The sequence below is a fragment of the Pseudomonas sp. P1.31 genome (genome assembly GCF_001269815.1).
GTDB lineage: Bacteria > Pseudomonadota > Gammaproteobacteria > Pseudomonadales > Pseudomonadaceae > Aquipseudomonas > Aquipseudomonas rustica.
The window spans coordinates 1-103,707 of record NZ_LHVN01000017.1 but is presented as its reverse complement, the minus strand read 5'-3'; the positions used below and the strand labels follow the sequence as shown (position 1 = coordinate 103,707).

Annotated in this window: 93 protein-coding genes and 1 pseudogene; 52 read left to right on the top strand and 42 right to left on the bottom strand. The window is 60.1% G+C overall.

The genetic code is table 11. The features are described 5' to 3' along the window. Positions 1 to 48: 48 nt before the first annotated feature. Positions 49 to 978, bottom strand: a complete 930-nt coding sequence (locus tag AD669_RS10780; RefSeq protein WP_053119512.1) for a Gfo/Idh/MocA family protein — start codon at positions 976 to 978, stop codon at positions 49 to 51. A 191-nt stretch (positions 979 to 1,169) separates the two neighbouring features. Between AD669_RS10780 and AD669_RS10775 the strand changes: the two genes are divergently transcribed. Further along, a complete protein-coding gene (locus tag AD669_RS10775) occupies positions 1,170 to 2,219 on the top strand; it encodes an NAD(P)-dependent alcohol dehydrogenase (RefSeq protein WP_053119510.1) in 1,050 nt (349 codons plus the stop codon). A 68-nt stretch (positions 2,220 to 2,287) separates the two neighbouring features. On the opposite strand, the gene AD669_RS10770 is transcribed toward AD669_RS10775, so the two are convergent. The 3 genes from AD669_RS10770 to AD669_RS10760 form a co-directional block, all read right to left on the bottom strand. Then, positions 2,288 to 2,506: a DUF2945 domain-containing protein gene (locus AD669_RS10770; RefSeq protein WP_053119508.1), complete on the bottom strand. Its 219-nt coding sequence runs from the start codon at positions 2,504 to 2,506 to the stop codon at positions 2,288 to 2,290. Positions 2,507 to 2,516: 10 nt separating this feature from the next. Beyond that, complete coding sequence (locus AD669_RS10765; RefSeq protein ID WP_053119506.1) at positions 2,517 to 2,717, bottom strand: hypothetical protein; 201 nt, start codon at positions 2,715 to 2,717, stop codon at positions 2,517 to 2,519. Positions 2,718 to 2,831: 114 nt separating this feature from the next. Continuing rightward, positions 2,832 to 3,416 carry a TetR/AcrR family transcriptional regulator gene (locus AD669_RS10760; protein ID WP_053119504.1) on the bottom strand — a complete coding sequence of 195 codons (585 nt, stop codon included), beginning with the start codon at positions 3,414 to 3,416 and terminating at the stop codon, positions 2,832 to 2,834. A gap of 209 nt (positions 3,417 to 3,625) precedes the next feature. Between AD669_RS10760 and AD669_RS10755 the strand changes: the two genes are divergently transcribed. From AD669_RS10755 to AD669_RS10745, 3 genes are all read left to right on the top strand, one after another. Continuing rightward, a complete protein-coding gene (locus AD669_RS10755; RefSeq protein WP_053119502.1) occupies positions 3,626 to 4,303 on the top strand; it encodes a type 1 glutamine amidotransferase domain-containing protein in 678 nt (225 codons plus the stop codon). 95 nt (positions 4,304 to 4,398) lie between these two features. Then, positions 4,399 to 5,520 (top strand): alkene reductase, encoded by a 1,122-nt coding sequence (locus tag AD669_RS10750; protein WP_053119501.1) that lies wholly within the window; start codon positions 4,399 to 4,401, stop codon positions 5,518 to 5,520. Between the two features lie 253 nt (positions 5,521 to 5,773). Continuing rightward, entirely contained in the window at positions 5,774 to 8,236 is a 2,463-nt protein-coding gene (locus tag AD669_RS10745) for a PAS domain-containing protein (RefSeq protein ID WP_053119515.1), read from the top strand. A gap of 183 nt (positions 8,237 to 8,419) precedes the next feature. On the opposite strand, the gene ycaC is transcribed toward AD669_RS10745, so the two are convergent. Beyond that, a complete protein-coding gene (ycaC, locus tag AD669_RS10740; RefSeq protein ID WP_053119500.1) occupies positions 8,420 to 9,052 on the bottom strand; it encodes an isochorismate family cysteine hydrolase YcaC in 633 nt (210 codons plus the stop codon). Positions 9,053 to 9,335: 283 nt separating this feature from the next. Between ycaC and AD669_RS10735 the strand changes: the two genes are divergently transcribed. The 3 genes from AD669_RS10735 to AD669_RS10725 all read left to right on the top strand — a co-directional run bounded on the left by AD669_RS10735 (position 9,336) and on the right by AD669_RS10725 (position 13,346). Next, positions 9,336 to 9,842 carry a sigma-70 family RNA polymerase sigma factor gene (locus tag AD669_RS10735; protein WP_053119498.1) on the top strand — a complete coding sequence of 169 codons (507 nt, stop codon included), beginning with the start codon at positions 9,336 to 9,338 and terminating at the stop codon, positions 9,840 to 9,842. After that, positions 9,839 to 10,807 (top strand): FecR domain-containing protein, encoded by a 969-nt coding sequence (locus tag AD669_RS10730; protein WP_053119497.1) that lies wholly within the window; start codon positions 9,839 to 9,841, stop codon positions 10,805 to 10,807. The genes AD669_RS10735 and AD669_RS10730 overlap by 4 nt, the downstream gene beginning before the upstream one ends. Before the next feature lie 100 nt (positions 10,808 to 10,907). Next, complete coding sequence (locus AD669_RS10725) at positions 10,908 to 13,346, top strand: TonB-dependent siderophore receptor (RefSeq protein WP_053119495.1); 2,439 nt, start codon at positions 10,908 to 10,910, stop codon at positions 13,344 to 13,346. On the opposite strand, the gene AD669_RS10720 is transcribed toward AD669_RS10725, so the two are convergent. From AD669_RS10720 to AD669_RS10700, 5 genes are all read right to left on the bottom strand, one after another. Beyond that, positions 13,318 to 15,825 (bottom strand): RND family transporter, encoded by a 2,508-nt coding sequence (locus AD669_RS10720; RefSeq protein WP_053119493.1) that lies wholly within the window; start codon positions 15,823 to 15,825, stop codon positions 13,318 to 13,320. The genes AD669_RS10725 and AD669_RS10720 overlap by 29 nt on opposite strands. A 30-nt stretch (positions 15,826 to 15,855) precedes the next feature. Beyond that, positions 15,856 to 16,929: a YCF48-related protein gene (locus AD669_RS10715; protein ID WP_053119491.1), complete on the bottom strand. Its 1,074-nt coding sequence runs from the start codon at positions 16,927 to 16,929 to the stop codon at positions 15,856 to 15,858. A gap of 10 nt (positions 16,930 to 16,939) precedes the next feature. Continuing rightward, positions 16,940 to 18,298, bottom strand: a complete 1,359-nt coding sequence (locus AD669_RS10710) for a DUF1329 domain-containing protein (protein ID WP_053119489.1) — start codon at positions 18,296 to 18,298, stop codon at positions 16,940 to 16,942. 41 nt (positions 18,299 to 18,339) lie between these two features. Continuing rightward, on the bottom strand, positions 18,340 to 20,352 hold the full coding sequence (locus AD669_RS10705) for a DUF1302 domain-containing protein (RefSeq protein ID WP_053119487.1): 2,013 nt from the start codon (positions 20,350 to 20,352) through the stop codon (positions 18,340 to 18,342). A gap of 127 nt (positions 20,353 to 20,479) precedes the next feature. Then, positions 20,480 to 21,046, bottom strand: a complete 567-nt coding sequence (locus AD669_RS10700) for an alpha/beta hydrolase (protein ID WP_053119485.1) — start codon at positions 21,044 to 21,046, stop codon at positions 20,480 to 20,482. A 369-nt stretch (positions 21,047 to 21,415) separates the two neighbouring features. Between AD669_RS10700 and AD669_RS10695 the strand changes: the two genes are divergently transcribed. Next, positions 21,416 to 22,450 (top strand): AraC family transcriptional regulator, encoded by a 1,035-nt coding sequence (locus AD669_RS10695; protein ID WP_053119483.1) that lies wholly within the window; start codon positions 21,416 to 21,418, stop codon positions 22,448 to 22,450. A 61-nt stretch (positions 22,451 to 22,511) separates the two neighbouring features. Here the strand turns inward: AD669_RS10695 and AD669_RS10690 are convergent, their stop codons facing one another. The 6 genes from AD669_RS10690 to AD669_RS10665 form a co-directional block, all read right to left on the bottom strand. Further along, positions 22,512 to 23,522 (bottom strand): YeiH family protein, encoded by a 1,011-nt coding sequence (locus AD669_RS10690; RefSeq protein ID WP_053119481.1) that lies wholly within the window; start codon positions 23,520 to 23,522, stop codon positions 22,512 to 22,514. Further along, on the bottom strand, positions 23,519 to 23,857 hold the full coding sequence (locus AD669_RS10685) for a Rieske 2Fe-2S domain-containing protein (protein WP_053119479.1): 339 nt from the start codon (positions 23,855 to 23,857) through the stop codon (positions 23,519 to 23,521). Before AD669_RS10685 ends, AD669_RS10690 begins: the two co-directional genes overlap by 4 nt. Beyond that, entirely contained in the window at positions 23,854 to 25,182 is a 1,329-nt protein-coding gene (locus AD669_RS10680; protein WP_053119477.1) for an MFS transporter, read from the bottom strand. The genes AD669_RS10685 and AD669_RS10680 overlap by 4 nt, the downstream gene beginning before the upstream one ends. A 92-nt stretch (positions 25,183 to 25,274) precedes the next feature. Next, on the bottom strand, positions 25,275 to 26,327 hold the full coding sequence (locus AD669_RS10675; protein WP_053119475.1) for a 3-keto-5-aminohexanoate cleavage protein: 1,053 nt from the start codon (positions 26,325 to 26,327) through the stop codon (positions 25,275 to 25,277). Between the two features lie 83 nt (positions 26,328 to 26,410). Beyond that, on the bottom strand, positions 26,411 to 27,259 hold the full coding sequence (locus AD669_RS10670; protein WP_053119473.1) for a TauD/TfdA family dioxygenase: 849 nt from the start codon (positions 27,257 to 27,259) through the stop codon (positions 26,411 to 26,413). A 14-nt stretch (positions 27,260 to 27,273) separates the two neighbouring features. Then, the gene (locus tag AD669_RS10665) at positions 27,274 to 28,254 is read right to left on the bottom strand and encodes a quinone oxidoreductase (protein ID WP_053119471.1); all 981 of its coding nucleotides are present in this window, start codon (positions 28,252 to 28,254) and stop codon (positions 27,274 to 27,276) included. 327 nt (positions 28,255 to 28,581) lie between these two features. Here AD669_RS10665 and AD669_RS10660 point away from each other — a divergent pair, with 327 nt between their 5' ends. From AD669_RS10660 to AD669_RS10645, 4 genes are all read left to right on the top strand, one after another. Then, positions 28,582 to 29,187, top strand: coding sequence for an SCO family protein (locus tag AD669_RS10660; protein WP_053119469.1), 606 nt, complete (start codon positions 28,582 to 28,584; stop codon positions 29,185 to 29,187). Beyond that, a complete protein-coding gene (locus AD669_RS10655) occupies positions 29,187 to 29,666 on the top strand; it encodes a copper chaperone PCu(A)C (RefSeq protein ID WP_053119467.1) in 480 nt (159 codons plus the stop codon). Before AD669_RS10660 ends, AD669_RS10655 begins: the two co-directional genes overlap by 1 nt. 139 nt (positions 29,667 to 29,805) lie before the next feature. Beyond that, a complete protein-coding gene (locus AD669_RS10650; RefSeq protein ID WP_053119465.1) occupies positions 29,806 to 30,180 on the top strand; it encodes a hypothetical protein in 375 nt (124 codons plus the stop codon). Then, positions 30,177 to 30,374: a helix-turn-helix transcriptional regulator gene (locus AD669_RS10645; RefSeq protein ID WP_053119463.1), complete on the top strand. Its 198-nt coding sequence runs from the start codon at positions 30,177 to 30,179 to the stop codon at positions 30,372 to 30,374. The genes AD669_RS10650 and AD669_RS10645 overlap by 4 nt, the downstream gene beginning before the upstream one ends. Before the next feature lie 107 nt (positions 30,375 to 30,481). Here AD669_RS10645 and AD669_RS10640 read toward each other — a convergent pair whose 3' ends face one another. Together AD669_RS10640 and AD669_RS10635 are read right to left on the bottom strand one after the other, a co-directional pair. Then, positions 30,482 to 31,972, bottom strand: a complete 1,491-nt coding sequence (locus AD669_RS10640) for an aldehyde dehydrogenase family protein (protein WP_053119461.1) — start codon at positions 31,970 to 31,972, stop codon at positions 30,482 to 30,484. Continuing rightward, positions 31,969 to 32,361, bottom strand: a complete 393-nt coding sequence (locus tag AD669_RS10635) for a cytochrome c family protein (protein ID WP_053119459.1) — start codon at positions 32,359 to 32,361, stop codon at positions 31,969 to 31,971. Before AD669_RS10635 ends, AD669_RS10640 begins: the two co-directional genes overlap by 4 nt. 345 nt (positions 32,362 to 32,706) lie before the next feature. Here AD669_RS10635 and AD669_RS10630 point away from each other — a divergent pair, with 345 nt between their 5' ends. The 5 genes from AD669_RS10630 to AD669_RS10610 all read left to right on the top strand — a co-directional run bounded on the left by AD669_RS10630 (position 32,707) and on the right by AD669_RS10610 (position 36,222). Then, a complete protein-coding gene (locus AD669_RS10630; protein WP_053119457.1) occupies positions 32,707 to 33,855 on the top strand; it encodes an amine dehydrogenase large subunit in 1,149 nt (382 codons plus the stop codon). 12 nt (positions 33,856 to 33,867) lie between these two features. Next, positions 33,868 to 34,407, top strand: coding sequence for a MauE/DoxX family redox-associated membrane protein (locus tag AD669_RS10625; RefSeq protein ID WP_053119455.1), 540 nt, complete (start codon positions 33,868 to 33,870; stop codon positions 34,405 to 34,407). A 3-nt stretch (positions 34,408 to 34,410) separates the two neighbouring features. After that, the gene (gene mauD, locus AD669_RS10620) at positions 34,411 to 35,037 is read left to right on the top strand and encodes a methylamine dehydrogenase accessory protein MauD (RefSeq protein ID WP_053119452.1); all 627 of its coding nucleotides are present in this window, start codon (positions 34,411 to 34,413) and stop codon (positions 35,035 to 35,037) included. 14 nt (positions 35,038 to 35,051) lie between these two features. Continuing rightward, positions 35,052 to 35,573 carry a methylamine dehydrogenase light chain gene (locus tag AD669_RS10615; RefSeq protein ID WP_053119450.1) on the top strand — a complete coding sequence of 174 codons (522 nt, stop codon included), beginning with the start codon at positions 35,052 to 35,054 and terminating at the stop codon, positions 35,571 to 35,573. Between the two features lie 127 nt (positions 35,574 to 35,700). After that, positions 35,701 to 36,222 (top strand): hypothetical protein, encoded by a 522-nt coding sequence (locus tag AD669_RS10610; RefSeq protein ID WP_053119448.1) that lies wholly within the window; start codon positions 35,701 to 35,703, stop codon positions 36,220 to 36,222. Positions 36,223 to 36,225: 3 nt separating this feature from the next. On the opposite strand, the gene feaR is transcribed toward AD669_RS10610, so the two are convergent. The 3 genes from feaR to paaY form a co-directional block, all read right to left on the bottom strand. After that, positions 36,226 to 37,140, bottom strand: coding sequence for a transcriptional regulator FeaR (gene feaR, locus AD669_RS10605; RefSeq protein ID WP_053119446.1), 915 nt, complete (start codon positions 37,138 to 37,140; stop codon positions 36,226 to 36,228). Between the two features lie 84 nt (positions 37,141 to 37,224). Continuing rightward, positions 37,225 to 38,148 carry a phenylacetic acid degradation operon negative regulatory protein PaaX gene (paaX, locus tag AD669_RS10600; protein WP_053119444.1) on the bottom strand — a complete coding sequence of 308 codons (924 nt, stop codon included), beginning with the start codon at positions 38,146 to 38,148 and terminating at the stop codon, positions 37,225 to 37,227. Positions 38,149 to 38,332: 184 nt separating this feature from the next. After that, a complete protein-coding gene (gene paaY / locus AD669_RS10595) occupies positions 38,333 to 38,932 on the bottom strand; it encodes a phenylacetic acid degradation protein PaaY (RefSeq protein WP_053119442.1) in 600 nt (199 codons plus the stop codon). Positions 38,933 to 39,302: 370 nt separating this feature from the next. Between paaY and paaF the strand changes: the two genes are divergently transcribed. From paaF to katG, 14 genes are all read left to right on the top strand, one after another. Then, entirely contained in the window at positions 39,303 to 40,073 is a 771-nt protein-coding gene (gene paaF / locus AD669_RS10590) for a 2,3-dehydroadipyl-CoA hydratase PaaF (protein WP_053119440.1), read from the top strand. A gap of 33 nt (positions 40,074 to 40,106) precedes the next feature. Continuing rightward, positions 40,107 to 40,898 (top strand): 2-(1,2-epoxy-1,2-dihydrophenyl)acetyl-CoA isomerase PaaG, encoded by a 792-nt coding sequence (gene paaG / locus AD669_RS10585; protein WP_053119437.1) that lies wholly within the window; start codon positions 40,107 to 40,109, stop codon positions 40,896 to 40,898. A gap of 2 nt (positions 40,899 to 40,900) precedes the next feature. After that, the gene (gene paaH, locus AD669_RS10580; protein WP_053119435.1) at positions 40,901 to 42,415 is read left to right on the top strand and encodes a 3-hydroxyacyl-CoA dehydrogenase PaaH; all 1,515 of its coding nucleotides are present in this window, start codon (positions 40,901 to 40,903) and stop codon (positions 42,413 to 42,415) included. Next, the gene (paaI, locus tag AD669_RS10575) at positions 42,402 to 42,851 is read left to right on the top strand and encodes a hydroxyphenylacetyl-CoA thioesterase PaaI (protein ID WP_053119433.1); all 450 of its coding nucleotides are present in this window, start codon (positions 42,402 to 42,404) and stop codon (positions 42,849 to 42,851) included. Before paaH ends, paaI begins: the two co-directional genes overlap by 14 nt. Next, positions 42,844 to 44,055 carry a 3-oxoadipyl-CoA thiolase gene (gene pcaF, locus AD669_RS10570; protein ID WP_053119431.1) on the top strand — a complete coding sequence of 404 codons (1,212 nt, stop codon included), beginning with the start codon at positions 42,844 to 42,846 and terminating at the stop codon, positions 44,053 to 44,055. Before paaI ends, pcaF begins: the two co-directional genes overlap by 8 nt. A gap of 99 nt (positions 44,056 to 44,154) precedes the next feature. After that, entirely contained in the window at positions 44,155 to 45,480 is a 1,326-nt protein-coding gene (gene paaK / locus AD669_RS10565) for a phenylacetate--CoA ligase PaaK (protein ID WP_053119429.1), read from the top strand. 268 nt (positions 45,481 to 45,748) lie between these two features. Beyond that, on the top strand, positions 45,749 to 46,738 hold the full coding sequence (paaA, locus tag AD669_RS10560; RefSeq protein WP_053119427.1) for a 1,2-phenylacetyl-CoA epoxidase subunit PaaA: 990 nt from the start codon (positions 45,749 to 45,751) through the stop codon (positions 46,736 to 46,738). 162 nt (positions 46,739 to 46,900) lie between these two features. Continuing rightward, positions 46,901 to 47,182, top strand: a complete 282-nt coding sequence (gene paaB / locus AD669_RS10555; protein WP_008079627.1) for a 1,2-phenylacetyl-CoA epoxidase subunit PaaB — start codon at positions 46,901 to 46,903, stop codon at positions 47,180 to 47,182. 8 nt (positions 47,183 to 47,190) lie between these two features. Further along, positions 47,191 to 47,952: a 1,2-phenylacetyl-CoA epoxidase subunit PaaC gene (gene paaC / locus AD669_RS10550; protein ID WP_053119425.1), complete on the top strand. Its 762-nt coding sequence runs from the start codon at positions 47,191 to 47,193 to the stop codon at positions 47,950 to 47,952. Next, positions 47,939 to 48,472, top strand: coding sequence for a 1,2-phenylacetyl-CoA epoxidase subunit PaaD (gene paaD / locus AD669_RS10545; protein WP_053119423.1), 534 nt, complete (start codon positions 47,939 to 47,941; stop codon positions 48,470 to 48,472). Before paaC ends, paaD begins: the two co-directional genes overlap by 14 nt. Positions 48,473 to 48,502: 30 nt before the next feature. Next, positions 48,503 to 49,579 carry a 1,2-phenylacetyl-CoA epoxidase subunit PaaE gene (gene paaE / locus AD669_RS10540; RefSeq protein WP_053119421.1) on the top strand — a complete coding sequence of 359 codons (1,077 nt, stop codon included), beginning with the start codon at positions 48,503 to 48,505 and terminating at the stop codon, positions 49,577 to 49,579. Positions 49,580 to 50,226: 647 nt separating this feature from the next. Then, positions 50,227 to 52,290 (top strand): phenylacetic acid degradation bifunctional protein PaaZ, encoded by a 2,064-nt coding sequence (paaZ, locus tag AD669_RS10535; RefSeq protein WP_053119420.1) that lies wholly within the window; start codon positions 50,227 to 50,229, stop codon positions 52,288 to 52,290. Between the two features lie 265 nt (positions 52,291 to 52,555). After that, positions 52,556 to 54,766, top strand: coding sequence for an LTA synthase family protein (locus AD669_RS10530; RefSeq protein ID WP_053119418.1), 2,211 nt, complete (start codon positions 52,556 to 52,558; stop codon positions 54,764 to 54,766). 243 nt (positions 54,767 to 55,009) lie between these two features. Then, positions 55,010 to 57,280: a catalase/peroxidase HPI gene (katG, locus tag AD669_RS10525; RefSeq protein WP_053119416.1), complete on the top strand. Its 2,271-nt coding sequence runs from the start codon at positions 55,010 to 55,012 to the stop codon at positions 57,278 to 57,280. A gap of 294 nt (positions 57,281 to 57,574) precedes the next feature. On the opposite strand, the gene pepN is transcribed toward katG, so the two are convergent. The 6 genes from pepN to AD669_RS10495 are packed head-to-tail and all read right to left on the bottom strand — an operon-like array spanning position 57,575 to position 64,091. After that, on the bottom strand, positions 57,575 to 60,232 hold the full coding sequence (gene pepN / locus AD669_RS10520) for an aminopeptidase N (RefSeq protein ID WP_053119414.1): 2,658 nt from the start codon (positions 60,230 to 60,232) through the stop codon (positions 57,575 to 57,577). A gap of 10 nt (positions 60,233 to 60,242) precedes the next feature. After that, positions 60,243 to 61,073, bottom strand: a complete 831-nt coding sequence (locus tag AD669_RS10515) for a DUF2797 domain-containing protein (RefSeq protein ID WP_053119411.1) — start codon at positions 61,071 to 61,073, stop codon at positions 60,243 to 60,245. Then, a complete protein-coding gene (locus AD669_RS10510; RefSeq protein ID WP_007919229.1) occupies positions 61,070 to 61,330 on the bottom strand; it encodes a YeaC family protein in 261 nt (86 codons plus the stop codon). Before AD669_RS10510 ends, AD669_RS10515 begins: the two co-directional genes overlap by 4 nt. A 33-nt stretch (positions 61,331 to 61,363) precedes the next feature. Next, positions 61,364 to 62,233, bottom strand: a complete 870-nt coding sequence (locus AD669_RS10505; RefSeq protein WP_053119409.1) for a rhomboid family intramembrane serine protease — start codon at positions 62,231 to 62,233, stop codon at positions 61,364 to 61,366. Beyond that, a complete protein-coding gene (locus tag AD669_RS10500) occupies positions 62,230 to 63,201 on the bottom strand; it encodes a metallophosphoesterase (protein WP_053119407.1) in 972 nt (323 codons plus the stop codon). Before AD669_RS10500 ends, AD669_RS10505 begins: the two co-directional genes overlap by 4 nt. Then, positions 63,201 to 64,091, bottom strand: coding sequence for an NAD(+) kinase (locus AD669_RS10495; protein ID WP_003224174.1), 891 nt, complete (start codon positions 64,089 to 64,091; stop codon positions 63,201 to 63,203). Before AD669_RS10495 ends, AD669_RS10500 begins: the two co-directional genes overlap by 1 nt. A gap of 115 nt (positions 64,092 to 64,206) precedes the next feature. Between AD669_RS10495 and AD669_RS10490 the strand changes: the two genes are divergently transcribed. Continuing rightward, the gene (locus AD669_RS10490) at positions 64,207 to 65,157 is read left to right on the top strand and encodes a DUF1853 family protein (RefSeq protein ID WP_053119405.1); all 951 of its coding nucleotides are present in this window, start codon (positions 64,207 to 64,209) and stop codon (positions 65,155 to 65,157) included. A 104-nt stretch (positions 65,158 to 65,261) separates the two neighbouring features. On the opposite strand, the gene AD669_RS10485 is transcribed toward AD669_RS10490, so the two are convergent. Together AD669_RS10485 and AD669_RS10480 are read right to left on the bottom strand one after the other, a co-directional pair. Next, positions 65,262 to 66,545, bottom strand: coding sequence for an arsenic transporter (locus AD669_RS10485; RefSeq protein ID WP_053119403.1), 1,284 nt, complete (start codon positions 66,543 to 66,545; stop codon positions 65,262 to 65,264). Positions 66,546 to 66,736: 191 nt separating this feature from the next. Then, complete coding sequence (locus tag AD669_RS10480) at positions 66,737 to 67,294, bottom strand: NADPH-dependent FMN reductase (protein WP_053119401.1); 558 nt, start codon at positions 67,292 to 67,294, stop codon at positions 66,737 to 66,739. A gap of 181 nt (positions 67,295 to 67,475) precedes the next feature. On the opposite strand from AD669_RS10480, the gene AD669_RS10475 reads away from it, so the two are divergent. Beyond that, on the top strand, positions 67,476 to 67,706 hold the full coding sequence (locus tag AD669_RS10475) for a hypothetical protein (RefSeq protein WP_053119399.1): 231 nt from the start codon (positions 67,476 to 67,478) through the stop codon (positions 67,704 to 67,706). A gap of 84 nt (positions 67,707 to 67,790) precedes the next feature. Beyond that, on the top strand, positions 67,791 to 68,684 hold the full coding sequence (locus AD669_RS10470; protein WP_053119397.1) for a LysR substrate-binding domain-containing protein: 894 nt from the start codon (positions 67,791 to 67,793) through the stop codon (positions 68,682 to 68,684). Here AD669_RS10470 and AD669_RS10465 read toward each other — a convergent pair. The 5 genes from AD669_RS10465 to AD669_RS10445 form a co-directional block, all read right to left on the bottom strand. Then, the gene (locus tag AD669_RS10465; RefSeq protein ID WP_053119395.1) at positions 68,650 to 69,264 is read right to left on the bottom strand and encodes a GNAT family N-acetyltransferase; all 615 of its coding nucleotides are present in this window, start codon (positions 69,262 to 69,264) and stop codon (positions 68,650 to 68,652) included. The two genes, AD669_RS10470 and AD669_RS10465, sit on opposite strands and share 35 nt — an antisense overlap. A 14-nt stretch (positions 69,265 to 69,278) precedes the next feature. Beyond that, positions 69,279 to 71,534 (bottom strand): Orn/Lys/Arg decarboxylase N-terminal domain-containing protein, encoded by a 2,256-nt coding sequence (locus AD669_RS10460; RefSeq protein ID WP_053119393.1) that lies wholly within the window; start codon positions 71,532 to 71,534, stop codon positions 69,279 to 69,281. A gap of 188 nt (positions 71,535 to 71,722) precedes the next feature. Next, a complete protein-coding gene (gene dnaQ, locus AD669_RS10455) occupies positions 71,723 to 72,481 on the bottom strand; it encodes a DNA polymerase III subunit epsilon (RefSeq protein ID WP_053119391.1) in 759 nt (252 codons plus the stop codon). Between the two features lie 219 nt (positions 72,482 to 72,700). Continuing rightward, positions 72,701 to 73,171, bottom strand: a complete 471-nt coding sequence (gene rnhA / locus AD669_RS10450; protein ID WP_053119389.1) for a ribonuclease HI — start codon at positions 73,169 to 73,171, stop codon at positions 72,701 to 72,703. 90 nt (positions 73,172 to 73,261) lie between these two features. Then, complete coding sequence (locus tag AD669_RS10445; RefSeq protein ID WP_053119387.1) at positions 73,262 to 74,020, bottom strand: class I SAM-dependent methyltransferase; 759 nt, start codon at positions 74,018 to 74,020, stop codon at positions 73,262 to 73,264. A 66-nt stretch (positions 74,021 to 74,086) separates the two neighbouring features. On the opposite strand from AD669_RS10445, the gene gloB reads away from it, so the two are divergent. The 8 genes from gloB to fabI all read left to right on the top strand — a co-directional run bounded on the left by gloB (position 74,087) and on the right by fabI (position 84,945). After that, positions 74,087 to 74,854, top strand: a complete 768-nt coding sequence (gene gloB / locus AD669_RS10440) for a hydroxyacylglutathione hydrolase (RefSeq protein ID WP_053119514.1) — start codon at positions 74,087 to 74,089, stop codon at positions 74,852 to 74,854. 99 nt (positions 74,855 to 74,953) lie between these two features. Then, positions 74,954 to 76,414 carry a LysM peptidoglycan-binding domain-containing protein gene (locus AD669_RS10435; RefSeq protein WP_053119385.1) on the top strand — a complete coding sequence of 487 codons (1,461 nt, stop codon included), beginning with the start codon at positions 74,954 to 74,956 and terminating at the stop codon, positions 76,412 to 76,414. A 335-nt stretch (positions 76,415 to 76,749) separates the two neighbouring features. Beyond that, the gene (locus AD669_RS10430; RefSeq protein WP_053119383.1) at positions 76,750 to 78,582 is read left to right on the top strand and encodes an extracellular solute-binding protein; all 1,833 of its coding nucleotides are present in this window, start codon (positions 76,750 to 76,752) and stop codon (positions 78,580 to 78,582) included. After that, on the top strand, positions 78,579 to 80,420 hold the full coding sequence (locus tag AD669_RS10425; protein ID WP_053119381.1) for an extracellular solute-binding protein: 1,842 nt from the start codon (positions 78,579 to 78,581) through the stop codon (positions 80,418 to 80,420). Before AD669_RS10430 ends, AD669_RS10425 begins: the two co-directional genes overlap by 4 nt. Positions 80,421 to 80,424: 4 nt before the next feature. Continuing rightward, positions 80,425 to 81,498, top strand: a complete 1,074-nt coding sequence (locus AD669_RS10420) for a microcin C ABC transporter permease YejB (protein WP_053119378.1) — start codon at positions 80,425 to 80,427, stop codon at positions 81,496 to 81,498. A gap of 1 nt (position 81,499) precedes the next feature. Beyond that, the gene (locus tag AD669_RS10415) at positions 81,500 to 82,519 is read left to right on the top strand and encodes an ABC transporter permease (protein WP_053119376.1); all 1,020 of its coding nucleotides are present in this window, start codon (positions 81,500 to 81,502) and stop codon (positions 82,517 to 82,519) included. 1 nt (position 82,520) lies between these two features. Then, positions 82,521 to 84,131 (top strand): ABC transporter ATP-binding protein, encoded by a 1,611-nt coding sequence (locus AD669_RS10410; RefSeq protein ID WP_053119373.1) that lies wholly within the window; start codon positions 82,521 to 82,523, stop codon positions 84,129 to 84,131. A gap of 19 nt (positions 84,132 to 84,150) precedes the next feature. Next, complete coding sequence (gene fabI, locus AD669_RS10405) at positions 84,151 to 84,945, top strand: enoyl-ACP reductase FabI (RefSeq protein WP_007910591.1); 795 nt, start codon at positions 84,151 to 84,153, stop codon at positions 84,943 to 84,945. Between the two features lie 1,175 nt (positions 84,946 to 86,120). Here the strand turns inward: fabI and AD669_RS10400 are convergent. The 4 genes from AD669_RS10400 to AD669_RS10385 form a co-directional block, all read right to left on the bottom strand. Further along, complete coding sequence (locus AD669_RS10400; protein ID WP_053119370.1) at positions 86,121 to 87,086, bottom strand: sensor domain-containing diguanylate cyclase; 966 nt, start codon at positions 87,084 to 87,086, stop codon at positions 86,121 to 86,123. 62 nt (positions 87,087 to 87,148) lie between these two features. Beyond that, on the bottom strand, positions 87,149 to 87,727 hold the full coding sequence (locus tag AD669_RS10395; protein ID WP_053119368.1) for a hypothetical protein: 579 nt from the start codon (positions 87,725 to 87,727) through the stop codon (positions 87,149 to 87,151). Between the two features lies 1 nt (position 87,728). Continuing rightward, a complete protein-coding gene (locus AD669_RS10390; RefSeq protein WP_053119366.1) occupies positions 87,729 to 89,891 on the bottom strand; it encodes a xanthine dehydrogenase family protein molybdopterin-binding subunit in 2,163 nt (720 codons plus the stop codon). Between the two features lie 22 nt (positions 89,892 to 89,913). Then, the gene (locus AD669_RS10385; RefSeq protein ID WP_003224136.1) at positions 89,914 to 90,369 is read right to left on the bottom strand and encodes a (2Fe-2S)-binding protein; all 456 of its coding nucleotides are present in this window, start codon (positions 90,367 to 90,369) and stop codon (positions 89,914 to 89,916) included. A gap of 267 nt (positions 90,370 to 90,636) precedes the next feature. Between AD669_RS10385 and AD669_RS10380 the strand changes: the two genes are divergently transcribed. Further along, the gene (locus tag AD669_RS10380) at positions 90,637 to 91,467 is read left to right on the top strand and encodes an alpha/beta fold hydrolase (protein WP_053119364.1); all 831 of its coding nucleotides are present in this window, start codon (positions 90,637 to 90,639) and stop codon (positions 91,465 to 91,467) included. A gap of 252 nt (positions 91,468 to 91,719) precedes the next feature. Here the strand turns inward: AD669_RS10380 and AD669_RS10375 are convergent, their stop codons facing one another. Beyond that, the gene (locus AD669_RS10375; protein WP_053119362.1) at positions 91,720 to 92,112 is read right to left on the bottom strand and encodes a GFA family protein; all 393 of its coding nucleotides are present in this window, start codon (positions 92,110 to 92,112) and stop codon (positions 91,720 to 91,722) included. A 197-nt stretch (positions 92,113 to 92,309) separates the two neighbouring features. Here AD669_RS10375 and AD669_RS10370 point away from each other — a divergent pair, with 197 nt between their 5' ends. The 3 genes and pseudogenes from AD669_RS10370 to AD669_RS10360 all read left to right on the top strand — a co-directional run bounded on the left by AD669_RS10370 (position 92,310) and on the right by AD669_RS10360 (position 94,485). Beyond that, positions 92,310 to 93,299: an aldo/keto reductase gene (locus tag AD669_RS10370; RefSeq protein WP_053119360.1), complete on the top strand. Its 990-nt coding sequence runs from the start codon at positions 92,310 to 92,312 to the stop codon at positions 93,297 to 93,299. Further along, positions 93,296 to 93,618, top strand: a pseudogene (locus AD669_RS28085) (hypothetical protein). Before AD669_RS10370 ends, AD669_RS28085 begins: the two are co-directional and overlap by 4 nt. Positions 93,619 to 93,711: 93 nt before the next feature. Beyond that, positions 93,712 to 94,485, top strand: a complete 774-nt coding sequence (locus tag AD669_RS10360) for a carboxymuconolactone decarboxylase family protein (protein WP_053119357.1) — start codon at positions 93,712 to 93,714, stop codon at positions 94,483 to 94,485. A 200-nt stretch (positions 94,486 to 94,685) separates the two neighbouring features. On the opposite strand, the gene AD669_RS10355 is transcribed toward AD669_RS10360, so the two are convergent. Then, entirely contained in the window at positions 94,686 to 95,840 is a 1,155-nt protein-coding gene (locus tag AD669_RS10355; RefSeq protein WP_172680101.1) for a sensor histidine kinase, read from the bottom strand. A 178-nt stretch (positions 95,841 to 96,018) separates the two neighbouring features. On the opposite strand from AD669_RS10355, the gene AD669_RS10350 reads away from it, so the two are divergent. Continuing rightward, the gene (locus tag AD669_RS10350) at positions 96,019 to 96,687 is read left to right on the top strand and encodes a bifunctional 2-polyprenyl-6-hydroxyphenol methylase/3-demethylubiquinol 3-O-methyltransferase UbiG (RefSeq protein WP_053119353.1); all 669 of its coding nucleotides are present in this window, start codon (positions 96,019 to 96,021) and stop codon (positions 96,685 to 96,687) included. Between the two features lie 119 nt (positions 96,688 to 96,806). On the opposite strand, the gene AD669_RS10345 is transcribed toward AD669_RS10350, so the two are convergent. Next, positions 96,807 to 97,058 carry a hypothetical protein gene (locus tag AD669_RS10345; protein WP_053119351.1) on the bottom strand — a complete coding sequence of 84 codons (252 nt, stop codon included), beginning with the start codon at positions 97,056 to 97,058 and terminating at the stop codon, positions 96,807 to 96,809. Positions 97,059 to 97,347: 289 nt separating this feature from the next. Here AD669_RS10345 and AD669_RS10340 point away from each other — a divergent pair, with 289 nt between their 5' ends. The 5 genes from AD669_RS10340 (at position 97,348) to AD669_RS10320 (ending at position 102,807) form a co-directional block, all read left to right on the top strand. After that, positions 97,348 to 97,872, top strand: coding sequence for a sigma-70 family RNA polymerase sigma factor (locus AD669_RS10340; RefSeq protein ID WP_053119348.1), 525 nt, complete (start codon positions 97,348 to 97,350; stop codon positions 97,870 to 97,872). Then, positions 97,865 to 98,842 carry a FecR domain-containing protein gene (locus AD669_RS10335; protein ID WP_053119346.1) on the top strand — a complete coding sequence of 326 codons (978 nt, stop codon included), beginning with the start codon at positions 97,865 to 97,867 and terminating at the stop codon, positions 98,840 to 98,842. The genes AD669_RS10340 and AD669_RS10335 overlap by 8 nt, the downstream gene beginning before the upstream one ends. A 142-nt stretch (positions 98,843 to 98,984) precedes the next feature. After that, entirely contained in the window at positions 98,985 to 101,342 is a 2,358-nt protein-coding gene (locus AD669_RS10330) for a TonB-dependent siderophore receptor (RefSeq protein WP_371262370.1), read from the top strand. 92 nt (positions 101,343 to 101,434) lie between these two features. After that, positions 101,435 to 101,938 (top strand): VOC family protein, encoded by a 504-nt coding sequence (locus AD669_RS10325; protein WP_053119343.1) that lies wholly within the window; start codon positions 101,435 to 101,437, stop codon positions 101,936 to 101,938. Between the two features lie 35 nt (positions 101,939 to 101,973). Beyond that, positions 101,974 to 102,807 carry an AraC family transcriptional regulator gene (locus AD669_RS10320; RefSeq protein ID WP_053119341.1) on the top strand — a complete coding sequence of 278 codons (834 nt, stop codon included), beginning with the start codon at positions 101,974 to 101,976 and terminating at the stop codon, positions 102,805 to 102,807. Between the two features lie 104 nt (positions 102,808 to 102,911). Here the strand turns inward: AD669_RS10320 and AD669_RS10315 are convergent, their stop codons facing one another. Continuing rightward, positions 102,912 to 103,499 carry a LysE family translocator gene (locus AD669_RS10315; protein WP_053119339.1) on the bottom strand — a complete coding sequence of 196 codons (588 nt, stop codon included), beginning with the start codon at positions 103,497 to 103,499 and terminating at the stop codon, positions 102,912 to 102,914. Positions 103,500 to 103,707: the final 208 nt, after the last annotated feature.

Sequence of the window (103,707 nt, the reverse complement as noted above, 5' to 3'; positions counted from 1 at the left end):
CAAGATCAAAAGATCGCAGCGTGCCGCAGCTCCTACACGATTTTGTGTTCAGACGTCGTAGAAAGGGGCAACCGATACCCGGCTACCGACAAAGAAACTGTCCGCCACCAACCGCAACGGCTGCAAATCCAGATCACTGCCCTTCTCGGCAATCAACTGCTGAAAATGCCGATACACCGCCGCGTACTCGCCCTCTTCCGATACGGCCTGACGCACGCCATCAATACTCAACAGCGCCCCACCGTTATCCAGTCGTAGCACGCCTTCCTTGCAACGAACCTCAATACTCCACAACTCATCGTGCCCATGATCAAAATCAAACTCCGCCCGCACATCGAGCTGCTGCGCATTCGACATTTTGATCGAAGCGGCAATCGGTGATTGGCAGTTTTCCGGCACGCGCAGTTCTGCGGATTCGACAAACAGCGGCAGCGCCAAAAGGTGAGTGACAATCGACAAGGCATTGATGCCCGGGTCGAATACGCCGAGGCCGCCGGGTTGCCAGATCCACGTCTGGCCGGGGTGCCACTTGCGCACATCTTCTTTCCAGTCGATCTGCACGCCTTGCAAAGTGCGGGTGGCGAGCCAGTCACGGGCGATTTCGATGCCCGGCGCATAGCGTGAATGCCAGGCAAACAAGGCACTGACGCCCTGCTCTTTTGCCTGATCGACCAAGGCCATGGCCTCGCCCAACGTTGCGCACGGCGGCTTTTCCACCAGCACATGTTTGCCCGCCGCCAGCGCTTGCTGCACCAGGGCGAAGCGACCTTGCGGCGGTGTGCAGAAGGCAATTGCATCGACCGGCGGGCCGTTTTCGAGCAACTCGCTCAGCGACTGAAAATTCTCTACGCCGGCGCAAGGTTTGCCTTGGGTGGCGACGGACACCAACTGGAATGCGCGGTTGGCGTTGATCGCCGGGACGTGTTGATCCTGAGCAATCTTGCCGTAGCCCACCAGACCGAGACGGATTGGTTGCATCAATGACTCCTGCTTGAGTTTTTTGTTTTATGCAGCGAACCGGCAGATTACCCGCAAACGCCGCGAGCGTCTGTCACCGCAAAGTCACAACGGCGCACAGGATCAGGCAAGGATCGCACAGGAATGCACTACTTCCCGGCCCAGCGAAAAGCGAAGAATGTCACCACGACAAACCGATTGAGGATGTTCCCATGCTTGTACAAGCCTACGGCGCCCACGCTGGCGACAAACCCCTTGAGCCCATGCAGATCAACCGCCGCGCCCCGGCGGCCCATGATGTGCAGATCGATATCGCCTTCTGCGGCATCTGCCATTCAGACCTGCACCAGGTGCGCGCGGAATGGGCCGGCACGCAATTCCCTTGTGTGCCGGGGCATGAAATTGTCGGTCGGGTGTCGGCGGTGGGCGCGCATGTCGGCGATTACAAGGTGGGCGATCTGGTCGGCGTCGGTTGCATCGTCGACAGCTGCAAACACTGCGATGACTGTGAGTCCGGGCTGGAAAACTACTGCGACGGCATGATCGGCACCTACAACTTCCCGACCCCGGACGCGCCGGGCTGGACGATGGGCGGTTACGCGCAAAACATCGTCGTGCATGAGCGCTACGTGTTGCGCATCCGCCATCCCGAAGCGCAACTGGCCGCCGTCGCGCCGCTGCTGTGCGCGGGTATCACCACTTATTCACCGCTGCGCCACTGGAACGCCGGGCCTGGCAAAAAAGTCGGCGTGGTTGGCATCGGCGGTTTGGGCCACATGGGCATCAAACTGGCGCATGCCTTGGGCGCGCACGTTGTGGCCTTCACTACTTCGGAATCCAAGCGCGAAGCGGCGTTGGCGCTGGGTGCCGATGAAGTGGTGGTTTCTCGCAATCCTGAGGAAATGGCTGCGCACGCGAAGAGTTTCGATTTGATCCTCAACACTGTCGCGGCGCCGCATGATCTCGATGCGTTTCTGGTGCTGCTCAAACGTGACGGTGCCTTGACCTTGGTTGGTGCGCCGGCAACGTCGCATCCATCGCCGAATGTGTTCAACCTGATCATGAAGCGCCGCACGATTGCGGGTTCGATGATTGGCGGTATTGCTGAAACTCAGGAGATGCTCGATTTCTGTGCCGAGCACGGCATCGTTTCGGATATCGAATTGATTCACGCGGATCAGATCAATGCCTCGTATGAGCGGATGCTCAAGGGTGATGTGAAGTATCGGTTTGTGATCGATAACGCGACGTTGGCGGGTTAACCCACTTCATCACTGATGATCACAAAACCTGTGGTGAGGGGATTTATCCCCTCACCACAGGGTAGTGTTTACTCAGCTTTAACGGGGTGCAGTGCTGCCGCATGATGCATCGCCAGATGCCCGGTCTTTGCACTTTTCACTTCGTATTGCGGCTCTTCCTTCGAGGCCGGTCGATGCCTTCCCATGAACTCGACATCCCGCGTATGCACCTTGACCACCGTGCCGCGAATCTCGCCGGCCTCGCTATTCCAGCGCACCGCGTCGCCGACCTTGAATGACGTGCTCATGGCAATCCCCTCACTGCGCTGGCGGATGCTCACTCGATACCGAGTTGGCGGCGTCCACATCCGTCATGTCCTCGTCGAGCGGTGACTCGTCATCGGCAGGCAACGGAACCTCCGGTTGATCGCGTTTTGGATCATGTCCCGTTTCATTGTCCGTGGTGCGTGTCACGTCTTGCTGCGACTTGTTGCCCGGTGCATTTTCATCGATGTCCATGACTGGCTCTCCGCTCGGCCGCACGGAAAATCCGCGCTTAAAGGTGAGAGACACCGGCACCGCGCAAGTGCCGGGTACTGGACGAACGGTGCACGTGCTCACCATCAAGCCAAATTAGCTGGCCAACAGTGCTTTGGTCATTGCCATCGAGGTGTTCAGCGACTGCCCCGTACGCTGCAGTTTGTTCAGCAAACTGGCGCCCAGCCACAGCTGATACAGGGTTTCCGCCAGATGCCGGGCATCACCGGTCGGCAGGGTCTTTTCGGCCTGGCCTTGCTCGATGCACAGCGTGATGCGCGAGACCACTTGCTCGGCGCCGTCGCGCAGGGTCAGGCGCATCGATTCGGAGAGGTCGGCAACTTCGGCGCTGAGTTTTACCACCAGGCACTCATCGCCATGGCCTTCGAGGGTGCAGCGGTCTTGCCAGCCCTGCCAGTAATCCATCAGCCGTTCATAGGCGGTCAGCCCCGGCAGGGTCAGGCGCCGCTCCATGTCGGCCAGATAACCGACGAAGTAATCCTCGAGCAAGGCCTGGCCGTAAAGCTCTTTGGATTTGAAGTAGTGATAGAACGAGCCCTTGGGCACGCCAGCGGTTTGCAGGATTTCGTTAAGGCCGACACTGGTGAAGCCCTTCTCGGCCATCATCCGGTGGCCGGTGTCGAGCAAGTGCTGGCGGGTGTCGTCGTAGGTCGGTTTCATGGGGCGCAAATTACCAGGCAATAGACCAGTCGTTTATTTCAGAGGATGGCGAGTTTGCCATACCTGCCGAGTAAAAACCTGTTGAGAAAAAATTACTAGACGACTGGTCTAATTGGAAACTATGCTGCGCCCCGTCAACCGCATTTGCGGGTATCAGCGTGACGCGAATCCTTTGCGCCACGACGTCACCGATCAAACCAGGGTGCTTTATGAAAATTCTGATGGTTTTGACTTCCCACGATCAGCTCGGCAATACCGGCCGTAAAACCGGCTTCTGGCTCGAAGAGTTTGCCGCGCCCTACTACGCCTTCAAGGATGCCGGTGCGCAGATCACTTTGGTGTCGCCGGCCGGTGGCCAGCCGCCGCTCGACCCGAAAAGTGATGAGCCCGGCGCGCAGACTGCCGAGACCGATCGCTTTCGCAACGACCCGGAAGCGCAGCAGGCATTGGCCAACACCGGGCTTCTGGCTGAGGTCAGCGCAGAGGATTTCGATGCTGTGTTTTATCCCGGCGGCCATGGCCCGCTGTGGGATCTGGCCGAAGACTCGCACTCGATCGCGTTGATCGAAGCCTTTGCCCGCAGCAACAAGCCCCACGGCTTTGTCTGCCATGCGCCGGGCGTGTTGCGTCACGTCGTCGATGCGGCAGGCAAACCGCTGATTCAGCATCGCCAGGTGACCGGTTTCACCAATTCGGAAGAAGCCGCCGTCGGCCTGACCGACGTGGTGCCGTTCCTGATCGAAGACGAGTTTCAGCGTCTCGGCGGGCGTTACTCCAAAGTCGCTGACTGGCAGGTGCATGTGGTTGCGGACGGCCAGTTGGTCACCGGCCAGAATCCCGCCAGCTCTGCCGCTGTCGCCGAGAAACTGTTGAAAATGCTCGGCTGATTCAACGCTCAACCTCATCACCGTGCTACGCGGTTTTATTTTTATCCTAGAAATAGTCGACTGGTCTAATAAGACCAGTCGCACAAGGTACCTCCATGCACAACAGCCCTTATTTCCAACCAGCGACGCTCGGCCTGCACACCCTGAAAAACCGTATCGTCCTGCCGCCCCTCACCCGCCAGCGCAGCACGCAACCGGGCAATATTGCCAATGAGTTGATGGCCGAGTATTACCAGCAACGGGCCGGCGCCGGTCTGCTGGTGACCGAAGGCACGCAGATCGAACCACGCGGCCAGGGTTACGCCTGGACCCCCGGCATTCATACCCCGGAGCAAATCGCTGGATGGCGCAAAGTCACGGAAGCGGTGCACGCCGTTGACGGTGTGATTTTCGCGCAACTGTGGCATGTCGGCCGCGTATCCCACACTGCGCTGCAACCGAATGGCGCAGCGCCGGTGTCAGCCTCGGCGCTGGCCACCGAGCGAGTCAGCGTGTTCATCGAAACCGCGCCGGGCGTGGGTGAACTGGTCGCCCCGTCGGCCCCGCGTGCATTGAGCACCGATGAAGTTCAGGAACTGATTCAGCTGTACATTCAAGCCGCGCGCAATGCGATGGACGCCGGTTTTGACGGCATCGAACTGCATTGCGCCAACGGTTATCTGGTCAACCAGTTCATCTCCGCGCACAGCAATCTTCGCGACGATCAGTACGGCGGTTCGCTGCACAATCGCCTGCGCTTTTTGCGTGAAGTGGTGGCGGGTGTCGCCGAGTGCATCGGCAAGGAAAAAGTCGGTGTGCGTTTCGCGCCGTTGTTCACCACCACCGATGAAGCGCGAACTTACCTGGGCATGGTCGAAGAAGATCCACACACCACTTACATCGAAGCGATCAAAGTTTTGCAGGACGTCGGCATCGCCTACCTGTCCATCGCCGAAGCCGATTGGGACAATGCCCCGGCAATGCCGTTGTCATTTCGTCAGGTCGTACGCGAGACCTTCAGCGGCGCAATCATTTATGCCGGACGCTATAACGCTGAATCCGGGGCCAGCTTGCTCGAATCCGGACTGGCTGATTTTGTCGCCTTCGGCCGCCCGTTCATGGCCAACCCGGATCTGCCCGCGCGTATCGCCAATGACTGGCCCCTCAATGCGCTGAACCCGGCCACCGTGTATGGCGGCAACGGCGAAGGGTATACCGATTACCCCGTGCACGGCTGACGGCGGCCAGCATCAAACAACGCACCGGGGATTGCCCTTCTTTCCCGGTGCAACTTAACCTCTGTGCGGCAGGTCAATCGTGTCAATGAGTGATGCGCCTGCGTGAGCAATGGCAGTCAGACCCCAAAACCAATAACGCACGAAGGGTGACATCCTGGAACATCTTACTCGCGAGGAGCTTGAGGCCGAGGTCACGCGGCTGCGTCTGGCGTTGGGCATCGTCGGAGCCGCCAAGCAGGACAGCGCGCAGGATCTGGCTGATCAATTGCATTTGGCGAGCCGTGCGGTTGCCGAAACAAAGGAGCGCTATCGATTGGCCGTCAAGGCGACCAGCGATGCGATCTGGGATTGGGATCTGACCGCTGACCGGATCACCTGGAACGAAGCCCTGCAAAAGGCTTACGGCTACACGGCAACCGCCACCGAGACCAACAGTGACTGGTGTTTTGCGCGGATTCACCCGCAGGATCGGCCGCGTGTCGAAGCCTCGATCCGCGCCGTCATTGATGGCACGTCTACCGACTGGAGCGCCGAATACCGGTTTCGCTGCGAAGACGGCTCCTACGCCGAGGTCGTCGATCGCGGGTATCTGATGCGCGATGCCGAAGGTCGCGCCGTACGCATGATCGGCGCCATGCTCGACCTGACGCGCTCACGCCATGCCGAAAACGCCTTGCGCCTCAGCGAAGAGCGCTTCCGCACGATTCTGGAAACCATTGAAGCGGCGTTCGCCATCGTCAAAGTCAAATTCGACGCTGACGACCGTCCCGTCGACTACTGCTTTGTTGAGGCCAACCCGGCGTTCGAACGGCAGGCCGGGGTCAACTTGCGCGGCAAATGGGTCACCGAGTTTGCGCCCAATCTGGAGAGTTTCTGGTTCGAGACTTACGGGCACGTGGCCAAAACCGGCGAGCCGGCGAATTTCGAGAATTACGCGAATACCTTTGAGCGCTGGTTTGATGTGCGCGCCGTGCGCGTTGGCGATCCTGCCGATCGACAGATTGCGATTTTTTTCAGCGACGTGACCGCGCGTCGCGACGCCGAGGAGCGTCTGCGGGTCAGCGAGGCCGTTGCCCGCGAGAACGTCGAGCGTGTGCAACTGGCCCTCGCCGCCGGTGCAATTATCGGCACTTGGCACTGGCATCTGCCGACTGATCGCTTCACCGTCGACGAAGCCTTTGCCCGGGTGTTCAACCTTGATCCGGCGCTGGGTCGCGACGGCCTGAGCCTGGAGCAAGTGGTGCAAACCGTGCACCCCGATGACAGGGACGGACTCACCCGCGCGATCAACGAAGTCATCGCCCGTGGTGGCCCCTATTCCCACCAATATCGGGTGCGCGGTGCGGATGGCAAATACACTTGGATTGAAGCTAACGGGCAGGTCGAATGTGCCGATGACGGCACGCCGCTGCGCTTTCCCGGTGTGCTGATCGATGTCGAAGCCCGGCGCAATGTCGAGGCGGAACGAGACCGCGCAACCTCGGCATTGCGTGCGCTGAATGACACTTTGGAGCAACGGGTGACGGCGCGCACGGCTGACCTCATGCAGGCCGAAGAGAAGTTGCGCCAATCGCAAAAAATGGAAGCCGTCGGGCAACTCACCGGTGGGCTGGCGCATGATTTCAATAACCTGCTGGCCGGCATTTCGGCAGCGCTTGAGCTGATGGAAAGGCGCATCGCCCAAGGTCGTCTTGAGGACGTCGGCAAGTACATGGTCACGGCGCAGGGGGCGACCAAACGTGCGGCTGCTCTGACCCATCGCTTGCTGGCGTTTTCCAGAAGGCAAACACTCGATCCACGGCCCACCGACGTCAATACCTTGATCGTCGGCATGACTGAATTGATCCAGCGCACCGTCGGCCCGAGCATCCTGCTGAAAACCGAAGGCGCGAGCGACCTCTGGCCAGCGTTGGTCGATGGGAGTCAGCTGGAAAATGCACTGTTGAATTTATGCATTAACGCCCGTGATGCGATGCCCGATGGCGGACGCATCACCGTGCAAACAGCCAATCGAACATTGGATGACGAATCTGCCCAGGCGTTGGAGATGCCCGCCGGGCAGTACCTTTGCCTGAGTGTGGCCGACACCGGCACCGGCATGTCCGCCGAAATCATCGCCAAAGCCTTTGACCCGTTTTTCACCACCAAGCCTTTGGGCCAGGGCACGGGCCTGGGGTTGTCGATGATTTACGGTTTCACCAAGCAATCGGGTGGCCAGGTGCGCGCCCATTCGCAAGTGGGCCAAGGCACCACGATGTCGATCTACCTGCCCCGCTATCACGGGCAGGCGCCGCAAAATCACGACGACACGCAAAGCACATCGATTGCGGTGACCGCTGTGGGCGAGACCATTTTGATTGTCGATGACGAACCCACGGTGCGCCTGCTGCTGGCGGATGTGCTGTGCGACCTCGGCTATGACGTGCTCGTCGCCGCCGACAGCGTCGAAGGGCTGGCGGCACTGCGCTCCAATGCACGGATCGATTTGCTGGTTACCGACGTCGGTTTGCCGGGCGGCATGAACGGCCGGCAAATGGCCGACGCCGGCCGGGAAATCCGCCCGCAGTTGAAGACCTTGTTTATTACCGGTTATGCGGAACATTCGGTGATCGGCAACGGCCAACTCGGCCCGGGGATGCAAGTGCTGACCAAGCCGTTTGCCATTGACACTCTGATATCGCGGGTCAGTGGCCTGATGGCGACCACCGGTGAATAGGATGATGCCGTAACTGTGGCGAGGGGATTTATCCCCGTTGGGCTGCGCAGCGGCCCCCGCTTCTTAACTGAAAAAGCAGGGGCCTGCTGCGCAGTCCAACGGGGATAAATCCCCTCGCCACAAGTTAATCGTCGGTGCGACAAAGCCTGCTTTTCAGGGCAGGCTTTGGTTTAGCAGGTCAGTTTATTTTTTCTGAGCGGTCAGCGCCGAGTAGCCATTCATCAGGTTGCGATAGTTAGGAATCCGTTGCGACAGCAAGTTACCCAGCCCTTCAATGTCGTTGCGCCAGTCGCGGTGCAGCTCACACGCCACCGAGAACCAGTTCATCAACTGCGCACCGGCCTGCGTCATGCGGCTCCACGCGGCCTGTTGCACGGTGGTATTGAAAGTACCGGAAGCATCCGTCACCACAAACACCTCAAACCCTTCCGCCAGCGCCGACAGCGTCGGGAACGCCACACACACATCCGTCACTACACCGGCAATGATGATCTGCTTGCGACCCGTCGCCTTGATCGCCTTAACAAAGTCTTCGTTGTCCCATGCGTTGATCTGACCTGGGCGAGCAATGTACGGCGCATCCGGGAACATCTCTTTCAGCTCCGGTACCAACGGGCCGTTCGGGCCTTGTTCGAAACTGGTGGTGAGGATGGTCGGCAGGTTGAAGAACTTCGCCAGGTCAGCGAGTGCCAGCACGTTGTTCTTGAACTCGTTCGGCGAGAAGTCCTGCACCAGCGAAATCAAACCGGTCTGGTGATCAACCAGCAGCACGATAGCGTCGTCTTTGTTCAAGCGGTTGTAGGTTGGAGTGGTCATGGTGTGCGTCCTTTTTCAATGTTGGATTTGTTGTTGCGTTCAAGTTGGGTACAGATTACTGACGCATTGAAAAAGGATAAATCGGCTGAAAAGCGTTTCACCGTCAACTCAAATGGGACAATAGATATTTGTAGGAGCAAGGCTTGCCCGCGAAGAGGCCGGTACAGATTGACACCGCTTTCGCGGGCAAGCCTTGCTCCTACAGTTCTCCAGCATTGCGCAGTCTCTGGCCACACAGGTAATATTGAGAGAGATTCTCACTAACATCTGGAAAAGCCCACCAGTGCACTCTCCTCCGTCCAGCAAGCTGGGATTTTTCTTCAGCGATCATCACCGTTGGCTGCTGCAACATATCAATCGCCAGGTGCGCAACCACGCGGACGCCGAGGACACCGTTGCCGATACGTTTTGCCAATTGCTGGTGGCGCGCGTTGATCCGGACAGCATCGAACAGCCGCGCGCTTACCTGTCGACCATTGCCCGTCGTCTGGTGTTTGATCGTCATCGTCGGCGCAAGCTGGAGTTGGCCTACCTTGAGCGTTTGTCGACGCTGCCCGAAGCACTGGCGCCCTCCCCTGAAGAACAATTGCAACTGATCGAAGCGCTGGTCGCGATTGACCGCGCCATTGATGGCTTGCCGCTGATCGTCAAAACCACGTTCCTCTATAGCCAACTCGATGGCCTCAGCTATGTGGCGATTGCGCAGAAACTCGGGCTGTCGGAACGCACGGTCAGTCGCTACATGAAACAGGCGTTGCTGCAGTGCTATCTGTGCGAGGTGGCGCCATGAGCAAGCGGCGCATCGACCCGGTCACCGAGCAGGCCATCGACTGGATGGTCAAGCTGCGCGCCGGCACACCCGACGCCAGACTGCAGGAGCGTTTCAACGCCTGGTTGTTGATGGATCGCGCGCACCGTCAGGCCTGGGACACATTGCAGGAACGCCTCGGCGATACGTTCAAACCGTTTCGCACACTGGATCAACGTTTACCCGGTCAGGCCGGCGAAGCTCGTCAGGTCTTGCTGCAACCGCAGGCTTCGCGGCGCGACGCCTTGCGCGTAATCGCCGGTCTCGGCCTGCTTGGCGGCGGTCTGTTGCTGGGCAGCAAAACTCAGCTCGGCGAATCGCTGCTGGCCGATTTGCACACCGCTCGCGGTCAGCGGCAGAACTTCAATCTGGCCGATGGCAGCCGCTTGAGCCTGAACGCCGAGAGCGCGGTGGATCTGCGTTTCAATGACCGCCAGCGCCTGGTCATCCTGCGCCGGGGCGAGCTGGTGATCGATGTCGCGCCGGATGCGAATCGCCCACTGATCGTACGCACCGCCGAGGGCGAAATGCGCGCGTTGGGCACTCGCTTCCTCGTCGCTCAGGAAGCGGACGCCAGCCGCCTGGTGGTGTTGCAGCATTCGGTCGAAGCGCGGTTGTTCGATGGCACCACGCAAGTGGTCAAGGAAGGTCAGGCAGCGCTGCTCTCCACGCGCAACATCACCTTGGCCAGCGACGATGAACGCGGTCGCGCCGAATGGTTGAATGGCCGCTTGAACGTGCTCGATGAATCCCTTGAGCAAGTGATCGACGCACTGCGCCCTTATCATCGCGGATTCCTGCGCGTTGCCCCCGAAGTGCGCGGCTTGCGCGTGCAAGGCGTGTTCCCGCTCGACGCCCCCGATCGAACCCTGGACGCCTTGGCCGAAACCCTGCCAATCCGCATCAATCGCTACAGCCCGTGGCTGACCATGATCAGCAAACGATGAATGCGAAAAAATATTTTATGGAAATCATTCTTGTTTGTGTCCGGTTTTCATTTCTCATGCGACCTATCTCCTGACGCTTTAACAAAAACAGGAGAATGTTGTGTTCAACACATGGCCCCGTAACCTTTCTGCAGCCGTTGCCTTGGTGACACTGAGCACCTCAGCGCTGGCGCAAGACTTATCGTTCAACCTGCCGGCCGGCCCGCTCGCCAGTACGCTAAACGCGATTGCCGGCCAGAGCGGGCAGATCATTTCGCTGGAACCCGCGCTGGTGCAGGGCAAGCGCGCGCCGGCGGTGATCGGGCAGATGCCAGCCGAGCAAGCACTGCAAAAGGCACTCGCCGGCAGCGGTTTGCAGCTGCGCGTCACGGGGCAAGGCAACTTCAGTGTCGAGCCGGCCAGCGACAACAGCGCTTCGCTGCAACTGGACGCCACCAACATCGTTGAACGCAGCCTCGACAGCACCACGACTGAAGGCTCCGGTTCTTACGCTGCACGCGCCGTAACCATCGGCAAAGGCACGCACACGCTCAAGGAAATTCCGCAGTCGATCACCGTGATGACGCGCAAGCAGCTGGATGATCAGGATCTGGTTGATCTGAAAGACGCGGTCAACAAAACCACTGGTCTGGTCGGCGTTCAGGGCGTGGGTAAAGGCATGATCATTACCTCGCGCGGCTTTCAGATCGATGACTGGCAGTACGACGGCGTGCCGATCCCGCGTAACACTTACGCTTTGGGCAACTGGGCGACGCAGGATCTGATTTTCTTCGACCGCGTGGAAATCCTCCGTGGTGCTTCCGGCCTGCTGCAAGGCACCGGCAGCCCGGGTGGCGCGATCAATCTGGTGCGCAAGCGCGGGCAAACCGCGCCCACCGTGACAATCACTGGCAAGGCCGGTTCGTGGGATCACTACGGCCTGCAACTGGACGCCGGTGGCCCGTTGAATTCGACGGGCAGCGTGCGCGGTCGCTTCGTTGCCGACGAAGACCAGAGCCAATCGTTCGTCGATTACGAATGGAGCAAAACCCACTCGCTGTACGGCGCACTGGACTTCGACCTGCGTGACGACACCACACTCGGTCTGGCGATCAGCAACTCCGATGGCGAGTCGCGCCCGATGATCCGTGGCCTGCCCCGCTACTCCGACGGCAAGCCGCTGAATGTGCCGCGCTCGACTTACGGCGGCGCGCGCTGGAACCATCTGGACATCGACGTCACCACGCTGTACGCCGACCTCCAGCACAGCTTCAACGACGATTGGGCGTTCAAGGTCGGCGCGGTGCGCATGGACGAAACCAACAAGGGCAAAAGTCAACGTCTGCAAACCAGCGGCGACGGGATCAATCCCGATGGCAGCGGCATTCAGTACGCCGATTTCGCCACCGATTTCGACGCGACCAAACTCGGTCTCGACATGAACGTCACCGGCCACTTCGACGCCTTGTCCATGGCCCACGAAGTGATGCTCGGCGGCAACTATTCCAAATACACCTCCGACGATAAATACGCCCGAACCTTTAACAACAACACCACCGACACGATCTTCGACATCAATCACGATCGCCCGGACATCAGCTACGAAGGCATCCTCAATACGCCGGGCGGCCAAGCCACACCGAGCAAGTACGACGTTCGTCAGAAGGGTTTGTATGGCAGCTGGCGCGTCAAACCGATCGACTCGCTGACGCTGGTGCTCGGCTCGCGCGTCAGTTGGTACGACTACAGCTACAAATACGCGACACAGAGAGCCTTCGGTGCGGCGGTCGAGCAGCCGGAAAGCACCGCGAACGAAACCGGCGAAGTCACTCCGTACGCCGGCATCGTCTATGACCTGAGCCGCGAATGGGCGGTCTACGCCAGCTATACCGATGTGTTCGAACCGCAAACCAACCGCGACGCCAGCGGTTCAACGCTGAAACCAGTGGTCGGCAGCAACTACGAAGTCGGCCTCAAAGGCGAATTGATGGACGGCCGGGTCAACACCTCGCTGGCCGTGTTCCGCTACGACCAGGAAAACCGCGCCGTCAACGACCTCGCGTCGGGCATGGTCTGCGACGGTTGGTATTGCTCCAACGCCGCCGGAAAAGTCCGCAGCCAGGGCATTGAAGCCGAGATCAGCGGCGAAGTGCTGACCAATCTGCAACTGTTCGCCGGCTACACCTACAACACCACCAAGTACCTCGATGACCCGGATAACGAAGGCAAAGTCTTCAGCACCTGGACACCGAAACACATGCTGCGCGTGTGGGGCGATTACCAGTTCAGCGGCGACTGGGAACGCGTCAGCACCGGCCTCGGTTTCACCACGCAAAGCCATACGCTGGGTTACGAACACACCTACGACGTGGCGGGTTACACCGTGTGGAGCGCTCGCCTCGGCTACCAGTTGAGCAAGGAAATTGGCCTGGCAGTGAACGCCAACAACCTGTTCGACAAACGCTACTACACCTCCGCGTATAACCAGCTCAACGGCAACAACAACTTCGGCGACCCGCGCAATGTGATGTTCAGCGTGAAGTACACGCCTGAGTTTTAAGGCACTCAATGGGTTCAGCGGTTGGCGGCTGAACCCATTGCTTGACCGACACCCCGCGCAACAGAAAATGCGACAACGCTGGAATCAACACCAGTGCTCCGAGCATGTTCCACAGAAACATGAACGTCAGCAAAATCCCCATGTCCGCCTGAAACTTGATCGGCGACCAGACCCAGCACACCACGCCCGCCGCCAAGGTGATCCCGACCAGCCCAACCACGCGCCCGGTGAACGCCACGGCGTTGCGATACGCTGCGGATAACGGCAGGCCTTGACGCTGATAGTGCAACTGCACGCTGAGCAGGTACAGCGCGTAATCGACGCCAATGCCTACGCCCAAAGCGATCACTGGCAACGTCGCGACTTTCACGCCAATGCCCATGACCACCATCAACGCTTCACACAAAATCGACGTCAGCACCAGCGGCAACAACGCCACCAGCGTCGCGCGCCAACTGCGGAAGGTCACCAGACAGAACAATGTGACGGCGGCGTACACGTACAGCAGCATGGTGCGATTGGCCTCGCGCACGACGATATTGGTCGCCGCCTCGATGCCGGCACTGCCCGCCGCTAGCAAAAACTGGCGCTCGTCGCTGCTGTTTTCACGGGCAAAGCGGTCGGCAATCGCGACCACCTCGTCGAGGGTCTCGGCCTTGTGATCCTTGAGAAAAGCAATCACCGGCATCACCGAGCAATCGGTGTTGAACAGTTCTGGCGAGTTGACCGAAGCCTGCTGCGCGGCATAGTTGAGGACATCTTGATTGCGCTGGATGCTGCTGAGTTTCGGGTTGCCCTCATAGGTACCGGCGGTGATCTGCCGAACCGCGTTGACCAGCGAAACAGTGGCCTGTACCCCTGAAGACTGCTGCAGTTCCCACGCCAGCCGATCGGCGAGGATCAGTGTTTTGTAGCTCAGACAGCCCTCGGGCGGGGTCTTGATCATCACCGCGAACAGGTCGCTGGACAGTGCGTAATGCGCAGTGATCCAGGCGTTATCGCGGTTGTAGCGGGAGTCGGCGCGCAGTTCAGGCGCACCGCTTTCCAGGTCACCGACTTTCAGATGCAGGCTGATCGCGAATCCGCCGATCCCCATCAACACCGCCACCAGCACCGCGCCCGTCGCCCACTTGGCGCTGGTGAAGCGGTCGAGACAGTCCCATAACCTGCCGAAACCTTTGTGGCGGTCAGCGCGGGTATCGATTTTCAACGCACGCTCGGCGGCTTTCGCGCCCACGCCGACATAGGACAGCGCCACCGGCATCAGTAGCAACGAGGTAAAGATCAGCACCGCGACACCGATGCTGGCGGTGATCGCCAGATCCTTGATCACCGGAATGTCGATCAGCATCAGCACGGCAAACCCGACAGCATCCGCCAACAACGCAGTGACGCCGGCGATGAACAAGCGGCGAAAGGTATAACGCGCGGCGACCAGTTTGTGCGTGCCCCGGGCGATGTCCTGCATGATGCCGTTCATTTTTTGCGCGGCGTGGGATACGCCGATGGCAAAGATCAGAAATGGCACCAGCACCGAGTATGGATCGATGGCATAACCCAGCCACGCGACAAGGCCCAGTTGCCAGACCACTGCGACCAACGAGCAACCCACCACCAGCAAGGTACTGCGTACACACCGGGTGTAGAGATAAATGATGAGCAGCGATGTGATCACCGCCAGCGCGAAGAACATCATTACCTGAATCAGGCCATCGATCAGGTCGCCCATCAGCTTGGCAAAGCCGATTACGCGCACTTTGTAAGGGCCATCGCCCTCTTTGCCAGCCTTGCGCGCAGCGCTGTCACCGGCGAACTCGATCTTGTCGCGCAATTGCTCTTCCAGCATCTGCGAGAAGTCACGGTAGTTGATCGGCTGAGCGCCGGCGCCAGCCTTGTCCAGCAACGGCACCACGAGCATGCTCGACTTCAAATCACTCGCCACCAGACTGCCGATGATGCCGGCGCGGGAGATGTTCTGGCGCAACTGCTCGATTTGCTCGGGGGTGCCCTGATAGGCGTCGGGCATCACCGGGCCGCCCTGAAAGCCTTCTTCGGTGACCTCCGTCCAGCGTACCGCCGGACTCCACAACGACTTCATCCAGGCGCGGTCGACGCCTGCCGTGAGGAACAACTGATCGTTGACCTGTTTGAGCACGTCCAGATAGGCAGGATCGAAAATATCGCCCCGGGTGTTCTCGACCACTACCCGCACCGAGTTGCCAAGACCACGCAGCGCCTGGCGGTTTTCCAGGTAGTTCTGAATGTACGGCTGACTCTGCGGGATCATTTTTTCGAAGCTCGGTTTCAGCTCCAGACGGGTGACTGCCATGTAACCGAGCACCACGGTGATCATGGCCATCAGCAACATGAACAGTGGGCGAAAATTGAACACCATGCGCTCCAGCCGACTGCCGGAGTTGCACTCGAAATCACGTACATCACGGATCACCGGCATGCTGTCTTGTTCGATATTGCCCATATCCGGGTTCTCGCTTTTAGGGTTGTTTTCTTATTCTTTGCGCAGTGTCGAAACACCACGGGTACCAACGACCAGCATCGCGCCATCGGCCGTCTGTGCTGCGCCGGTCACCGGTAACGGTTCGGGCTCATGCCGCCATTGCAACTGCGCACCATTGCCCTGGCTGACCAGCATCTGCCCGCCCTGCGTGAACAACCGGTAATGCCCGTCAGTGTCGACAAGCCCGGCGGTAATGCTCGTGTGCAAGCCACTGTCCTGCGCGATCCAGTTGCGCCCGCCATCGGTGCTGCGCAGAAGGTTGCCGCGCAGTCCGTAAGCAATCACTTCACCCGGTTTGCCAAGCACGCCGAAAAAACTGCCCTGATAAGGTGTGGGCACGGCGACGAAGCGCTGTTGCGCTGCGTCCCATTTACGCAACAGCCCCTGCTCGCCGGCGATGTACAAAGCATCACCCGTGGCGGCAATCGCATTGAGGTGAAAACCCTGCGGGTTGTCGGTGCGATCCTGAAACGGCATCCAGTGTTTGCCTCCGTCCGTGGTGCGCAGGATCAGGTTGAAGACACCGACCGCATAGCCGAGTTGATCATTGGCAAACCAGACGTCGAGCAACGGTTTATCCGCGCCCTGCTCCACCTGCCGCCGGCCTTCAGCAACCAGCAACGGCCATTGCTCGTTAGCCGGTTCAGCGCGGGCCAGTGCCTGATAATGCTCGATCAGCAACGGGCCGATCTGGCGCCCGTCGAGCTGCTTGCGCCACGTCACCCCGCCGTCGCTGCTGTGCAAAATCACCCCGTCGTTACCGACCGCCCAGCCTTGTGACGGCGAAGAAAAATTCACCGCCGTGAGGTCGCAGCTCACCGGCACGGCGGCCTGTTGCCAATGCTGGCCGCCGTCATCGGAGTAAACGATGTGCCCGCGCTGGCCGACAGCAACCAGTCGTGCCCCTGCCCGGGCCACGCCGGACAGCGCACTGTTGGCTGCCAGGGCACTGACCCTGGCAGGCTGATCCAGCACATCGAAATAGCCGTCCGCGCGGGCGACGCCCTGCAACAGCAGCAGGCACATGCCGAGCGTCACACCGCCGTATTTTTTCTGCCAATGCATACCGCGCCCTCTAGCGAATACCGCTGCCGGCCAACGACTCCGACGACCATTGCGCCTTCGAAAGCGGATCGATGTACTTGATGCCGCCGTAAGGCCCGACGACGCCGTTGATGTTGTAGGTGCCGCCGACCAGGTCGTAGATCATGAAAGGGGTCGAGTCCGGCACCTGTTTGTCGTAGCTCTGGCTGAGAAAGGCAAACGAGCCGCGATAAAGCTGTCCACGGGCGTCATATTGGTCGGAGGCCAGTGCGGTCCAGCTGTCCTCATCGAGATAGAAGCGGCGTTTCTGATAGATGTGCCGGGCGCCGGGTTTGAGATTGCCTTCCACCACCCAGACCCGGTGTTTCTCCCAACGCACGTAGTCAGGCGCTACATGATTGGCGGTGGTCAACGCCTTGGGATCCTGGGCATAGGTCAGTTTGTAGGTGTTGTACGGCACGATCATTTCCTGCTTGCCGACCAGCTTCCAGTCGTAGCGATCCAGTGCGCCGTTGAACACGAACACATCGTCATAAGTACCCGCACCGGCAGTGCCCGGGTTCGGCGTGTCGTACGCCAGGTTCGGCGCCAGTTTGACCCTGCGCTGCCCCGGCAGGTATTGCCAGGCGCGACGCGGTTGTTGCAACGGGTTGGCGGCGTCCTTGAGCATCATCGCTTCACCCGCACGGCGCGCCGGGCCGGTGTATGTCAGCTTCATCTGGTAATACACGTCAGCGCTGCTGATCGGTTGCGCGAGGTTTTCATAGATCGGGTAGGAGATGAACGCCTGCCCGGTGATAGCCAGACTGGCAACCCCGGCAGCGTCGACATTCCATGAGTCGTATTTTGAGCTGATGTTGACGCCCTGATAGCGCAGCAGGAAATTCCACATCGCTTCGTTGCCCGATTGCGGAATCGGAAACGGCACACCCGGCAGAACATTGTCGACGGCCAGACCACCTTCGAGCGACTTGGCGCCCGTGGCATTTTTCACACCGTTGTCCAGCACCGCTTTAGGCAGTGAGACGGTGCGGTGCGTCGGGTAGACATTGATGTGAAACGTGGCAAAACGCTTGGCCAGTTCGACCGCCGTCGCCGAGAGCTCACCCTTGTACTGATCCACGTTCTTGCCATCGATCACCAGCAACGGTTTCTCGTCAGCGAAAGGATCCGGGCGCATGCTGTCGCCGGTTTTGTAGGTGGCCGGCGGTGTGGTCAGCCCGCCCGTATAAGCGGGTATCGAACCGTCGGCATTGGCGGCTTTTTCCGCGCCGACCAGGGTGAGGTTATTGCCCAGTTTGGCCGCATCCTGCGCCGAAACGGCGGCCTGCGCTTGCGCGGCGATCGCCATGGTCAGTGAAACGGCGAGCATTGTATGGACGAATTTCATCGTGTGGTTCTCCTGTCTGTGAGACTTGAGCCAAGGTTGAATCAGAAGGTGGTTTTCATCGTCAGGTACACGGCGCCACGGTCAGCCGTGGTCGCGCCGCCACCGGAAAATGCCGAGTAGCCGCCGCCGTAACAGGCGTAGTTCTGGTTGCCACTGAACGCGTTGGGTGTCGAACCATCGCCCTTGCCGGCCTGGTCGGCGCCGGTGCTCAGGCCACTGTTGTCGCACTTGTCGGTTTTGCCGAAAGCGTCGACATATTTGAGGTCGATGAAGTATTTGTTGTACGCCACGGCACCGAGGCCGACCGCATAGTTACCGGTATTTTTCGCACCGCCACCGGACACCGGCGACACCCCGGCCAGACCGGCGTTGATCGACAGCGGCATATTCAAATCAACACCCGGCAGCACCTGGTACCAGGTCGGCGTAAAGTTGATCGCGATGCCCCAGTTATCCCGGGTGGGCGCGTCGATGCCGCGATAACTGTCCTCGCCTTTGTAGAGCGCTTTGTTCTTGTCATCGAGCTTGAGCAGATTGCTGTAGTACAGCTCGGAGAGCAGGGTTGCCGAATCGAACAGCGGCGTCTTCGGCAGTGACATCAAACCATTGAGCGTCCAGTGCAGCGTGTCACCCGTGGCGCTCATGCTGTCGCCACGGCTTGGCTTGTCGTAGATCACGCCCGTCTCGGCGGTGCGTGCCGGCAACAGCCCTAAACCTGCGCCCAACCCCGCAGGACTGGTCGAGCTGACAATCGCCGGAATGCTCGCCAGTGGCATGTTGTGCCGGATGTTGAGATCCGAGCCGACGCTCACTCCGCCCACGTCCTTGGACAAACTCAGGCCGAAAATCTGAATGTTGTCGGCGTACGCCAGTTGGTAACTGCTGGTGCTCAATGAGTTGAGGATGTTGACGACACCGGGCACTTGCCCCGCCGGGCGGCTGCCGTTGGCATTCAGCGATGTCAGGCCGGTGGCGTTCAACCAGGCTTGAGGGAGGATGTCGGAGGTCTTGCGGTAGTAAAAGCCGAGCGTGCCGTCGAGCCACGCAGGCGACCACTTGGCCATGACGCCCCAGTCTCCGCTGCTGCCCGGTGTCAGGTCATGCCCGCGACGCACATTGGTCAGGCCGTTGCACGGAGCGACGCCGCAGCCCAGCGGACTGCCGGGCACCACGCCATTGGTGTTGCCGAGCAGAAAAGACTGCGCACCGAAACCAACCAGATCGGAGCCGCCGTAGTAAGTGCCGGCCTCCGGCAAACGGGCAGCGTCCCAATCAAGAAAGTACTGAGCACCCAGCGTCAGTTCAGGGTTGACGGTGAACGACGTCGATAATTGCTTGCGCGGGACGAACAGCTCCTTGGCTTCAGTGCCGGGCGACGCCGACAGTTTCGCCAGATCCAGCCCGGACTGGCCGTAGCTGACCGAATGCACCGGGTTGAGCAGCGTTTCACCCCAGAACACGTTGTGTTGCCCGGCCTTGAGGCTCAGCAGCGATTGCTCCCCGATTTCCGTGTTGTAAAACACAAAAGCATCAAGAATTTCCCCGGAAGGCCCGGTGTAATAACGCTGGGCGTAGCGACTCAGGTGCGGGCTGCCGTTGCCGACGTTGTCTTGAGTCACACCGGCCAGGCGTGGGTCATTGGCGACCAGACCCGATCGTGCGTCGTTGCCATTGACGAAAGGATTGGAATTGGAGCCGGTATTTTCATAGGCCTGGTCGTACCAACTGGCCGCACTGACGCGAAAGCCCATCGAGTTTTTGTAGACCACGTCCATCTCGGTCAGCAGGTCGATACGGTTGCTGATGTTGGTGCCGGCCTTGCGGAAGTTGTAATCGCCGTCGTTGTTGTTCGGCGTGGCCAACATCCGTTTGTCGGCACTTTCGGTGCGTACGCCGTAGTTGTATTTGACGGTGTTATCCAGCCGCGCCGTCCAGTCCGGATTGCCCGTATCGATCTCGACCGCATGGGCGCTCGGTAGCGCTGCGGCCAGCATGGCCGAGGCCAGCAAGGTGTAACGCGAAGGCGCAAGCCCATGGCGCTTGGTGATGTGCATCGTGTCTTCTCCGCTTTTTTGTAGTTGTTTTTAAGCGCAGCCGCCCTCGCGCTTTCCCGGTGTGCGGGAAGACGTTTTCAGAAATGAGGGCAAGTGCCGGCAGGCGTTCAGCCAGCCGGCGTCTGAATCAACGATCCAGTTCCTGGATCAACAGTTCAGCGTCCGGCCACGCGCCAAAACCGGCGGCCGGGTTGAGATGACCCACAGCTCCCAACGAGCGCAGCTCAGCGCCCCAGCCTTCGGCGAGGTGGGTGACGGCTTCGAGGCTGGCGAGGTGATCGTTAGTGCTGGCGGCGACCACACTGCGAAACGGTAATGGGCCACGGGGTAGAGGGTTCCAGCCCTGCGCTTGCAGGGTCTGGGGCGACGGGTAGCCCGCCGGCCAGTGAGCATCGAGATCCGGTGGCGTCGCCAACAATGCACCTTTGATTGCACGCGAGTGCTGCGCCGCCCAGTGCGCCACCATCAACACGCCGGCGCTGTGGGCGACCAGAATCACCGGGCCGTCGATCTGCTCCAGTGTCTGTTGAATCGCTCGAATGCGCGCAGCGAGGTCGAGTTTGTCGGTGGTCAGCGGCGGCACACTGCGGACTTTTTCCAGGCGCGCCTCAAGCAGCGTCTGCCAATGTTCGGCCACATGCTCGCGCAGGCCGGGTACGATCAGAACGGTTGCGGCAGTCTGCAATTTGTCCACGTCAACACCTTCGCTGTCTCGATGACTCGACTGGCTGTATCGCCAGAATCTTTTTGTTGTGTCGACATTAAAGAGCGCTCGGCCGGGGTGCTTTTCATTGGACGTCAGGCACTTTTCTTTTGATGACAGAATTTCCTCCGCCGGACGGATGCCGCCCCCGTAGGAGCTGCCGCAGGCTGCGATCTTTTGATCTTGTTTTTGAAAGACAACATCAAAAGATCGCAGCCTTCGGCAACTCCTACACAGATCGCCGATCACGACTTTGCGACAGCGTTAACACAGCCGCTGTCGCAACTGTTCAATTGCAGATGCTCTGGATATAGTCACCCAGTACTTCCTTATCGTTATCGAACCAGGAAAGAACCCAGCATGCCCACGCTTGTTCGCGCCGCTGTCCTGACCAACTACCTGGAGGTCACGCAATACCTTGGCTTCAATCCGCGTGATGTACTGGCGGCGGTCGGCCTGAGCAAAGCACAGCTGCTGGCGCCCGAGCAGCGCATTCCGATTGATTCGGCGGTGCGGCTACTGGAAGACTCGGCGGCCGCCAGCGGCTGCCAGACGTTCGGCCTGAGCATGGCCGAATCCCGTCAGCTTTCAGATTTTGGCGTGGTCAGTTTGCTGCTCAGCCATCAGCGCACGCTGCGTGACGCCCTGCAGGTGGTTGTGCAATACCGGCACTTGATGAATGACTCACTGGCGATCTTTGTTGAAGAGGCCGGCAAGATGGTGATCATTCGCGAAGAAGTGGTCACGCAAACGCCGATGCCCAGCCGACAGGCCACCGAGTTGGCCATCGGCGTGATGTTCCGTCTGTGCTCGGCGTTGCTCGGTACGCACTGGCATCCCTACAGCGTCAACTTCACGCATCAGGCGCCCGACAATCTGCAACTGCATCGACGCCTGTTCGGCTGCACGCTGGAGTTCGGCAGCGAGTTCAACGGCATCGTCTGTTCCGATGCCAGCCTCGACGTCACCAACCCTAACGCCGACCCGGCCATGGCGCGCTATGCGCAGAGTTACCTGGACTCCCTGCAAGGTCATGAAAGCCATTCGCTGCTGCTTGAAGTGCGCAAGGCTATCTATCTGCTGTTGCCGATGGGCCGCGCCACCATCGAGCAAATTGCTCAGACCCAAGGCATGAACGTGCGCACGCTGCAACGTCGCCTCAAGGACGACGGCTGTGCTTTCAACGATGTGATCAATGAAGTGCGACGCGATCTGGTGTTGCGCTACCTGGAAAATCCCAACTATTCGCTGAGCCGCATCGCCGACTTGCTCGGCTACTCGATGGCCAGCTCCTTCACCCGCTGGTTCATTACCCAGTTCGACATGCCGCCCGCCACCTGGCGGGCAAAAAAAACGGCGACTGCTGGTACAGTCGCCGCGAAAAAACCGGTGTGAATGGCACCGGTTTAACTACCGCACCGGGCCGACGAGTCAGCACGGTGCGGCCTGCCTTACCTTAGAAACCCCAGTGCAACACCAGAAGCACCAGCACCGCGAGAAACACGGTCTCGCCGACCATCAGCAAAATCGGTTTTATGCCAACGGCGGCCAGCTCCTTGAGCTGCGTCTTCATGCCCAGTGCGCTGATGGAAATCACCAGGCTCCAGCGCGACAGCTCATTGACCGCGCCTTGCACTGCCGGCGCTACCCAACCGGTGCTGTTGATACAGGCCAGCAGCAGAAAACCGACGGCAAACCAAGGCAGCAATGGCGGACGTTTCCCTGACGTATCAGCCCCCTGCAAACGCGTGACCATCGCCGCGCAGACGATCACCGGCAACAGCATGGCCACGCGCATCAATTTCACCACCGTGGCGGTGTCCCCGGTTTCCGTCGACAAGCTGTAACCGGCGCCCACCACCTGGGCGACGTCATGAATGGTCGCGCCCAAAAACACGCCTGCCACTTGCGGCGAGAGTTCCAGCCACTTGGCAATCATCGGGTAGACAATCATCGCCGTGGTCGACAACGCCGAAACGCCGATGACCGTGAACAGCGTGGCCCGCTCTTTCTGCGGGTGATGGGGCAGCGCCGCCGCCAGCGCCAACGCCGCCGAGGCGCCACAAATTGCCGTGGCGCCGCCGGTGAGCATGCCGAACAAGCGCTGAAAGCCCAAAGCCTTCGCGGCCACCACTGACACGCCAATGGTCACCACCACCAAAAACACCACCAGTGCCACAGGCTTCCAGCCCAGCGCGGCAATTTGCTCAAGGGTGATGCGCATACCCAGCAGAGCTACACCAATGCGCAACACCGTGCTCGCAGTGAATTCGATGCCGGCCTTGCACACGCCATCACCGGCCAGAAAATTCAGCGCCATGCCCAGCAGCAACGCGAACAGCATCACCGGCGCACCGTAATGCTCGGACAAAAACGAAGCGGCCGCGGCGACGATCAGGCTGACGATAAACCCCGGGGCCAACTCGCGTGTCTGGCTATGAATACGGGTAAGCGCAACGGTGCTCATGCCACAGACTCCTCGCAAGCGAGGACGATAAACGCTTGACCATCAATGACTTCAACCGGGTAGCGTGTGACTTTGACCTGCTTCGAATTGAGCAAATAGCCGCTGCGCAGATCGAAGCGCAAACCATGCGCGCAACACTGAATGACCTGGCCCTCCAGCCGACCGCCACACAGCGATGCACCCTGATGGGGACAGCTGTCGTCGATGGCCAGCAACTCACCGTCAACGTTGAACAGCGCCAGGCTTTTATCGGCGAACTCAAACAGTGACCGCCCTCCTCTCGGCGGGCATTTGTTGTCTGGTACAGCAACGCGCAACGCAGGAAGACGACTCATACTTTCACCTCGCAGGCGATTTCATTGACCGGGTCGCTGACGCGTTCGCCCGCCAGCCGGGCAATGTCTTTGAGGTAATGACTGCGCGCGTAGAAGAACACTGCGGCGGCCGCGATACTCACCAGCGGCACGAATTGGAAGGCCGCGTGCAGGCCGATCAGATCGGACAATTTGCCGGTGATGAAGGGCCCGGGCGCCAGCCCCAGCAGGTTATTGGCCAGGGTCAGTGTGGCGAAAGCTGTGCCGTGCACCGAGTAATGCGTCAGGTTGGCAACCATCGCCCCGGCAGGTCCGGTGGTGCCCGTGGCGATCAACATGCCCAGGCCGATCAGCAGCAATTGCGCGGGCCCAGCCGGCAAGGCGAAGGCCGCCGAAAGCAGCAAGCAACTGCCCAGGCAATAAGCGATGGCCAATGCGACTTTGCGCTCAGGCGCATGACGGCACAGCCGATCACTGATCATCCCGCAGACAATCATTCCCGCGCCGCTGCACAACACAATGACCGCCGCCACAGCACCGGCCTTGTCGGTGCCCATGGCGTAATAACGGTTGAGGTAACTGGGCATCCAGACGATCACCGTGCCGCAGACGAACAACTGCAAACCGCTGCCGATGTACGTCGCCACCACCGAGCGACTGGAATACAAGGTGCGCAGCGGACGCTTGATCGCCGCCGCGGCTTTACTCGCCGCACGGGTTGCGCACTGCGGCGCAATCCGCGCTTGCTTGACGATCAGCGGGTACAGCAGCGCCAGCACCAGACCGAACAGCGCCATGCCAGCGAACGACCAGCGCCAACCCATCTTCGCAGCGATCACCCCACCCAACGCCATGCCCAGCACCGAGCCGAACATACCACCGGCCATAAACGCGCTGGCGAGGGTGGCGCGCATGTGTTTGGGAAACACCGAAATCACCACCGCGATGCCGACGCTGCCGTAAGCCGCCTCGCCGACACCGACCATAAACCGCGCAATGAACATCTGCGGATAGTCCTGCGCCACCGCGCAACCCAATGTGGCCACGCTCCACAGAAAAGCCATAAAGGCCAGACTTCTCACCCGACCAAAACGGTCGGCCAGCAGCGACAGCGGAAAGGTCAGCAACCCGACCATCAACGCGACGATGCCACTGAGCAAGCCCAGTTGACTGTCGCTCAAGGCCCACTCGACCTTGAGCATCGGAAACACCGCGTTGAGTACCTGACGCGACATGTAATCGGAAATCAACAAGCCGAACGTCAGGGCAAAAACGATCCAGGCATATGTGCGCGCAACACCGACGTCGTTATCGTCGTCATCGCTGGCGCTGGGGTGATAGGCCATGCAGCCTCCTCGAAACTTTGTTGTATTTGTTGTTATCGAGCTGTTGGGGTAACGCAACGGACGAGAGGCCAGCGGCCCCTCGCCCGGTTCACTCAGCCGCGTTGCGGCAGACCTTTTTGCCCGGCCTTGCGGTTGGGCGCCATGCCGTTGGCCAACAAGGTTTCTTCGATGCTCTGATACGCCACGCCAATGCGATAAATCTCGCGGGCCTCCTTGCCGGTAGCAATCTCGCGCCCCAGTTCATGGGCAATGCGCACGGTCTGCTGAATCTGTTGCACCGACCCGAAGCGATCGCCCTTGTGATCAATGATCGTGTCTTCATTGCCGACTCGCGGATGCAAGCCCATCGCCAACGCCATGGTGTTGAACGGCAGCACGTTCTTGAGCAACGACTCGGACGTCAGGGTGCACGCGTCCGGTACGCGATGGATAAAGTTGAAGAAGTTGAACGGGTTCGGCCCGTCGAAACCACCGCCGATGCCGATCCAGGTGAGGTTCAGCGGGCCCATGTACACACCGCTGCGCACCAGACGCATCAGGGTTTCCAGGGCATGCATGCCGGTCAGTTGAAAGTGTGGCTGGACGCCTGCGGCCATCAGCCGGCGCAAATGTTCGGCGACCCAGGCCGGGCCGGCCGGCACGGTCATTTCGCTGTATGCGGCATGAATGGCCGGGTTGTCCAGCGAGGTGCCTGCAAGGTATTCCGGGTACAGCAACTCCATGATGTTCATCTGGGTGGTGTTGATCGCCACCGTGACCTGATCCGGTTTCGGTGTCAGCTCCGCGAGCATGTGCCGGGTGTCATCGGACAGCCACTTGGCGGCTTCACCATCGCTTTCCGGGGCGAAGGAAATCGAACCGCCGACCTGGATAATCATGTCCGGCACCGCTTCGCGCACACCGGCAATCAGCTCATTGAATTTCGACAGACGCTTGGAACCTTTGCCGTCGAGTTCACGCACATGCAGGTGCAAGACAGTGGCGCCCGCCTCGTAGCAATCGACCGCTTTCTGCACCTGTTCATCCATGGTCAGCGGGATGTCTTCGGGGAAATCTTCCGGCATCCACTCGGGGCCATACGGGGCCACGGTGATCACCACTTTTTCCATGTTTTCCGGGTGCAGGGAATCGTCGAGAAATTGCATGGGGTACTCCTTTTTTATGATTGTCCGCGCAGCCGGGTTCGCACCGGGCTGGCGTTTTCGAGTGCGAATGCAGTAAGGGTCGATCAGTAAGTCTTGTCGCCGACGATCCCGGCACGCTCCATCTTGCGATGGCACAACGGATAATCCATCACGGCGTAATGCTGGGTGCTGCGGTTGTCCCAGATCGCAATGCTGTTGGGTTTCCAGCGCCAGCGCACCTGGTATTCCGGGATGTACGCCTGGCTGATCAGGTAGCGCAGCAACTCACTTGCGCCGGGGTTGGCGTCCTGGCCGAAGCGCACCCGAGCGGGGGTGTGGTAATTGCTGAAGTGTGTGGTGAAGGCGTTGACGAACAGCACTTTTTCCAGCGTGTCCGGATGCGTGCGCACCACCGGATGCTCGGCATCGGGGTACGTCGCCCTAAGCGCCAGGCGTCTTTCGATCGGCAGCGCGGCACCGAAGCTGGCTTCGATGCTGTGCCGGGCACGCAGATCGGCAATCTTGATCTTCACGTCTTCCGGCAAGCGCGCATACGCCTCGACCATATTGGCCCACATGGTGTCGCCGCCCACCGGCGGACATTCGACACAGCGCAAGACACAACCCATCGGCGGCGCCTCACGCCAGGTGGCGTCGGTGTGCCACGAGTTTTCGTAGCGTTCCGGCGGATGCTCCGGGCTCTTGTAGATCCGCACCAGCCCGGGATGATCCGGATCACTGCCAACCATCGGGTGATCTTCAAGCTCACCGAAGCGCCGGGCAAAGGCCACGTGATCGGCACGGCTGATGTCCTGATTACGCAGGAACAACACGCGGTGCTTGAGCAATTGCGCGCGAATTTCGGCAAAAAGACCGTCGTCATGTACCGCGTCGGCAAGGCTGACGCCCTCAAGCTCGGCGCCAATGCTGCACGTCAGTTGTTCGACTCTCATGGCTGACGACTCCTTCAGATGACGAAAATCGATGAGCCGGTGGTCTTGCGCGATTCCAGGTCACGGTGGGCCTGAACGGCGTCCTGCAACGCGTAGTGCTGATTGATTTCGATCTTGATCCGGCCACTGCCGACCAGGTCGAATAACTCGCCGGCCAACGCGGCTTTTTCCTCGGGGTCGGCGATGTAGTCAGCCAATGCCGGGCGGGTCATGAACAGCGAGCCCTTCATTGCCAGCAACATCGGATCGACCGGCGGAATCGGCCCGGAAGCCGTACCGACGCAGACCATCAGACCGCGACGTTTGAGCGAGTCCAGCGAGCCCATGAAGGTGTTCTTGCCAACACTGTCGAACACCACGTTGACGCCAACGCCGTCGGTCAATTCACGAACCTGTTGCGCGACGTCCTGATGGCTGTAATTGATCACATGGTCGCAGCCATGGGCACGGGCGATTTCGCCTTTGGCCTCGGTGGAGACGGTGCCGATGACCGTCAGCCCGAGCAACTTGGCCCACTGCGAAACGATCAGACCGACGCCACCGGCAGCAGCGTGCAGCAAGATACTGTCGCCCGCTTTGAAGTCATGGATGCGCCGCATCAGATAAGCCGAGGTCAGCCCGCGCATGGTCATCGCGGCGGCGGTCTCGAAACTGATGGTTTCCGGCAGTTTGATCAGCGGAGCGGCGGATATCAGACGCTCAGTGCTGTAGGCGCCCAAGGTGTTGAGAAACCCGGTGTAGGTGACACGATCGCCCACCCGCACATTGCTCACGCCCTCGCCGATGGCCTGCACCACGCCGGAGGCTTCAACGCCCATGCCGTTAGGCAGCGGGATCGGGTAAGTGCCGTTGCGAAAGTAGGTGTCGGCGTAGTTGAGGCCCACCGCCACATGACGAAGACGCACCTGGCCTGGGCCGGGATCGCCAACGTCGACATCTTCATAGCGAAGCACGTCGGGATCACCGGATTCGTAGAAGCGCACTGCTTTGGCCATTTTTCTTATTCTCCCTGCAAGGTTGGGCGTATCGCTCGATTGGCGTTGACCTGACTCTAGGTCGCGCGCCAGGCAATCGCTTCGCATCAGGCGACAATGGCTTTTCATTTGATGACAACGGGTGGCAAGACAAACAGGCGTCCGACGGACCGCCCTCTCTGACGCTCACGCGCTACCGGTCACTTTTTCTTACACCTTTTGTCGCCAGATCCTACGCCGTACGGCGATCCGGAGCCGGTCGTTGCCGTCAGTTTGGTATCATGCGCCGCTTTTACGGTTAACCACCGCCCGTCCTGTCGACGGGCTGGCTGCAAAAGGCGGTATTAGATGACGGCTTTGTTGACTCGCCGCAAGGTGCTTGCGGGAATGGGCGTACTCGGGCTCGGCCTGCTCGCCGGCTGCGACACCCGCGGCGAACTGTCGTACAAGTACGGCAAAGATCTGAGCGACAAGATCCTGGGACGCACTTTCAAGCTGAAGAACACCGACGGCGAAACCATGTCGCTGTCGAGCTTTCGCGGCATGATGCCGATGATCTTCTTCGGCTTCACTCAATGCCCGGCGGTCTGCCCCACCACCCTCGCCCGCGCGGCGAAAATCAAGAAACTGATGGGCAAGGACGGCGATCGTTTGCAGGTGATCTTCATCACCCTCGACCCCGAACGTGACACGCCAGAAATCCTCGACGCCTACATGAAAGCCTTCGACCCGAGCTTCGTCGCGCTGTACGGCACCGTTGAAGAAACCAAGGCCACCGCCAAGGAATTCGACGTGTTCTACGAGAAAGTCCCGGCCGGCGACACCTACACCATCTCGCACACGTCGACCAGTTACGTCTACGACTCCCGTGGCGGCCTGCGCCTGGGCCTGTCCACCTCGCTTTCGGCAGAAGAATGCACGGAAGACTTGCTTACCGTTATGGAGGTTTGCTGATGCACCCTGTTCTGAACAACATCAAACGTGCTGCGATTGCCCTGTCGCTGATGGGCCTGGCGTTTCAGGCCTCCGCGCAGACCAAAGTCGACGACGCCTGGGTTCGCGCCACCGTGCCGACCCAGACCGCCAGCGGCGCGTTCATGACCGTTACCGCCGGCAGCGACAGCAAACTGCTGAGCGTCGCCACACCGATCGCCAAAGACGTGCAGATCCACGAAATGACCATGAAGAATGACGTCATGAGCATGGGCCCGGTGAAGTTCGTCGAACTGCCGGCTGGCAAAGCCGTAAAGCTTGATCCGAACGGCTACCACGTGATGCTGATGGGCCTGAGCGCGCAGTTGAAAGAAGGCGAAACCGTGCCGCTGACCCTGACCGTCGAGAACGCCAAGGGCGAGAAAGAAACCCTCGAGGTCAAAGCGCCGGTTCGCTCGCTGACCAACATGGAAGGTCACGATCACAGCAAAATGCACTGATCTGACTGACTGAAACACCTGCGGGGCGGCCTGATCAACGATCATGCCGCCCCGTTTTTTTGAGCTAATGGAAAGCGTGCTTTACATCGGCAAATTCTTCGGCGAGGATGTAAAGGGACTTTTACACAGGAAGTGAAGAATGAACCGCTACTACCTCGAAATGGGCGCCGCATCGGTTCTCTACGTGCTGGTGTTGAGCCTTTCCCTGATCGCCAGCCAATCCCTGCTGGACGCCAACATTTTTCTGCGATCCGTGGTGGCCCTGACCCCGGTCATTCCGGCAGGCCTGATGTGCTGGGCCATCGTGCGCAACATGCGGCGCATGGATGAAATGCATCTGCGTATCCAGTTCGAAGCCCTCGGTTTTGCCTTCGCCGCCTCGGCACTGCTGACCTTCAGTTACGGGTTTCTGGAAAACGTCGGCGCGCCGCACATTCCGTGGACATGCGTGTGGCCGGTGATGGGTCTGATGTGGATTGTTGGGCTGCAGATTGCGCGACGCCGCTACCAATGAAAAACCGTCTGAAGGCACTGCGCGCCGAGCGTAAGTGGTCGCAGGTTGATCTGGCAGAACGCTTGAACGTGTCGCGGCAGACCATCAATGCGATCGAAAACGAACGCTACGATCCGAGTTTGCCGCTGGCATTCCAGATTGCCCGCGCGTTCGAAATGCCTATAGAAAGCATCTTCAACGACGGTGAAGCCTGACCCGATCCCCCTGTAGGAGCTGCGGCACGCTGCGATCTCTTGATTTTGATTTTCAAGAAGCAGGATCAAAAGATCGCAGCGTGCCGCAGCTCCTACAGGGTTTGATGTCAGTGGGCGATGCACACGGATTTTAGTTCGGTGTAAGCCTCGATCACGGTTCGACCAAACTCCCGCCCCATCCCCGATTGCTTGACCCCGCCAAACGGCATCGCCGGATCCAGCAGCACATGCGCATTCACCCACACTGTGCCCGCTTCAATACGCGGCACCAGGTTCATCGCCTTGCTCAAATCGTTCGTCCACAAACTCGCGGCCAAACCATACGGATTGTCATTGGCCAACTCGATCATCGCGTCTTCATCATCAAACGCAATCACCGCCAACACCGGGCCGAACACTTCTTCACGGGCCACGGCCATGCTGTGATCAACGTCCGCCAGCACCGTCGGCTGCACGTAGAAACCCTCGCCTTCCAGCAGCTCACCGCCACAGACCACCCGCGCGCCTTCACGCTTGGCCAGTTCGATGTGCTTGAGCACGCTTTGTTGCTGCTTGCGTGACACCAGCGGATTGATGGCCGCCTCGCAGTTCATCCCCGCGCCAATCGGCATGGCCGAAACCACTGCCGCGAGACCTTCGACAAACTGGTCGTGAATCGAACGATGCACATAGAAGCGCGACGCCGCCGCGCACACCTGACCGTTGTTCAGCAAGCCACCGAGAATCGCGCCTTGAATGGCTTTTTCAACATCGGCATCCGCCAGCAGAATCATCGGGTTCTTGCCGCCCAGTTCCAGCGCAAAACGGGTCATGTTGGCCATGCACGCGACACCAACGGTTTTGCCCACCGCCGTCGAACCGGTGAACGACACCTTGCTCACCAGTGGATGCGCCGTCAGCGCGCCGCCGACCGAAGCCCCGCCGCCCGTGACCACGTTGAACACGCCTGCCGGAATGCCCGCCTCTAACGCCAGTTCAGCCAGACGCATGGCCGTCAGCGGAGTTTCCATCGCCGGTTTGATCACCACCGTGCAACCGGTGGCCAGCGCCGGCATCAACTTCCACGCGGCGATCATCAATGGAAAATTCCACGGCACGATGCCGACCACCACACCCACCGGTTCGCGTTTGGTGAACGTGGTGAATTTTGTTCCCGGCGGCAGCGGAATCGACACGTCGTAGGTCTGTCCTTCGATCTTGGTCGCCCAGCCCGACATGTAGCGCATGAATTCCACCGTGGCGTTGACGTCCAGCGCGCGGGCCATGTTGATCGACTTGCCCTGGCTGAGGGTTTCCAGTTGCGCCAGCTCTTCGCCGTGTTCCTCGACCAGGCGGGTGAAATTCAGCAGGATGCGCTCGCGATCGGCCGGGCGCAGGCCCGACCACACGCCAGACTTGAACGCGGCATGCGAAGACTGCACCGCGCGCTCGACCAATTCGGCCGGCGCATCGAGGGTTTCGCACAAGGTCTGGCCGGTGGCCGGATCGACCACGGCAATCGTCGGCCCTTCAGCGAATTGCCACTGGCCATCGATAAAGCAGCCATGTCGACGATCAATGAACGCCGCGACTTGCGGCAGCATTGCAACGTTGCTCATAAAGCCTCCTTGGATTTGAGGAAACACACCACGGCCTCACGATCATCTTTCGAGGCCAGGCCCATGTAGGGCATGTAGGTGCCGGGCACGTAGGCCTGGGGTTGGGTGATCAGTTCGGCGATGGTCTCGGCCTGCCAGGTGACGTCTTTGCTGCGCATCGCCTGGGAATAGCTGAAGCCTGCCAGTGAGCCGGATTTGCGCCCGATCACGCCGTTAAGGTTGGGGCCCATCATGCCGGTGACGTCTTTTTTAACCGCGTGGCAGACGCCGCATTCGGTGTTGAAAATTTGTGCGCCGTGGGATGAATCCGCCGCGCAATCGGCGGCGACAGCGGCTTGGGCGAGTGTCAGAGAAAACAACGAAGCACAGGCGAATTTGAGCAGGGACATAGAAGACACATCCAAAAAAACAGTGAATACACACCAATTCCTGTAGGAGCCGAGCTTGCTCGCGCAGACGTCAGCACATTCAGAACAGGGGTTGCCTGACACACCGCTTTCGCGAGCAAGCTCAGCTCCTACAGGGATTGGTGGCGACGGGAGCTGATGGGGATTGTCTGGCCTGCCGCCAAAGCAGGTTTTGCCCTGCCTGCCAGTCGTGTTGGCAAGGCTGCCAATTGCGACTGGCACAGACACACAAGCACTTGGCAGACACAGCAATTCCCCGGATTTGCCGCAGAGGCAGAATCCACTGGCACCCACTTTTCAGGGCACCAGTCAGGGAGTCCCCCTTCAATGCGAACCAACCGGATCACCGTACCGTCAGCGCTGGGCTTGAGCCTGCTGATGCTCGGCTTGAACAGCGCCCATGCCGATCTGCCGCCCGACACCATCGGCCAGACCACGCTGGCGTTCCCGCCCGAAGCGCATCGCGCTTATGTGGTCGACGTCGAATTCGAAAGTTTCGTGATGGGCCGCGTCACCGTGGTCGATCCCGACAAGAAGAAAATCCTCGGCATGGTGCCGACCGGTTTTGCCGCACCCTCGGCCCTGAGCCATGACCGCAAAACCCTGTACAGCGCCGACCTGTTCTACTCGCGCGGCACTCGCGGCACCCGCACCGACGTGCTCACCGCGTGGGACACCTCGACGCTGTCGCCCTCGTGGGAAGTGGTGATTCCAAGCAAACGCGCCGAATCCCTGACCCAGCGCTACGGCCTGAAACCGAGCGGCGATGACCGCTTCGTGTACGTCTACAACTTCACCCCATCGACCTCGGTGACCGTGGTCGACACCCAGTCCCATGCGGTCAGCAGCGAAATCGCCATCCCCGGTTGCGTGCTCAATTACCCGGTGGGCAACCGCCGCTTCGCCTCGCTGTGCGGCGACGGCAGCCTGCAAGTGGTCACCCTCAATGATCAGGGCCAGGAAACCGCGCGCAGCCGCACGCCGTTCTTCGACCCGAATGCCGAGAAGCTCAACGAGCGCGCGGTCAACGTCGGCGACACCTACTACTTCGTCACCACCACCGGCACTGTGCGCCCGGTCGACTTTGCCGGCGACGCGCCGAAGATTCTGCCGGCGTGGTCGCTGGTCAACGACGCCGAAAAGAAAACCGGTTGGGCCCCCGGCGGCTGGCAGTTGATGGCGGTCGCACCGAAGCTCGATCGTTTGTACGTGTTGATGCACGACGCCCACGAAGCGATGAAGTGGGAAGACCCGAGCACGCTGATCTGGGCCTTCGATATCAAAACCGGCAAGAAGGTCGCGACCCTCGAAGCACCGACACCGGTCTGGAGCCTGCAAGCCACCGGAGACGACAAACCGTTGCTGCTCGGCGCTGACGTCGAGGGCGGTTTGCAGGTCTTCGATCTGAGCACCAACAAGCTTCAATCGAGCATGCCGAAAGTCGCGAAAACCGCGACGCAAGTCATGAGCTACTGAGGAGGTTCAGTCATGACCCTTGACCCGATTTTCATCATCGCCAGTGCGCTGGCCGTCGCCGTGCTGCTGGCCAGCGCGGCGACGCACAAGTTGCGCGCACCGGGCCGGTTTGCCCGGCAACTGGCGGACTATCAACTGCTGCCCGAAACGCTGGTACGGCCCGTGGGCCGAGTGATTCCGCTGCTGGAATTGCTTATCGCGTTTGCGTTGCTGGTGCCATTCAGCCGCGCGTTCGCAGCAGTCAGCGCAGCCGTGTTGATCGCGCTGTACGCCGCCGCCATCGGCATCAACCTGTGGCGCGGTCGGCGTGACATCGACTGCGGCTGTGCCGGGCCGGATCAAGCGCAACCGTTGCGCCCGATTCTGCTGGCGCGCAACGCGGTGTTGGTGGCTCTGGCGTTACTGGCGAGCAGCACGCCGATCGTTCGCGACCTGGGTTTCTTCGACGGTTTCGTCACCGTCGCCGCCAGTGCTGTCGCGCTGTTGATCTACGCCGCCGCCGACGGCTTGCTGGCCAACTCCCCTCTTCTGCTCAAATTGATTGGTAGGTGATTTATGCAAGGTCTGATGATTTCCAACGTGCTGTTGTGGGTGCTGCTGATTGCGCTGGCGTTCGCGGTGATGGGCCTGGTGCGGCAGATCGGCGTGCTGCACGGGCGCATTGCTCCGGCCGGTGCGCTGATGGTCGATAAGGGTGTGGCGGTCAACGAAGCGGCGCCGCAAGTGACCGCTGCTGATCGTCATGGTCGTCCGGTCAATTTTGGTTATGCCGGGGAAAAGAACCAGTTGCTGTTCTTCCTCTCGCCGACCTGCCCGATCTGCAAATCGCTGCTGCCGGCGATCAAATCCATCGCCAAACAACAAGCCGATCGCCTCGACGTGGTGTTTATCAGCGACGGCGACATGGATGCCCAACAAGCGCTGATCCGCGAACACAAACTCGATGACATGACCTACGTGGTCGGCCCGGAAGTCGGCATGACCTACCAGATCGGCAAGCTGCCGTACGCGGCGCTGATCGACAAATCCGGCACCTTGCGTGCCAAAGGTCTGGTCAATTCCCGTGAGCATCTCGACAGCCTGTTCGAGGTCGAACACCTGCACAGCGCCACGCTGCAGGAATACCTCAACAGCCAGCCGCAGCCGCATGACCACGGTCACGGCCATAGCCACAGCCACTGAGCAGGGAGACATTTATGAAACTGCTGGATCTGTTCTTTGAGCGCTCGACCCGCCGCGTGGCCGACACCACATCGCGACGCAAACTGCTGGCGCGCATGGGCTCGCTGATGGTCGCCGGCGCCGCACTGCCGCTGCTGTTGCCACTGGATCGCACCAGCAAGGCGCTGGCGGCGGACAATCCCAAGGCCGGCGATCCCGGTGATCCGAACAGCTGCGACTACTGGCGCTACTGCTCGATCGACGGCTTTCTGTGCAGTTGCTGCGGCGGTTCGGTGACCTCGTGCCCACCCGGCACCGAAGCCTCGCAAGTGACCTGGATCGGCACCTGCCGCAACCCGGCGGACGGCAAGGATTACATCATTTCGTACAACGATTGCTGCGGTAAGCAGAGCTGCGCGCAGTGCGCCTGTACGCGCAACGACAGCGAAGAGCCGGCGTATCGACCGTTCAACAACAACGACGTGAACTGGTGCCTGGCGGCGAAATCGCACATCTACCACTGCACGGTTTCGATTATTCGCGGCGTCGCCGTCTGACTTGATCACCAAAAACCCCTGTAGGAGCTGCCGCAAGCTGCGATCTTTTGACTTTTCTTTTCAAGATCAAAAGATCGCAGCCTTCGGCAGCTCCTACAGGGTTTGTGTGAATTTTGAGGATGTTGTTATGCGTCATTTGTTCGTGATGGGGCTGGCTTTGGTGTTGGCCGCGCCAGCGGTTTACGCCCGGGCCATTCCCAACCCCAATCAGCGGCATGCGCCGGGCAACGAATCGCCGCAAACGCCCATCGCCCAGGCGGGTTACAGCGTCGGCGTGAATTACCAATTGCAATGCGCAGGTTGCCATTTGCCCGACGGCACAGGCTCAGCCGCCAACGACACGCCGCGCCTGACCGGTTTCGTCGGTAACTTCCTGAAGGTGCCCGGTGGCCGGGAGTTTCTGGTGCGCGTGCCGGGCATGTCGCAATCAGCGCTGAACAACGCGCAACTGGCCGACCTGCTCAACTGGCTGATTCGCGAAGACGGCATGGCTGGCAGAAGCACGCCTGCGCACTATCAGCCGTACAGCGCTGACGAGATTGCGCAGTTGCGCCACGAAACCATGCTCAACCTGCCCGGCACCCGCGCGGAGCTGATCAAAGCCATGCGCGCGCAAGGCATCGCCATCGACGACGGCATGCACTACTGAGCCTCAGGCGTGCTGCCTGCGGTACTCCCCCGGCGCAATGCCGAAACGTGATTTGAATGCCGTGGAAAAATGGCTCGAATCGGAAAAGCCCCAGGAATAACCGAACACCGAGAGCTTCTGCTCAGCCCCGGCTTGGCGCAGCGATTCGGCACACAAATCCAGCCGCCGATTCTTGATGTAGCGCGCCACCACCAAACCCTTTTTCGCAAAGATCCGGTACAGCCCGCGCACCGACATGCCGACTTCCCGCGCCAGCCACTCCGGACAGAGTTCTTCGCAGCGAATGTGCTCGTCAATGCACGCCAGGGTCTTCTGAAAGATCCGTTCATGCAGATCGCTGCAATCTTCGCTGTGGCTGATCGCCGGGCGCAGCAGGCTGACAATCGCCTCCAGCGTCGCTTCGCTTTCGCTCAGGCTGAGGTTCTTCTGCCGCGTCGCGTCGAGAATCAAATGGTGCGAGAGCATGGCCATCGGCGAACTCGCCGGGATGCGGTGGCCGCACTTGACCTGATTGAAGCGCAGGGTCTTCTCGACCAGGTGCGTCGGCAGGATCAGCGACAGTTGCCGCGAGTTTTCGTGGTAAGTGAAATCGCTCGGGCGCGAGGCGTCGATCAGGGTGATGTCGCCCGCCGAGAGCAAGGCTTTGTTGTCGCCCTGGGCCATGCCCGCCGAGCCTTCGAGCTGGAACACGGCAAAATATTTACCGCCCTCGCCGGCAGCGATTTCTGTTGGCGTGCGATACAGCCGCGCCTGGCAGGCGTCGACAAAACTCAGTTTGAGCGCACCGCTCTGGTACTCGCGAATGCGCCCGGAGAAATCGGCGCCGAGGGTTTGCGCGTTGAAGGCGCCACAGATCTGGTTGATCTGGTGGATCCATTGATCGAAGCCGTCACGGCGTTGTGCAGTTGAAGAAATCATGTCTGGCCTCACGCAGGCTTGTTTTTATTATCTACGTCAATCCAAGCGTTCTTCCTGAACAGTGCGGCTCCCTCGTTGTGGCGCTTATTTCAAGCCGCCAAAACGTCGATAGAAACTCTCGCCGACATCCGGCAACGGCCCGTCAGCGGTTTCCAGCGCAGTATTGAGCCACTCTTCGGCCTTGGCGTAGATCAATCGGTAAATGTTGCGGCACAGCTGGCGGGCGGCGCGGCCTTCCCAATCGCCGGGGAGCAATTCGTCGGGCAGTTGCGGGTCGCGCAGCAGCAATTTGCGGTATTCATGAATAAGCAGAAGACGTGCCATGAAGCAGTCGGCCGGCAGCAGGTTTTCCTGCTCGCGCAGTGCTTGCCAGAGCGGGCGGAACAATTGGATGAACTCGCTGTAATGCGCCGCCAGTTCCACGATGTTCCAGCTCTCGCGCACCTGTGCACGCAGGGCTTTGGAGGCCAATACGTCTTGCGCGGTGGTTTCGAAAACGATGGTGTCTTCGAGCGCTCCGAGGTCTTGCAACGTCGCGTTGACGTCGGCGCGATCACTGCGCGGGCACGCCAGTACGGCCGGCGAAATCGCACCAAAACCTTGCCACTCGAGTTCTTCGCGCACTTGCTTGCGCTTGTCCTGGCTCAATTGCGTGAGCATCGCCAGGCACCACGAACCATCCCACGCCGGCACGGTTGAGCTGTACACGCGCTTGAAGGCCTTATCGAAGCGCCGGCGCCCGGTGCCGGTGAGGCTGTAGTAGCTGCGGCGGCCGACTTTTTCGGCGGTCAGCCAGCCTTCTTTGGTCAGGCGAAAAATCGAAGTACGGATCAGCCGTTCGTTGATGCCGATCGGTTCGAGCAACTGGATCAGACTGCCCAGCCACACCGTGCCGCCGTGGGGTTCGATGGCATCCCCGTACAGCGTAATGATCAAGGAACTGGCGCGGATCGGCGTCTGCTCCTGGAAACGGGTGATGAGGTGGTTCAAAGGTGTCAGCGATGACATGGGCGTACCGGGTTGAAAAAAAGAATGGAATATACCGAATCAAAACCTTTATGAGTGAACCCTGTGGCGAGGGGATTTATCCCCGATGGACTGCGCAGCAGTCCCGGCTTTTGGGGCCGCTTCGCAGCCCGTCGGGGATAAATCCCCTCACCACAAAGTCCTGCAACCACAGAAAGACCTGATCTCACTGGGATTGAGATGCTTTTGGGCGCAAGCCGCTGTCGCTTATCCGCGGGCGATTCGCTTCAGGTTCGCTCAGCGGTTCGCACACCTGCATCTGCGTCAGGCAACGCTGGGCCAGCGCCTGGTACTCGCGAGTACCGGCCTGTTTCCACGCCACTTCCTGATCACTCAATACGCGCTTGATACTCGCCGGCGCGCCCATCACCAATGACTGCTCCGGGCATTCAAATCCTGCTTTGACGAACGCCGCCGCCGAGACAAACGAGCGTGCGCCAATTCGTGCGTTGTCCATCACTACCGCATTCATCCCGACCAGCGCGTCAGCGCCGATCCGGCAACCGTGCAACACCGCGCCGTGGCCGATATGGCCATTGCGCTCGACCACCGTGTCGCTGTCGGGAAAGCCGTGCATCACGCAGGTGTCCTGCAAGTTAGCGCCCTCTTCCAGCACGATGCGGCCGAAGTCGCCGCGCAAACTGGCCAGCGGCCCGACATAACAATGCGGGCCAATGATCACGTCGCCGATCAACACCGCTGACGGATGCACATAGGCCGAAGGGTCAACCACCGGGGTCAGTCCATCAAGGCTGTAACAGGTCATCGCAGGCTCCTTTGGTGGACGTTGTGCGGTGAGATACGCAAAGCGATGCGTAAACAGGCTTGATTTGTATCACATCATTTCGATGCAGTGAAGAGAGAAAAGCGTATCGCTTTTGTCGAACACCGTTCATCGGCAATCTCGATCCCACAAAACCTACCAATATTCGCGTTATTTCAATCAGTTACTCAACGCCAACCAAGAACCAACGAGCTGTAGCAAATTCCACAACCTCCCATTTGAGACACGTTAATCACATTTCAATCTTGCATTTACGTATCACGTTAAGCCTATACTCCGGCAAAACCGACGCCTGACGTCGAACCAACAACAAGCCGGCATTAGCCGAGCGTGCTCCGTAAGGGCCTTTGCCATGCCTCAAACCCTGGCCGTTGAACAGCTGCAAGCTGTGCGCCTGATCACCCTGCAACGTCCGCAGGCCTTAAATGCCCTCAACACCGAACTGCTCGGCGAACTCGCCGCTGCACTGAGCGCCGCCGAAACCGACCCCGACACCCGCGCCGTGGTGCTGACCGGCAGCCGCAAAGCCTTCGCTGCCGGCGCCGACATCAAGGAAATGGCCGAGCGCGATCTGGTCGGCATCCTTAACGATCCGCGCCAAGCCTCGTGGCAATCCATCACCCGCTTCAGCAAGCCGCTGATCGCCGCCGTCAACGGCTTCGCCCTCGGTGGCGGCTGCGAACTGGCGATGCATGCCGACATCCTGATTGCCGGCGAAGACGCGCGCTTCGGTCAGCCGGAAATCAACCTCGGGATCATGCCCGGCGCCGGTGGCACCCAACGATTGCTGCGTGCCGTGGGTAAATCCCTGGCGATGCAAATGGTGCTCACCGGCGAAGCCATCGACGCCCGCCACGCCCTGCGCGCCGGTCTGGTCAGCGAAATCACCCAGCCGGAATTCACCGTCGAACGCGCCCTGCAGATCGCCCACGCCATCGCCGCGAAAGCGCCACTGGCCGTGCGTCTGGCTAAGGAAGCGCTGCTCAAGGCGATGGACACCGATCTGGCCAGCGGCCTGCGTTTCGAGCGCCACGCCTTTACGTTGCTGGCCGGCACCGCCGACCGCGATGAAGGCATCCGCGCCTTTCAAGACAAGCGTGCGCCGCAGTTTCGCGGCCAGTAATCGAATCGAACGATCTCCCGGAGAGCCTTGCCCATGAACTTCGAACACATCCTGTTTTCCATCGAGGCCGGCGTCGCCCTGCTCAGCCTCAACCGGCCCGAGCAACTGAACAGCTTCAACACCGCCATGCACCTGGAGGTCAAGGAAGCGCTGAAGCAGGTGCGGCAGAGCCCGGAAGTGCGCGTGCTGCTGCTGACAGGTGAAGGTCGCGGTTTCTGCGCCGGGCAAGACCTCAGCGACCGCAATGTCGCGCCAGGCACTGAAGCGCCGGATCTCGGCGTGTCGATCGAAACCTTCTACAACCCGCTGATCCGCCAGTTGCGCGATCTGCCGATGCCGGTGATTTGCGCGGTCAACGGCGTCGCGGCCGGGGCCGGCGCGAACATTCCGCTGGCCTGCGACCTGGTGCTGGCGGCGCGTTCGGCGAGCTTCATTCAAGCGTTCTGCAAAATCGGCCTGATCCCGGATTCCGGCGGCACCTGGACGTTGCCGCGACTGGTCGGCATGGCCCGCGCCAAAGCCCTGGCCTTGCTCGGCAACCGTTTGAGCGCCGAACAGGCCGAGCAATGGGGGCTGATCTATCGCTGCGTCGATGACGCGCAATTGCGCGACGAAGCGCTGACCCTCGCCCGCCACTTGGCCACGCAACCGACTTACGGTCTGGCGCTGATCAAACGCAGCCTCAACGCCAGCCTCAGCAACACTTTCGATGAACAGCTTGAGCTGGAGCGCGACCTGCAACGGCTGGCCGGGCGCAGCGAGGATTACCGCGAAGGCGTCAGCGCCTTCATGGACAAACGCACCCCAGCGTTCAAGGGTCGCTGAACATGAGCGCACTCGACCGCAACGCAAAAATCGCCGTGATCGGTGCCGGCGCCATGGGTGCCGGCATTGCGCAAGTCGCGGCGCAAGCCGGGCATTCGGTGTTGCTGCTGGATAATCGTCCGGGCGCCGCCGCGCAAGCCATCGACGGTATCGACCGCCAACTCGGCAAACGCGTGGAGAAAGGCAAACTCGCGGCGGATGAGCGCGGCGCCATCGTCGCTCGCTTGCACGCGGTAGAAGCCATCGAAACGCTGGCCGACTGCACGTTGATCATCGAAGCGATTGTCGAAAACCTTGAAGTCAAACGCGGGTTGTTCAAACAGTTGGAAAGTCTTTGCGGCGATGACTGCATTCTCGCCAGCAACACTTCTTCACTGTCGATCACCAGCATTGCTGCAGGGCTGCAACGCCCGGAACGTCTGCTCGGACTGCACTTCTTCAACCCGGCGCCGGTGATGCCATTGGTGGAAATTGTCTCCGGGTTGGCCAGCGATCCCGCCCTCGCCCAGACCTTGTTCGAGACGGCCAAAGCCTGGGGCAAGCAACCGGTTCACACCCGTTCGACGCCGGGTTTCATCGTCAATCGCGTGGCCCGGCCGTTCTACGCCGAAAGCCTGCGCCTGCTACAAGAAGGCGCCGCCGATTGCGCGACCCTCGACGCGCTGATGCGTGAGGCTGGCGGCTTCGCTATGGGCGCCTTCGAACTCACTGATCTGATCGGCCACGATGTGAATTACGCGGTGACCTGTTCGGTGTTCGACGCCTATTACGGCGACAGCCGTTTTCAGCCGTCGCTGATCCAGAAAGAACTGGTCGACGCCGGGCGTTTCGGCCGCAAAAGCGGTCGTGGTTTCTACGATTACAGCGAAGGCGCGCAACGTCCGCAGCCGCAACAGATCAGCAGCGATGCGAGCGTCGATAGCTGCGTGGTCGAAGGCGATCTCGGCGTCCTTAACGATTTGCTGCCACGCCTGAAAACCAGCGTGATCAAGCGCGATGGCAAAGGCCTGTTAAGGGTCGGCGACGCGGTATTGGCCCTGAGCGACGGGCGCATGGCCAGCCAACGTGCGAAGGAAGACGGCCTGCGCAATCTGATCCTGATTGACCTGGCTTTCGATTACGCCAGCGCCAAACGCATCGCCATCAGTTGCTCGGCGGACATCAGCACTGACGCCCGCGAACAAGGCATCGCCCTGCTGCAAAGCGCCGGACTGCAGGTCAGTCTGCTCAGCGACACACCGGGTCTGGCCGTGCTGCGCACCGTTGCCATGCTCGCCAACGAAGCCGCCGACACCGTACTGCACGACGTTGCCTCGGCAGCAGACATCGATCTGGCCATGCGCGCTGGAGTGAATTACCCGCAAGGCCCATTGGCCTGGGCCGAGCGCATCGGCCTGGCGCAGATCACCCAAGTCCTCGACCACCTGCAAGCCAGTTACGGCGAAGAACGCTATCGGCCATCGCTGCTGTTGCGCCGCAAAGTCGCCGAAGGGAGCACATTCCATGACCAGCCTTGAAGCCATGAGCCTCGCCAGCCGTTGCGCGCAAACCATGTTCGACCGCGATGCCGCCACCCAAGGCTTGGGCATCCGCCTGATCAGCGCCGCGCCCGGCAGCTGCACCTTGGGCATGGGCGTGCGCGCCGACATGATTCAAGGCCACGGCACCTGCCACGGCGGTTTCCTCTTCGCCCTCGCCGACTCGGCGTTTGCCTTTGCCTGCAACAGTTACAACGACGCCACCGTGGCGATCGGTTGCAGCATCGATTACATCGCGCCCGCGCAGTTGGGCGACACGCTCACCGCACGCTGCACCGAGCAATCGCGCTCGGGCCGCACTGGCAACTACGACGTGCGCATTGAAAACCAGCAGGGCCAGTTGATCGCCCTGTTCCACGGCAAATCCTACAAAGTGCGCGGCACCGTGCTGACGCCGGAGACTCCCCATGAATGACGCTCTGATCATCGACGCCGTGCGCACCCCGATCGGTCGCTACGCCGGCAGTTTGAGCAGCGTGCGCGCCGACGACCTCGGCGCCGTGCCGCTGCGTGAACTGTTGCGCCGCCACCCGCAAGTCGACTGGAGCCAGGTCGACGACGTGATCTACGGCTGCGCCAATCAGGCCGGTGAAGACAACCGCAACGTCGCGCGCATGTCGGCGCTGTTGGCCGGGCTGCCGGTCAGCGTGCCGGGCACCACGCTCAACCGCTTGTGCGGCTCGGGACTGGATGCGATCGGCACTGCCGCACGGGCGATTCGCAGCGGTGAGGCCGGGCTGATGCTGGTCGGCGGCGTCGAATCGATGTCGCGGGCACCGCTGGTGATGGGCAAGGCTGAAACCGCGTTTTCCCGTTCGGCGGAGATGCACGACACCACCATCGGCTGGCGTTTCGTCAATCCGCTGATGAAGAAAACCTTCGGCATTGATTCGATGCCGGAGACCGCAGAAAACGTCGCCGCACAGTTCAACATTTCCCGCGCCGACCAGGACGCCTTCGCCCTGCGCAGCCAGCAACGCGCCTCAGCCGCGCAGGCCAGCGGACGCTTGGCGAAAGAAATCGTTGCCGTGGAAATCCCCCAGCGCAAAGGCCCGGCCAAAGTCGTCGAGCACGACGAACACCCGCGCGCCGACACCACGCTGGAGCAACTGCAGAAACTCGGCACACCCTTCCGCGAGGGCGGCAGCATCACCGCCGGCAATGCTTCGGGCGTGAATGACGGCGCCTGCGCCTTGCTGCTGGCCAATGCGCAAACCGCACAGCATTACGGTTTGAAGGCTCGCGGCCGGGTCGTGGCGATGGCCACTGCCGGCGTCGAGCCACGGATCATGGGCATCGGCCCGGTGCCGGCCACGCGCAAGGTGCTGGAACTGGCCAACCTCAGCCTCGCCGACATGGACGTCATCGAACTCAACGAAGCGTTCGCCGCGCAAGGCCTGGCGGTGCTGCGTGAACTCGGTCTGGGCGATGACGACCCACGCGTCAACCCGAACGGCGGCGCCATTGCCCTCGGCCATCCGCTGGGGATGAGCGGCGCGCGACTGGTCACCACCGCCCTGCAGGAATTGGAAGAGCGTCAGGGCCGCTATGCGCTGTGCACCATGTGCATCGGTGTCGGTCAAGGCATCGCGCTGGTGATCGAGCGTTTATCCGACTAAAGAACCGCGATTCCCGAGGTGCCGACAGGTATCCTTGGGGCATGCACTCAGAGCCCTGCGCCACCGGGGCTGAAACACAAAAATAATTCGAGTGAAGTCATGAACATGCCAATTGCCCAAGCCGTGCTCAACCCAGAACTGGATCCGCTGGAAACCGCCAGCGTCGACCAGTTGCGTCAGCATCAACTCGAGCGCCTGCGCTGGAGCCTCAACCACGCCTACAACAATGTGCCGCTGTACCGTCAACGCTTCGATGCGCTGGGTGTGCACCCGGACGACATTCGCTCGCTGGACGATCTGGCGAAGTTTCCGTTCACCACCAAATCCGACCTGCGCGACAACTACCCCTACGGCATGTTTGCCGTACCGATGCATGACGTCGTGCGCCTGCACGCGTCCAGCGGCACCACCGGCAAACCGACCGTCGTCGGTTACACGCAGAACGACATCGACACCTGGGCCAACATCGTTGCCCGTTCGATTCGCGCGGGCGGCGGCCGCCGCGGTGACAAGGTGCACATCTCTTACGGTTACGGCCTGTTTACCGGCGGCCTCGGCGCGCATTACGGTGCTGAACGCTTGGGTTGCACGGTGATTCCGATGTCCGGCGGCCAGACCGAAAAACAAGTGCAATTGATCAAGGACTTCCAGCCCGACATCATCATGGTCACGCCGTCGTACATGCTCAACATCGCCGACGAGATCGAACGTCAGGGCATCGACCCGCATAAACTGGCCCTGCGCCTGGGCATCTTCGGCGCCGAGCCGTGGACTGCCGAACTGCGCAGCGCCATCGAGGCACGCTTGGGCATCACTGCGCTCGACATCTATGGCTTGTCGGAAATCATGGGCCCGGGCGTGGCCATGGAATGCGCGGAAAGCCGCGACGGCCCAACGATCTGGGAAGACCATTTCTACCCGGAAATCATCGACCCGATCACCGGCGAAGTGCTGCCGGACGGACAGATGGGCGAACTGGTGTTCACTTCGCTGAGCAAAGAAGCCCTGCCGATGATCCGCTACCGCACCCGCGACCTCACTCGCCTGCTGCCGGGCACCGCACGCCCGATGCGCCGTATCGACAAGATCACCGGCCGCAGCGACGACATGCTGATCATCCGCGGCGTCAACGTGTTCCCGACCCAGGTCGAAGAGCAGGTGCTGAAAGTCAAACAGCTGTCGGAGTCATACGAGATTCACCTGTATCGCAACGGCAATCTCGACAGCGTCGATGTCCACGTCGAGCTCAAGGCCGAGCATCAAGGCTTGAGTGATGAACAGCAGAAAGCCCTGTGCGGGGAACTGAGCAAGCACATCAAGACCTACATCGGTATCAGTTCACGGGTGCTGCTGCAGCCGCCGTTCTCGATCAAACGCTCGGAAGGCAAGGCTTGCCATGTGATCGACAAACGCGTGAAAGCTTAAAAGCAATAACAGCGGCGAAGGTGCAAGGCCTTCGCTGCTCGCTGCAATCCCTCCCTCCCCCTGCAAAACCACGGCGATGCTCTGCCGAGCATCGCCGTGCGCGTTTTTCCGCTTTGCAAATGCGCGGCAACGCTCACCATTCATCCGAAGCGATACAGAAAAAACATACGACACGTTATTTTGTGTTTGATATTAATTTCCGTATCACTTATAAAGTTCTCCATGCCCTCGAACATGCCTTCGAAAAACCTGAGGCAGGAGAACAATAATGTACGCACAGCTTGTAGAAACCGGCGTCAAGCGCATCAAAGACCTTGCGGAGATGTCCGAAGAGGAACGCGCCTTCCAGGAAAAAATCGATTCAGAAATCAAGATCGAAGCGAAAAACTGGATGCCCGATGCGTATCGCCAGACGCTGATCCGGCAGATTTCCCAGCACGCCCACTCCGAAATCGTCGGCATGCTTCCGGAAGGCAACTGGGTGACTCGCGCACCGTCGCTCAAGCGCAAACTGCAATTGATGGCGAAGATTCAGGACGAGGCTGGCCACGGTCTGTACCTCTACAGCGCGATGGAAACCCTCGGCGCCGATCGCGATGAAGAGATCGCCAAGCTGCACAGCGGCAAAGCCAAGTATTCGAGCATCTTCAATTACCCGACGCTGAACTGGGCCGACATGGGCGCGGTGGGCTGGCTGGTCGACGGCGCCGCGATCGTCAATCAGGTGGTGTTGCAGCGCACTTCGTACGGCCCTTACTCGCGGGCCATGGTGCGCATCTGCAAGGAAGAGAGTTTCCATCAGCGCCAGGGCTACGAAATTCTCCTGACCATGATGCGTCACGGCACTCAGGCGCAAAAAGACATGGTGCAGGACGCGATCAATCGCCTGTGGTGGCCGTCGCTGATGATGTTCGGCCCGAGCGATGAGCACTCGCCGAACAGCGCGCAATCGATGGCCTGGAAGATCAAACGCCAGAGCAACGACGAACTGCGCCAGCGCTTTATCGACCAGACCATCCCGCAGCTCGAACTGCTCGGCTGCACCTGCCCCGATCCTGACTTGAAGTGGAACGCCGAGCGCGGCCACTACGACTTCGGCGAAATCCAGTGGAACGAGTTCTACGAAGTGCTCAAGGGCAACGGCCCGTGCAATCAGGAACGCGTCGCCACCCGCCGCAAAGCCATTGAAGACGGCGCCTGGGTACGCGAAGCCGCCGTCGCTCATGCCCGTAAAAAAAACAACAAAAACGCCGCCTGACCCAAGGCACGACTGCTGATCGTTCCCACGCTCTGCGTGGGAACGCCTCAAGGGACGCTCTGCGTCCAGTGACGCGGAGCGTCACGGGCTGCATTCCCACGCAGGAGCGTGGGAACGATCGATTGTCAGCCGCACTAACCGAACTGATGTGGAGTGAATGACATGTCCCAATGGACCCTTTTCGAAGTTTTCGTGCGCAGCAAGCACGGCCTCAATCACAAACACGTCGGCAGCGTGCATGCCGCCGACACCACCATGGCCATCGAAAACGCCCGCGAGCTCTACACCCGTCGCAGCGAGGGTGTGAGCCTGTGGGTGGTGCCTTCGGCGCTGATCACCGCCTCGTCGCCGGATGAAAAGGATCCGCTGTTCGATCCGGCTGACGACAAAGTTTATCGCCACGCCAGTTTCTACGAACTGCCGGCCGAAGTCGGGCACATGTGAGGTCGACCATGAACGATAAAACCGATCTGATCGAATACCTGCTGCGCCTCGGTGACAGCGCCCTGATTCAGGGCCAGCGTCTGTGCCAATGGTGCGGCAAGGCGCCAGCGCTGGAAGAAGAACTGGCGCTGATGAACGTCGGCCTCGACCTCGTTGGCCAGGCGCGGCACTGGCTGGAATACGCTGCCGAGTTGCTGGATGACGGCCGCGATGCCGATGATCTGGCCTTCCGCCGCGACGAGCGTGCCTACCGCAATCTGCTGCTGGTCGAGCAACCGAATGGCGACTACGCCGTGACCATGCTCAAGCAATTCCTCTACGACGCCTGGCACCTGCCGGTGTTGCAGGGCCTGAGCCAGTCGAGCGACGAACGCATTGCCGGGATCGCCGCCAAAGCGGTCAAGGAAGTCACCTATCACCTGCGCCGCTCCGGCGAGTGGATCGAACGCCTGGGCGATGGCACCGAAGAAAGCCATCGGCGCATGCTCGCGGCGATTCCGGAAGTCTGGCGTTTCACCGTGGAACTGATCGCCGCAGACGACAGCGAACAACGTCTGTGCGCGGCCGGTATTTCGCCGGACATCGCCAGCGTCGCTGCGCAATGGCAAGCCACGGTCAACGACGTGTTCACTCGCGCCACCCTGCCCGTCCCGGCGGCGCCGAGTTACTTCTATCTGAATGCCCGTCGCGGTCTGCACAGCGAACACTTGGGCATTTTGCTCGCAGAAATGCAGTTCCTGCCCCGAGCGTACCCCGATGCAACCTGGTGAGCTGATCACCAGCGATCGCGGCGCCCGGCCGGCGCTGCTCGGTGATCTGGACAAGGCCTGGGCGATCCTCGCCGAAGTCATGGATCCGGAGGTGCCGGTGGTCAGCGTGGTCGATCTGGGTATCGTCCGCGATCTCGACTGGCAGGCCGGGCATCTGCACGTGGTGGTCACGCCGACCTACTCCGGTTGCCCGGCCACCGAAGTGATCGAGGATGACATCCGCACCGCGTTGGAACAGGCCGGATTCAATGCGCCGAAACTGGAGCGCAAATTGACCCCGGCGTGGTCGACCGACTGGATCACCGCCGATGGCCGCGAACGCCTGCGCGCTTACGGCATCGCCCCGCCCGACGGCAGCGCAAGCAAACGCACGCTGCTCGGCGAGAGTCCGACGGTGCTCTGCCCGCAGTGCGGCAGCGCCCACACCGAAGTGCTCAGCGAGTTCGGTTCGACCGCGTGTAAAGCCTTGTACCGCTGCTGCGATTGCCGCGAGCCCTTCGACTATTTCAAGTGCATCTGAACGGCACAGCGCCGTGTCGGGAGAACAATAATGAGCAAATTTCACAGCCTGACCATCAAGGACGTGCGCAGCGAAACCCGCGACGCCGTGTCCATCGCCTTCGACATTCCGCAGCACCTGCAGGACAGTTTTCAGTTCACCCAAGGCCAGCACCTGGTGATGCGCACGCAGATGGACGGCGAAGAAGTGCGCCGCTCGTATTCGATCTGCACCGGGGTGAATGACGGCGAACTGCGCATTGCGATCAAACGCGTGGCCGGCGGGCGGTTCTCGGCGTTTGCCAATGAGCAATTGCAGGCTGGGCACACGCTGGAAGTGATGCCTCCGGCCGGGCATTTTCATGTTGATCTGGATCCGGCGCGGCACGGTAATTATCTCGCCGTGGCAGCGGGTTCGGGCATCACGCCGATTCTGTCGATCATCAAAACCACGCTGGAGAACGAACCGCACAGCCGCGTCACGTTGCTGTACGGCAACCGTTCCAGCTCCGGTGCGTTGTTCCGTGAACAGCTGGAAGACCTGAAAAACCGTTACCTGCAACGTCTGAATCTGATCTTCGTGTTCAGCCGCGAACAGCAGGATGTTGACCTCTATAACGGTCGCATCGACGCGCAGAAATGCGAGCAACTGTTCAGCCGCTGGCTCGACGTCAAAGCCCTCGACGCAGCGTTTATCTGCGGCCCGCAAGAGATGACCGAAACCGTGCGCGACAGCCTCAAGGCCAAAGGCATGGGCGGCGAGCGCATCCACTTCGAACTGTTCGCCGCTGCCGGTAGCCAGCACAAACGCGAAGCCCGCGAGGCCGCGCAGATGCTCGACGCCGGGGTCAGCCAGATCACCGTGATCAGCGACGGCCGCGCTGTGGCGTTCGAACTGCCACGCAACAGCCAGAGCCTGCTCGATGCCGGCAATGCGCAGGGGCTGGAACTGCCGTATTCGTGCAAGGCCGGCGTGTGCTCGACCTGCAAGTGCAAAGTCATCGAAGGCGAAGTCGACATGGACAGCAACCATGCGCTGGAAGATTACGAAGTCGCGGCAGGTTATGTGCTGTCGTGCCAGGCGTACCCGGTGAGCGACAAAGTCGTCCTCGATTTCGACCAGTTCTAAAGGATTCACACCGATCCCTGTAGGAGTGAGCCTGCTCGCGAAGGCGTCATCAGATTCAACATTGATGTCGCCTGACACACCGCTTTCGCGAGCAGGCTCACTCCCACAGAGGATGGCGGTGCTCACAGCGCCAGGCATCAACACAAAACAATGTGGGAGCGAGCTTGCTCGCGAAGGCGTCATCAGATTCACCATTGATGTCGCCTGACACACCGCTTTCGCGAGCAGGCTCACTCCCACAAGGGAATGGTGGTGTTCACAGAGTCAGGCATCAGCACAAAACAATGTGGGAGCGGGCTTGCTCGCGAAGGCGTCATCAGATTCAACATTGATGTCGCCTGACACACCGCTTTCGCGAGCAAGCCCGCTCCCACAGGGGAACGGTGGTGCTCACAGAGCCAGGCATCAGCACAAAACAATGTGGGAGCGGGCTTGCTCGCGAAGGCGTCATCAGATTCAACATTGATGTCGCCTGACACACCGCTTTCGCGAGCAGGCTCACTCCCAAAGGGGATGGTGGTTCTCAATGAGCCAGGCATCAACACAAAACAATGTGGGAGCGGGCTTACTCATTTCATCCGTTCGATGACCGGCATCGGCGCGTCCGGCGCCAGCCAACACTAATTTCAAGCACAGGAGCTTATTTCATGTCCCACGCCCCTACCCTGCAAAGCTTCCTCGCCGGCCGCTGGATCGGCCAACACGGCGCGCAAATCCTGCGCAGCGCCATCGACGGCCACGAGCTGGCGCGCACGCATGAAGAACGCCCGGACTTCGCCGAAGCTATCGACTTCGGTCGCCGCCAAGGCGTCACCGAACTGATGAAGCTCGACTTCCAGCAACGCGCGCAACGCCTCAAAGCCCTGGCGCTGTACCTCAGCGAACGCAAGGAAGAGCTTTACGCGCTCTCGCACCACAGCGGCGCCACCCGCGCCGACAGCTGGATCGACATCGAGGGCGGCAACGGCACGCTGTTCACCTACGCCGGCCTCGGCGCGCGTGAGTTGCCGTCGGGCAACATCGTCCACGAAGGCCCGGCGCTGCCCTTGGGCAAACTCGGCACCTTTGCCGGCACGCACATTCTGGTGCCGCGCGGCGGCGTCGCGGTGCACATCAACGCGTTCAACTTTCCGATTTGGGGCATGCTGGAAAAATTCGCGCCGTGCTTCCTCGCGGGCATGCCGTGCATCGTCAAACCGGCCAGCGCCACCAGTTATCTGACCGAAGCCGTGGTACGCATGATGGATGCCTCGGGCCTGTTGCCGACCGGCAGCCTGCAATTGGTAATCGGCAGCACCGGCGACCTGCTCGACCGCATGCAAGGCCAGGACGTGGTGACCTTCACCGGCTCCGCCGACACCGCCGCCAAGCTGCGCGTCAACCCGAACCTGATCCGCAACTCGGTGCCGTTCAACGCCGAGGCCGACTCACTGAACTGCGCGATCCTCGCCCCTGACGTAACCCCGGACGACGAAGAGTTCGAGCTGTTCATCAAAGAAGTCGCCCGCGAGATGACCACCAAGGCCGGGCAGAAATGCACGGCGATTCGCCGCGCCATCGTGCCCAAGCAACACATCGACGCCGTCGCCACACGTCTGCGCGATCGTTTGGCGAAAGTCGTCGTCGGCGATCCATCCGTGGAAGGCGTGCGCATGGGCGCATTGGCTTCCCATGATCAGCAGAAGGACGTCGGCGAACGCTTGCAAAGCTTGCTGCAAAGCTGCGATCAACTGTTCGGCGCTGAGGACGGTTTCGAACCGCGCGGCGCAAACGTCAGCCAAGGCGCATTCTTCGCTCCAACGCTGTTGCTGGCCCGTGATCCGCACGCCGAAGGTGGCGCGCATGACATCGAAGCCTTCGGCCCGGTCAGCACACTGATGGCCTACGACGATCTCGATGAAGCGCTGGTGCTGGCCGCGCGCGGCAAGGGCAGTCTGGTTGCCAGCCTCGTCACCAAAGATCCGAAAATCGCCGCCAAAGCCATTCCGGTTGCCGCGGCCTGGCACGGCCGTTTGTTGGTACTGGATCGCGAATCCGCGGCCGAATCCACCGGCCATGGTTCGCCACTGCCACAACTGAAACACGGCGGCCCGGGTCGCGCTGGTGGTGGTGAAGAGTTGGGTGGCTTGCGTGCAGTAAAACATTACCTACAACGCGCCGCCGTGCAGGGCTCGCCGACCATGCTCGCTGCCGTCACCGGTGAACACGTGCGCGGCGCAAAAGTCATCGAGACCGAAGTGCATCCATTCCGTCGACACTTCCAGGATCTGCAGATCGGCGAGTCGCTGCTGACTCACCGCCGCACTGTCACCGAAGCGGATCTGGTCAACTTCGGCTGTCTGTCCGGTGACCACTTCTACATGCACTTCGACGACATCGCCGCCAAGGAATCGCAGTTCGGCAAACGCATCGCCCACGGCTATTTCGTGCTGTCGGCGGCCGCTGGCCTGTTCGTCTCCGCTGCGCCCGGCCCGGTGCTGGCCAACTACGGCCTCGACACTTTGCGTTTCATCAACCCGGTCGGTATCGGCGACACCATTCAGGCGCGCCTGACCTGCAAACGCAAGATCGACCAAGGCAAGAAAAGCCCGCAAGGCATTCCGCAAGGCGTGGTGGCGTGGGATGTGGAAGTCACCAACCAGCTTGGTGAACTGGTGGCCAGTTATGACATTTTGACGTTGGTGGTGAAGCGCGAAGAAGTCGTAGCGTAACGAAAAAAGGGGCAGCGCAAGGTTGCCCCTTTCCCACAGGGGATTTGATTGGGTTCTGGAGTTATTAAACAGGCTGAAACAATAAACACGCCGATAGAAATATCGACGATTGTTGGGCAACTCTAGAGCCGCTCTGGGTTTCAAGCCATTCAGCACCTGCCCAAACCAGATCAGCCAAGCGTTTAAAAGGGCCATCAGTCCGCCCACCCTTGGTATCATCGCCCACACTTTTTTGACGTTTTAATGACGGTAAGGTCTTTTTTTTGTGAGCGCTCTTTTTCACCGTTTGCGGCATCCGCATGCCCGCCTCGTCTCGTTGATCATTCTGGTGCTGATCGTGCCGGTGTGCCTGCGCGCGGTATTGGGCTGGTCGTCACCGCTGGGGTATCTGTCAGATCTGGCCATTGGCAGTTCGCTGGTGGTTTTGCTGCACCGCCGCGCCTGGTGGCTGGCGCTGCCGGTGCTGTTGTTTTGGGGCCTGCTGGCGGTGGCGACTGCTGAACTGGTGAGCGCAGTCGGCCGCCTGCCGACACCTTCCGACATTCATTACCTGATCGATCCGCAATTTGTCGAAAACTCCACCGGCGGCGGATTGGCGCATCCGGCGGTGGGCGTTGTTTTGCTGTTGGCGCTGATGGTCTGGCTGCTGACCCGGTATCTCGGGCGCGGCGTCACTCGCCCAGCCCTGCCCCGCGCGGTGTGGAGCGTGCCACTGGTGTTGTTCGCCGCGCATTGGGGCGCGCAGAACCTGTGGCCGAACGAAGCTGATCCGTGGCGGCTGTACAACCTGCCACACCAACTGCTCGCCAGCGAAGTCGCCGATCTGCAGATTCAAGCCGAAGAATGGCTCGACGGCGATATTGAAGAACCCGCGCCGGCGATGGCCGGGCTCACCGACGTCGACCTCAATGGCCACAAATTGCTGGCCGCGCCGGGCCAGGCGCGCAACGTGCTGATCATCGCGCTGGAAGGCATTCCCGGCGCCTACCTCCGCGCTAACCGCGAAGCCATTGGCAGCCATTATCAGGAAGACCTGATGCCCAACCTCAGCCGCTGGGCCGAGCGCGGCATGAACACTCCGGATTACGTGCTGCACACGCACCAGACCATTCGCGGCCTGTACGCGATGCTCTGCGGCGATTACGACAAACTCAACAACGGCACGCCCAAAGGCGTGGAAATGCTTACCCTGCATGAACGCAATCAGGCCTGTCTGCCGGCGCAACTGCGCCAGCACGGTTTCAGTACGCACTACCTGCAAGGCGCCGGGTTGCGCTTCATGGCCAAAGACAAAATCATGCCGCACATCGGTTTCGATGCGACCCATGGTCTGGAATGGTTCACCAACAGCAACTACCTGGAATTCCCTTGGGGCAAGGATGACAAGGCCTTCTTCGAGGGTGCGCTGGACTATGTCGGTAAACTAAAGAAGCAGAAACAGCCATGGATGCTCACGCTACTGACCGTTGGCACGCACCAGCCCTACTCCGCCCCGGAGGAATATCTGGAGCGTTATGAAACGCCCAAACAAGCCGCCGTTGGTTATCTCGATGACGCGCTGGAGCAGTTCCTCAGCGGTCTCGAACGCCAAGGCGTGTTGAAAGACACGCTGGTAGTGATTACTTCGGATGAATCCCATGGCATCGACGGTGTACGCCTGGCCTCCTCTTGGGGATTCAATCTCACCCTCGCGCCCGAGCAATCGCAACTGCCAAGGCTGAACAAAGGGGTTTATGGCCACGTTGATCTGAGCACGTCGATCCTCGACTATTTCGACCTGCCGGTACCCACGGCACTCAGCGGTCGTTCGCTGTTCCGCGACTACGATTCCGGTCGCGAAATCATGTCCTTCACCAACGGCAAACTGCGTTACCACAATGGCCAAGGCATCTTCTCCGAATGCGACATGCCACGCCGCTGCCGCTATTACGAAAGCGCCGGATTCATCGCCGAAAGCGCCACCTACAAAGGCAACTACAGCGGCCAGCCTGCCCGCCAGATCGCCGCCCGCGCCAACGCACTCGACCTGTCACTGCTGCGCACTCCACTCAATCAGCGCTATCAGTTCGGCAGCACCAACGTCATCCCGCTACAGGCGCAAATCAAGGACGACTGGGCCGACAACCTGATCGGCGCGCAATACCTGGAAATGCCCAAAGGCTCTTACACCCGCGTACGCCTGACGGTGCGTGCGGTTGATCCGCAGCAAACGGCGTTTATTCAGCTCAAGGCCAAGGAATTCGAGAAAGACGTGCAGTTGGGTCTGCCGACGGAAATGGTCGCCACGGCGGATCAACCGCTGGAGATGGATTTCAGCTTTGATAACCCGCAGCAGCGAAAGGCGTTTTCTTTTCATCTGCTGGGGTATGGGGAAGGCGCGGTTGAGGTCACGGATTTCAGCGTGATTACTGAACTGCCGGGCCAGGAAGACCTCCTGGACGAAGTGCCAGAGGACGACACCGCCCAATCCACCTGAATATTTTTCGCCTCAATGCCAATGTAGGAGCTGCCGAAGGCTGCGATCTTTTGATCCTGATCTTTTAGAGGAAAGATCAAAAGATCGCAGCCTTCGGCAGCTCCTACATGTGCAGGGCAATAAAAGACTTTGCCTATCAGTGTCCATCAGTCGGCCTATTAGCTGACTTGCCCAGTCGGGTCTAGCCTTACTAGTCCGAAGTCGGCACGAGCCGGCCGTAGCAGACCTGATAAGGACTCGAACATGGCAAACGAATCGAAATGCCCGTTCAACCACGCCGCCGGTGGTGGTACGACGAACCGTGACTGGTGGCCGAATCAACTCAACCTGAAAATTCTGAGTCAGCACTCGCCCAAGTCCGATCCGTTGGGCAAGGACTTCGACTACGCCAGCGCCTTCAAAAGCCTCGATTTTCAAGCCCTGAAACAAGACCTCACCGCGCTGATGACCGACTCCCAGGACTGGTGGCCGGCAGACTTCGGTCATTACGGCCCGCTCTTCGTGCGCATGGCCTGGCACAGCGCCGGCACCTATCGAACCGCGGATGGCCGTGGTGGCGCTGGCTCGGGTCAACAGCGTTTTGCCCCGCTCAACAGTTGGCCGGACAACGTCAGCCTCGACAAGGCCCGCCGCTTGCTATGGCCGATCAAACAGAAATACGGCCGCAATATTTCCTGGGCGGATCTGATTGTCCTCACTGGTAACGTCGCGCTGGAATCGATGGGCTTCAAAACTTTCGGCTATTCCGGTGGCCGCGCCGATGTCTGGGAACCGGACGAGGACGTTTACTGGGGTTCGGAACACGAATGGCTCGGCGGCGACAGTCGCTATGGCAAAGACAACGCACCGATGCAGGAGCCCGGTGACGGCACACTGGTGGCAGAGCCGGATTTGCACGGTAAAGAAGAAAGCCGTACCGATCAGGGCGAACGCAATCTGGAAAACCCTCTCGCCGCCGTGCAGATGGGTTTGATCTACGTGAACCCGGAAGGCCCTGAAGGCAATCCCGATCCCGTCGCCTCCGCCCACGATATCCGCGAAACCTTCGGCCGCATGGCCATGAACGACGAAGAAACCGTGGCGTTGATCGCCGGCGGTCACGCTTTCGGTAAAACCCACGGCGCCGGGCCTGCCGACAATGTCGGGCCGGAACCGGAAGCGGCTGGATTGGAAGAACAAGGCCTCGGTTGGCGCAACGCTTTCGGCACCGGCAAAGGTGCCGACACCATCACCAGCGGCCTCGAAGTGACCTGGACGACCACGCCGACCAAGTGGAGCAACAACTATCTGGAAAACCTGTTCGGCTTCGAGTGGGAGCTGAGTAAAAGCCCCGCCGGTGCGCATCAGTGGATCCCGAAAAACGGCGCCGGTGCCGGCACGGTTCCACATGCCCATGACCCGAGCAAAAAACTTTCGCCGACCATGCTGACGTCTGACCTGGCGCTGCGTTTCGATCCGGCCTACGAGCAGATCTCCCGGCGCTTCCTCGCCAATCCTGAGCAACTGGCCGACGCCTTCGCCCGCGCCTGGTACAAACTGATCCACCGCGACATGGGCCCGCTGTCGCGCTACCTAGGTCCGGAACTGCCGAGCGAAGAACTGCTTTGGCAGGATCCGATTCCAGACGTCACGCACCCGCTGATCGACGACAGCGACGCCGCAGCACTGAAAAGCAAAATCCTGGAGTCGGGCCTATCGGTTTCGCAACTGGTCTCGACGGCTTGGGCGGCACTCTCGACGTTCCGTGGTTCGGACAAACGCGGTGGCGCCAACGGTGGCCGTCTGCGTCTGGCACCGCAAAAGTCCTGGCAGGCCAACCAGCCTGAGCAACTGGATAAAGTGCTGAGTACCCTTGAAGGGATTCAAAACCAGTTCAATGGCGGCGCAGCCGGCAAGCAAGTCTCGCTGGCGGATTTGATCGTGCTGGCAGGCAACGCGGGCATCGAACAAGCGGCGAAAAACGCTGGTCATTCGGTCAGCGTGCCGTTCCATCCGGGGCGTACCGATGCCACGCAGGAGCAAACCGACGTCGAGTCGTTTGGTTTCCTTGAGCCGATTGCCGATGGTTTCCGCAACTACAGCAAGGGCAAATACACGGTATCGGCGGAGGCGCTGTTGATCGACAAGGCGCAACTGCTGACGTTGACCGCGCCGGAAATGACCGTGTTGCTGGGTGGTTTGCGGGTGTTGAACACCAACGTTGGGCAGAGCCGTCATGGCGTCTTCACCAGCCAGACTGAAGCGCTGACCAATGACTTCTTCACCAACCTGCTGGACATGGGCGTGGAGTGGAAGCCGACATCGCGGGATGCGGATGAGTTTGAGGGGCGTGACCGCAAAAGTGGCGACGTGAAGTGGACGGCGACAAGGGTTGATCTGGTGTTTGGTTCCAATGCGCAGTTGCGGGCATTGGCTGAGGTGTATGCCAGTTCGGATGCGAAGGAGCAGTTTGTTAAGGACTTCGTCGCTGCCTGGACGAAGGTGACGAATCTGGATCGGTTTGATCTGAAGTAATTTTTCGGGAAATGAAAACGCCGCATTTTTTAATGCGGCGTTTTTTTGTGTGTATGGTTTGGGCGTTGTGGCGGTGCTGAAATCCTACCCCCTCACCCCAGCCCTCTCCCCCAAGGGGTAGAGGGGGGAAAGGGAGCTGATTGGGGGCCTTTCAGATCCTGAGTTCGGCTCTGGACTTTCAGATCCTGAGTTCGACTCAGGACTTTCAGGTCGGCGTAACTCCACCATCCAACCCGGTCAGTCCCCTCTCCCCCTGGGAGAGGGCTAGGGTGAGGGCAAGCCCCACCACAAATTTCAAGCCAGGCTTTTGCTTACAACTTCATACACATCACTCGACAACTGCCCCGACGCCCGAATCCGCTCCAGCTCGCCCTTCATCAACGCCTGGCGCGCATCGTCGTATTTGCGCCAGCGCGTCAGCGGTGCCAATTGGCGAGAAGCGATCTGCGGGTTGAAGCCGTTCAGCTCAATCACCAGATCCGCGAGGAAGCGATAACCCGAGCCATCCGCCGCATGGAAGTTGATCAGGTTCTGCCCGGCGAACGCGCCGACCAGCGCACGCACTTTGTTCGGGTTTTTGATGTTGAACGCCGGATGCTGCATCAACGCCTTCACACGCTCCAGACCGCCCGGCAAGGTGCTGCCGGCCTGCACGCTGAACCACTGATCCATAACCAGCGGGTTGTCCTTGAAGTGCTCGGCAAAACTCGCCAGCGCCAGCGCTTTCTGCTCTTCGAACGGCGAGTTGACCAACACCGCCAGCGCAGTCAGGCGCTCGGTCATGTTGTCGGCGTTTTCAAACTGCTCCAGCGCCGCCGCCAACACTTCCGGCTTGCCGCTGAGCATCAGATAAGACAGGGCAATGTTCTGCAGCGCGCGACGGGCAAAATGCTCGGCTTCGGCCACGTACGGAGTCTTCTTCGACAGGTCGCGGTTGGCCTGATAACGCAGCCACAGCGCCTCGAACAAGCCTTCGGCCAATTGCTTGCGCGCGAACTCACGGGCGATATGGATCGCATCGACGTCGGCCACTTCGCTGATTTCAGTGAGGTAAGCCTCACCCGGCAGCGAAAGCATTTCGGCGACCATTGCCTGATCCAGCGATTCGTCCGACAGCACGGTACGCAGCGCCGACACCAGACGCGGGTCGAGCTTGAGGCTTTCGCCCTTCTGCTGTTGGCCAATCAGTTCTTGCAGCACTTGCACCGACAGTTGCTGACCGGCATCCCAGCGGTTGAAACCGTCGCTGTCGTGCTGCATCAGGAACATCAGTTGATCGCGGTTGTACGGGAAGCTCAGTTTCACCGGCGCCGAGAAACCGCGCAGCAGCGATGGCAGCGGCTGTTCAGCGATGTCGACGAAGGTGAAAGTCTGTTCAGCTTCGGTCACCGAGATCACGCGAGTGGTGCCTTGCGCCGATGCTTCGCCGCTCAGACGCAGGGCAATTTCGTTACCTTTGCTGTCGAGCAGGCCGAGTTCGACCGGAATCACGAACGGCAGTTTTTCAACTTTGTCCGGGGTTTCCGGGCAGCTCTGGCGGAAGGTCAGGCTGTAGGTTTTCGCGGCGGCGTCGTACGACTCGCTCACCGCCAGACGCGGCGTGCCGGCCTGGCTGTACCAGCGCTTGAACTGAGTCAGGTCGACGCCGTTGGCATCTTCCATCGCTTTGATGAAGTCGTCGCAGGTCACGGCTTGGCCGTCATGGCGATCGAAGTACAGATCACTGCCCTTACGGAAGCCTTCGGCGCCGAGCAAGGTGTGGATCATGCCGACCACTTCCGAGCCCTTTTCGTACACGGTCAGGGTGTAGAAGTTGGAGATCTCGATGAAGCTGTCCGGACGCACGGCGTGAGCCATCGGGCCGGCATCTTCGGCAAACTGGTGGGTTCGCAGATACGCGACGTCCTGAATACGTTTGACCGTGGCCGAGTTCATGTCGGCGGAGAAGCCGGAATCGCGGAATACGGTGAAGCCTTCTTTCAGCGACAACTGGAACCAGTCGCGGCAGGTCACGCGGTTGCCCGACCAGTTGTGGAAGTATTCGTGAGCGACGATCGCTTCAACGCGCTGATGCGCAGCATCGGTCGCGGTTTCGGCGCGAGCGAGCACGGCGCTGGAGTTGAAGATGTTAAGGCCCTTGTTCTCCATCGCGCCCATGTTGAAATCGTTGACGGCGACGATCATGAAGATGTCCAGATCGTACTCGCGACCGTAGACCTCTTCGTCCCAGCGCATCGACTTCTTCAGGCTGTTCATCGCGTGCTGGCACTTGTCGATATTTTCCGGCTCGACGTAAATACGCAGCGCGACGGTGCGATCGGTCATGGTGGTGAAGGTGTCTTCAACGCACCACAAATCACCGGCCACCAGCGCGAACAGGTACGCCGGTTTCATGAACGGGTCTTCCCACGTCGCCCAGTGCCGGCCGTCTTCGCCCGGGCCCGAGGCAATCGGGTTGCCGTTGGAGAGCAGCACCGGATAGCTGTGCTGTTCGGCGACCACGGTGGTGGTGAACTTGCTCATCACGTCCGGGCGGTCGAGGTAATAAGTGATCTTGCGGAAACCCTCGGCCTCGCACTGGGTGCAGAACATCGTGCCGGACTTGTACAGGCCTTCCAGTGCGGTGTTGGTTTCCGGGTGGATCTTGACGCTGGTGTCGACCGTGAAGGTTTCGGCGGTCGGCTGCAGGGTCAGGTGGTTCTCGGACAATTGATAATCAGCGGCATCAAGCTCTTTATCGGCCAGGGTCACCGAGAGCAGTTCCAGTTGCTGGCCGTCGAGCACCAGCGGCGGCAGGCCCGGGCCACGCGCCGGGTTGCGGCGCATGACCAACTGCGCGTGCACCAGGCTGTGATCCTCGAACAACTCGAAGGTCAGGTGTGTTTCGTCGATCAGGTACTCGGGCGCCTGATAGTCCTTGAGGTAAATCATCTTCGGTTGTTCGGTGCGCATGCTGGAGTCCTTATTGATGCACGGCGAGCTGATAAGCCGTGTACTTGCGAATATTGATCACGCCGGTATCGAAGATCAGGTACTGGCCTTTGATGCCCAACAACGTGCCTTCGGCAATCGGGTTCTTGTCCAGGTTGAAGCTGACGATTTTGGCCGGGTATTGCTCGACCGGATAGCGGATTTCGAGAGGTTCTACATCGGCAATCGTCTGAATAGCTTGTAGGCCGAATCGCTCTTGCAAACCTTGCAGGCCTTCGGCGCAGCTTTCAAACAGCTGATCGCGCACCTGCGCCAGATCCACCGTTGCCGCATCGCCCTTGAGCAACGCGCGCCAATTGGTTTTGTCCGCCACCTGACTGCGAAACAGGTCTTCCACGAAGCCCGACTGCTGCCGCGTCGACACGCGCATGATCGGCAACGCCTGACACGCGCCCTGATCGATCCAGCGCGTTGGCAGTTGCGTTGCACGGGTGATGCCCACCTTGATGCCCGACGAATTGGACAAATACACAACGTGATCGGTCATGCAGAACTGCTCGCCCCACGCTGGATCGCGGCAGGTGCCGGCGTCATAGTGGCAACGCTCCGGGCTCATGATGCACAGGTCGCATTGCGCCAGTTTGGTCATGCACGGGTAGCAATAGCCCTGACTGAAACTGGTTTTGGTCTTGCGCCCGCAATGGGTGCAGTGGATCGCCCCCAGGTACTCCAGACGCACCGTGGTGCCGATCATGGGATTGACCGGCACCTCGACGTCATCCAGACGAAACGCGTATTGCACGTTCGGCCCGTCGAGGCGCGCCGACATTTTGCTGATTGCACCGCGGCCAATCTCGATCAATGGATAGCATCCGACTTGAACAGGATGTTCGGCACTTCGATCGACTTCGATGCACATTCTTGCGGGCCCATGTAACCGGTGCGCTGATCTTCAGGCAGGTTCTGGATTTCCCAGGCGATCATCGCCTGCAACGACAGCTCGCGCTGCTCGGCGGTGAGCTTGCCACCGTCCGACCATTTGCCGATTTCCACGGCCAGTTTCAGGCTCTCGTAGATGTCCGGGGTGATGTTGTTGATCATGTCGTTAAAAGAGGACATCAGGGTCTCCGTGCTCTTTATCTACAAAAAAATTCAGGCGGCCAGTTTACGGCGGTTATACAAACCACCCAACAAACCGGTGAAGCATCCGATGAGTAACCCGCCGACGTGGGCGGCGTTGGCGATTTCGCCGAAACCGATGACCGAGATCACCCCGGACATGCACACCAGCAACCACACCAGCATCATCACCAACACGCCGCGCGGCAGGCGATAAGCCGGGTTCGGCGCCAGCAGCTGGAAGATCCAGCAATGCCCGAGCAAACCGTACAGCACGCCAGAGAGGCCGCCGAACAGCGTCGGGCCGCTCCAGATGTATTGCGCATAGTTAGAGACCAGGCTGAACAGCAGCGTCAGGCCGATCAGGTTGATGCTGCCCTGCCGCGACTCGATGCGCCGGCCCAGCTCCCAGTACCACATGCCGTTCATGGCCAGGTGCAGGATGCCGAAGTGGATCAGCATCGGCGTGACCAGACGCCACCACTGCCCCGCTGCCAGACTGTCGGCCAACGGCGTGAAATGGATGTATTCGCCGACCACCTGGAAGTCGAGGAAGGTCAGCCAGCGCAGGGTTTGCAGGTTTTCACCGAGGTAAGTCAGGCCGCCGACGATCAGGCACAGCAGCAGAATGAAGCCGGTGGCCTTGGCGTATTTCAGTTGTTCGGCGAAGCTTGGGCGTTTGACGGTCGGCGCGACGGGAATGTCCAGTTGCTGATCGGGATCGCCGGCCGGGAAGCGTTCGTACAGCGAGCGCACGTCTTCGCTGATTTCCGACGGCGCCCACAACACTTGCTCGCCCGCCTCTTCACTGACGCGATGCGGCACTTGCATGCGTTGCAGCAGTTTGACGAAACCGCTCAGATCCACGCCTAAAGGCAGACGTAATACCGCTACCGAACTCATTGCAGCACCTCCGGCCGCTCAACATCGACCCAGACAAATTTATTTGGATCGAGGAAGGTTTCCTGATCCAGGCGATAAGCAACGAGTTTGCCGTAGAGCACGGCGCTGTAATCAAGACACGCGAGGTTCGGCCGGATCGGCGCCGGTTTGCCGCTGCGCCAGTAGTGGCCGACGAACAGCAACGGCTCGTCGACGCCGTAGCGCAGCAGGGAATTCTTTTCAGTGGAGGTCAGCGGCGTTTGCGCCACCGGTTCCGGCAAGGCATCGGGCTGGAAGACGATGTCGCCGTAGGTTTTCGGGTCGTCTTCCCAGAACTTGGTGCGGAAGAACGAACGCACCAGACCGTCGCCGCTGGTCATGGTCAAACCATCGGGCAGGCGCATGTCGGTGCCACGCAGCAAACGGTCGAACACGGTGCAGGCGAAGCTATCCGGTACGGCCGAGGCCTGGAGGAAATGCTCGTCGATGCAGCCATTAGGGAACAGCGCGCGCAGCGGTTCGATCAGGCCGGCATCCCAACAGGCATGCACGACGCGGAAACGTCCGGCGTCGACAAACAGCGGCAGCTCATAGAACCAACGCTGGAAATCGTGCCAGTCGCCGGGATGGCCTTCGAACTGCGTCAGGGTTTCGTGGAGAAGGCGCGCATGGCGCTTGGTGTGCTCGCGGACGAACTGCTTTCCGCTGCCCGGTGGCGCCGGGGTGCTCCAGCCGAGTGCGTTGAATTCGTGGTTACCCATGATGCACAAGGCCTGCCCGGCCTCGACCATGTCGTGGACGATGTGCAGCGCCTCGCGAATGCGCGGGCCACGGTCGATGATGTCGCCAACGAACACGGCCATGCGCGATGGATGCCGCCAGACCCCGCCTTGCTTGTGATAACCGAGTCGGTCAAGCAAGTGTTCGAGGGTCAGGGCGCATCCGTGCACGTCACCAATCAGGTCATAACTGCGCGCGGGATCGAGCATCAGTCGCCTCCACCACCCAACTTGCTGCCCCAGCCGAGCTTGGTGCGGCAGACTTCATAGTAGTTGTGGTCGAGCGGATGAATCAGGCGCAGCTTCTGTGCTTTCTTGCTGACGGTGATGGTGTCGCCCGGCGCGCAGGTGAAGTGGTTCTGCCCGTCGCAGGAGACTTGCGGGTAAATCTGCATGTTTTTCGACACGACGATTTTCAGCTCACTGTTGCCATCGACCACAATTGGCCGGCTCGACAACATATGGGGGTACATCGGCACGATCACAATGGCATCGAGCTTGGGATGCATGATCGGGCCACCGGCGGACAGCGCGTAAGCCGTGGAACCGGTCGGCGTCGCGACGATCAGGCCGTCAGCCTTCTGGCTGCAAACGAACTGGCCGTCGATGTACAGCTCGAACTCGATCATCCGCGTCGATTTGCCGGGGTGCAGCACCACGTCGTTGAGCGCGTCGCCCTGGCCAATGGCCTCGGCGTGACGGCGCACTTCGGCTTGCAGCAGGAAGCGGTTTTCCACCAGATAGTGGCCGTCGAGCACTTTGGCGACTTCGACTTCCAGTTCATCCGGGCGAATATCGGTAAGGAAGCCGAGGCTGCCACGGTTGATGCCCAGCACCGGAATATTGTGTTTGGCCAGCGCACGCGCGGCGCCGAGCAGGCTGCCGTCACCGCCGACGACGATGACCATGTCGCAGACTTCGCCGAGCATCTTGCGCGACGAGGTTTGCAGGCCGTGGCCCGGCAGCACTTCAGCGATGGTGTCTTCGAGGATCACATGCAGGTGACGATCGAGCAGAAACCGTTTCAGTCGGCGGACGGTATCCAGCACCTGGGAACTGCCCAGGCGACCGATGATGCCGATATTACGAAATTGCTCCATGGGACCTCTGCGGACAATCGAAAACGCGAAAAACAGGATTATGGGCGAAAGCGCCAGATAGACAAAATCCTTTCAGCCTCAAGGGCGCGCTCGTGTTTACGGCTATGCTCGCAAGATGATCCTATTTCCCGACCTGCTCCAGTTGCCTCACCAATTGCGCCATCCGGAAGTGCGGGATCTGGCGTGGGTGATCCTCGCCCCGCCGATGCTCGCCACCACGCCGTGGCCGCAACGTCACCCGCTGGCCGGCAGCCACTGGGTGGATGACCCGCATCGCCTCGAACATTGGCTGCGCCAACTCGACCGCGACAGCTACGGTTTGCTGCATTGGTTATCGCAGGCGCGCACGCGGCGTCTGGGCCTGTATTACGAACGGCTGTGGCAATTTGCCGTGGCGCAGGCGCCGGGGATCGAGCTGATTGCCGCCAACCTGCCGATCCGCCGCGAAGGTCATACGCTTGGCGAACTGGACATGCTGCTGCGTGACCGTGATGGCGTGCATCACTTGGAGCTGGCGATCAAGCTTTACCTCGGCCCGCAACAGGGCGATGGGCGTGATTCCGCGCAATGGTTGGGGCCGGGTTGTCATGATCGGCTGGATCGCAAACTGGCGCATCTGGCCGGTCATCAACTGCCGATTTCCGCACGACCGGAAAGCCGCGAGGCCTTGGCGGCGCTGGATATCGAGTCGTTCAGCGCGCAGCTGTGGCTGGGCGGCTATCTGCTGTATCCGTGGCCCGGCCAGGCTGAGTCGCCAAGCGGCGCGCACCCGCAGCATCTGCGCGGCAGTTGGTTGCATCAAAAGGATTGGCCAGCGTTCGTCGCGCAACGCCCTGCCGGTCGCTGGCAGCCCCTGCCCCGTCACGCGTGGCTGGCGCCGGCGCATTACCCGGCGGATCAAACCTGGAGCGAAGTGCATTTGCAGGCGTGGCTGGAGGAACTGGAACCGATGGCGCCGGCGCAATTGCTGGTGCGCCTGACCGAGAATGCGCGGGGCGATTGGGAAGAGGCGGAGCGGTTGTTTCTGGTGTCGGATCTTTGGCCGAATGTACCGGGGCAGGCCTAAGATTTTTGGTGTTTGAAATGGGCTCTTCGCGAGCAAGCCCGCTCCCACATTTGGAATGCATTCCCCTGTGGGAGCGGGCTTGCTCGCGAAGAGGCCAACACGGTCTAAATAGATAAACGCACAGCCAAAGCCGCCAACGTCACCAACAACACCGGCACCGTCAACACAATCCCGACCTTGAAGTAATACCCCCAACCAATGTGAATCCCCTTGCGCTCCAGCACATGCAGCCACAGCAACGTCGCTAGACTGCCAATCGGCGTGATCTTCGGCCCCAAGTCGCTGCCGATCACGTTGGCGTAAATCATCGCTTCCTTGATCACCCCACTCGCCTGACTCGCATCGATCGACAGCAAACCAATCAACACCGTCGGCAAATTATTCATGATCGACGACAACAGTGCCGTCAGCACACCGGTGCCCAGCGCCGCGCCCCACACGCCGTGGTCAGCAAACACATCCAGCCAACCGGCCAGATAGCTTGTCAGCCCGGCATTACGCAGGCCGTAGACCACCAGATACATGCCCAGCGAGAAAATCACGATCTGCCACGGCGCCTCTTTCATCACCTTGCGCGTAGAGATCTTGTGGCCGCGCGCGGCGATGCCCAGCAGCAGTGCGGCGCAGACAGCGGAAATCGCGCTGATCGGAATGCCCAACGGCTCAAGGGCGAAACAGCCGATCAACAGAATCGCCAACACCGCCCAACCGGCATAGAACGTGGCTTTGTCGTGGATCGCGGTTTCAGGACGCTCAAGTTGATCGGGGTCGTAGGCCTTGGGAATGTCACGGCGGAAGAACCACAGCAACATGCCCAACGTCGCCGCGACGCTGACGAAGTTGACCGGCACCATCACCGCCGCGTAGCGGTTGAAGCCGATGTGGAAGAAGTCTGCCGAGACGATGTTGACCAGGTTCGACACCACCAGCGGCAGGCTTGCGGTGTCGGCGATAAAGCCTGCGCCCATGACGAAGGCCAGGGTCGCAGCCGGGGAAAAGCGCAGCGCCAGCAGCATGGAAATCACGATTGGCGTGAGGATCAGCGCCGCGCCGTCATTGGCGAACAGCGCCGACACCAGCGCACCGAGTAGCACCATAAAGGCAAACAGCTTGCGCCCACTGCCCCGCCCCCAACGCGCCACGTGCAACGCAGCCCAATTGAAGAAACCGGCCTCGTCGAGCAGCAGACTGATGATGATCAGCGCAACAAAGGTGCCGGTGGCGTTCCAGATGATCTGCCAGACCAGCGGGATATCGCTCAGATGCACGACGCCAAATATCAACGCCAGCACGGCACCGAGCGTCGCACTCCAGCCGACGCCGAGGCCTTTGGGTTGCCAGATGACAAGGGTAATGGTCAGCAGGAAAATCAGTGACGCAGCAAGCATCCGCAACAGCCTTGTTCGATAGAGGATTTTGGAAGACGACAGGATACCTGTGGTGAGGGGATTTATCCCCGACCGGCTGCGCAGCAGCCGCAAAACCTGCGAACTCGGTTTGACTGAAAAACGCAGGGGGTCGCTTCGCAACCCATCGGGGATAAATCCCCTCACCACAAAGAGTTCACCAAGGTGCTGGATTATTTTTTGTGTTGCTCAACGAACTGTCCGTAAGCATTGATAAAGCTTTGCAGGAAAGGTTTCACCGATTCACTCAACTTCCCCGCTTCATCAAACGCTGTCCCCGCACCGCCCAGATAAGCCTCTGGTTGCTGCATGCAGGGCACATTGAGAAACACAAACGACTGGCGCAGGTGCTGGTTCGCGCCGAAACCGCCAATGGCCCCCGGCGAAACGCTGATCACCGCGCCCGGCTTGCCACTCCAGACTGCCTTGCCATAAGGCCGCGAGCCAACATCGATCGCATTCTTCAACGGTGCCGGCACCGAGCGGTTGTACTCCGGTGTAACAAACAGCACCGCGTCGGAAGAACCGACTTTTTGCCGGAAAGTACTGTAGGCTGCCGGCGGTGAATCGCCATCAATGTCTTCGTTATACAGTGGCAGATCGCCAATCTCGACAATGCTCAGTTTCAGGTTCGCCGGTGCCAGTTCCGCCAGCGCCAGGGCGACTTTGCGGTTGATCGATGCTTTGCGCAGGCTACCGACTATGACGGCGACGTTATAGACATTGCTCATGGAAGACTCTCGATGTCCGTGGGGGAGCCTGTAGTTATAGATGATCCCGTGACGATTCCACCAGCAGACGAGGGAAAAATCCCGGCTGCTGAATATTTTTTTCGTGCAGGAAAACTTACAGCGCTGGATGGCGGTCTTAAAACCGCAAATCTAGCGTTTTATCTCCAGAGGTTCTAAACAGATGGCAGCAGTACTCGTCGGTCAGTTCCATGCAAGAGATGCGGAAGGCCGCGTTTATTCCGTGCATGAATTCCAGGAATCCAACCCGTCGGCAGACGGTCTCACTGGCTCGGAGCCGATTTACAAACTGGCCATCGGCGATCGCATCAAGAAGATCGACGACCAGACGTTCGAACTGGTTCAGTCGGGTATCACCCTGACCCGCGAGCCTGAGCCAACCGTCGCTTCATAACTCGTCGTTATGAGCAGAAGTCATATGCGCAGAGTTGGGTTAGGATCAGTCACTGACCCCACCTGCTGAACATGGACTTCACGCATGCGTTTACGCCATATCGAAGTGATTCAGGCGCTCTTGCAGACCGGTCACCTGGGCACCGCCGCCGAATGGCTGCAGTTGCCAGTGACCGAGGTCGAAGAGCGTTTGCGCGAAGCCGAGAGTCAGTTGGGGTTCATGCTGTTCGCCAGCGTTCGCGGGCGCTTGCAATCAACGCCGGAAGCGCGGGCGCTGCAAGTCGAAATCGCCCACGTCTATGCAGCGCTCGAGCCGGTTCAGCGTCTGGCCAGTAGCCTCAAACAGTACCTCGCCCCTCCCTTGCGCATCATCGGCACCCCGCCGCTCTCCCAACATCTATTACCGCAAAGTCTTGCCGCCCTGCGCCGACGCCTGCCCGATGCACCGTGCAGCCTGCTCAGTGCACCGACCCGCGACATCGTCCGCAGCCTGTTGCTGCGCGAAAGTGATCTGGGCCTGAGCCTGCACGATCCCGAACATTCCGACATTGATTGCCAGCCACTGGCCCACGGCAAACTGCAACTGCTCGCGCCCCACGGTTGGCTGCAGCCGAAGCAGAAATACATTTCTCTACAGGATTTGGCCGGTCAGGCGATGGTCGGCCTCGACGGTCAGGATCCGCTGAGCCCGGCACTGGAAAACAAACTCGAGGCCTTGCGCCCGGCGCCGAGCATCCAGACTCGCGTGCAAACCCATCAGATGATGCGCAGCATGGTCGAGGCCGGCGAAGGCCTGGCCATCGTCGACCCGTTCACCGCCCTCGGTGCGCGCGCCGGCGGCCTCGATGTCTGCCCACTGTCGCCGGCGGTTCCGATCAGCCTCTACGCGCTGACCTTCAAACACTGCGCGCCGTCAGCGGCAATTCAGACCTTGCTGACAATCGTCACGGAACAAGCCGAGGCGATGCTGTCGAGCTGAGCGGGTTTTCCAGCGGATTATCAAACAGTCGATACCAGAACAGCGCCACTTCGGCGGTGTTCGGATCAATGCCGCGATAGCGCAGCTCGTCGACACCGCCAATCACATAGCCGCAACGCTCATACAACCGGCAAGCACCGAGGTTGTTGTTTTGCGTTTCAAGCATGATCCCCGGCAGCTTCTTTTTGCGACTCCAGAATTGCGCGACATCCAGCAACGCTTTGGCCACGCCATGCCGCCGGGCCGGCGCGTGCACCGCCAATTCATCGATATGGGCGAAGCCGTTCCAGTTGGTGCTGATGACCAAATGGCCCACCGCCTCGTCATCCAGATACGCCATGAAAATCGCACTGTCCGGCGCATCGCGGAAACTGCTGAATTCTTCCGGGTCGATGCCATAGCACTTGCGGTACGGCACGATGGGCGTCACCCGCCACTGCTCGACAGGCTGACCAATCACCGCCGCGCCATACGCCGCCACCTCAAAACTGAAGTCGCTACCCCAGATATAGGGCGCAAAACCTTCGTCGGCGACACGCACCGACAGGCCTGGGTATTTTGGATTCACGGCCGGTTGCATACTGGGAAAAGTCCTCATTCCTTCACACAATCGACGGTGTATAGCCGCCCATTGCCCTCGTCTTCGTGCTGCAATCCATGCACATCCGCGACAAAACCGGGGAAGCTGCTATCGAACGTGCGAGCAAATTTAAGGTAATCGATGATCGAACGGGTCGATTCGGTAAAGCGTTCGCCGGGCATGATAAGCGGAATTCCCGGGGGATACGGCACCAGCATCACGGCGGCAATCCTTCCTTCCAATTCATCGATCGGCACCGCCTCGACTTCGCCGCGCACCAGATGATCGTAGGCGTGAGCCGGTTTCATGGCGATTTCGGGGAGCACGGTGTACATGCGTTTCAGGTGTTTGGCCGTGGCGTTGCTGCGGTAGCAGGCGTGCAGTTGATCACAGAGGTCGCGCAGGCCCATGCCGCGATAGCGTACCGGGTCTTCCTGCGCGACGCAGGGTAGACAAGTCTCCAGACGCACGTTGGCGTCGTAACTGCGCTTGAACTCCAGCAGTTCGGTGAGCAGCGTGCTCCATTTACCTTTGGTGATGCCCATGGAGAACAACACCAGAAACGAATACAGGCCGGTTTTTTCGACGACCAATCCGCGCTCCCAGAGGAATTTGCTGACTACCGCCGCCGGAATGCCTTTCTCGCTTAACGCACCGCCCGCATTGAGGCCCGGCATCACCAGGGTCACTTTGATAGGGTCAAGCAACACATAATCGTCGCTGACATCGCCGAAACCGTGCCAGTCGGCATCGGGTTTCAGCAACCAGTCTTCGGTCTGCACGCGGTCAATACCTTCGACGCCGGGCGGCTGCCAGATCGAAAACCACCAGTCATCCGCAGCAATGTGCTGACGCAGATTCGCCAGCGCACGACGGAAGCTCAGCGCCTCATCGAAGGTTTCCTGCAACAACGAACGTCCGGCCGGGCCTTCCATCATCGCCGACGCCACGTCCAGCGAAGCGATGATGCTGTACTGCGGCGAGGTCGAGATGTGCATCATGAACGCTTCGTTGAAACGGTCACGATCCAGCTGCCGCGCACCGCCGTCCTGCACATGAATCATCGAGGCCTGACTGAATGCCGCGAGCAGTTTGTGCGTGGAATGGGTGGTGAACACCAGCGGACTGTCGTCGCTGCGTGAGGTGGCCATACCGTAACGTCCGGCAAAGAATTCGTGGAACGCCGCGTAGGCATACCAGGCCTCGTCGAAATGCAGGACTTCGACGCTGTTACCGAGTTTTTGCTTGATCAGTTCGGCGTTGTAGCAGAGGCCGTCGTAGGTCGAGTTGGTGACCACCGCCAGTTTGACTTTTGGCGCGCGACCCTTGGTCAGCGGGCTCGCATCGATCTTGGCTTGAATCGATTCACGGCTGAATTCGCTCAACGGGATCGGGCCGATGATCCCCAGTTCATTGCGCTCCGGGCACAGGTACAACGGGATCGCGCCGGTCATGATGATCGCGTGCAGCACCGACTTGTGGCAGTTGCGGTCGACCAGCACCAGATCATCGCGAGCGACCATCGAGTGCCAGACAATCTTGTTGGCGGTCGAGGTGCCATTGATCACGAAAAAGGTGTGATCGGCGCCGAAATTGCGCGCCGCACGCGCCTCGGCTTCAGCGAGCGGGCCGGTGTGATCGAGCAGCGAGCCGAGTTCCGGCACCGATACGGACAAATCCGAACGCAGTGTGTTCTCCCCAAAAAACTGGTGAAACGCCTGCCCCACCGGACTCTTGTGATACGCCACTCCCCCGCCATGGCCGGGGGTATGCCACGAATAATTGGAATCCGCGGTGTGCTGCACCAATGCTTTGAAAAACGGCGGCAGCAAACCATCCAGATACTTGCGCGCCGCCCGCGCCACTTGCCGGGCGAGAAACGGCACGGTGTCTTCGAACAAATAGAGAATGCCGCGCAGTTGATTGAGCTCGGCCATGGCATCGGCCGGGGCGTTTTCCAGGGTGACTTGCTCGCCCAAGGCAAAGATCGGCAGATCCGGGGCGCGCACCCGCGCGAGGCCAATGAGTTCAGCCATGTTCTGCAACAGATGCGAGTTGGTTGAGGCATCCTCGGCGGCAATCAGCATGCACGCGAGGCCATGATGGGTCGACGCGACCAGACGCCCTTCCGTGTAGTCGGTGGCAGAGACGATGCTGAAACCTTCCTGCTCCAGTTCCCGGGCGATGCCACGGATGCGGTCACCGGCGACCGTGTCGGCCTTGATGTCGCGATGGACGATCAACACCGGAAACTTCAAATCTTTGTACATGGGGCTCAGTGTCCTGAGGCGGCAGAAATGAATCTGCCAATGCACTCAGGGTAGAGGGTTGCAGCGAATGTGGCGAGGGTGGCCAGTTGGCTTCATGTCCACAAATTAAAAGATCGCAGCCTTCGGCAGCTCCTACATTGGAATGCAATCCCCTGTAGGAGCTGCCGCAGGCTGCGATCTTTTGATCTTCAGGCTTGGGCGTCGGCTTCGGCGATCTGCGTCCATAACGCTGGGCCACCGGCAGACTTGGCGATAATCTCCAACCGCACCAGATGCGCCGCCAATTCATCTTCAGTCGCGCGAATAATCCGCGCAGGCTGGCGATCTACCGGCAACCGACGAATCTCGGTGGCAGAGTTGTCCGCGCCCTCGCCCGATCCGTTACCGTCAGAAGCATTGCCCGCCAGCGACAGACTGGTCTGGCCGCCGGTCATGGTCAGGTAGACGTCGGCAAGAATCTCCGAGTCGAGCAACGCGCCGTGCAGTTCACGACCGGAGTTGTCGACGCCGTAACGTTTGCACAAGGCGTCGAGGCTGTTGCGCTGTCCCGGGTGACGTTCCCGGGCCATCATCAGGGTGTCGAGGATCGAGCAGTGCTGCGTGATGTCAGCGCGATCCTTCGCGCCCATCAAGGCGAATTCGTTGTTGATGAAGCCAACGTCGAACGCCGCGTTATGAATGATCAGCTGCGCGCCTTTGATGAACTCGAAGAACTCGTCGGCGACCTCATTGAAACGCGGCTTGCCGACGAGGAATTCGTTGGTGATGCCGTGAACGCCAATCGCGCCTTCGTCACTCTCGCGATCCGGTTGCAGATAGACGTGGAAATGCCGGCCCGTCAGGCGCCGACCGATCAGTTCGACACAACCGATTTCGATAATCCGGTGACCATCGGTCACCGGCATGCCGGTGGTTTCGGTATCGAGTACAACGGATCTGGTGGCCATCAGTGCTCAGCTCTCAACGGGTCAATCGTGCAAAAACGCGGATGTTAACACGCTCGGCGGGGTGTTTCAGGCAGACCGTGGCGTCCCATTCGCGAGCAGGCTCGCTCCCACATTGGAATGCATTCCAATTCAAGGAAGGTACAGATCAGATCTGGAATGCATTTTCCTGTGGGAGCGGGCTTGCTCGCGAATGGCAACACCACGGTACAACGGAAGAAATCAGCTCTGCTTGTACCCGCGAACCTCGTCCACACCACGGTTCGCCAACTGGTCAGCCCGCTCGTTGCCATGATGGCCGATGTGCCCACGCACCCACTTCCATTTGACGGTGTGGCGGTTGACCTGCTCGTCGAGCTCTTTCCACAAATCAGCGTTTTTCACCGGTTCTTTCGCCGCCGTTTTCCAGCCGCGCTTCTTCCAGTTGGCCATCCACTCGTTGATGCCCTTCATCACGTATTGCGAGTCGGTCACCAGCAGCACTTCGCACGGACGCTTCAAGGCTTCGAGGCCACGAATGGCGCCGAGCAATTCCATGCGGTTGTTGGTGGTGTTGGCTTCGCCGCCCCACAGTTCCTTTTCAACGCCCTTGCACACCAGCAAGGCGCCCCAGCCGCCCGGGCCGGGATTGCCTTTGCAGGCGCCGTCAGTAAACAGCTCTACGGTATCGACGCTTTCAACGCTTTCGCTCATGCCACTCTATCCAGAAAAATACGTGCCTTGCCGTTCACGGATCGACAATGACCAAGGCCGGGACAAACCCGGCCACAATTAAAAGAAGGTTTACGGTTCGATGCGGCGGCGGTTGACCTTGGCCATCGGCAGCGGAATCAGCTTGCCCATCGGTTCACGACGTTCCTGCCGCAACGGCCGCAGGCCCACCACGATCTTGCGCGCGACCAATAAATAGAAGCCGCCACCCGACAATTGCCAGTCACCGGCCTTGCGTTCCCAGCCGGCCAGACGGCCCTGCCACTTGGCTGACGCGAGCGGCGGACGATAGCACCCGAAGCGGCGTTTCTCCAGCGCGAAGCCCAGCAGGTTGAGCCAGTCGGCGACCCGCGATGGCGAGATGCAGCGCGCCTGACGCAAGGCGTCGTGGGCGAAAACATGACGCAGGCCCCACGTGCTCCACGGGTTGATGCCGATGATCAGCAAATGGCCACCGGGGCGCACGCTGCTCGCTGCTTCGCGCAGCAAACCGTGGGGTGACAGGCAGAAATCCAGACCGTGCTGCATCACCACCACATCGGCGGCATGCTCGCTCAATGGCCAGGCTTGTTCCTCGCAGACAATCTCGACCCCCGGCAGCGGCGCGCCAAGGCGCACGTTGCGCTGCACTTGCGGCGCCGACGGTGGCGTTTCAGCGGACGGGCCGTAATGCACCAGATAACCGCCAAAGAACCGGCCGAGCTCGTCTTCGAGCATGCGCCGCTCTTCATCGAGCAAAAATTGCCCGAGCGGGCCGGACAGCCATTCACGGGCGGCACCGATCAGTGCCAGCCAGTCAGGATCAGCCTGTGCGAACGCTTTATCACTCATCGCATTCTCCAAAGCGCCAGGAACTACTAAGATGCGCCAATGTTTCCCGCTTGGCGAATTCCGACGATGATACAGATCAGTGCCCTGCCCGCGTTCACCGATAACTACATCTGGTTGTTACAAGATCACCGCAGCCAACGTTGCGCCGTGGTCGACCCGGGTGATGCCGCGCCCGTCGAGGCGTGGCTTGATGCACATCCGGACTGGGTCTTGAGCGATATTTTGATCACTCACCATCACCATGACCATGTTGGCGGCGTCGAACGCCTGAAACACATCAGCGGCGCCACTGTTTATGGCCCGGCCAGCGAAAATATCCCGGCGCGCGACGTGGCGCTGAACGACAACGACTCCGCCAGCGTGCTCGGCTGGGAGTTTGATGTCTATGCGGTGCCCGGTCACACCTTGGGACACATTGCTTATTATCACCACGGTCTGCTGTTCTGCGGCGACACTCTGTTTGCCGCGGGTTGCGGTCGCCTGTTCGAGGGTACGCCCGATCAGATGCACCACTCGCTCAGCCGTCTCGCCGCACTGCCCGAAGACACCCTCGTCTATTGCACCCACGAATACACCCTGAGCAATCTCAAATTCGCCGCAGCGGTCGAACCGACCAATGCCGATATTGCCGCCCGTCTGGAAAAAGTTACCCAACAACGGCAAAACGGCGTGATGACCCTGCCGTCAACTTTGGCACTGGAAAAGCTCACAAATCCGTTTTTACGCACCGGTGAAACATTAGTTAAACAAAAAGTGGACGAACGGGCAGGCGCTCAAAACCGGGAGCCGAGTGAGGTTTTTGCGGCTCTGCGGGCTTGGAAAGATAAGTTCTAAGCACTGGTCTGCTTGGTACAAAAATTCTCAATGGTTGACCGCAGGGGGTGCGCTTTCTAGAATCGCCCGACATTTTTGCCCGGAACTTACTTCCAGCCAATGTCGTCATCCATACGTAAGTCCGTCAATTCAGACGCATTGACCCGCTTGGCGCAAGCCATCGCGGTGGCTGTGTCCGCCACGCTGGCGGGCTGTTCCAGCCATGCTCCGCAGACTGAAGCGACCCATACGCCGAACATTGCTGCGCGAGCCAAGCAGAAGCCGATCTGGCTCAGCGAAAAGCCCACTCCACAGATTCCTCAGGACGTCTGGGAGCGCATGCGCGAGGGCTTCCAGTTGCAGGAAGGCCTGGGTGTGAACCCGCGCATCGAGCAACAGCGCCTGTGGTTCGCCAGCAATCCTTCATTCCTTGAGAACGCCGGCGATCGCGGCAGTCTCTACATTCATTACATTGTCGAACGCCTCGAAGAACGCAACATGCCGCTGGAACTGGCGCTGCTGCCAGTGATTGAAAGTGCCTACAACCCGATGGCCTATTCCCGCGCTGACGCGGTTGGCTTGTGGCAATTCATTCCTTCCACCGGGCGTTACTTCAACCTGCGCCAGACCCGCTTCTACGATGGTCGTCGCGACATCACCGCCTCGACCACCGCCGCACTCGATTACCTGACCCGTCTGCACGACATGTTCAACGGTGACTGGTTGCTGGCGCTCGCCGCGTATAACGCCGGTGAAGGCACGGTCAGCCGCGCCATCGAACGTAACGAGAAACTCGGTTTGCCAACCGACTACTGGAACCTGCCGCTGCCGTCGGAAACCCAGGCCTACGTGCCGAAGTTGCTGGCGCTGTCGCAAGTGGTGCAGTCGCCGGAAGCGTACGGGGTCAACCTCAACCCGATCGCCAACGAACCGTACTTCCAGGTCGTCGAAATCAATCAGCGCATGGACCTGTCCAAAGTCGCTGAAGTGGCCAACATCGACGAAGACGAACTGTTCCAGCTCAACCCTGCCTACAAACAGCGCATCACCGTCGACGGCCCTCAGCATTTGCTGGTGCCAACGTCCAAGGCGCAATTGCTGACCACCAGCCTGCAGACCATGTCGCCGGACGAGTTGATTAGCAAACGCTCCTTGAAACCGGTGTTTGAAGGCGCTGATCCGACGGAAGTGGCGAAGCTGAAACGCGCCTACCGCGTCAAGCGTGGTGACAACCTCGGCTCCATCGCCAAGGCCAACAAGGTTGAAGTGAAGGATCTGCAACGCTGGAACAAGCTGACCGGCAAAAACCTCAAGGTTGGTCAGACTCTGGTGATGCGCGACACGAGCAAACCAAGCAAGAGCCGCAGCTCGGGCCGGGTCAACACGGTGATTGCGGCCAACAGCAAGAGCAAAAAAGGCGATAGCAAGCAGCAGACTCAGTACAAGGTTAAGCGCGGCGACACGTTGTACGTGGTGGCCAAGCGTTTCAATGTTGAGATGCAGCATCTCAAGCGCTGGAATCCGGGTGCGAGCAAGGCTTTGAAGCCGGGGCAGATGCTTACGGTTTATCAGCCGCACTGACAGAAGAGCCCCTGAGATTTCGGGGGCTTTTTTTTGGTTCGGGTTTTTTGGTGTTCTTGAGATCTATCCCCCTCACCCCAGCCCTCTCCCCCAAGGGGTAGAGGGGAAAGGGAGCCGATTGGGGGCTATTCAGAATTTGAGTTCGGCTCGGTATCGCAAGTCGGCGTACCTCCCGCAAACACCTCGGTCAGTCCCCTCTCCCTCCGGGAGAGGGCTAGGGTGAGGGGCTGTCAGGCAAGCGGATTAACCCCCCATTAACCCGCGATCTTTTTCCTGTCCAGACAAGCTGTTACTGTACGGCCCACAAAGCCCAAGCCGCCTGGATCAGATCTGACTTGAAGCGTCCCCTCCTCCTGCTCCTGATCAGCCTGGCCTTGAGCTCAACCGCAAGCGCGACGATTACCGAAAGTCACGGTTATGCGCAGTTCGGCACGCTCAAGTACCCGGCCAGATTTACCCACTTCGACTGGGTCAACCCGCAAGCGCCCAAGGGCGGTACGTTGCGGGTGATGGCGTTCGGCACCTTCGATACGGTCAACCCATACACCTTCAAGGGCACCAGCCCGGTCACCACGCCGAATTTCCTCCAGTACGGCATCAACGAGCTGAACGAGCCACTGATGGTCGGCACTGGCCAGTATTCGCCGTCCGGTGACGAGCCAGCGTCAAGCTATGGCTTGATCGCGCAATCGGTGGAATACAGCGAAGATCGCAGTTGGGTGGTGTTCAATCTGCGCCCCGAGGCACGTTTCCACGACGGCACGCCGATCACCGCTTATGACGTCGCGTTCTCCTACCGCTTGCTGCTCAAGGAAGGTCATCCGCTGTACCGCACGGCCCTTCAGGAAGTGCTGCGCGTGGATATCCTCAATCCGCAGCGCATTCGTTTCGTGCTCAAACGCTCGGGCAATCCGCTGTTGATCCTGCGCCTCGGTGAATTGCCGGTGCTGCCGCAGCACTACTGGAAAGACCGCGACTTCAAAGCCACCACCTTCGAACCGCCGCTGGGCAGCGGCCCGTATCGCATCACTTCGGTGACGCCGGGCCGACAGTTGATCTTCGAGCGGGTCAAGGATTACTGGGGCAAGGACTTGGCGGTCAATCGCGGCAAGTACAACTTCGATCGCATGGAAGTCGAGTTCTACCGCGACAGCGATGTCGCCTTCGAAGCGTTCAAGGCCGGCGAGTTCGACATCTACATCGAGCATCAGGCGAAGAACTGGGCCAACGGCTACAACTTCCCGGCCATCCGCCGTGGCGACGTGATCAAGGCGCAGATCCCGCACCAGATCCCGACCCAGAGTCAGGGCCTGTTCATGAACACCCGCCGCGCCACGTTCGCCGACGTCAAAACCCGCGAAGCGCTGGGGCTGATGTTCGACTTCGAGTGGACCAACCGCGCGCTGTTCAGCGATGCCTACAAGCGCACCACCAGTTACTACCCGAACAGCGAATTCAGCGCCAGTGGCCTGCCGGTCGGGCACGAATGGCTGATGCTCAAACCGTACAAGGAGCAACTGCCGGCCAAGCTGTTCACCGAGCCGTTCACGTTGCCGCAAACCGACGGCCGCGGCATTCCTCGCGAGACCATGCGCAAAGCGCTGGCCCTGCTCGCCGAGGCCGGCTGGAAGCTCAACGGCCAGCGCCTGCAAAACGCCGACGGCCAGCCGCTGCGTTTCGAACTGCTGCTGGTCAACCCGAATCTGGAGCGCATCCTCCAGCCGTACATTGAGAACCTCAACAGCATCGGCATCGACGCGCGCCTGCGCACGGTCGATCGCGCGCAGTACAAACAGCGCCTCGATCAGTTCGATTTCGACATGATCCTGATGACGCTCAACCAGACCCTCAGCCCGGGCCTTGAGCAGTGGCAGTACTTCCATTCCAGTCAGGTCGGGGTCAAGGGCAGCAAGAATTACGCGGGCATCGCCAACCCGGTGGTCGATCACCTGCTCGAACAATTGCTCGCCGCGCGCACCCGCGATGAACAGGTCGCCGCCGGCAAGGCGCTCGACCGCGTGCTGCTCTGGCAGCACTACAGCATTCCCAACTGGTACCTGAATTATCACCGCCTGGCCTACCGCAACCGGTTGGCCTTCGTCACCACGCCGCCCTACACCCTGGGCCTGAGCGCGTGGTGGCTGAAGTCTTCGGAGAAAGATCGATGAAACCCATCCGCGCCCTGCTCGTCCAGGCCAGCGGCTTGCTGTTCGCCGGGCTGGCCTTTGCCGCCCCGCAACACGCCGTGACCCTGTACAACGAGCCGCCGAAATACCCGGCCGATTTCAAGCATTTCGATTACGTGAATCCCGACGCGCCCAAGGGCGGCGTATTCCGTCAGGCCGGTTTTGGTGGCTTCGACAGCCTCAACCCGTTTATCAGCAAAGGCGTGCCGGCCGATGACATCGGGCAGATCTACGACACCCTGACCAAGCACAGCCTCGACGAGCCGTTCACCGAATATGGCCTGATCGCCGGCAAGATCGAAAAGGCCCCGGACAACAGCTGGGTGCGGTTCTACCTGCGCCCCGAAGCACGCTTCCACGACGGTCATCCAGTGCGCGCCGACGACGTGGTGTTCAGCTTCAACACGCTGACCAAGGAAGGCTCGCCGATGTATCGCGGCTACTACAGCGACGTGTCCGAAGTCATCGCCGAAGACCCGCTGAAAGTGCTGTTCAGGTTCAAGCACAACAATAATCGCGAGTTGCCGCTGATTCTCGGCCAGTTGCCGGTGCTGCCGAAACACTGGTGGGCCGATCGCGATTTCAGCAAGGGCAATCTGGAAATTCCGCTCGGCAGCGGCCCGTACAAGGTTGCCGAAGTGAAGGCCGGCCGTTCGATTCGGTACGAGCGGGTCAAGGATTACTGGGGCAAGGATCTGCCGGTCAACCGTGGCTTCTACAATTTCGACACGATGACCAGCGATTACTACCGCGACAACACCGTCGCCGTCGAAGCGTTAAAGGCCGGGCAGTTCGATTTCTGGCTGGAGATGACCGCGAAAAACTGGGCCAACGCTTACAACATCCCGGCGGTCACCGAGGGCCGTTTGATCAAGGAATTGATCCCCAACAGCAACCCGACCGGCATGCAGGGTTTCGTCTACAACCTGCGCCGTCCGGTGTTCCAGGACATACGGGTGCGCCAGGCGCTCGGTTTGCTGTTCGATTTCGAATGGACCAATAAACAACTGTTCAACGGTGCCTACTTCCGCACCCGCAGCTATTTCGAAAACTCGGAAATGGCCGCCACCGGCCTGCCCGACGCCGATCAACTGGCGATCCTCGACCCGTTCCGCAACAAGCTCCCGGCGCAGGTGTTCAGCGAAGCCTTCGACAACCCGAAGACCGACGCCAGCGGCATGATCCGCAATCACCAGCGCGAGGCCTATCAACTGCTGCAAGAGGCCGGCTGGAAGATCGTCGACGACAAAATGGTCGACGCCACCGGCAAACCGGTGGTGATCGAATTTCTCCTCGCCCAGACCGAATTCGAACGCGTGTTGCTGCCGTTCAAGCGCAACCTCAGCGACCTCGGCATCGAACTGGTGATCCGCCGCGTCGACGTTTCGCAGTACATCAACCGCGTGCGCTCGCGGGACTTCGACATGATCGTCGGCAGCTTCCCGCAATCCAATTCGCCGGGTAACGAGCAGCGCGAATTCTGGATGAGCGCCGCTGCCGACAAGGCCAGCAGCCGCAACACCATGGGCTTGAAGGATCCGATCGTCGATCAACTGGTCGAGAGCCTGATCAACGCCGACTCGCGCGCCAGCCTGGTGGCCCACGCCCGCGCGCTGGATCGCGTGTTGCAGTGGGGCTACTACGTGGTGCCCAACTGGCACATCAAGACCTGGCGCGTGGCGTACTGGAATCACATCGGCCATCCGAAGGTCTCACCCAAGTACGACATCGGCATCAACACCTGGTGGGTCAAGCCTGACGCTAAACCGGCGGTAGAAGTCGAAACCAAACTGCAAGCCGACCCTGCGGGCACGGAGTAATCAGATGCTGGCGTATATTTTTCGGCGACTGCTGCTCATCATTCCGACCCTGTTCGGCATTCTGCTGATCAACTTCGTGATCATTCAGGCCGCGCCCGGTGGCCCGGTGGAACAGATGATCGCCAAGCTCGAAGGCTTCGAAGGCGCCACCAGTCGCATCGCTGGCGGCGGTGCCGAGGTCTCGGTGGCCGGTTCCTCCTATCGCGGCGCGCAAGGGCTGGATCCGGCGCTGATCAAGGAAATCGAGCTCATGTACGGGTTCGACAAGTCGGCCCCGGAACGCCTGTGGATCATGGTCAAAAACTACGCCTCGCTGGATTTCGGCGACAGCTTTTTCCGCGACGCCAAGGTCATCGACCTGATCAAGGAAAAGATGCCGGTGTCGATCTCGCTGGGGCTGTGGAGCACGCTGATCATGTACCTGGTGTCGATCCCGCTGGGGATCGCCAAGGCCACGCGGCACGGCAGTCACTTCGATGTGTGGACCAGTTCGGCGATCATCGTCGGCTACGCGATCCCGGCGTTCCTTTTTGCGATCCTGCTGATCGTGGTGTTCGCCGGCGGCAGTTATCTCGACTGGTTTCCGTTACGCGGGCTGACCTCGAACAACTTCGATGAACTGAGTTTCGGCGGCAAGATCCTCGATTACTTCTGGCACCTCGCGCTGCCAGTTACAGCACTGGTGATCGGCAACTTCGCGACCATGACCCTGCTGACCAAAAACAGCTTCCTCGACGAAATCAACAAACAGTACGTGGTCACCGCCAAGGCCAAAGGTCTGACCCGCCATCGCGTGCTCTACGGCCACGTGTTTCGCAACGCCATGCTATTGGTGATTGCCGGTTTCCCCTCGGCGTTCATCGGCATCTTCTTCACCGGCTCTTTGCTGGTGGAAGTGATCTTCTCCCTCGACGGTCTCGGCCTGATGAGTTTCGAAGCGGCGATCAACCGCGATTACCCGGTGGTGTTCGGCACCCTGTTCATCTTCACCCTGCTCGGGCTGGTGGTGAAACTGATCGGCGACCTCACTTACACCCTGGTTGATCCGCGCATCGACTTCGAAAGCCGGGAGCATTGAGATGAACCTGTCCCCTCTCAACCGCCGCCGCTTCGAACTGTTCAAGGCCAACAAGCGCGGCTGGTGGTCGCTGTGGCTGTTTCTGATCCTGTTCGGGCTGAGCCTCGGCGCCGAGCTGATCGCCAACGACAAGCCGCTGGTGGTGCATTACGACAACAATTGGTACTTCCCGGCGATCAAGCGCTACCCGGAAACGACGTTTGGCGGCGAATTCCCGCTGGAAGCCAACTACAAGAGCCCGTACATCCGCGAACTGCTCAAGGCCAAGGATGCGTGGGTGTTGTGGGCGCCGATTCCGTACAACTACCAGAGCATCAATTACGACCTGAAAGTCCCGGCGCCGGCGCCACCGTCGGCGGACAACCTGCTCGGTACCGACGATCAGGGTCGCGACGTGTTGGCGCGGGTGATTTACGGCTTCCGTATTTCCGTGCTGTTCGCGCTGACGCTGACCGTGTTGAGTTCGATCATCGGCGTGATTGCCGGCGCACTGCAGGGTTTTTATGGCGGCTGGGTCGATCTGGCCGGGCAGCGTTTTCTGGAGATCTGGTCGGGGCTGCCGGTGCTGTATCTGCTGATCATTCTTGCCAGTTTTGTGCAGCCGAATTTCTGGTGGCTGCTGGGGATCATGCTGCTGTTCTCGTGGATGAGCTTGGTCGACGTGGTGCGCGCCGAGTTCCTCCGGGGTCGTAACCTCGAATACGTGCGTGCGGCGCGGGCGCTGGGCATGCAGAACGGCGCGATCATGTTCCGCCACATCCTGCCCAACGCGATGGTCTCGACCATGACGTTTATGCCGTTCATCCTCACCGGCGCCATCGGCACCCTCACCGCGCTGGACTTCCTCGGTTTCGGTTTGCCGGCCGGCAGTCCGTCGCTGGGTGAACTGGTCGCGCAGGGCAAATCCAACCTGCAAGCGCCGTGGCTGGGCATCAGCGCCTTTGCCGTGCTGGCCTTGATGTTGAGTTTGCTGGTGTTTATCGGCGAGTCCGCTCGCGATGCCTTCGACCCGAGGAAGTGAAATGAATCAGGACAATCTGATCGAAGTGCGCGACCTCGCCGTCGAATTCGGTTTCGGTGAGCGCATACACCGCGTCGTCGAGGGCGTGAGTTTTGACATCAAGCGTGGCGAAACCCTGGCGTTGGTCGGCGAATCCGGCTCGGGCAAATCGGTGACTGCACACTCGATCCTGCGGTTGCTGCCCTACCCGATGGCCCGCCATCCAGCCGGCAGCATCAATTACGCCGGGCAAAATCTGCTGGGCTTGAGTGAAAAAACCATCCGCCATATTCGCGGTAATCGCATCGCGATGATTTTTCAGGAGCCGATGACCTCGCTGAACCCGTTGCACTCGATCGAGAAGCAGATCAACGAAGTGCTCGGCATCCACAAAGGCCTGACCGGCAAAGTCGCGACCAAGCGTACGCTTGAACTGCTGGAGATGGTCGGCATCCCCGAGCCGCACAAGCGCCTCAAGGCCCTGCCCCATGAATTGTCTGGTGGCCAACGCCAACGGGTGATGATCGCCATGGCGCTGGCCAACGAGCCGGAACTGCTGATTGCCGACGAGCCGACCACGGCGCTGGACGTGACCGTTCAGCTGAAAATTCTCGATTTGCTCAAGGAATTACAGGCGCGATTGGGCATGTCGCTGTTACTGATCAGTCACGATTTGAACCTCGTGCGAAGAATTGCGCATCGTGTATGTGTCATGCAGCGCGGTTGCATCGTCGAACAGGCATCGTGCGAAGAGCTGTTCCGTTCGCCGCAGCATCCGTACACTCGGGAATTGCTCGGCGCGGAGCCCAGCGGAGGCCCGGCGACCAATAAAATCGGCGCGCCGCTGCTTGAGGTCGAGGACTTGAAAGTCTGGTTCCCGATCAAGAAAGGCCTGCTCAAACGCACGGTAGATCACGTCAAGGCAGTGGACGGCATCAATTTCAGCCTGCCTCAGGGTCAGACTTTGGGGATTGTCGGGGAAAGCGGTTCCGGCAAATCCACGCTGGGTCTGGCGATTTTGCGTCTGATCGGCAGCAAAGGCGCGATCCGCTTTGAAGGCAAGCAGCTAGACTGCCTGACGCAGAACGAGGTTCGCCCGTTGCGTCGGGAGATGCAGGTGGTGTTTCAGGATCCGTTTGGCAGCCTGAGCCCGCGCATGTGTGTCAGCGATATCGTTGGCGAAGGCCTGCGGATTCACAAGATGGGCACCGCCGAGGAGCAACAGGCGGCGATTATTGCGGCATTGAAGGAGGTAGGTCTGGATCCGGAAACCCGGCACCGCTACCCCCACGAATTTTCCGGTGGGCAACGGCAGCGAATTGCCATTGCCCGGGCTTTGGTGCTGAAACCGGCGCTGATCCTGCTGGACGAGCCGACTTCGGCGCTCGACCGGACGGTGCAGCGGCAAGTGGTGGAGCTGTTGCGTTCACTGCAAGCCAAGTACAACCTGACGTATTTGTTTATCAGCCATGACCTGGCTGTCGTCAAAGCGCTGAGCCACCAGTTGATGGTGGTCAAGCATGGCCAAGTGGTCGAACAGGGAGACGCGCAAAGTATTTTTGCCGCCCCCCAACATCCGTATACACAGCAGTTGCTGGAAGCCGCTTTTTTGGCACCAGCCACTGCGCAATAACCTGAAAGAGGAGCAACACATGGGTTTTCTCGCCGGTAAGCGCGTACTGATCGTCGGTGTCGCCAGCAAGCTGTCCATCGCATCCGGCATCGCTGCCGCCATGCATCGCGAGGGCGCTGAGCTTGCCTTCACTTATCAGAACGACAAACTGAAAGGTCGTGTTGAAGAATTCGCCCAAGGCTGGGGTTCGAGCCCTGAGCTGTGCTTCCCGTGCGACGTGGCCAGCGATGAAGAAATCGCCAAGGTCTTCGAAGCACTGAGCAAGAAGTGGGATGGCCTGGACTGCATCGTCCACTCCGTTGGCTTCGCCCCGGGCGACCAACTGGACGGCGACTTCACCGAAGCCACCACCCGTGACGGTTTCCGCATCGCTCACGACATCAGCGCCTACAGCTTCGTAGCCCTGGCCAAAGCCGGCCGCGAAATGATGAAAGGCCGCAACGGCAGCCTGCTGACCCTGTCGTACCTGGGCGCCGAGCGCACCATGCCGAACTACAACGTCATGGGCATGGCCAAGGCTTCGCTGGAAGCTGGCGTGCGTTACCTGGCCGGCTCCCTGGGCCCGGACGGCACCCGCGTCAACTGCGTATCGGCTGGCCCGATCCGTACCCTGGCAGCGTCGGGCATCAAGAACTTCCGTAAAATGCTGGCCGCCAACGAAGCGCAAACCCCGCTGCGTCGCAACGTCACCATCGACGAAGTCGGCAACGCCGGCGCCTTCCTGTGCTCCGACCTGGCGTCGGGCATCAGCGGCGAAATCATGTACGTCGACGGCGGCTTCAACACCACCGCCATGGGCAACATCGAAGAGTGATCTTCGCTTAGCCGATAAAAAAACCCGCCAACCTGGCGGGTTTTTTTATGCCCGCAACCCCGCCTCCTGTGGGAGCGGGCTTGGCCGCGAAGGCGTTGGGTCAGGCAATGATGATGTTGAAGGGATGGACGCCTTCGCGAGCAAGCTCGCTCCCACAGGGGATTTGTGGTGAAACGGGATTTTGGGAACACCCGAGAAACCTGTAGGAGTGAGCCTGCTCGCGAAGGCGGTGGGTCAGGCGATGACGATGTTGAATGGCCTGGCGCTATCGCGAGCAGGCTCACTCCTACAGGGGATTTGTGGTGTGACGGGGTTTTGTGAACACCCGAGAAACCTGTAGGAGTGAGCCTGCTCGCGATGGCGGTGGGTCAGGCGATGATGATGTTGAAGGGATGGACGCCTTCGCGAGCAGGCTCGCTCCCACACGGGATCTAGGGTGGAACGGGGTTTTGTGAACACCCGCGCAACCTGTGGGAGCGGGCTTGCTCGCGAAAGCGGTGGGTCAGGCGATGATGATGTTGAATGGCCGGGCGCTATCGCGAGCAGGCTCACTCCTACAGGGGATTTGTGGTGTGACGGGGTTTTGTGAACACCCGAGAAACCTGTGGAAGTGAGCCTGCTCGCGATGGCAGTGGGTCAGGTAATGATGATGTTGATTGGACGGACGCCTTCGCGAGCAAGCCCGCTCCCACAGGGGATCTAGGGTGAAACGGGGGTTGGGGAACACCCGAGAAACCTGTGGGAGTGAGCCTGCTCGCGATGGCAGTGGGTCAGGTAATGATGATGTTGAATGGACGGACGCCTTCGCGAGCAGGCTCACTCCTACAGGGGGGGTTGTGGTGAAACGGGGTTTTGTGAACACCCGAGAAACCTGTAGGAGTGAGCCTGCTCGCGATGGCGGTGGGTCAGGCAATGATGATGTTGAATGGATGGACGCCTTCGCGAGCAAGCTCGCTCCCACAGGGGATTTGTGGTGGAACGGGGTTTTGTGAACACCCGCGAAACCTGTGGGAGTGAGCTTGCTCGCGAAAGCGGTGGGCCAAGCAATGATGATGTTGAAGGGATGGAGGCCTTCGCGAGCAGGCTCACTCCTACAGGAGATTTGTGGTGAGACGGAATATCGAGAACACCCGAGAAACCTATGGGAGCTGGCCTGCCAGCGATGGGAACCCGCATCAACAGCGCTTCAGGGCCTGCTTGTGCGCATACATCGCGCCATCCGCGTCGGCCAGCAAGCGATCTACGGTTTCATGGCGTTTGGCGTCGTATTCGATCTGCCCGACGCTGAAGCGAATCGCATAACCCCGATGCAGCGTGGCATTACGCTCTTCAAGGATTTCCTTGAGCCGCGCCATGATCGCCGTGGTTTCGATATGACTCGACCCCGTCAGCAGCGCGACAAACTCATCCCCACCCAAGCGCCCGACCACATCGCTCTCGCGAAAGGCAATTCGCAGCACATCGGCAAAGGTCTTCAGCGCGCTGTCGCCCTCGGCATGCCCGTAAAGATCGTTGATCTGCTTGAAATCATTCAGATCAAAAAACAGCAACGTCGCCGGCCGCTCCAGCCGTGCGCAGGCGTCCAGCGCATGCTGCGCCAGTTGCTTGAACCCGCGACGATTGGACAGCAACGTCAGCTCGTCCATGCTCGCCATCTGCACGGCCGTCAACTCTTGCTCGGCCATTTCCGCCAGATCACGCAAGAGCGCGCGTTCTTCGTCATCAAGTTCGCGAGGTTTGGTGTCGAGCAGGCACAGCGTGCCCATTTTGTTGCCGTTGGGCACGGTCAGCGGGTAACCGGCGTAGAAGCGAATGTTCGGCTCACCGATCACCAGCGGATTGTCGTGGAAGCGCACGTCCTCCCGCGCATCGGGCACCAGCAGCAGGCCATCATTGAGAATCGCATGCCCGCAGAACGAGATATCCCGTGGTGTCTCGGTAGCCGCCAGGCCCACGCAGGATTTGAACCACTGACGATCCTTGTCGACCAGCGTCACCAGCGCAATCGGCACATTGAACAGTCGTTTGGCCAGCCGCGTCAGCCGATCGAAACGCTCCTCCGGCGCTGAATCGAGAAGGTCGAGGCCGTGCAGCACCTGAATTCGCGCCGCTTCATTGGCAGGTTTTCCTGGAACCAGCATTCGCACACTCCGTTGGCATCAATGACTTTCAGCGTAGCGCAAATCAGCGCAGGGTCACCCGATCAGATGCCCGCCACCGGACACGGCCCGCCCGCGTCGGCCCAGAGCTTGAATTGCTCGACAAAAATGTCATGCGGCACCGGCACCGGCGCGCGCCCTGCCCCGGGATTCCAGCCCCACAACACCAGTTTGTCTTCGCTGACGTGTTTGATCAGCGCAGCAAAATCGCGATCGCCGTTGCTGGAACGATCCTTGATCATCGCGCAGAGTTTGTCCGGTGGCAGGCCGATCCAGGCCATTTTGTGCGCCGCCGGCGGCAGGCTCCAATGCGGCGCACCCGGCGGTGCATGCGGGCCGTAACTGGCCGGCGGATTGTTTTCTGCGTGACAGGTGGCGCAGGGCAAACCGGCCGCGCCCTTGCCGTCCATGCCGCGCACCACGTTCATCGCATGCGGAATGCCCGCGTCGAACTGCAGCGGCGAATCGCCGGGGATATGGCAGTTCTGGCATCGCGGGCTCTGGAAGACTTTCTGCACCGTGCCGAACGCCTTCAATGCTTCCTGATCATCGGCAAACAAGTCCGAGGCATAACCGCCGAGCCCCAGCAAAACCACCGTGCCCAACACTAGATGTCGTTTCATCTCACACCCCCGACAGTTGCAGCGGCAACTCGCGCAGACGCTGCCCGGTCAGGGCGAACACCGCGTTGGCCACCGCTGGCGCAGTCGGCGGTACACCGGCCTCGCCGATGCCGCCGGGTTTGTCGCTGCTGGGCACGATGTGCACTTCCACTACCGGCATCTCGTTGAGCCGCAGCACCTGATAATCATGGTAGTTGGACTGCACCACCGCGCCGTCCTTGAGCGTCAGTTTGCTGTGCAGCGCCATGCCCAGGCCGAAGGTGATGCACGACTCCATCTGCGCGGCGATGCTCTGCGGATTCACCGCGATCCCGCAGTCCACCGCGCAAACCACGCGGTGCACGCGAATCGCCAGATTGTCCTGCGACACCTCGGCGACCTGCGCCACGTAGCTGCCGAACGATTCGTGCACCGCCACGCCGAGTGCATGACCATCCGGCAACGGAGCCTTCCAATTGGCCTTCTCCACCGCCAGATTCAAAACACCTAGATGCCGAGGATGATCCTTGAGCAAGGTTCGTCGGTACTCGACCGGATCCTTGCCCGCCGCCGTGGCCATTTCATCGATCAGCGATTCCATGACAAAACCGGTGTGGCTATGGCCCACCGAACGCAGCCACAACACGTTGATGCCGGTTTGCGGCGAATGCAGATCGACCTGATGATTGGCCAGACCTTTGACGTAAGGACTGTCGGAAACGCCCTCGACTGAAGTGGGATCGATGCCGTTCTTGACCATCGTCGCCTCCATCAGCGTGCCGGTCATAATCGACTGCCCGACCAACACATGCTGCCAACTCGACGGCAAACCATCAGCGCCCAAACCGATCTTCGCCTGATGCAGGAACATCGACCGGTAGTAACCGCCACGAATGTCATCTTCCCGCGACCACACGGTTTTCACCGGCATGGCGGCGGCTTTCGCCACTTGCACCGCTTCAGCGACGAAATCTGAGGTGGGGTTGGCTCGACGCCCAAAACCGCCGCCAAGAAACTCGGTGTGGATTTCCACTTGTTCAGGCTTCAGCCCGGTGATCTTGCCGGCGACCATTTGATCCAGCGTCTGAAACTGCGTACCCGTCCAGATCTCGCATTTCTCGGCACTGATCTTCACCGTGCAATTGAGCGGTTCCATCGGCGCATGGGCCAGATACGGCACGCTGTATTCGACATCGATTTTCTTCGTCGCTTTGCCAAAAGTACCCTTGGCATCCCCGGCCTGACTGGCTGACGTGCCTTGCGTTGTGGCCAGTTTGCGGAAACTCTCCAGCAATTTTTCGCTGCTCAGATCCGCATGCGGGCCCAGATCCCAGTCAATCTTCAGCGCATCTCGCCCGAGCTTCGCCGCCCAATAATGCTCGGCAATCACCGCGACACCGGTCGGTACTTGCAGCACTTTGTGCACGCCCGGCACCGCCAACGCTTCGGCGCCTTCGAAGGATTTGACGCTGGCGCCGAACACCGGGGCGCGCGCGACCATCGCCGTCATCAAGCCTTCGAACTGCACATCCATGCCGAACTTGGCGCGGCCGGTGATTTTCTCCGGGGTGTCGAGGCGCTTGGTCGGTTTGCCGATGATTTTCCAGTCCTTGGCTTCCTTGAAGGTGATCGATTTCGGATCCGGCACGGGGAGTTGCCCGGCGGCGTCCGCCAGCTCGCCGTAAGTTGCACGTTGATCGCCGGCAATCACCACGCCCGACTCAGTGCGAATCGCCGAGGGCGCCACTTCAAAACGCTTCGCCGCTGCTTCAACCAACATTTGCCGAGCGGTCGCGCCTGCCAGCCGATAGCGATCAAACTCCATCCACGTCGACGTTGAACCGCCGGTAATCTGCATGCCGCCAAACCCCGGCATGCCGTAATCCGCTGCTGATGCGGGCGAATGCTCGACGCGGATCTTCGACCAATCGGCATCCAGTTCTTCGGCGATCAGCATGGTCAGGCCGGTCCAGATGCCCTGGCCCATCTCCGAATGCCCGAGCAACACGGTGACGCTGTTGTCCGCCGCGATGCGCAAAAACGCATTCGGCGCAAAGACCTTGCCTTCGTTCTCGGCCGCATAGGCAAACTTATGTCCGCCGGGGACGACGAACGCCACCACCAAACCGCCGCCCAACACGGCGCTGCCCTTGAGAAAACCCCGACGCGATACAGAACTGTTCATCACCCGACTCCCACGTAATCAATCAGCCGATTTCCGATGCACGCTTCACCGCTGCGCGGATTCGCGGATAGGTGCCGCAGCGGCAGATATTGCCGGAGAGCGCCTGGTCGATATCGCTGTCGGTGGGTTTGGGGATTTTCGCCAACAAAGCGGCGGCAGACATGATCTGCCCCGACTGGCAGTAACCGCACTGCACCACGTCGAGTTCGGCCCAGGCTTGCTGCACCGGGTGCGAACCGTCGGTGGACAGGCCTTCGATGGTGAGAATTTTCTGCCCATGGGCCACGGCGGTCGCCGGCGTAATGCAGGCGCGCAACGGCGCCCCGTCGACGTGCACGGTACAGGCCCCGCACTGGGCCATGCCGCAGCCGAATTTGGTACCGGTAAGGTGCGCGACATCGCGCAGGACCCAGAGCAACGGCATGTCCGCGGGGACATCGAGCTCCTGATCCTTGCCATTGATATTCAAGGTCAGCATCGGGGAATTTCCTCAGACTCACGGTGTTCTGAAGGGGCGTCGCTGTGGCCAAACATGCCTACGCGCGCCTCGGCTTATCCCTTTCAGCAAAGCCTAAATTGCGCATGAAGCCAGACGTTGCGACCACCGGTCATGCAGATGTCGACTTTAATCCTACAGTTGATAACGGCTCGCACCCGAGCCATCCCCTTAGAAAACGCGTCATGAGCGAAACCGGTCCGCGCCCACCGCGCGGGTTATCCATCACATTGGTCTGGAGTAGCGAACATGGGATTTGTCACCACCAAAGACGGCGTCGAAATCTTCTACAAAGACTGGGGCCCGAAAGATGCGCCGGTGATCCACTTCCACCACGGCTGGCCGCTGAGCTCGGACGATTGGGATGCGCAGATGCTGTTTTTCCTTGGCGAAGGCTTTCGGGTGATTGCCCATGACCGCCGTGGCCACGGGCGTTCGAGCCAGGTCTGGGACGGCCACGACATGGATCACTACGCCGACGATGCGCTGGCGGTGGTCAATCACCTCGGTGTGAAGAATGTTGTGCATGTCGGCCACTCGACCGGGGGCGGTGAGGTCATTCATTACATCGCCCGGCATGGCCAGGACAACGTCGCCAAAGGCGTGTTGATCAGCGCGGTGCCGCCGCTGATGGTGCAGACCGAGAGCAATCCGGGTGGGTTACCGAAATCAGTGTTCGATGAGTTTCAGGCGAATTTGGCGGCGAACCGGGCGCAGTTTTACCGGGATATTCCGACCGGGCCGTTTTACGGCTACAACCGGCCGGGAGCCAAGCCTTCGGACGGGATCATTGCCAACTGGTGGCGGCAAGGCATGATTGGCGGGGCGAAGGCGCATTACGACGGGATCGTGGCGTTTTCGCAGACGGACTTCACCGAAGATCTGAAGAAAGTCACCGTGCCGGTGTTGGTGATGCACGGTGAGGATGACCAGATTGTGCCGTACGCCAACTCGGCGCCGTTGTCGGCGAAGTTGCTGCCCAACGGCACACTGAAGTCGTACCCCGGCTTTCCACACGGAATGCCGACGACGGAGGCGGATACCATTAACGCGGATCTGCTGGCCTTTATTCGCGGCTAAAATTGCTGGTCATACACACTCTCCCCTGTGGGAGCGAGCCTGCTCGCGAAAGCATTCGATCAGACATTGCCGTGCTGACTGACCCACTGCTTTCGCGAGCAGGCTCGCTCTCACAATGATGTGTGCCAATCCTCATTTCTGAGATCCACACCCATCCCCTGTGGGAGCGGGCTCGCAAATGCGGTCTGTCAGTCAATGTTGGGGTGACTGATCCACTGCCTTCGCGAGCAAGCTCGCTCCCACAAGGGCTCCCTATTCCTCTGTGCGGCCCGTGCTTTCGCGGTCACGTTGGTAGTGGTGGGCCAGCGGCAACGCCGGCAACCACGCCTCCCGGCGTATCGTCCAGAGTTCGTAAGTGGGTTTGAACTGATCCGGCTCATCGAGCGATCCGACGTTGACTTCGACTTCATCTTCCGAACGCGAAAATACGGGAGAACCGCAGCGCGGGCAGAAGAATCGTCCGTTGTAGTCGCGGGTTTCGCCGCTGACCTTGAGCGCGTCTTCGGGGAATATGGCCGAGGTGTGGAACAGCGCGCCGTGGCGTTTGCGGCAGTCGAGGCAATGGCAGATGCCGACGCGGTAAGGCTGGCCGGACACTTCGAAACGGACATCGCCGCACAGGCAGCCGCCGGTTGATTCATTCATGTTGCACCTCAGCTATTCAACTTCAAGTTAGAGATCATTCAGTCTGGAAAAGGTTTGCTCGGTTGCCACGAACGGTCTTGATCCTGCGTCTTCCAGTCTATTAATGAGCAGAACTCATCAAGCCATCCTGTTTTACCCGTCTAGTCCTCACCAGTCAGCTCGCTTACTGTTCTCCCCACGCCCAACGGGAGATCGACATGCACAAGCGCACACTCGGCAACAGCTCACTCGAAGTATCCGCCCTCGGCTTTGGCTGCATGGGCTTGAGTCACGGCTACGGCCCGGCGACAGATACCCATCAAGCCATTGCACTGATCCGCTCAGCCGTTGACCGAGGCGTGACGTTCTTCGACACCGCCGAGGTCTACGGCCCTTACCTGAACGAGCAAGTGGTCGGCGAAGCACTGGCGCCCGTTCGTGACAAAGTCGTCATCGCCACCAAGTTCGGCTTCACCTTCGGTGACGACAATAAGCAGCAGATTCTCAACAGCCGCCCCGAGCACATTCGGGAGGCCGTCGAGGGTTCGTTGAAGCGGTTGAAGACTGATTACATCGATTTGCTCTACCAGCACCGCGTCGATCCGGACGTGCCAATCGAGGACGTCGCCGGCGCGGTGAAAGATTTGATCAGCGAAGGCAAGGTCAAGCACTTCGGCCTGTCGGAGGCCGGCGCGCAAACCATTCGCCGCGCCCATGCGGTGCAACCGGTCACCGCGCTGCAAAGCGAATACTCGCTGTGGTGGCGCGAGCCCGAGCAGGAAATCCTGCCGACGCTGTGGGAACTGGGCATCGGCTTCGTGCCGTTCAGCCCATTGGGCAAAGGTTTTCTCACCGGCACGGTGTCGGCGGAGGCCACTTACGGCAGCGACGATTTTCGCAGCATCGTGCCGCGCTTCACCCAGTCGGCGCTGCAAGCCAATCAGGGCCTCGTCGTGTTGATCCGTCAGATCGCCGCGCAGAAACAAGCCACACCGGCGCAGATCGCTTTGGCCTGGCTGCTCGCACAGGCACCGTGGATTGTGCCGATCCCGGGCACGACCAAACTGCATCGACTGGAAGAAAACCTCGGCGGCGCAGATATCGCCCTCGACGCGGCCGAACTCAAGGCAATTGACTCAGCGCTGGCGCAAATAAGCATCGAAGGCGAACGTTATCCCGAGGCCCTCAAGGCGCGTGTCGGCCGATGAGCCACGATCACGATCCGCTGCGGCGCACGGTGATCGCCGCACTGGCCAGCGCCCCACTGCTGTCGCTCGCCGACACGCAGAGTGCCAGTGAAACACCGCGCTCAGGCTCGCGGATTCTGGTCGCGTACTTCTCGCGCTCCGGCAATACCCGCGTGGTCGCCGGGCTGATCCAGCGTGGACTGGGTATAGCCGCAGCATCCTCGTCCAGCACGCGCCGAAAGCCAAGGTGCTGGAAGGTTTTGTGATGGAAGGTGAGCAGGAGCGCAGAACCATGGAATGCGTGAACGGCTGGCTGAGAGATCACCCTGACACGCGTTAATTGAATTTTTGTACCGAGTGACATCTTGAAAATCCGCACGCTGGCCACGGCCCCCGCGCGGCACCGCGTCACGACCTGAACGGAGTTGATCTGATGAACATCGACGTCCGCAACCACACCGCCCTTCCCGCACTCATGGCGCTCTGTCTGAGTGTCGGGGCAATGTTCAGTGTTACCACTCACGCAGCCGAGGCATCGCAACCCATGACCAGTACGCCAGCAAGCGCAGCAACTTTGTCCAGCCAACAACAATCGATTCCACTGATCGCCGCGTTCATGGCGACCAGCGACATGCCCAACCTCAACACGGCGCTCAACCAGGGACTCGATGCCGGCCTGACCATCAGCGAAACCCGGGAAATTCTCGTGCAGCTCTACGCCTATGTCGGCTTCCCGCGCAGCCTGAACGCCTTGAACGAATTGATGACTGTGGTGCAAGCGCGCAAACAGCGCGGCATTGACGATGCGCCGGGGCGTGAACCGAGCCGGGCGATTCCGACCGGTGATGAACTGCTGGCCGCCGGCACCGCCAATCAAACAAAGATCTCCGGCGCTCCGGTCAAAGGCCCGGTGTTCGAGTTCGCCCCGGTAGCCAACCAGTTCCTGCAAACCCACCTGTTCGGCGACATCTTCGAGCGCGACAACCTCGACTGGCAAAGCCGCGAACTGGCGACCGTCGGGGCGCTGGCGGCAACGCCGGGGGTGGAATCGCAATTGCGCTCGCACATGGCGGCGAGCCTGCGCGTGGGACTCAGCGCAGCAAAGTTGCACGAGGTCAGTGAACTGCTGAAAAAACACGGCGACGCGCAGACGGCTGAACGTGCAGATGGGGCGCTGAAAGAGGCACTCGCGGCTTCAAACAAGTGATCGCCCGTTTAACCTGACGCAGCAATTTCTCAAAGAAACATAGCCGGACTCAGCCAAACACTTTCGCACTGTAATCAACTCTCGGGGGTCGCGGATCCGTGCGCAACCTGCTTTCATGGATTAATCCCGCGCCCCTCATGAGAGACTCTCATCAATGTCCCGCGCCAATCTCAACGACCTGCAAGGCGATACTTATGGCTTTAAAACGGAAATCTCAGCGAACACTGCAAACCCGGGCTCATATTGAGCATCGACATCTCGCCCCGCAGTTGGCGGGTCAGGGATTTGATGATCTTCATTCCCACGGATGAATGCTGTTTCAGATCAAACCCCGCAGGCAGCCCCGCGCCCTTATCCGTCACGTTCAACAGCACCTGACCAGCAGCCGCCTTCAGCTCGATAAACACGTCCCCCGCCGACGTGTCGGCGTAGGCGTATTTAAGGGCATTGGTGACCAGTTCGTTGAGCACCAGCGCCAACGGGATCGCCTTGTCCAGCGGCAGAATGACGTCGTCCAGGTCGATCACGAAGCGTGTATGCGCCGAGGCTGAACCGCGCAGCCCATCGATCAACTCGGCCAGATAAATACCTGCGTTGACCGTTTCCACTTGATCGGCCTGATACAGCTTTTCGTGGACGGCGGCGATGCTCATGATCCGTCGGCTGGTATCGACGAGTGCCGCGCGGGCGACGGGATCTGCCAATTGGCGTATTTGCAGTTGGATCAACCCGATGATCAGTTGCAGGTGATTCTTCGTCCGATGGTTGATTTCCTTGAGGAGCATGTCCTTTTGCTCAAGCAGCTGATTTTTCTGCCGCAGCGAGCGCCTCAGCTCCATTTGCGCCATGACCTGTTTGGCCAACGTCACCAGGGCGATTTTCTGTTGCGGGCTCAGCTGTCGCGGGTGTCGGTCGAGAATGCACAGCGTCCCGAGGCCGTAGCCTTCCGCCGTCTCCAGCAAGCAGCCGGCGTAGAAGCGCAAACCCTCATCGGCCGTCACCAGCGGGTTGGAGCTCATCCTCGGGTCAGCGCGCAGATCGGGTATGACGGTGATGCCGGGCTGCAGAAGGACGTGACGGCAGATGGAAACGTCCAAGGGTGTTTCGCGGATTCCCAAGCCTGTTTCCGCCTTGAACCACTGGCGGTGGCGGTCTATCAGGTTCATCACCGAAATTGGCGCGTCGCAGATGGCGGCGGCCAGGCTCACGAGCTCGTCAAAATCCGCTTCGCGTGGGGTATCGAGGATTTCATAGCCGTGCAGCACGGCAAGACGTTCGGGCGAGTCGCACGGGTCGATGAAGCTCTGCGAAATCATTAGGGCTCCAGCATAGGGAGGCACGCGCCATGGGTTCAAAACGCAAGGAATCGAACGCAGGCGTGCGGAGTGAGACAGGAAAGGAGCAGAGCATACACGCAATCGGTACCTGCCCGCCGTGCAGACTGATGCCCGTTGGTAAGCTCGCTGAATGCGACGCGGCGTCCATACTGTGGTTCTCCCGGACTGCTTTCTTTCAACCCTGTCGGAGACCGACATGCCCACCCCTGAATCCGCCCTGCTGCAGAGCTGGCACGCCAACGCCGACGCGTGGATCGACGTCATCCGCAGCGGTGCCATTGAGAGCCGCCAGCAGGTGACAGATCAAGCCGTTCTACTGGCGATCATCGGGCGTCAGCCGGAGCGTGTGCTTGATCTGGGTTGCGGCGAAGGCTGGTTGCTGCGGGCGTTGGCGGATCGGGGAATTGAGGCGGTGGGCGTCGATGGCGATGCGACGCTGGTGGACGCGGCACGTCTGGCCGGCACTTGCACCGTGCATGTCGCTGACTACGACGCGTTGGTCGAGGCGAAGGTTGATGTCGGCCGCGATTACGATTTGATCTGCGCGAATTTTTCGCTGCTGCATCAGGACATCATTCCCCTGCTCGCCGCGATGAATGCGCTGTTGATTCCTGGCGGCGCCCTGATCATCCAGACCCTGCATCCATGGGCCGTTGGGGCAGGCGATTATCAGGACGGCTGGCGCGAAGAATCGTTCGCCGGGTTCAAGGGCCAATGGCAGCCGATGCCGTGGTATTTCCGCACGTTGTCGAGTTGGTTCAATGCGCTCGACATGGCCGGGTTGCGGCTGGTCGGCCTACAAGAGCCGCAACACCCGCAAAGCCCGGTGCCGCAGTCACTACTGATGGTGGCTGAGCGCAACTGATATCCAAAAAACACCGCTAACCCTATAGGAGCCGAGCTTGCTCGCGAAGGCGTCGGTACAGCTTGAGCCTGTGTTGCTTGATACGCCGCCTTCGCGAGCAAGCTCGGCTCCTACAAGGGTTACGCGGTTTGCAGGATCAATTGCGGGCCGCGCAGACGATACTGCGCCAACAAACGCATGACGTAGCCGATTTTGATCAGGGTCGGACCGAGGATAGTCAGCGCATGCATCGCCACCAGCAGCGCAATCGGCATGTGGCCGTCATATAAGTACGCGCCGTAGATGCCAGCCAACAACATGACCAGACCGGCGACAAGGACTTTGCTCGACAGGTGCAGAACGTTCAGCGGGCTTTCGAAGAAAGTGAGCATGGTGGCGGACTCCTGAGCTGTTCAATTTTGTACCTTGACCACTTCAAGTCTCGTGCCAGATTTATAATCCAACAAAATCAGCCACCTGCAAAAATAAGAGTCAAATTGACACAGATCAATAAAGGTCTTTTTGACTCGAGTATTTGTCATTAAGACTACATTCAACTCAAACCATCAACGCCACCGCCTAAAAGCAAACCAATATCATTTGCGCGACCTGCGTCCTTTTGCTTTAATCGCGACCCATTCCTATTTAGACCCGCAACGGTCACTTTGGACGCTTGCTCTGATGACGGTCGCCGACACCTCACTCGTGCAGAATCTCTACCTCAGCCATCACCGCTGGCTGCACGAGCTATTGCGTCGACGTCTGAGTAACGCGATGGATGCCGCCGACCTTGCGCATGACACTTTCATCCGCGTGCTCAAGCGTCCGCAAACCTTCAACGGCGAAGTCCACGAACGCTCTTATCTGGCGACCATTGCCCGCGGCTTATGCGTCGATCACTGGCGCCGTCGGCAACTGGAACAGACCTGGCTGGAAACCTTCGCCAATCGCCCACCGGCCCTGCAGCCCTCGCCCGAGCAACAGGCGATCATCGTCGAGACCCTGCTGGAAGTGAACGCCATGCTGCAGCGCCTGCCGCAGCGGGTCAGCGACGCGTTCATCCTCGCGCAATTGCACGGCATGCCCTACAAACTGATCGCCGAACAGATCGGCGTCAGCGAGCGGATGATCAAGAAATACCTGGCGCAAGCGATGATGCACTGCGCCATTCTTGAAGCCGAACTCGATGGTCTGCTGATTGAATAACGCCACGCAAACACTCAGCCACGCCAGCCTCGAACAAGCGGCGCACTGGTACGTGCAATTGCATGACGAGCCGGTTGCCGAGCAGGAACATCTGCGCTGGCAGGCCTGGCTCGCACAAAGCCCTGAACATCAGGCCGCCTGGCGTTATATCGAACGGGTTGGCCAGCGTTTTGCGCCGTTGCAGCAAGAGACCGAAGCCGTCAGCCACACCTTGCGCAGCAGCGCGCGCACGTCGATCAGCCGTCGTCAGTCGCTCAAAGGTTTGTTGATTTTGGCCGCGACCGGCATGGCCGGATGGGCCATCGAGCGCAACACGCCGCTGATGGATTCAGTCGAGCGGTTGACTGCCGACCTTTCCACCGGCACCGGCGAAACCCGCGAAACGACGTTAAGCGACGGTAGCCGCATCTGGCTCAACGCCTTGAGTGCCTTGAACGTGCGTTTCGATGCGCACCAGCGCCTGCTGCAATTGCGCGCCGGCGAAGTGCTGATCGACACCGCCAAAGACCTCGGCCGAGCCTTTTGGGTCGAGACCGAACATGGCCGCATGCGTGCGCTGGGCACGCGTTTCAGCGTACGGCAGAACGAGCACAACACCGTACTGAATGTCTTTGAAGGCGCGGTCGAAGCCACTAATCGTCAGGGCGAAACCGCCGTGATTCAGGCCGGCCAGCAAATCGACTTCAGCACTGGCCGCATGAACATCACCAGCGCTGCCGATCCCTCTCGCGAAGCCTGGCGCCGGGGTGTGTTGCTGGCCGATAACCTGCCGCTGGGCAAGTTGATCGAAGAACTCAGCCGCTATCGAGCGGGGCATCTGCATTGCGACCCGGTCGTGGCCGCGTTACCGGTGATGGGTTCATTCCCGCTCAAGGACACCGATCAAGCCTTGCGTCTGCTGGAAGCGGCGCTGCCGATCCGCATCAACAAAACCTTCGATTGGTGGGTTAGCGTCGGGCCAAAAGCCTGAGGTTTTTTTTCATATCGCGGTTCCCTTTTCGCTGGTTCATTCGGTTAACCATTAGCCCCCTCATTTCGTTGATTGCCCCGGGAACTCCATGTTGCGCTCTACCCTCGCCCGCACTCGTTTTGCCTTGGCCCTGGCGTCTGCCATGCCGGCGATGTGTGCGTTAGCGGAGGGGCAGATACAGCATTATTCGGTTGCGCCCGGTTCGTTGGTCACAGTGCTCAACCGCTTCGCCGAACAAAGCGGCGTGTTTATCGCCGGGCACAATGACCTTGCAGCAGACAAACGCAGCTTCGGCCTCAGCGGTGACTACACGCCGCAGCAAGCCTTGCAGATCCTGCTCAAGGACAGCGGCCTGCAAGCTATGCGGCAAGCGGGTGGCGGTTACGTTTTACGCCGCTCAGCCAACGCAGATCCGCTGCAACTGGACGCCACCACCATCAACGGCAAAACCCTCGGCGCGATCACCGAGGACACTCACGCCTACACCACCGGCGTCAGCGCATCCGCCACCGGCCTGGCGCTGTCGCTGCGCGAAACCCCGCAGTCGGTGACCGTGATCACCCGCCAGCAAATCGATGACCAAGGCGCCAACGGCATCGCCGATGTGCTGCGCCGCTCGCCGGGGATCAGCGTGCAGAACTACGACAGCGAGCGCTGGGAGTTCTCCAGCCGTGGCGCGCCGATCACCAATTTCCAGTACGACGGCGTCAATACCGACTACGACGGCGTCTACGATTACGGCACCACCAGCACCGACATGGCGACCTTCGACCGCGTCGAAATCATCAAGGGTGCGACGGGATTGATGACCGGTTCCGGCGACCCTTCGGCCACGGTGAACCTGATCCGCAAACGCCCTACTCCGACCTTCAAAGCCTCGCTCAGTGGCAGCGTCGGGTCGTGGGACAACTACCGCAGCGAAGCCGATATCTCCGGCGTTCTGAACAGCAACCTGCGTGCACGCTTTGTCGGCGTTCATCAGGAGCGCAGCGCCCACGCCGATCACTACCAGAACACCAAGGACATCGCCTACGCCATCGTCGAAGCCGATCTCGATCCGGACACTCTGCTGACCTTCGGTTTCGACCAGCAAAACACTCGCTCACGCGGCGCGAGCTGGACGGGTTTTCCGATGTTCTACAGCGATGGTTCGCGGACGAATTTCTCTCGCTCGTTCAACCCGGCCACTGACTGGAGCCGGCGCGATTTCAGCAACCAGACCTTGTTCGCTGCCGTCGCCCGACAACTGCAAAACGACTGGACGCTGAAACTCAGCTACGACCGCAAACACCGCGAGCACGACACCCTGCTCGGCTCGGCCAGCGGCGGTAATCCAGATCCGGTGACCGGCGATGGCATGTTCCTGTACATGGGCAAATTCAAGGGCGACGAGGTGCAAGACAATGTCGATCTCAACCTCGGTGGGCCGTTCTCGTTGTTCGGTCGCGAGCACCAGATGATCGTCGGTTTCATGTCGATGAACACTCGCCAGAACAACCCGGTGTACGGCTCGGTTTATCCGCCGCTGGACGGCAGTATTTTCGACTGGCACGGCGAGTTCGCCAAACCCGATATCCCGCAGATCGGCACGGACGACATCAGCCAGCGCCAGACCGGCGCGTACGTCTCGACCCGCTTCAAGGCCAGCGACGACCTGGCGCTGATCCTCGGCGGACGCGTCAGTGATTTCACCGCCAGCGACCACCTCGGCTACAGCGACCCGGCCACGGTCGATGTGCGCGATGGCTACCGCCAGACCGGGGTGGTCACGCCTTACGCCGGCGCGGTCTACGACCTCAACGCGACCTACTCGCTGTACACCAGTTACACGCGGATTTATCAGCCGCAACTGAGCAAGGACGCCGCGCGCCAAGTGCTCGACCCGGTGCAAGGCGACAGCTATGAAGCGGGGATAAAAGCCGAATATTTCGACGGTCGGGTCAACGCCAGTTTTGCCGTGTTTCGCATCGAACAAGACAACGTCGCCGAGCAGGTCAGCGGCTTCGACACGCAGGCTGTTTATCGCGCGGTGCAAGGCGCGACCACCAAAGGTTTCGAGTTGGAACTGGCTGGCGAAGTCGCCGACGGCTGGAACCTCTCCGCCGGTTACGCCTACAACCACACACGCGATGCCAACGGCGATCCGGTCTATGCCTCGATCCTGCAAACCACCGCGCCGGAGCAGTTAGTCCGCCTGTTCAGCAGCTATCGCCTGCCCGGTGTCTGGCAGAATCTGACCCTGGGCGGCGGCGTCAGTTGGCAGAGCGAATTCTTCGGCAACGTGTTCCAGCCCGGTGCCGATCAGAACGTGCGCATTACTCAGGACAGTTATTACCTGGTCGACGCGATGGCGCGCTACCGCTTCAACGAACACCTGAGCACCACGCTCAACGTGAAAAACCTCTTCGACAAAACCTACTACACCGGCCTCGGCAACTTCGGCACCGGCTTCTACGGCGAACCGCGCAGCCTGCAACTGGCGGCGCGCTGGGATTTTTGACGCCGCGACTTGTCGATCTACGGCACTGCCATTCGACCAAGGACTGTCTACGCTGAAAGTCCAGCGTGTCTAACCTGCCGAGGATGACTGCCATGCAACGCTTTCAAAAAATCACGCCGTGCCTATGGTTCGATGATCAGGCCGAAGCGGCGGCGAAGTTCTATTGCTCGATCTTCGATCACGCGAAAATCACCGGCCTGACCCACTACAGCAAGGTCGGTCAGGAATTTCACGGCAAGCCGGAAGGCGCGGTGATGACCGTCAGTTTTGAGCTCGATGGCCATACGTTTACCGGGCTGAATGGCGGGCCGATGTTCACGTTCAGTGAAGCGATTTCGTTTCAGGTCAATTGTCAGAATCAGGAAGAAGTCGACCATTTCTGGGGCCAACTGTCTGCGGGCGGCCCGGTCGAGGCCCAGCAATGCGGCTGGCTCAAGGACAAGTTCGGCGTGTCGTGGCAAATCGTCCCGGTGGCGTTTATGCAGATGATGCTGGACGCCGACACCAGCAAGTCGCAGCGGGCCATGCAGGCGATGTTCAAAATGAAAAAACTCGACATTGCCGAACTGGAGCGCGCCTTTGCCGGCCAGAGCTAATACACTCGGGCACTGGCCTGCCGGGAATAACCATAATGAAACACGCTGCCGCCAAAAACCCTGAAAAAGCCCCGCGCTTCTGGCGCGACGACGCCCTGCCCTTTATCGAAGCACGGGCCATCGCCGATGGTCGCGAAGTCTGTTACGCCCGGCATTCCCATGCGCACTTTTCCATCGGCGCGATCACTGCCGGGCGCAGTACTTATGTGCATGAACAGGCGCAGTTCGAGGTGGCGGCGGGCACGGTGGTGTTGATGAATCCGGGCGATGTGCACGCCTGCAATCCGATTGATGATCAGCCATGGTCGTACGTGATGCTGTACGTCGAGACGCCGTGGCTGACGGATTTGCAGCATCAGTTGGGGTTTGGTGAGGATCTGGAGTTTCGCCGGTTTTCTGCCACGCACTTGCAGGATGCAGCGCTGTTTCGCGGCTTGATGGCGCTGTACGAAGTGTTGGTCGACGATCAGCAGGATGTGCTGCGTAAACAGAGCACGGCGGTGGAGTTTTTCAGCGATCTGCAATTGCGCCTGAACCCGGCCGGGCAAGCGTTGCGCGAGCCGAATTTCAAACTGGAACGGGCGGCGGATTTTATTCGTGAGCACTGCACGGAACTGCTCAGCCTTGAGGACATTTGCGCGGCGGCGCAGCTGTCACCGTCGTATTTGATCCGCGCTTTCAAGCAGCATTACGGCATGACACCGCATGCGTTTTTGGTCAATCAGCGCATCCAGTTTGCCCGCGAGCGTTTGCGTGGCGGGCAGTTGATTGCCGATGTGGCGCTGGAGGCTGGGTTTGCTGATCAGGCGCATTTTCAGCGCGCGTTCAAACAACACCTGGCCGCAACCCCCGGCCAATATCGTGGCTAACGTTGGGGCAAGATCAAAAGATCGCAGCCTTCGGCAGCTCCTACAGGGTGTACTCATTCCCTTGTAGGAGCTGCCGCAGGCTGCGATCTTTTGCCTTTCAAGGTTTAGGGCAACAACAAATACCCCGCACTGATCGCCAACAGCCCAGCCATTACCCGGTTAAACCAACGCATCCCCGCCGCATTGCTCAAATACCCGCGCAAGAACGTCCCGGCATACACCCAGCAACCCACCGACACATAGCAAATCACCAGATACACCGCCGCAAACTGCCAGACCAGCCGCGCCTCACCATCGGCAACAAACGCGCCCATCCCCGCCACGCAGGCCAGCCACGCCTTGGGGTTGAGCCATTGCATCACCGCGCCGTACAGCATCGACGGCGCCCGCGCTGAATCCTTGGCATTTAACTGACCGTCATCCGTGGCCAGTTTCCACGCCATGAACAGCAAAAACGCCACCCCGGCCAGTTGCACCACGCGGGTCATGAACGGCCACAGCTGCAGCACTTCATGCAGCCCCAACCCCATCAGCACCAAGAGCAACACAAACCCTAACGTGGCCCCGGCGACATGCCGCTGACTGGCGCGAAAGCCGAACTGCGCCCCCGAACTCAACGCCACAATATTCACCGGCCCCGGCGTGATGGACGCCGCCAGCGCAAACGCCGCCATCGAAACAATCAGACTCATCGCACACCTGCTTCAAAACGAGGAACAAGGCGCACACCCTAACCAGCGCCCGATCCCCGGTATTGAAGAAAATCACCCTGCCCCTGTAGGAGCTGCCGAAGGCTGCGATCTTTTGATCTTGTCTTTTGAAAACAGGATCAAAAGATCGCAGCCTTCGGCAGCTCCTACAGGGGATTTTGTGGGTTAGTCCAGGCGCGGCACGGTGAAG

What these genes read in the sequence shown, in the direction of transcription:
- AD669_RS10315 (WP_053119339.1), bottom strand. Translation starts at nt 103,499, where the DNA reads ATGAGTCTGATTGTTTCGATGGCGGCGTTTGCGCTGGCGGCGTCCATC.
- AD669_RS10330 (WP_371262370.1), top strand. Translation starts at nt 98,985, where the DNA reads ATGCCGGCGATGTGTGCGTTAGCGGAGGGGCAGATACAGCATTATTCG.
- AD669_RS10650 (WP_053119465.1), top strand. Translation starts at nt 29,806, where the DNA reads ATGAACCGCTACTACCTCGAAATGGGCGCCGCATCGGTTCTCTACGTG.
- paaB (WP_008079627.1), top strand. Translation starts at nt 46,901, where the DNA reads ATGTCCCAATGGACCCTTTTCGAAGTTTTCGTGCGCAGCAAGCACGGC.
- AD669_RS10390 (WP_053119366.1), bottom strand. Translation starts at nt 89,891, where the DNA reads ATGAACAGTTCTGTATCGCGTCGGGGTTTTCTCAAGGGCAGCGCCGTG.
- paaZ (WP_053119420.1), top strand. Translation starts at nt 50,227, where the DNA reads ATGTCCCACGCCCCTACCCTGCAAAGCTTCCTCGCCGGCCGCTGGATC.
- AD669_RS10695 (WP_053119483.1), top strand. Translation starts at nt 21,416, where the DNA reads ATGCCCACGCTTGTTCGCGCCGCTGTCCTGACCAACTACCTGGAGGTC.
- AD669_RS10715 (WP_053119491.1), bottom strand. Translation starts at nt 16,929, where the DNA reads ATGCATTGGCAGAAAAAATACGGCGGTGTGACGCTCGGCATGTGCCTG.
- AD669_RS10325 (WP_053119343.1), top strand. Translation starts at nt 101,435, where the DNA reads ATGCAACGCTTTCAAAAAATCACGCCGTGCCTATGGTTCGATGATCAG.
- AD669_RS10420 (WP_053119378.1), top strand. Translation starts at nt 80,425, where the DNA reads ATGCTGGCGTATATTTTTCGGCGACTGCTGCTCATCATTCCGACCCTG.
- AD669_RS10750 (WP_053119501.1), top strand. Translation starts at nt 4,399, where the DNA reads ATGCACAACAGCCCTTATTTCCAACCAGCGACGCTCGGCCTGCACACC.
- AD669_RS10630 (WP_053119457.1), top strand. Translation starts at nt 32,707, where the DNA reads ATGCGAACCAACCGGATCACCGTACCGTCAGCGCTGGGCTTGAGCCTG.
- AD669_RS10500 (WP_053119407.1), bottom strand. Translation starts at nt 63,201, where the DNA reads ATGCTCGATCCCGCGCGCAGTTATGACCTGATTGGTGACGTGCACGGA.
- AD669_RS10435 (WP_053119385.1), top strand. Translation starts at nt 74,954, where the DNA reads ATGTCGTCATCCATACGTAAGTCCGTCAATTCAGACGCATTGACCCGC.
- AD669_RS10475 (WP_053119399.1), top strand. Translation starts at nt 67,476, where the DNA reads ATGGCAGCAGTACTCGTCGGTCAGTTCCATGCAAGAGATGCGGAAGGC.
- AD669_RS10445 (WP_053119387.1), bottom strand. Translation starts at nt 74,020, where the DNA reads ATGAGTGATAAAGCGTTCGCACAGGCTGATCCTGACTGGCTGGCACTG.
- gloB (WP_053119514.1), top strand. Translation starts at nt 74,087, where the DNA reads ATGATACAGATCAGTGCCCTGCCCGCGTTCACCGATAACTACATCTGG.
- AD669_RS10460 (WP_053119393.1), bottom strand. Translation starts at nt 71,534, where the DNA reads ATGTACAAAGATTTGAAGTTTCCGGTGTTGATCGTCCATCGCGACATC.
- AD669_RS10495 (WP_003224174.1), bottom strand. Translation starts at nt 64,091, where the DNA reads ATGGAGCAATTTCGTAATATCGGCATCATCGGTCGCCTGGGCAGTTCC.
- AD669_RS10755 (WP_053119502.1), top strand. Translation starts at nt 3,626, where the DNA reads ATGAAAATTCTGATGGTTTTGACTTCCCACGATCAGCTCGGCAATACC.
- AD669_RS10655 (WP_053119467.1), top strand. Translation starts at nt 29,187, where the DNA reads ATGCACCCTGTTCTGAACAACATCAAACGTGCTGCGATTGCCCTGTCG.
- paaC (WP_053119425.1), top strand. Translation starts at nt 47,191, where the DNA reads ATGAACGATAAAACCGATCTGATCGAATACCTGCTGCGCCTCGGTGAC.
- AD669_RS10765 (WP_053119506.1), bottom strand. Translation starts at nt 2,717, where the DNA reads ATGGACATCGATGAAAATGCACCGGGCAACAAGTCGCAGCAAGACGTG.
- AD669_RS10625 (WP_053119455.1), top strand. Translation starts at nt 33,868, where the DNA reads ATGACCCTTGACCCGATTTTCATCATCGCCAGTGCGCTGGCCGTCGCC.
- AD669_RS10320 (WP_053119341.1), top strand. Translation starts at nt 101,974, where the DNA reads ATGAAACACGCTGCCGCCAAAAACCCTGAAAAAGCCCCGCGCTTCTGG.
- rnhA (WP_053119389.1), bottom strand. Translation starts at nt 73,171, where the DNA reads ATGAGCGAAAGCGTTGAAAGCGTCGATACCGTAGAGCTGTTTACTGAC.
- paaX (WP_053119444.1), bottom strand. Translation starts at nt 38,148, where the DNA reads ATGTCATCGCTGACACCTTTGAACCACCTCATCACCCGTTTCCAGGAG.
- AD669_RS10510 (WP_007919229.1), bottom strand. Translation starts at nt 61,330, where the DNA reads ATGTCCTCTTTTAACGACATGATCAACAACATCACCCCGGACATCTAC.
- AD669_RS10425 (WP_053119381.1), top strand. Translation starts at nt 78,579, where the DNA reads ATGAAACCCATCCGCGCCCTGCTCGTCCAGGCCAGCGGCTTGCTGTTC.
- AD669_RS10505 (WP_053119409.1), bottom strand. Translation starts at nt 62,233, where the DNA reads ATGAGTTCGGTAGCGGTATTACGTCTGCCTTTAGGCGTGGATCTGAGC.
- AD669_RS10685 (WP_053119479.1), bottom strand. Translation starts at nt 23,857, where the DNA reads ATGAGTCGTCTTCCTGCGTTGCGCGTTGCTGTACCAGACAACAAATGC.
- paaY (WP_053119442.1), bottom strand. Translation starts at nt 38,932, where the DNA reads ATGACCTGTTACAGCCTTGATGGACTGACCCCGGTGGTTGACCCTTCG.
- AD669_RS10340 (WP_053119348.1), top strand. Translation starts at nt 97,348, where the DNA reads ATGACGGTCGCCGACACCTCACTCGTGCAGAATCTCTACCTCAGCCAT.
- paaH (WP_053119435.1), top strand. Translation starts at nt 40,901, where the DNA reads ATGAGCGCACTCGACCGCAACGCAAAAATCGCCGTGATCGGTGCCGGC.
- katG (WP_053119416.1), top strand. Translation starts at nt 55,010, where the DNA reads ATGGCAAACGAATCGAAATGCCCGTTCAACCACGCCGCCGGTGGTGGT.
- AD669_RS10615 (WP_053119450.1), top strand. Translation starts at nt 35,052, where the DNA reads ATGAAACTGCTGGATCTGTTCTTTGAGCGCTCGACCCGCCGCGTGGCC.
- AD669_RS10645 (WP_053119463.1), top strand. Translation starts at nt 30,177, where the DNA reads ATGAAAAACCGTCTGAAGGCACTGCGCGCCGAGCGTAAGTGGTCGCAG.
- paaE (WP_053119421.1), top strand. Translation starts at nt 48,503, where the DNA reads ATGAGCAAATTTCACAGCCTGACCATCAAGGACGTGCGCAGCGAAACC.
- paaI (WP_053119433.1), top strand. Translation starts at nt 42,402, where the DNA reads ATGACCAGCCTTGAAGCCATGAGCCTCGCCAGCCGTTGCGCGCAAACC.
- ycaC (WP_053119500.1), bottom strand. Translation starts at nt 9,052, where the DNA reads ATGACCACTCCAACCTACAACCGCTTGAACAAAGACGACGCTATCGTG.
- AD669_RS10680 (WP_053119477.1), bottom strand. Translation starts at nt 25,182, where the DNA reads ATGGCCTATCACCCCAGCGCCAGCGATGACGACGATAACGACGTCGGT.
- AD669_RS10770 (WP_053119508.1), bottom strand. Translation starts at nt 2,506, where the DNA reads ATGAGCACGTCATTCAAGGTCGGCGACGCGGTGCGCTGGAATAGCGAG.
- AD669_RS10470 (WP_053119397.1), top strand. Translation starts at nt 67,791, where the DNA reads ATGCGTTTACGCCATATCGAAGTGATTCAGGCGCTCTTGCAGACCGGT.
- AD669_RS10775 (WP_053119510.1), top strand. Translation starts at nt 1,170, where the DNA reads ATGCTTGTACAAGCCTACGGCGCCCACGCTGGCGACAAACCCCTTGAG.
- AD669_RS10705 (WP_053119487.1), bottom strand. Translation starts at nt 20,352, where the DNA reads ATGCACATCACCAAGCGCCATGGGCTTGCGCCTTCGCGTTACACCTTG.
- paaF (WP_053119440.1), top strand. Translation starts at nt 39,303, where the DNA reads ATGCCTCAAACCCTGGCCGTTGAACAGCTGCAAGCTGTGCGCCTGATC.
- AD669_RS10665 (WP_053119471.1), bottom strand. Translation starts at nt 28,254, where the DNA reads ATGGCCAAAGCAGTGCGCTTCTACGAATCCGGTGATCCCGACGTGCTT.
- AD669_RS10670 (WP_053119473.1), bottom strand. Translation starts at nt 27,259, where the DNA reads ATGAGAGTCGAACAACTGACGTGCAGCATTGGCGCCGAGCTTGAGGGC.
- AD669_RS10490 (WP_053119405.1), top strand. Translation starts at nt 64,207, where the DNA reads ATGATCCTATTTCCCGACCTGCTCCAGTTGCCTCACCAATTGCGCCAT.
- AD669_RS10385 (WP_003224136.1), bottom strand. Translation starts at nt 90,369, where the DNA reads ATGCTGACCTTGAATATCAATGGCAAGGATCAGGAGCTCGATGTCCCC.
- mauD (WP_053119452.1), top strand. Translation starts at nt 34,411, where the DNA reads ATGCAAGGTCTGATGATTTCCAACGTGCTGTTGTGGGTGCTGCTGATT.
- AD669_RS10360 (WP_053119357.1), top strand. Translation starts at nt 93,712, where the DNA reads ATGAACATCGACGTCCGCAACCACACCGCCCTTCCCGCACTCATGGCG.
- AD669_RS10610 (WP_053119448.1), top strand. Translation starts at nt 35,701, where the DNA reads ATGCGTCATTTGTTCGTGATGGGGCTGGCTTTGGTGTTGGCCGCGCCA.
- AD669_RS10730 (WP_053119497.1), top strand. Translation starts at nt 9,839, where the DNA reads ATGAGCAAGCGGCGCATCGACCCGGTCACCGAGCAGGCCATCGACTGG.
- AD669_RS10345 (WP_053119351.1), bottom strand. Translation starts at nt 97,058, where the DNA reads ATGCTCACTTTCTTCGAAAGCCCGCTGAACGTTCTGCACCTGTCGAGC.
- AD669_RS10395 (WP_053119368.1), bottom strand. Translation starts at nt 87,727, where the DNA reads ATGAAACGACATCTAGTGTTGGGCACGGTGGTTTTGCTGGGGCTCGGC.
- AD669_RS10415 (WP_053119376.1), top strand. Translation starts at nt 81,500, where the DNA reads ATGAACCTGTCCCCTCTCAACCGCCGCCGCTTCGAACTGTTCAAGGCC.
- AD669_RS10380 (WP_053119364.1), top strand. Translation starts at nt 90,637, where the DNA reads ATGGGATTTGTCACCACCAAAGACGGCGTCGAAATCTTCTACAAAGAC.
- AD669_RS10660 (WP_053119469.1), top strand. Translation starts at nt 28,582, where the DNA reads ATGACGGCTTTGTTGACTCGCCGCAAGGTGCTTGCGGGAATGGGCGTA.
- paaG (WP_053119437.1), top strand. Translation starts at nt 40,107, where the DNA reads ATGAACTTCGAACACATCCTGTTTTCCATCGAGGCCGGCGTCGCCCTG.
- paaK (WP_053119429.1), top strand. Translation starts at nt 44,155, where the DNA reads ATGAACATGCCAATTGCCCAAGCCGTGCTCAACCCAGAACTGGATCCG.
- AD669_RS10780 (WP_053119512.1), bottom strand. Translation starts at nt 978, where the DNA reads ATGCAACCAATCCGTCTCGGTCTGGTGGGCTACGGCAAGATTGCTCAG.
- AD669_RS10710 (WP_053119489.1), bottom strand. Translation starts at nt 18,298, where the DNA reads ATGAAATTCGTCCATACAATGCTCGCCGTTTCACTGACCATGGCGATC.
- pcaF (WP_053119431.1), top strand. Translation starts at nt 42,844, where the DNA reads ATGAATGACGCTCTGATCATCGACGCCGTGCGCACCCCGATCGGTCGC.
- feaR (WP_053119446.1), bottom strand. Translation starts at nt 37,140, where the DNA reads ATGATTTCTTCAACTGCACAACGCCGTGACGGCTTCGATCAATGGATC.
- AD669_RS10465 (WP_053119395.1), bottom strand. Translation starts at nt 69,264, where the DNA reads ATGCAACCGGCCGTGAATCCAAAATACCCAGGCCTGTCGGTGCGTGTC.
- AD669_RS10375 (WP_053119362.1), bottom strand. Translation starts at nt 92,112, where the DNA reads ATGAATGAATCAACCGGCGGCTGCCTGTGCGGCGATGTCCGTTTCGAA.
- dnaQ (WP_053119391.1), bottom strand. Translation starts at nt 72,481, where the DNA reads ATGGCCACCAGATCCGTTGTACTCGATACCGAAACCACCGGCATGCCG.
- AD669_RS10635 (WP_053119459.1), bottom strand. Translation starts at nt 32,361, where the DNA reads ATGTCCCTGCTCAAATTCGCCTGTGCTTCGTTGTTTTCTCTGACACTC.
- AD669_RS10640 (WP_053119461.1), bottom strand. Translation starts at nt 31,972, where the DNA reads ATGAGCAACGTTGCAATGCTGCCGCAAGTCGCGGCGTTCATTGATCGT.
- AD669_RS10400 (WP_053119370.1), bottom strand. Translation starts at nt 87,086, where the DNA reads ATGCTGGTTCCAGGAAAACCTGCCAATGAAGCGGCGCGAATTCAGGTG.
- pepN (WP_053119414.1), bottom strand. Translation starts at nt 60,232, where the DNA reads ATGCGCACCGAACAACCGAAGATGATTTACCTCAAGGACTATCAGGCG.
- AD669_RS10720 (WP_053119493.1), bottom strand. Translation starts at nt 15,825, where the DNA reads ATGGGCAATATCGAACAAGACAGCATGCCGGTGATCCGTGATGTACGT.
- AD669_RS10675 (WP_053119475.1), bottom strand. Translation starts at nt 26,327, where the DNA reads ATGCAATTTCTCGACGATTCCCTGCACCCGGAAAACATGGAAAAAGTG.
- AD669_RS10370 (WP_053119360.1), top strand. Translation starts at nt 92,310, where the DNA reads ATGCACAAGCGCACACTCGGCAACAGCTCACTCGAAGTATCCGCCCTC.
- AD669_RS10480 (WP_053119401.1), bottom strand. Translation starts at nt 67,294, where the DNA reads ATGAGCAATGTCTATAACGTCGCCGTCATAGTCGGTAGCCTGCGCAAA.
- AD669_RS10410 (WP_053119373.1), top strand. Translation starts at nt 82,521, where the DNA reads ATGAATCAGGACAATCTGATCGAAGTGCGCGACCTCGCCGTCGAATTC.
- AD669_RS10485 (WP_053119403.1), bottom strand. Translation starts at nt 66,545, where the DNA reads ATGCTTGCTGCGTCACTGATTTTCCTGCTGACCATTACCCTTGTCATC.
- paaD (WP_053119423.1), top strand. Translation starts at nt 47,939, where the DNA reads ATGCAACCTGGTGAGCTGATCACCAGCGATCGCGGCGCCCGGCCGGCG.
- fabI (WP_007910591.1), top strand. Translation starts at nt 84,151, where the DNA reads ATGGGTTTTCTCGCCGGTAAGCGCGTACTGATCGTCGGTGTCGCCAGC.
- AD669_RS10760 (WP_053119504.1), bottom strand. Translation starts at nt 3,416, where the DNA reads ATGAAACCGACCTACGACGACACCCGCCAGCACTTGCTCGACACCGGC.
- AD669_RS10350 (WP_053119353.1), top strand. Translation starts at nt 96,019, where the DNA reads ATGCCCACCCCTGAATCCGCCCTGCTGCAGAGCTGGCACGCCAACGCC.
- AD669_RS10690 (WP_053119481.1), bottom strand. Translation starts at nt 23,522, where the DNA reads ATGAGCACCGTTGCGCTTACCCGTATTCATAGCCAGACACGCGAGTTG.
- paaA (WP_053119427.1), top strand. Translation starts at nt 45,749, where the DNA reads ATGTACGCACAGCTTGTAGAAACCGGCGTCAAGCGCATCAAAGACCTT.